112 protein-coding genes, 2 riboswitches and 1 other annotated feature (2 of these 115 only partly in view) are annotated in these 113,793 nt (G+C 51.6%); of the genes, 80 read left to right on the top strand and 32 right to left on the bottom strand.

The genetic code is table 11. The features are described 5' to 3' along the window. Both PJDR2_RS27310 and PJDR2_RS27305 read left to right on the top strand, forming a co-directional pair. Positions 1–1,391, top strand: partial view of a sensor histidine kinase gene (locus PJDR2_RS27310; protein ID WP_015846986.1) — the 3' portion only. 511 nt of this gene lie to the left of the window's left edge; 1,391 of the gene's 1,902 nt are visible here — the last part of the coding sequence; the start codon falls outside the window, past its left edge; the stop codon is at positions 1,389–1,391. Then, on the top strand, positions 1,384–2,946 hold the full coding sequence (locus PJDR2_RS27305; protein ID WP_015846985.1) for a response regulator: 1,563 nt from the start codon (positions 1,384–1,386) through the stop codon (positions 2,944–2,946). The genes PJDR2_RS27310 and PJDR2_RS27305 overlap by 8 nt, the downstream gene beginning before the upstream one ends. 66 nt (positions 2,947–3,012) lie before the next feature. On the opposite strand, the gene PJDR2_RS27300 is transcribed toward PJDR2_RS27305, so the two are convergent. Both PJDR2_RS27300 and PJDR2_RS27295 read right to left on the bottom strand, forming a co-directional pair. Further along, entirely contained in the window at positions 3,013–3,852 is an 840-nt protein-coding gene (locus PJDR2_RS27300) for an alpha/beta fold hydrolase (RefSeq protein WP_015846984.1), read from the bottom strand. 82 nt (positions 3,853–3,934) lie between these two features. Further along, positions 3,935–4,573, bottom strand: coding sequence for a hydrolase (locus PJDR2_RS27295; RefSeq protein WP_015846983.1), 639 nt, complete (start codon positions 4,571–4,573; stop codon positions 3,935–3,937). Positions 4,574–4,854: 281 nt separating this feature from the next. Between PJDR2_RS27295 and PJDR2_RS27290 the strand changes: the two genes are divergently transcribed. Together PJDR2_RS27290 and PJDR2_RS27285 are read left to right on the top strand one after the other, a co-directional pair. Continuing rightward, positions 4,855–5,040: a XapX domain-containing protein gene (locus tag PJDR2_RS27290; protein ID WP_015846982.1), complete on the top strand. Its 186-nt coding sequence runs from the start codon at positions 4,855–4,857 to the stop codon at positions 5,038–5,040. A 25-nt stretch (positions 5,041–5,065) separates the two neighbouring features. Then, the gene (locus tag PJDR2_RS27285; RefSeq protein WP_015846981.1) at positions 5,066–6,895 is read left to right on the top strand and encodes an amidohydrolase; all 1,830 of its coding nucleotides are present in this window, start codon (positions 5,066–5,068) and stop codon (positions 6,893–6,895) included. Between the two features lie 122 nt (positions 6,896–7,017). On the opposite strand, the gene PJDR2_RS27280 is transcribed toward PJDR2_RS27285, so the two are convergent. Both PJDR2_RS27280 and PJDR2_RS27275 read right to left on the bottom strand, forming a co-directional pair. Then, a complete protein-coding gene (locus tag PJDR2_RS27280; protein WP_015846980.1) occupies positions 7,018–8,253 on the bottom strand; it encodes an MFS transporter in 1,236 nt (411 codons plus the stop codon). Beyond that, positions 8,250–8,642: a cbb3-type cytochrome c oxidase subunit I gene (locus PJDR2_RS27275; RefSeq protein WP_015846979.1), complete on the bottom strand. Its 393-nt coding sequence runs from the start codon at positions 8,640–8,642 to the stop codon at positions 8,250–8,252. Before PJDR2_RS27275 ends, PJDR2_RS27280 begins: the two co-directional genes overlap by 4 nt. 183 nt (positions 8,643–8,825) lie before the next feature. Between PJDR2_RS27275 and PJDR2_RS27270 the strand changes: the two genes are divergently transcribed. From PJDR2_RS27270 to PJDR2_RS27260, 3 genes are all read left to right on the top strand, one after another. Further along, positions 8,826–9,263 carry a Dps family protein gene (locus tag PJDR2_RS27270; RefSeq protein ID WP_015846978.1) on the top strand — a complete coding sequence of 146 codons (438 nt, stop codon included), beginning with the start codon at positions 8,826–8,828 and terminating at the stop codon, positions 9,261–9,263. Between the two features lie 156 nt (positions 9,264–9,419). Beyond that, positions 9,420–10,370 carry a ring-cleaving dioxygenase gene (locus PJDR2_RS27265; protein WP_041614710.1) on the top strand — a complete coding sequence of 317 codons (951 nt, stop codon included), beginning with the start codon at positions 9,420–9,422 and terminating at the stop codon, positions 10,368–10,370. Between the two features lie 33 nt (positions 10,371–10,403). Further along, positions 10,404–11,402 carry a type I glyceraldehyde-3-phosphate dehydrogenase gene (locus PJDR2_RS27260; protein WP_015846976.1) on the top strand — a complete coding sequence of 333 codons (999 nt, stop codon included), beginning with the start codon at positions 10,404–10,406 and terminating at the stop codon, positions 11,400–11,402. A 93-nt stretch (positions 11,403–11,495) separates the two neighbouring features. Here the strand turns inward: PJDR2_RS27260 and katA are convergent, their stop codons facing one another. Beyond that, the gene (gene katA / locus PJDR2_RS27255; protein ID WP_015846975.1) at positions 11,496–12,953 is read right to left on the bottom strand and encodes a catalase KatA; all 1,458 of its coding nucleotides are present in this window, start codon (positions 12,951–12,953) and stop codon (positions 11,496–11,498) included. A gap of 215 nt (positions 12,954–13,168) precedes the next feature. Here katA and PJDR2_RS27250 point away from each other — a divergent pair, with 215 nt between their 5' ends. From PJDR2_RS27250 to PJDR2_RS27235, 4 genes are all read left to right on the top strand, one after another. Continuing rightward, positions 13,169–14,650: a serine hydrolase domain-containing protein gene (locus tag PJDR2_RS27250; RefSeq protein ID WP_015846974.1), complete on the top strand. Its 1,482-nt coding sequence runs from the start codon at positions 13,169–13,171 to the stop codon at positions 14,648–14,650. Between the two features lie 101 nt (positions 14,651–14,751). Further along, on the top strand, positions 14,752–16,632 hold the full coding sequence (gene htpG, locus PJDR2_RS27245; RefSeq protein WP_015846973.1) for a molecular chaperone HtpG: 1,881 nt from the start codon (positions 14,752–14,754) through the stop codon (positions 16,630–16,632). Between the two features lie 187 nt (positions 16,633–16,819). Further along, a complete protein-coding gene (adh, locus tag PJDR2_RS27240; protein WP_015846972.1) occupies positions 16,820–18,340 on the top strand; it encodes an aldehyde dehydrogenase in 1,521 nt (506 codons plus the stop codon). A 1-nt stretch (position 18,341) separates the two neighbouring features. Continuing rightward, positions 18,342–18,713 carry a DUF779 domain-containing protein gene (locus PJDR2_RS27235; protein ID WP_015846971.1) on the top strand — a complete coding sequence of 124 codons (372 nt, stop codon included), beginning with the start codon at positions 18,342–18,344 and terminating at the stop codon, positions 18,711–18,713. 72 nt (positions 18,714–18,785) lie between these two features. Here the strand turns inward: PJDR2_RS27235 and PJDR2_RS27230 are convergent, their stop codons facing one another. Beyond that, positions 18,786–18,998 carry a hypothetical protein gene (locus PJDR2_RS27230; protein WP_015846970.1) on the bottom strand — a complete coding sequence of 71 codons (213 nt, stop codon included), beginning with the start codon at positions 18,996–18,998 and terminating at the stop codon, positions 18,786–18,788. A 156-nt stretch (positions 18,999–19,154) separates the two neighbouring features. Here PJDR2_RS27230 and speD point away from each other — a divergent pair, with 156 nt between their 5' ends. From speD to PJDR2_RS27210, 4 genes are all read left to right on the top strand, one after another. Continuing rightward, entirely contained in the window at positions 19,155–19,964 is an 810-nt protein-coding gene (gene speD, locus PJDR2_RS27225; protein ID WP_015846969.1) for an adenosylmethionine decarboxylase, read from the top strand. A 147-nt stretch (positions 19,965–20,111) separates the two neighbouring features. Beyond that, on the top strand, positions 20,112–20,600 hold the full coding sequence (locus tag PJDR2_RS27220) for a CYTH domain-containing protein (protein ID WP_015846968.1): 489 nt from the start codon (positions 20,112–20,114) through the stop codon (positions 20,598–20,600). 12 nt (positions 20,601–20,612) lie between these two features. Next, on the top strand, positions 20,613–21,206 hold the full coding sequence (locus PJDR2_RS27215) for an AAA family ATPase (RefSeq protein WP_015846967.1): 594 nt from the start codon (positions 20,613–20,615) through the stop codon (positions 21,204–21,206). Then, positions 21,190–21,735: a hypothetical protein gene (locus tag PJDR2_RS27210; protein ID WP_015846966.1), complete on the top strand. Its 546-nt coding sequence runs from the start codon at positions 21,190–21,192 to the stop codon at positions 21,733–21,735. Before PJDR2_RS27215 ends, PJDR2_RS27210 begins: the two co-directional genes overlap by 17 nt. 96 nt (positions 21,736–21,831) lie before the next feature. Here PJDR2_RS27210 and PJDR2_RS27205 read toward each other — a convergent pair whose 3' ends face one another. Continuing rightward, complete coding sequence (locus PJDR2_RS27205) at positions 21,832–22,857, bottom strand: LacI family DNA-binding transcriptional regulator (RefSeq protein WP_015846965.1); 1,026 nt, start codon at positions 22,855–22,857, stop codon at positions 21,832–21,834. 361 nt (positions 22,858–23,218) lie between these two features. Between PJDR2_RS27205 and PJDR2_RS27200 the strand changes: the two genes are divergently transcribed. The 5 genes from PJDR2_RS27200 (at position 23,219) to PJDR2_RS27180 (ending at position 28,374) form a co-directional block, all read left to right on the top strand. After that, positions 23,219–24,553 (top strand): ABC transporter substrate-binding protein, encoded by a 1,335-nt coding sequence (locus PJDR2_RS27200; protein ID WP_015846964.1) that lies wholly within the window; start codon positions 23,219–23,221, stop codon positions 24,551–24,553. 15 nt (positions 24,554–24,568) lie between these two features. Beyond that, positions 24,569–25,444 carry a carbohydrate ABC transporter permease gene (locus PJDR2_RS27195; RefSeq protein WP_015846963.1) on the top strand — a complete coding sequence of 292 codons (876 nt, stop codon included), beginning with the start codon at positions 24,569–24,571 and terminating at the stop codon, positions 25,442–25,444. Continuing rightward, positions 25,431–26,270: a carbohydrate ABC transporter permease gene (locus PJDR2_RS27190; protein ID WP_015846962.1), complete on the top strand. Its 840-nt coding sequence runs from the start codon at positions 25,431–25,433 to the stop codon at positions 26,268–26,270. Before PJDR2_RS27195 ends, PJDR2_RS27190 begins: the two co-directional genes overlap by 14 nt. Before the next feature lie 24 nt (positions 26,271–26,294). Further along, positions 26,295–27,242: an MTP-1 family protein gene (locus PJDR2_RS27185; protein WP_015846961.1), complete on the top strand. Its 948-nt coding sequence runs from the start codon at positions 26,295–26,297 to the stop codon at positions 27,240–27,242. Positions 27,243–27,312: 70 nt separating this feature from the next. Further along, positions 27,313–28,374, top strand: a complete 1,062-nt coding sequence (locus tag PJDR2_RS27180) for a glycoside hydrolase family 130 protein (protein WP_015846960.1) — start codon at positions 27,313–27,315, stop codon at positions 28,372–28,374. A 664-nt stretch (positions 28,375–29,038) separates the two neighbouring features. On the opposite strand, the gene PJDR2_RS27175 is transcribed toward PJDR2_RS27180, so the two are convergent. After that, positions 29,039–29,851, bottom strand: a complete 813-nt coding sequence (locus PJDR2_RS27175) for an ABC transporter permease subunit (protein WP_015846959.1) — start codon at positions 29,849–29,851, stop codon at positions 29,039–29,041. Then, entirely contained in the window at positions 29,848–30,750 is a 903-nt protein-coding gene (locus tag PJDR2_RS27170; protein ID WP_015846958.1) for an ABC transporter ATP-binding protein, read from the bottom strand. Before PJDR2_RS27170 ends, PJDR2_RS27175 begins: the two co-directional genes overlap by 4 nt. 156 nt (positions 30,751–30,906) lie before the next feature. On the opposite strand from PJDR2_RS27170, the gene PJDR2_RS27165 reads away from it, so the two are divergent. From PJDR2_RS27165 to PJDR2_RS32170, 16 genes are all read left to right on the top strand, one after another. Next, complete coding sequence (locus PJDR2_RS27165; RefSeq protein WP_015846957.1) at positions 30,907–31,509, top strand: TetR/AcrR family transcriptional regulator; 603 nt, start codon at positions 30,907–30,909, stop codon at positions 31,507–31,509. Between the two features lie 72 nt (positions 31,510–31,581). Continuing rightward, positions 31,582–31,752, top strand: a complete 171-nt coding sequence (locus PJDR2_RS32610) for a DUF3934 domain-containing protein (protein ID WP_015846956.1) — start codon at positions 31,582–31,584, stop codon at positions 31,750–31,752. 47 nt (positions 31,753–31,799) lie between these two features. Further along, positions 31,800–31,909, top strand: a riboswitch (TPP riboswitch). Between the two features lie 92 nt (positions 31,910–32,001). Next, positions 32,002–32,694 (top strand): thiaminase II, encoded by a 693-nt coding sequence (gene tenA, locus PJDR2_RS27160; RefSeq protein ID WP_015846955.1) that lies wholly within the window; start codon positions 32,002–32,004, stop codon positions 32,692–32,694. Then, positions 32,691–33,515, top strand: a complete 825-nt coding sequence (locus tag PJDR2_RS27155) for an ABC transporter ATP-binding protein (RefSeq protein WP_015846954.1) — start codon at positions 32,691–32,693, stop codon at positions 33,513–33,515. The genes tenA and PJDR2_RS27155 overlap by 4 nt, the downstream gene beginning before the upstream one ends. Beyond that, positions 33,515–34,264, top strand: a complete 750-nt coding sequence (locus PJDR2_RS27150) for an ABC transporter permease (RefSeq protein ID WP_015846953.1) — start codon at positions 33,515–33,517, stop codon at positions 34,262–34,264. The genes PJDR2_RS27155 and PJDR2_RS27150 overlap by 1 nt, the downstream gene beginning before the upstream one ends. An 83-nt stretch (positions 34,265–34,347) precedes the next feature. After that, the gene (locus tag PJDR2_RS27145; RefSeq protein ID WP_265525084.1) at positions 34,348–35,370 is read left to right on the top strand and encodes an ABC transporter substrate-binding protein; all 1,023 of its coding nucleotides are present in this window, start codon (positions 34,348–34,350) and stop codon (positions 35,368–35,370) included. Between the two features lie 295 nt (positions 35,371–35,665). Next, positions 35,666–36,688: a thiazole biosynthesis adenylyltransferase ThiF gene (locus PJDR2_RS27140; RefSeq protein WP_015846951.1), complete on the top strand. Its 1,023-nt coding sequence runs from the start codon at positions 35,666–35,668 to the stop codon at positions 36,686–36,688. A gap of 22 nt (positions 36,689–36,710) precedes the next feature. Next, the gene (gene thiE / locus PJDR2_RS27135) at positions 36,711–37,355 is read left to right on the top strand and encodes a thiamine phosphate synthase (RefSeq protein ID WP_015846950.1); all 645 of its coding nucleotides are present in this window, start codon (positions 36,711–36,713) and stop codon (positions 37,353–37,355) included. After that, complete coding sequence (gene thiS / locus PJDR2_RS27130; protein WP_015846949.1) at positions 37,339–37,536, top strand: sulfur carrier protein ThiS; 198 nt, start codon at positions 37,339–37,341, stop codon at positions 37,534–37,536. Before thiE ends, thiS begins: the two co-directional genes overlap by 17 nt. 7 nt (positions 37,537–37,543) lie before the next feature. Beyond that, positions 37,544–38,323 (top strand): thiazole synthase, encoded by a 780-nt coding sequence (locus PJDR2_RS27125; protein ID WP_015846948.1) that lies wholly within the window; start codon positions 37,544–37,546, stop codon positions 38,321–38,323. 34 nt (positions 38,324–38,357) lie between these two features. Beyond that, positions 38,358–39,464 carry a glycine oxidase ThiO gene (thiO, locus tag PJDR2_RS27120; protein WP_015846947.1) on the top strand — a complete coding sequence of 369 codons (1,107 nt, stop codon included), beginning with the start codon at positions 38,358–38,360 and terminating at the stop codon, positions 39,462–39,464. A gap of 23 nt (positions 39,465–39,487) precedes the next feature. Then, positions 39,488–40,315, top strand: coding sequence for a bifunctional hydroxymethylpyrimidine kinase/phosphomethylpyrimidine kinase (gene thiD, locus PJDR2_RS27115; protein WP_015846946.1), 828 nt, complete (start codon positions 39,488–39,490; stop codon positions 40,313–40,315). A gap of 67 nt (positions 40,316–40,382) precedes the next feature. Beyond that, entirely contained in the window at positions 40,383–40,733 is a 351-nt protein-coding gene (locus PJDR2_RS27110) for a hypothetical protein (protein ID WP_015846945.1), read from the top strand. Between the two features lie 96 nt (positions 40,734–40,829). Next, positions 40,830–40,968: riboswitch (cyclic di-AMP (ydaO/yuaA leader) on the top strand. Between the two features lie 183 nt (positions 40,969–41,151). Next, positions 41,152–42,162, top strand: a complete 1,011-nt coding sequence (locus PJDR2_RS27105) for a hypothetical protein (protein ID WP_015846944.1) — start codon at positions 41,152–41,154, stop codon at positions 42,160–42,162. Positions 42,163–42,229: 67 nt separating this feature from the next. Beyond that, positions 42,230–43,336 carry an alpha/beta hydrolase gene (locus PJDR2_RS27100; protein ID WP_015846943.1) on the top strand — a complete coding sequence of 369 codons (1,107 nt, stop codon included), beginning with the start codon at positions 42,230–42,232 and terminating at the stop codon, positions 43,334–43,336. A gap of 299 nt (positions 43,337–43,635) precedes the next feature. Further along, positions 43,636–44,145, top strand: a complete 510-nt coding sequence (locus PJDR2_RS32170) for a C40 family peptidase (RefSeq protein ID WP_049790085.1) — start codon at positions 43,636–43,638, stop codon at positions 44,143–44,145. 291 nt (positions 44,146–44,436) lie between these two features. On the opposite strand, the gene PJDR2_RS27090 is transcribed toward PJDR2_RS32170, so the two are convergent. Together PJDR2_RS27090 and PJDR2_RS27085 are read right to left on the bottom strand one after the other, a co-directional pair. Then, a complete protein-coding gene (locus PJDR2_RS27090) occupies positions 44,437–45,504 on the bottom strand; it encodes a CapA family protein (RefSeq protein ID WP_015846941.1) in 1,068 nt (355 codons plus the stop codon). A 16-nt stretch (positions 45,505–45,520) separates the two neighbouring features. After that, positions 45,521–46,564 carry a YheC/YheD family protein gene (locus PJDR2_RS27085; RefSeq protein WP_015846940.1) on the bottom strand — a complete coding sequence of 348 codons (1,044 nt, stop codon included), beginning with the start codon at positions 46,562–46,564 and terminating at the stop codon, positions 45,521–45,523. Between the two features lie 218 nt (positions 46,565–46,782). On the opposite strand from PJDR2_RS27085, the gene PJDR2_RS27080 reads away from it, so the two are divergent. The 3 genes from PJDR2_RS27080 to PJDR2_RS27070 all read left to right on the top strand — a co-directional run bounded on the left by PJDR2_RS27080 (position 46,783) and on the right by PJDR2_RS27070 (position 49,093). Beyond that, positions 46,783–47,532, top strand: coding sequence for a YheC/YheD family protein (locus PJDR2_RS27080; protein WP_015846939.1), 750 nt, complete (start codon positions 46,783–46,785; stop codon positions 47,530–47,532). A gap of 152 nt (positions 47,533–47,684) precedes the next feature. Then, entirely contained in the window at positions 47,685–47,939 is a 255-nt protein-coding gene (locus PJDR2_RS27075) for a hypothetical protein (RefSeq protein WP_015846938.1), read from the top strand. Positions 47,940–48,271: 332 nt separating this feature from the next. Continuing rightward, positions 48,272–49,093: a squalene/phytoene synthase family protein gene (locus tag PJDR2_RS27070; RefSeq protein ID WP_015846937.1), complete on the top strand. Its 822-nt coding sequence runs from the start codon at positions 48,272–48,274 to the stop codon at positions 49,091–49,093. A 159-nt stretch (positions 49,094–49,252) separates the two neighbouring features. Here PJDR2_RS27070 and PJDR2_RS27065 read toward each other — a convergent pair whose 3' ends face one another. Then, positions 49,253–49,966: an SDR family oxidoreductase gene (locus PJDR2_RS27065; RefSeq protein ID WP_015846936.1), complete on the bottom strand. Its 714-nt coding sequence runs from the start codon at positions 49,964–49,966 to the stop codon at positions 49,253–49,255. 150 nt (positions 49,967–50,116) lie between these two features. Next, entirely contained in the window at positions 50,117–50,458 is a 342-nt protein-coding gene (locus PJDR2_RS27060; protein ID WP_015846935.1) for a winged helix-turn-helix transcriptional regulator, read from the bottom strand. A 149-nt stretch (positions 50,459–50,607) separates the two neighbouring features. Here PJDR2_RS27060 and PJDR2_RS27055 point away from each other — a divergent pair, with 149 nt between their 5' ends. The 5 genes from PJDR2_RS27055 (at position 50,608) to PJDR2_RS27035 (ending at position 53,464) form a co-directional block, all read left to right on the top strand. Continuing rightward, positions 50,608–50,871 (top strand): hypothetical protein, encoded by a 264-nt coding sequence (locus tag PJDR2_RS27055; protein WP_015846934.1) that lies wholly within the window; start codon positions 50,608–50,610, stop codon positions 50,869–50,871. Between the two features lie 99 nt (positions 50,872–50,970). Next, positions 50,971–51,435, top strand: a complete 465-nt coding sequence (locus PJDR2_RS27050) for a heme-degrading domain-containing protein (RefSeq protein ID WP_015846933.1) — start codon at positions 50,971–50,973, stop codon at positions 51,433–51,435. Positions 51,436–51,532: 97 nt separating this feature from the next. Continuing rightward, complete coding sequence (locus PJDR2_RS27045; protein ID WP_015846932.1) at positions 51,533–52,234, top strand: HAD family hydrolase; 702 nt, start codon at positions 51,533–51,535, stop codon at positions 52,232–52,234. A 27-nt stretch (positions 52,235–52,261) separates the two neighbouring features. Then, positions 52,262–52,732 carry an MEKHLA domain-containing protein gene (locus tag PJDR2_RS27040; RefSeq protein ID WP_015846931.1) on the top strand — a complete coding sequence of 157 codons (471 nt, stop codon included), beginning with the start codon at positions 52,262–52,264 and terminating at the stop codon, positions 52,730–52,732. Positions 52,733–52,855: 123 nt separating this feature from the next. Next, a complete protein-coding gene (locus PJDR2_RS27035; protein ID WP_015846930.1) occupies positions 52,856–53,464 on the top strand; it encodes a polysaccharide deacetylase family protein in 609 nt (202 codons plus the stop codon). Positions 53,465–53,604: 140 nt separating this feature from the next. On the opposite strand, the gene PJDR2_RS27030 is transcribed toward PJDR2_RS27035, so the two are convergent. Then, positions 53,605–54,243 (bottom strand): M15 family metallopeptidase, encoded by a 639-nt coding sequence (locus PJDR2_RS27030; protein WP_015846929.1) that lies wholly within the window; start codon positions 54,241–54,243, stop codon positions 53,605–53,607. Between the two features lie 742 nt (positions 54,244–54,985). Between PJDR2_RS27030 and PJDR2_RS27020 the strand changes: the two genes are divergently transcribed. Further along, complete coding sequence (locus PJDR2_RS27020; protein ID WP_015846927.1) at positions 54,986–56,602, top strand: S-layer homology domain-containing protein; 1,617 nt, start codon at positions 54,986–54,988, stop codon at positions 56,600–56,602. 99 nt (positions 56,603–56,701) lie between these two features. On the opposite strand, the gene PJDR2_RS27015 is transcribed toward PJDR2_RS27020, so the two are convergent. Further along, positions 56,702–57,346, bottom strand: a complete 645-nt coding sequence (locus tag PJDR2_RS27015; protein WP_015846926.1) for a TetR/AcrR family transcriptional regulator — start codon at positions 57,344–57,346, stop codon at positions 56,702–56,704. A 163-nt stretch (positions 57,347–57,509) separates the two neighbouring features. Between PJDR2_RS27015 and PJDR2_RS27010 the strand changes: the two genes are divergently transcribed. The 13 genes from PJDR2_RS27010 (at position 57,510) to thrC (ending at position 71,107) form a co-directional block, all read left to right on the top strand. Continuing rightward, on the top strand, positions 57,510–58,262 hold the full coding sequence (locus tag PJDR2_RS27010; RefSeq protein WP_015846925.1) for an SDR family NAD(P)-dependent oxidoreductase: 753 nt from the start codon (positions 57,510–57,512) through the stop codon (positions 58,260–58,262). A gap of 135 nt (positions 58,263–58,397) precedes the next feature. Then, entirely contained in the window at positions 58,398–59,861 is a 1,464-nt protein-coding gene (locus tag PJDR2_RS27005; protein ID WP_015846924.1) for a PLP-dependent aminotransferase family protein, read from the top strand. A gap of 101 nt (positions 59,862–59,962) precedes the next feature. Beyond that, positions 59,963–60,871 carry a D-alanine--D-alanine ligase gene (locus PJDR2_RS27000; RefSeq protein WP_041614702.1) on the top strand — a complete coding sequence of 303 codons (909 nt, stop codon included), beginning with the start codon at positions 59,963–59,965 and terminating at the stop codon, positions 60,869–60,871. 22 nt (positions 60,872–60,893) lie between these two features. Next, entirely contained in the window at positions 60,894–62,063 is a 1,170-nt protein-coding gene (locus PJDR2_RS26995) for an aminotransferase class I/II-fold pyridoxal phosphate-dependent enzyme (protein WP_015846922.1), read from the top strand. Positions 62,064–62,773: 710 nt separating this feature from the next. After that, a complete protein-coding gene (locus tag PJDR2_RS26985) occupies positions 62,774–63,664 on the top strand; it encodes a DUF72 domain-containing protein (RefSeq protein WP_015846921.1) in 891 nt (296 codons plus the stop codon). A 41-nt stretch (positions 63,665–63,705) separates the two neighbouring features. After that, positions 63,706–64,335, top strand: coding sequence for a DUF2306 domain-containing protein (locus tag PJDR2_RS26980; protein ID WP_015846920.1), 630 nt, complete (start codon positions 63,706–63,708; stop codon positions 64,333–64,335). 79 nt (positions 64,336–64,414) lie between these two features. Continuing rightward, a complete protein-coding gene (locus PJDR2_RS26975) occupies positions 64,415–64,966 on the top strand; it encodes an RNA polymerase sigma factor (protein WP_416202250.1) in 552 nt (183 codons plus the stop codon). After that, the gene (locus PJDR2_RS26970) at positions 64,959–66,077 is read left to right on the top strand and encodes a hypothetical protein (protein ID WP_015846918.1); all 1,119 of its coding nucleotides are present in this window, start codon (positions 64,959–64,961) and stop codon (positions 66,075–66,077) included. Before PJDR2_RS26975 ends, PJDR2_RS26970 begins: the two co-directional genes overlap by 8 nt. Before the next feature lie 24 nt (positions 66,078–66,101). After that, entirely contained in the window at positions 66,102–67,184 is a 1,083-nt protein-coding gene (locus tag PJDR2_RS26965) for a PQQ-dependent sugar dehydrogenase (RefSeq protein WP_015846917.1), read from the top strand. Between the two features lie 105 nt (positions 67,185–67,289). Then, positions 67,290–67,724, top strand: a complete 435-nt coding sequence (locus tag PJDR2_RS26960; protein ID WP_015846916.1) for an SRPBCC family protein — start codon at positions 67,290–67,292, stop codon at positions 67,722–67,724. Next, complete coding sequence (locus PJDR2_RS26955) at positions 67,708–68,100, top strand: ArsR/SmtB family transcription factor (RefSeq protein ID WP_015846915.1); 393 nt, start codon at positions 67,708–67,710, stop codon at positions 68,098–68,100. The genes PJDR2_RS26960 and PJDR2_RS26955 overlap by 17 nt, the downstream gene beginning before the upstream one ends. A 442-nt stretch (positions 68,101–68,542) precedes the next feature. Further along, entirely contained in the window at positions 68,543–69,595 is a 1,053-nt protein-coding gene (locus tag PJDR2_RS26950) for an undecaprenyldiphospho-muramoylpentapeptide beta-N-acetylglucosaminyltransferase (protein WP_041614701.1), read from the top strand. Positions 69,596–69,706: 111 nt separating this feature from the next. Further along, positions 69,707–71,107, top strand: a complete 1,401-nt coding sequence (thrC, locus tag PJDR2_RS26945; RefSeq protein WP_015846913.1) for a threonine synthase — start codon at positions 69,707–69,709, stop codon at positions 71,105–71,107. Positions 71,108–71,206: 99 nt separating this feature from the next. Here the strand turns inward: thrC and PJDR2_RS26940 are convergent, their stop codons facing one another. Continuing rightward, complete coding sequence (locus tag PJDR2_RS26940; RefSeq protein WP_015846912.1) at positions 71,207–71,716, bottom strand: methylated-DNA--[protein]-cysteine S-methyltransferase; 510 nt, start codon at positions 71,714–71,716, stop codon at positions 71,207–71,209. Then, the gene (locus PJDR2_RS26935) at positions 71,713–72,282 is read right to left on the bottom strand and encodes a bifunctional transcriptional activator/DNA repair enzyme AdaA (RefSeq protein ID WP_015846911.1); all 570 of its coding nucleotides are present in this window, start codon (positions 72,280–72,282) and stop codon (positions 71,713–71,715) included. Before PJDR2_RS26935 ends, PJDR2_RS26940 begins: the two co-directional genes overlap by 4 nt. Before the next feature lie 157 nt (positions 72,283–72,439). On the opposite strand from PJDR2_RS26935, the gene PJDR2_RS26930 reads away from it, so the two are divergent. Together PJDR2_RS26930 and PJDR2_RS26925 are read left to right on the top strand one after the other, a co-directional pair. Further along, positions 72,440–73,348, top strand: a complete 909-nt coding sequence (locus tag PJDR2_RS26930; RefSeq protein ID WP_085982425.1) for a DNA-3-methyladenine glycosylase family protein — start codon at positions 72,440–72,442, stop codon at positions 73,346–73,348. Positions 73,349–73,366: 18 nt separating this feature from the next. After that, a complete protein-coding gene (locus PJDR2_RS26925; protein ID WP_015846909.1) occupies positions 73,367–74,113 on the top strand; it encodes an SDR family NAD(P)-dependent oxidoreductase in 747 nt (248 codons plus the stop codon). Between the two features lie 282 nt (positions 74,114–74,395). Here the strand turns inward: PJDR2_RS26925 and PJDR2_RS26920 are convergent, their stop codons facing one another. Further along, complete coding sequence (locus PJDR2_RS26920) at positions 74,396–75,403, bottom strand: LLM class flavin-dependent oxidoreductase (protein ID WP_015846908.1); 1,008 nt, start codon at positions 75,401–75,403, stop codon at positions 74,396–74,398. Between the two features lie 183 nt (positions 75,404–75,586). Here PJDR2_RS26920 and PJDR2_RS26915 point away from each other — a divergent pair, with 183 nt between their 5' ends. Then, positions 75,587–75,865: a hypothetical protein gene (locus tag PJDR2_RS26915; RefSeq protein WP_041613660.1), complete on the top strand. Its 279-nt coding sequence runs from the start codon at positions 75,587–75,589 to the stop codon at positions 75,863–75,865. Positions 75,866–75,975: 110 nt separating this feature from the next. Here PJDR2_RS26915 and PJDR2_RS26910 read toward each other — a convergent pair whose 3' ends face one another. Next, entirely contained in the window at positions 75,976–77,445 is a 1,470-nt protein-coding gene (locus PJDR2_RS26910) for a hypothetical protein (protein WP_015846906.1), read from the bottom strand. Positions 77,446–77,620: 175 nt separating this feature from the next. Between PJDR2_RS26910 and PJDR2_RS26905 the strand changes: the two genes are divergently transcribed. Then, positions 77,621–77,944: a hypothetical protein gene (locus tag PJDR2_RS26905; RefSeq protein WP_015846905.1), complete on the top strand. Its 324-nt coding sequence runs from the start codon at positions 77,621–77,623 to the stop codon at positions 77,942–77,944. Between the two features lie 18 nt (positions 77,945–77,962). Then, positions 77,963–78,442: an NUDIX domain-containing protein gene (locus tag PJDR2_RS26900; RefSeq protein ID WP_015846904.1), complete on the top strand. Its 480-nt coding sequence runs from the start codon at positions 77,963–77,965 to the stop codon at positions 78,440–78,442. A gap of 52 nt (positions 78,443–78,494) precedes the next feature. On the opposite strand, the gene argS is transcribed toward PJDR2_RS26900, so the two are convergent. From argS to PJDR2_RS26885, 3 genes are all read right to left on the bottom strand, one after another. After that, entirely contained in the window at positions 78,495–80,189 is a 1,695-nt protein-coding gene (argS, locus tag PJDR2_RS26895; RefSeq protein ID WP_015846903.1) for an arginine--tRNA ligase, read from the bottom strand. A 57-nt stretch (positions 80,190–80,246) separates the two neighbouring features. After that, positions 80,247–80,499, bottom strand: a binding site (T-box leader). 39 nt (positions 80,500–80,538) lie between these two features. Further along, the gene (locus PJDR2_RS26890; RefSeq protein WP_041613658.1) at positions 80,539–80,862 is read right to left on the bottom strand and encodes a thioredoxin family protein; all 324 of its coding nucleotides are present in this window, start codon (positions 80,860–80,862) and stop codon (positions 80,539–80,541) included. A gap of 52 nt (positions 80,863–80,914) precedes the next feature. After that, complete coding sequence (locus PJDR2_RS26885) at positions 80,915–81,868, bottom strand: L-lactate dehydrogenase (protein WP_015846901.1); 954 nt, start codon at positions 81,866–81,868, stop codon at positions 80,915–80,917. 556 nt (positions 81,869–82,424) lie between these two features. Between PJDR2_RS26885 and PJDR2_RS26880 the strand changes: the two genes are divergently transcribed. The 3 genes from PJDR2_RS26880 (at position 82,425) to PJDR2_RS26870 (ending at position 86,220) form a co-directional block, all read left to right on the top strand. Beyond that, the gene (locus PJDR2_RS26880; protein ID WP_015846900.1) at positions 82,425–83,378 is read left to right on the top strand and encodes an ABC transporter permease; all 954 of its coding nucleotides are present in this window, start codon (positions 82,425–82,427) and stop codon (positions 83,376–83,378) included. Positions 83,379–83,524: 146 nt separating this feature from the next. Next, complete coding sequence (locus PJDR2_RS26875; RefSeq protein WP_015846899.1) at positions 83,525–84,442, top strand: carbohydrate ABC transporter permease; 918 nt, start codon at positions 83,525–83,527, stop codon at positions 84,440–84,442. 71 nt (positions 84,443–84,513) lie between these two features. Beyond that, positions 84,514–86,220 (top strand): extracellular solute-binding protein, encoded by a 1,707-nt coding sequence (locus tag PJDR2_RS26870; RefSeq protein WP_015846898.1) that lies wholly within the window; start codon positions 84,514–84,516, stop codon positions 86,218–86,220. 90 nt (positions 86,221–86,310) lie between these two features. On the opposite strand, the gene PJDR2_RS26865 is transcribed toward PJDR2_RS26870, so the two are convergent. From PJDR2_RS26865 to PJDR2_RS26850, 4 genes are all read right to left on the bottom strand, one after another. After that, positions 86,311–87,048, bottom strand: a complete 738-nt coding sequence (locus tag PJDR2_RS26865; RefSeq protein ID WP_015846897.1) for a DUF4247 domain-containing protein — start codon at positions 87,046–87,048, stop codon at positions 86,311–86,313. A 112-nt stretch (positions 87,049–87,160) separates the two neighbouring features. After that, positions 87,161–87,667 carry a DUF4178 domain-containing protein gene (locus tag PJDR2_RS26860; protein WP_015846896.1) on the bottom strand — a complete coding sequence of 169 codons (507 nt, stop codon included), beginning with the start codon at positions 87,665–87,667 and terminating at the stop codon, positions 87,161–87,163. A gap of 30 nt (positions 87,668–87,697) precedes the next feature. Beyond that, a complete protein-coding gene (locus PJDR2_RS26855) occupies positions 87,698–88,099 on the bottom strand; it encodes a DUF350 domain-containing protein (RefSeq protein ID WP_015846895.1) in 402 nt (133 codons plus the stop codon). Between the two features lie 115 nt (positions 88,100–88,214). Next, a complete protein-coding gene (locus tag PJDR2_RS26850) occupies positions 88,215–88,889 on the bottom strand; it encodes a PspA/IM30 family protein (protein ID WP_015846894.1) in 675 nt (224 codons plus the stop codon). A gap of 192 nt (positions 88,890–89,081) precedes the next feature. On the opposite strand from PJDR2_RS26850, the gene PJDR2_RS26845 reads away from it, so the two are divergent. Next, positions 89,082–89,588, top strand: a complete 507-nt coding sequence (locus PJDR2_RS26845) for a DinB family protein (RefSeq protein WP_015846893.1) — start codon at positions 89,082–89,084, stop codon at positions 89,586–89,588. A 161-nt stretch (positions 89,589–89,749) separates the two neighbouring features. Then, positions 89,750–91,174, top strand: a complete 1,425-nt coding sequence (locus PJDR2_RS26840; protein WP_015846892.1) for a hypothetical protein — start codon at positions 89,750–89,752, stop codon at positions 91,172–91,174. 40 nt (positions 91,175–91,214) lie between these two features. Here the strand turns inward: PJDR2_RS26840 and PJDR2_RS33320 are convergent, their stop codons facing one another. The 3 genes from PJDR2_RS33320 to PJDR2_RS26835 form a co-directional block, all read right to left on the bottom strand. Beyond that, entirely contained in the window at positions 91,215–91,391 is a 177-nt protein-coding gene (locus tag PJDR2_RS33320) for a hypothetical protein (RefSeq protein WP_015846891.1), read from the bottom strand. Positions 91,392–91,435: 44 nt separating this feature from the next. Then, the gene (locus tag PJDR2_RS33315; protein ID WP_015846890.1) at positions 91,436–91,612 is read right to left on the bottom strand and encodes a hypothetical protein; all 177 of its coding nucleotides are present in this window, start codon (positions 91,610–91,612) and stop codon (positions 91,436–91,438) included. Between the two features lie 486 nt (positions 91,613–92,098). Further along, entirely contained in the window at positions 92,099–93,331 is a 1,233-nt protein-coding gene (locus PJDR2_RS26835) for an aminopeptidase (RefSeq protein ID WP_015846889.1), read from the bottom strand. A 180-nt stretch (positions 93,332–93,511) separates the two neighbouring features. Here PJDR2_RS26835 and PJDR2_RS26830 point away from each other — a divergent pair, with 180 nt between their 5' ends. Continuing rightward, positions 93,512–94,621: a M24 family metallopeptidase gene (locus PJDR2_RS26830; protein WP_041614697.1), complete on the top strand. Its 1,110-nt coding sequence runs from the start codon at positions 93,512–93,514 to the stop codon at positions 94,619–94,621. An 849-nt stretch (positions 94,622–95,470) separates the two neighbouring features. On the opposite strand, the gene PJDR2_RS26825 is transcribed toward PJDR2_RS26830, so the two are convergent. Then, positions 95,471–96,388 carry a proline dehydrogenase family protein gene (locus tag PJDR2_RS26825; protein ID WP_015846887.1) on the bottom strand — a complete coding sequence of 306 codons (918 nt, stop codon included), beginning with the start codon at positions 96,386–96,388 and terminating at the stop codon, positions 95,471–95,473. Between the two features lie 137 nt (positions 96,389–96,525). Between PJDR2_RS26825 and pruA the strand changes: the two genes are divergently transcribed. The 3 genes from pruA to PJDR2_RS26810 all read left to right on the top strand — a co-directional run bounded on the left by pruA (position 96,526) and on the right by PJDR2_RS26810 (position 101,531). After that, complete coding sequence (gene pruA, locus PJDR2_RS26820; protein WP_015846886.1) at positions 96,526–98,073, top strand: L-glutamate gamma-semialdehyde dehydrogenase; 1,548 nt, start codon at positions 96,526–96,528, stop codon at positions 98,071–98,073. A gap of 112 nt (positions 98,074–98,185) precedes the next feature. Then, a complete protein-coding gene (gene glpK, locus PJDR2_RS26815; protein ID WP_015846885.1) occupies positions 98,186–99,682 on the top strand; it encodes a glycerol kinase GlpK in 1,497 nt (498 codons plus the stop codon). Between the two features lie 160 nt (positions 99,683–99,842). Next, complete coding sequence (locus PJDR2_RS26810) at positions 99,843–101,531, top strand: glycerol-3-phosphate dehydrogenase/oxidase (RefSeq protein ID WP_015846884.1); 1,689 nt, start codon at positions 99,843–99,845, stop codon at positions 101,529–101,531. A gap of 11 nt (positions 101,532–101,542) precedes the next feature. Here the strand turns inward: PJDR2_RS26810 and PJDR2_RS26805 are convergent, their stop codons facing one another. Beyond that, the gene (locus tag PJDR2_RS26805) at positions 101,543–102,472 is read right to left on the bottom strand and encodes an AEC family transporter (RefSeq protein ID WP_015846883.1); all 930 of its coding nucleotides are present in this window, start codon (positions 102,470–102,472) and stop codon (positions 101,543–101,545) included. 440 nt (positions 102,473–102,912) lie between these two features. Between PJDR2_RS26805 and PJDR2_RS26800 the strand changes: the two genes are divergently transcribed. The 8 genes from PJDR2_RS26800 to PJDR2_RS26765 all read left to right on the top strand — a co-directional run bounded on the left by PJDR2_RS26800 (position 102,913) and on the right by PJDR2_RS26765 (position 113,169). Next, the gene (locus tag PJDR2_RS26800; protein ID WP_041614696.1) at positions 102,913–103,734 is read left to right on the top strand and encodes a PaaX family transcriptional regulator C-terminal domain-containing protein; all 822 of its coding nucleotides are present in this window, start codon (positions 102,913–102,915) and stop codon (positions 103,732–103,734) included. Between the two features lie 147 nt (positions 103,735–103,881). Further along, positions 103,882–105,498 carry a response regulator transcription factor gene (locus tag PJDR2_RS26795; RefSeq protein WP_015846881.1) on the top strand — a complete coding sequence of 539 codons (1,617 nt, stop codon included), beginning with the start codon at positions 103,882–103,884 and terminating at the stop codon, positions 105,496–105,498. A 9-nt stretch (positions 105,499–105,507) separates the two neighbouring features. Then, the gene (locus tag PJDR2_RS26790; protein ID WP_015846880.1) at positions 105,508–107,298 is read left to right on the top strand and encodes a cache domain-containing sensor histidine kinase; all 1,791 of its coding nucleotides are present in this window, start codon (positions 105,508–105,510) and stop codon (positions 107,296–107,298) included. Next, complete coding sequence (locus PJDR2_RS26785) at positions 107,295–108,293, top strand: substrate-binding domain-containing protein (RefSeq protein ID WP_015846879.1); 999 nt, start codon at positions 107,295–107,297, stop codon at positions 108,291–108,293. Before PJDR2_RS26790 ends, PJDR2_RS26785 begins: the two co-directional genes overlap by 4 nt. Before the next feature lie 118 nt (positions 108,294–108,411). Next, entirely contained in the window at positions 108,412–109,911 is a 1,500-nt protein-coding gene (locus tag PJDR2_RS26780; protein WP_015846878.1) for a sugar ABC transporter ATP-binding protein, read from the top strand. 142 nt (positions 109,912–110,053) lie between these two features. Beyond that, the gene (locus PJDR2_RS26775) at positions 110,054–111,046 is read left to right on the top strand and encodes an ABC transporter permease (protein WP_041614695.1); all 993 of its coding nucleotides are present in this window, start codon (positions 110,054–110,056) and stop codon (positions 111,044–111,046) included. Between the two features lie 159 nt (positions 111,047–111,205). Further along, the gene (locus tag PJDR2_RS26770; protein WP_085982424.1) at positions 111,206–112,171 is read left to right on the top strand and encodes an ABC transporter substrate-binding protein; all 966 of its coding nucleotides are present in this window, start codon (positions 111,206–111,208) and stop codon (positions 112,169–112,171) included. 131 nt (positions 112,172–112,302) lie between these two features. Then, a complete protein-coding gene (locus PJDR2_RS26765; protein WP_015846875.1) occupies positions 112,303–113,169 on the top strand; it encodes a YitT family protein in 867 nt (288 codons plus the stop codon). 5 nt (positions 113,170–113,174) lie between these two features. Here the strand turns inward: PJDR2_RS26765 and PJDR2_RS26760 are convergent, their stop codons facing one another. Then, positions 113,175–113,793: the 3' portion of a glycerophosphodiester phosphodiesterase gene (locus PJDR2_RS26760; RefSeq protein ID WP_015846874.1), read on the bottom strand. It continues 113 nt past the right edge of the window; 619 of the gene's 732 nt are visible here — the last part of the coding sequence; its start codon lies beyond the right edge, outside the window; the stop codon is at positions 113,175–113,177.

Raw genomic sequence — 113,793 nt, 5'->3', positions numbered from 1 at the left:
AGATACAGGAGGACGTCGTCCTCACCGGCGTGCCTTCCGAACCACAGCCCAATGAGCCCTTTATGACGTATTTGCAGGAATTCAAATATGCGGACAACAGAGCGCATAACGGGATTCTAGAAATATCCATGCAGCTATCAGATTTCTTTTCTCAAACATTCAGCAGCGTGCAGGACAATAACTCCCAACTGATCGTAATAGCAAGGAACGGACAGGTATACAGCTTGGAGGCTTCACCTGTGTTCGCGCAGCATAGCGCGGAGCAATTAATGAACAGGGTAAAGCTGACGAGTAATACAGATTACGAGACGGTTAAATTCAAGGTAAGCGGGCAGTCCTACTTGGCCTTTCAGACCTATATTCCGTCAATCGACTTGCACTTGGTCAATATGGTTAGTCTCGCGGACACGATGGAGGGCATTAATCATTCGAGAGTTCGTTATCTTGTGCTCATTTCGTTACTGGTGGCATTTCTCGTTGTGCTGTCTTACTCCATGCAAGCGTTTATTTTGCGCAGGCTTAAGGTGTTAAGAGAATCGATGCAACAGGTAAGAAGCGGTAACTTCAACGTCGAGCTGCCGCCAATTACCGGCAGCGATGAGGTGGGGGAGCTTGGCTTTCATTACCGCGAGCTTATTCTGAAGATTAACGAGCTCATCCAAGAGCAGGCAGCTAGGCATGCGGCGGGTAAAGAAGCTGAGCTTAAGGCGCTGAAAAATCAGATAGATTCCCACTTCCTTTACAATACGCTGGAAAATGTCAAGATGCTGGCGGAGATTGAAGGGCAGTACCTTATATCGGACATCATGACATCGCTAGGCGGAATGATGAGGTATTCCATGGAATGGAAACAGGATCATGTCATGCTCAGTGACGAGATTAAGCAGGTTCAGCATTATATATCCGTCATGAATATCCGTTATGATGGACGACTTGATCTCCGGTTGTCGATTGCACAGGAATGCCTTAAGCAGGAAACGCTCAAAATGTCACTCCAGCCCGTAGTCGAGAATGCAATCAAGCATGGGATGAGCCGCATGCATTCCAGCGACGGAAATCTTGTCGTTGCAATCTCTGCCGACAGGCGTGGCCACGCTTGTGTCATAGAGATCACGGACAGCGGTTGCGGCATACCGGAAGGGATGCTGAATTTATTGAATCAAATGCTGCGAATGGAAGAGTCCGCTTACCAGGATGTCCGGCAATTGGTTGTTCGGAAGGATAACCAGGACAGCAACGGAATCGGTCTGCGTAATGTAGACCAGCGCTTGGTGATGAGTTACGGGCCGGAATACGGGATTCGGATCGAAAGTCAGGAAGGAAGCTATACACGCATAATCATGACGTTGCCGTATAGACTCACGGGAGGAGGAGTGGACATCGATGATTAGGTTGCTGATCGTCGACGACGAGAAAATCATCCGGAGGGGCCTGCAATCGGTAATTGAGAGGCAGTTTCCTGATCGGTTCAACTACCGATTTGCCGAGAATGGACAAGAGGCGCTGGAGCTTCTTGGCCAGGAGCCTGCTGATATTTTGATAACCGATATTCGAATGCCCATTATGGATGGGATCGAACTGCTAGAGCAGCTGCAGGATCACCAGGTCAAACCCGAGGTTGTATTGCTGTCGGGCTATAATGACTTCGCATACGCGCAGAAAGGGATCCGCTATGCTGTGAAGGATTATCTCGTAAAGCCGGTCGTTCGGGAAGAGTTGTTTGCCGTCATGGAGCGGTTGATTCTGGATATAAGGGTAAGAGAAGAGCAAGCAGACAAGGCGGGCGAAAATGTCAGCCTTTTTGCTGCCGAGCTGGTTACCCTGCATTTGACCCAGATGGATGCAGGCGATGCGTTGACACCAAACAAGCTTAAGCAGGCTGGCTTAAAGTGGCTGGATGCAGGATATGCGTTGGGCTTGATTATGCGGCGCGATGGAGGATCACAGGCTGGCAGTACGGATGTTGCTACTTTCAGGAATCAAATTGCGGAGCTGTTACAAGGTCAGACGGAGTGGCTGCTCACGCGTGATGGAAAAGGCGGGACGATTATGCTCGCGCGCGATTCTGTACTGTTCTGCCGGTTGGCGGAACAATGGAGGCTGCATGTATATGGGTCGCAGCTGAGAATTGCAACGAGCGATTCCGTTCAAGGGATCGAGCAGATAAGGTGGGCATACAGCCAAGCGAAGCAAACCTTGAAGTACGGTATTCTGCTTTCGGAACGCGATGTGCTGGACAATACCATTTTAAGTGAACGCAATGAGAAGCATGCCGTACCTGTTGAGTTGATTCAGCGAATATTGAATCTCCTTGGGATGGGTAGAGGCGATGAGATCAAACAGCTTCTTAATCAAATCCTCGATGTCCGCATTATTAGCAGCTGTGAGATTGGGTATCTGGAGCGGATTAGCCAGCTGTTCAACGAAGAGCTGTTTGATAAGCTGTTCAGCATCTACGGATATAAGGTGCTCGATCAATTAAGGACGTATGCCCAAGTTGGTCACATCGGGAACTTCGATCATTTCGGAGATTATTATACAGCCGTCGAGCAGCTTATCGATAGTCTTGATCGGTTCATCCAAAATCGGAGAGTACAAGCGCCAACGGAACAAAATACGATGCAAAAGGTTCTTAATTACTTGCAGACGCATTATGCCGACGATTTGAACATGGCAGTCGTGTCCAACCATTTCTCGCTCAATTACTCGTATTTCAGCTATGCCTTCCAGGAATATAGCGGCGAGAGTTTCTCGAACTATGTTCGCCGGTTAAGGCTGGACAAGGCAAAGGAACTTCTGGTGCATTCCGATTTGAAGGTATACGAAATCAGCGATCAGGTTGGCTTCGAGAATGTGAAGCATTTTACGAGAATATTTAAAGATACCGAAGGCATCACGGCGCTGGAATTCCGAAGTCAGCGAAGACTGTTTGGAAGCCAAGCATAACTATACGAATGACCCACAAGAGGGTATTGTTCTCAAAAACATCCTTCTTATGGGTCATCTTTTTATTTATTTGGTATTAAGGAAGTGAATCAAAGCGGTATTGAATTCTTCGGAATGGGTCGCGTTCAAACCATGCGGTCCGCCTTCAATTACGACGAGTTGACTGCCCGCAACCGCTTCGTGCGAAAGCTGACCGCTTACCTCAAGCGGCACGATCGCATCGGAATCGCCATGGATAACGAGCAATGGGATATCAAATTTAGCCAAATCGCCGCGGAAATCCGTCCGGCCGAAGGCATCCGTGCAATCCAGCGTCCCCTTTGGCGAAGCAAACGAAGCAATATCAACGTTGTAAGCACGGAAAGACTCGCTCACGAGATCGGTTCTATCCCCAGCTTTAAAGAAATTATGAGTGAAGCCGTCAAGGAAGGCGACTCGGTCTTTCTTCAAACCGTCATGGAAGCTCTGAATGGTGGCTTCATCCAGACCGCCTTCCGGATGCTCGTCAGATTTATAAAAGAACGGCGGAACCGCTGCGGCGAGCACGGCTCTTTTGACACGGCTTGTTCCGTAAGCGCCAACATAACGGGCAACCTCTCCGCCGCCCATCGAAAACCCGACCAGCGTTACATCCTTAAGGTCCAGATGCTCAATTAATTTATGGAGATCGGCTGCAAACGTATCATAATCGTAGCCGTTCCAAGGTTGGGAAGATTGTCCGAATCCGCGGCGATCATAGGTAATCACGCGGTAACCCGCTTCGATAAGCGCCGGAACTTGATTTTCCCACGAGCGTCCGCTCAGTGGCCAGCCATGGATTAAAATCACAGGTTTTCCTGCGCCAAGATCTTCAAAATACAATTCAATGGGTTGTCCGTTTTCTGTTCCGACTGTTAATTTAGCCATGCTTCAACCTTCACTCCTCTGATATTCGTTTCTCTATCTTCCACTCGCATTAAGCCCGTTCCATTTGGAAATGGAAATTAATCTATCCCCCGTGGCCGCCAAACATCGCTTGGGCATAAACAAGCCCCGCGCCGTAAGCCCCGCTGTGTTCCTTAGCGACCGACAGAACGGCGTCATAGGTTTCTTGGCGCGCCCAATCGCGTTGGTATTCAAGCAGAACAGACAGCCAGGTTACCGGAATTGCTCCTGCTTGTATCATGCGTTGAATGGACATATCGTGCGCTTCCGTCGTTGTCCCGCCGGAAGCATCCGTTACAATGTATACTTCATATCCGTCTTTGATTGCTGCAATTGTAGGGAAAGCCAGACAAACCTCCGTCCAAAGCGCTGCGATAATCAGCTTTTTACGGCCGGTTTTCTTCACCGCTGCCAAGAAGTTTTCGTCTTCCCAGGAGTTCATGGTTGTTCGGTCAATCGGCTTATGATCCGGGAATACCTCTTGAATTTGCGGATGAAGCGGGCCTGAAAATGATTCCGCTGCTACAGTCGTAAGAATGACAGGTGCGTTAAAAACTTTGGCTGTCTTGGCCAATCCAACCGTATTGTTAATGATGGTCTGGCGGTCGGCGCTTTGAACGCCAAAGAGCATTTGAGGCTGGTGGTCTACAAGAATGATTGCAGAATTATCAGCCGTAAGTAAATCCGTCTTCCCGTTAAACATACCAAGATCCCTACCTTTTCCGAATATAATTACAACAGTCCCAATAAATTGGAAATCGCGCTGCATGTACTCAGTCTATTGAAATGCAACTACGCAAACAATCTTCAGTTTTCTATATATTTCATAGATAAAAACTATATATATCAATAGTTCTATAAAGTATTTGCATAAATAATTCCTATGGTTGTTATAGAGAAAGCCTTATTGCTAGTAAAAATGTTGACTTTTAGACTTATGAATAGAACGCATCTAGCAAGAAGCTGAAAAAGGAGGGAATAAATATGGGAGAAATGAGTATGGGGTCTATGGTACTGGCTCTAGCTGCAGGTATCGTAATTGGCATTGTTTTTCAATCGCTTAAGATCCCTTCGCCGGCACCGCCTTTTTTAGGGCTGCTTGGTCTCGCCGGTATGTTTTTGGGCCAGCGGTTGATACCTTGGATCCAACATTTGTTACACAGCAAATAAAATAATGGAGAGGGAGAACGGAATCATGTCTAAGAAAACGATAGATTGTGAAGCCAGTTTGGTCATTCATAATGCCAATATTGTAACGATGGACGATTCAAATCCTACGGCAACGGCAGTTGCAGTGAAGGACGGCCAATTCCTGGCTGTAGGGGATGATGCCGAAATCATGAAATATGCCGGATCATCCACGAAGGTTGTTAACGCCAACAAACGTATGTTAATACCGGGCTTAAACGACTCCCATATTCATCTCATTCGCGGCGGTCTCAACTATAACCTTGAACTTCGTTGGGATGGGGTGCCATCCGTAGCGGATGCATTGCGCATGTTGAAGAAGCAGGTTGACCGTACGCCGGCTCCTCATTGGGTCCGTGTTGTTGGCGGCTGGACGGAGTTTCAATTTATTGAACGCCGGATGCCGACTCTGGATGAAATCAATCGAATTGCCCCGGACACCCCCGTGTTTATTCTCAATCTTTACCGTCAAGCTTTTCTGAATAAAGCCGCCTTGCGAGTAATCGGATATACAAAGGATACGCCAAATCCACCGGGCGGAGAAATCCAAAGGGATAGCAAGGGCAATCCTACGGGAATGCTCATCGCCAGGCCGAATGCCACTATTTTGTATGCGACGTTAGCTAAAGGGCCCAAGCTTTCCTATGAGGACCAATTGAATTCAACCCGACTCTTCATGAGGGAACTGAATCGATTCGGAGTGACGAGCGTGATTGACGCCGGCGGCGGTTTTCAGAACTATCCCGATGACTATCAGGTATTCGATGAGCTTGATAAACGCGAAGAGATTACGGTTCGCACGGCGTATAATTTATTCACGCAGAATCCCAAGAATGAATTGAGTGATTTCAAAGCATGGACCGCTTCTTCGCAGCCGTACACGGGCAGCTCCTACTATCGCCATAACGGTGCGGGTGAAATGCTGGTTTACAGCGCGGCAGACTTTGAAGATTTCGTAGAACCTCGTCCGGAGCTGCCTGCCGTACTTGAAGATGAACTATTCGATGTCTCCCGGCATCTCGTGGAACAACGATGGCCGTTTCGTCTTCATGCAACGTACGGAGAGTCTATCTCCCGTTTTCTTGATGTATTCGAGCGCGTGAATAAAGAGGTGCCGTTCAAAGACCTACGCTGGATTCTCGATCATGCCGAAACCATCAAAGAGAAGGATTTGGAGCGGGTAGTGGAATTAGGCGGTTCGATCGCCGTTCAAAGCCGAATGGCTTTTCAAGGCGAGTATTTCGTCGAAAGATACGGGGCCGAAGCGGCGGAAAATGCTCCTCCGATCACCAAGATGCTTAAGCACGGATTGCGTGTTGGCGTAGGGACGGATGCGACCAGGGTGGCAAGTTATAATCCGTGGGTTGCCCTGTACTGGCTGGTAACGGGCAAGACTTTGGGCGGGCTAAGCCTTTACCCTGAATCCAACCGCGTAGAAAGGCATGAAGCGCTCCGCATGTATACGTCGGGGAATGCATGGTTCTCCAAAGAGGAGGACGTAAAAGGACAAATCAAAGAGGGTCATTATGCTGATTTTTCGCTTCTTTCCGATAATTTCTTGCTTGTCTCCGAAGAAGCCATTAAAAAAATAGAATCGGTCTTCACGGTTGTAGGAGGCAAAATTGTCTACGGCACGAAGGAGTTTGAGTCTTTGTCGCCTCCGGCTCCAAAAGCTAGTCCGGACTGGTCTCCGCATAATGTATTTGGCGGTTATTACAAGGAACCGGAATATGGAGGCGGATCGGGCATTCATGCCCCTAAACAGGTCCATCTTCATCATAAATGCAACCATCATCACGGCAGCGGCTTCTGCGACCTCGATTGCTTTGTATTCTAACCTTTCTGCGATTTGACTCGCAAAGGTCAATTTGAAAGCGCTCCGCGTGCTTAATTGAAAGCAAATGCTCCCCATACAGTGGACACTGTATGGGGAGCATTTTTGTTGGTTCATTAAATCTCTCAATGATACTTAACGTTAGTTTGGTTATGCGGATTGGTCTGGGAGTTAATTTCCTTTTTCTCTAAGCGAATAAAGAGCGGGACAACCGTACTGATCAGAAGCAATCCGGCTAACACCTCGAAAGTAGACCTATGACCTTGGGTATCGATTAAATAAATGGAGATGATAGGGCCAAGCGAGGCGCCGATGAAAAGCATAAACATATGAAAGGACAGAGCGCTGGCTCTTAGCTCTCCGGCTAAAGTGCCTATTAAGGATATTAGGGCGGGAAGGGCCATCGCAATGCCGGCAGTAAATATAATACTCGTCGGGATTAATAATGCGAGGTTCTCCGAGACGCCAACCAAACCTAGACCAATACCGGCCATAATTAAACCGCACCATAGAACATTTTTAACGCCAAACCTAGTAACAAGCTTTCCGTCAAACGGAGATATGAACATACCGATGATACCGGCAGCGCGAACCCATAGGATTTCCTGGTGGCTCAGACCGAAGTGAGAGCTGCTTAGATAACTTCCAAGCGTAGAGAAAAAACCGACGAGCGAAATAAAGAGAGTCGAGGAAACGATGTAACAGAAGGGCAGGTTTTTTTTCTTGAAGATACCGCCAATGCGCTTTAAAGGAGAGAAAAAATTGCCTTCCGGCTTCTGCGTTATATCTTTCGGTATACCTAATGCAATTAAAAACAACGAAACGAAATACACGATGCCGAGGATATAAAATACATTTTCCCAGCCTATTGCCATCTCGACGGTGCTGCTATAGATCTGTCCAACGATACTGGCCATTAAAAAGGCGGTGCTAATAAACCCGAGGATCGTTACCTTTTTGTTAGCCGGGAACATCTCCATAGCGTAGGCTAACACGGCAGGCGGAAACATGGATGCTGCCAATCCTTGTATAACCCTTAAAACAATAAGCCAATGAAACTCGTGAACGGTTCCTATAAAAGGGGTTGATGCCATGAGCAGGCATAACCCGGCAATCATCATTTTTTTTCGTCCGTAACGATCGGAAAGCCCCCCAAACAGGAGTCCTCCGCCCGCAAAAGCAAAAGAAAAGGCGCTTCCCGCCCAAGCCGCACCGGAAGATGACACCTGGAATACATCTTCGAATACGGAGAGCAGAGGTATCGTTAAATATAAAGCGGAGACGACAATCAATGAGCACCAGAATAAAATTAGAGTCGTTAAATGATAATGCGGTTTAATAGGCTTTACGCTGTTAATCAAATGTGTTCCTCCCTCTCGGTTTCCTTAACATGCATAAATACGTTGACGGCAAAAACAAGAATTCCGACTCCGGCAACGGATTCGCCTATACGCTTTATAGTCGATAGCCACTCTTGATCATAACCGTTTGCCATAAAGGATAGGGAAATCAACATGATTGGCAAGCCTGTACCCTGCAGCCAGAAGTGCCATTTAGCCAGCGGGGACTCTGCGGCCTTGGGAAAACGCAGATAGGTAAATCCGCAAAGGGCCAAGGTTGCCCATCCGAAAAGATTGGCATGGGCGTGAACGCTAGTTAACGCAAAGTTTAAAGTTGTACCCATGTAAATTCCAATGCCAATACCGAGAACAATGTAGATAACAGCCATTTTTAAAAAACGTACTCCCATTCGAATTCTCCTTTATATTTTATGTAACATAATCGTATAAACAGAGGTTCACCCAATCAATATCGATCTATCTATGTCTCGTATAGCATTTTCTTATAATAAGAAATCTGCATATACATAAAGTTTATGCCTGTGTTATATTGGCTTCTGGAATTTAATGCTAAATTGTAAAGGAGTTTTATGATGTCTAAAAAACTTATGGCCGCGTTAAACACTCAGATAGCGAACTGGAGTCTTCTGTTTACCAAACTCCATAACTATCATTGGTATGTTAAAGGTCCGCAGTTCTTCACTTTGCATCTAAAGTTTGAAGAACTATACACGGAAGCCGCGCTGCATGTGGACAATCTTGCCGAGCGGCTGCTGGCATTGGGCGGCAGCCCCGTAGCGACTTTGCATGGAGTTCTCGAAATCGCAACGGTTAAGGATGCAGCGGGTAATGAGAGCGCCGTGGAGATGGTTCGTACGATTACGGCTGATTTTGAAACGATTGTTAATGAGCTTAAAGAAGGTATGAGTCTCGCTAATCATGAGGACGATGAGACGACCGGAGATATGCTTCTAGCCATTCATTACTCGCTCGAGAAGCACGTATGGATGTTGAAATCATTTTTAGGCTAGGTTATTGGGGCCGAAGATATAGTAAATTCGCTATGCCGATATAGAGAAAACGGAATGGTTTGCGGGAACTCTTTTCTCTATGATTTATTGATAGTATGTTCTGTTACTAGCATGATCGATAAACCTAACAGAAGGAGTTTGGGAGAAATGGGGAATATCACAATGAAAACGGCAGGCATCCATCACATCACTTGTTTCGTGAAGGATGCGCAGAGAAACGTAGATTTTTATGCTGGGGTCCTAGGGCTTCGTCTTGTGAAAAAAACGATTAACTTTGACGCGCCCGAAGTTTACCATTTGTACTTCGGCAATGAAAAAGGCAGCCCCGGAACCATTATCACGTTCTTCCCGTACGAATTTTCTCATAAGGGCAGAATTGGCGGAGGACAAGTAGGTACAACAACATACGTAGTACCGCTAGGCGCACTTGAATTTTGGAGAGCGCGTCTCGCAGCGTTTGATATTTCCTTCAAGGAAAGCACCCGCTTTTCCGAAAACTATATCGAATTTTCAGATCTCGACGGTCTGCGGTTAGAGATTGTTGAAAGAGAAGACGGAGCTCTCAATACTTGGTCATTCGGAGGTATTCCTACGGATAAGGCTATTAAAGGATTCGGGGGGGCGGTGCTATACAGCACGGCATCCATAGACACGATGAAGGTTCTTGAGGACGTTTTAGGTCTTGAAAAGGTAGGACTAGAGGGCGGCTTTATTCGCTATAAGGCAGAGGGGGAGCTAGGCAATCTTATCGACGTGAATGCGGAGCCGATGGAAGCCGGAATCCCCGGTGCAGGCATGGTTCACCATATCGCTTGGAGAGCCAAGAATTTCGAAGAGCATGATGCTTGGAGAAGCCATGTGGAAAGCAGCGGATTCCATCCTACACCGGTTATTGACCGACAGTATTTTCATGCTATCTATTTTCGCGAACATGGCGGCATTTTATTTGAAATCGCGACAGATCCTCCAGGTTTCGCGAATGATGAGCATGAGGATCATCTTGGAGAGGCATTAATGCTGCCATTGTGGTTTGAAAACAGCCGTGCGGAAATTGAAAAGAACCTGCCCCCTATTCAAGTGCAGGAGCTCGAATCAATTAAAGAATGAACCTATTTTTCTTCATGATAAGGGGAGGATACCATGAGTAAGATCGCAATTTTCGGATTCGGACGCATCGGTCGGCAATTACTTAGAGTAGCGCTTCAGGAGAAGCTTTTTGTACCGTATTCGATCTCTGATATAAAAGAAGAGTCCGTGCTTGCGGCGCTTTTTGAGGTGGATACGAATTATAAACGTTGGCATGAAGAGGTTCTCGGCCGCGAAGGAGCGATCATCATAGGCGGACGTGAAATCCGCTATATGAATTCGTCCAGCGAAGTGCCTAATTGGGGAGAACTAGGCGTTGAGCTGGTCATTGACTGCACGGGACGCGCCGTGACCAGACCCGTTGCGCAAATGCACCTCGATCGCGGCGCCAAGCGAGTGCTTGTCAGCGGGCCAAGCAAAAGTCTCGAAGACTGCGACGCTGTTCTGCTTAAAGGAATTAATCTCGACAGCTTTGATCCGGATAAGCATAAAATTATTAGCATGGCCAGCTGTACAACCAATGCGCTGGCACCCGTAGTGAAATTGGTTAAAGAAAATTACGGCATTAAATACGGCTTATTCTCCACGGTTCATTCTTATACCAATACGCAATCCTTAACGGATCAGCCTATGAAGGACCGCCGGGACTCCTGGGCGGCAGCGGAAAATATCATTCCTTCATCCTCGGGAGCGGCTAAAGCACTCAAGTTTATTTGGAACGATCTCCAAATTACGGGCAAGGCCTACCGAATCCCAACTCGCACCGGCAGCATTGCGGAGCTTAATTTGATAACCGAGAAAGCATGCTCCGCTCAAGAGATTAATGACATGTTCCGTCTGGCCGCTAGTGAAGGGGAACTTAAGGGAGTTTTAGACGTATTGGAAGGCGAATGGGCTTCTTCCCGTATCGTAGGGGATTCTCATTCCTCTATTATCGATCTGCCATTGACGCAAGTGCAGGGCGGGCTATTATCCATAGCTGCTTGGTACGATAACGAGTGGGGTTATGCTTCCCGGCTAGCCGAGGTTGCTGCTTTTCTTGTTGCTGAATAATTTAATCTGAGCATTTTATAACGCAAAAAAGAGCAGTTACTCGGGCTATTACTAGCTTTCGAGTAACTGCTCTTTGTTTAATGAGGTAATGGATTAAGCCGGCTCCGCAATTTTTAAACCTAGCCCCTCGGCAACCGCATTTCCCCATTCGGGATCGGCTTTATAAAAATGGGCGATTTGACGTTGTTTGATTTCATCCTTCTCAACCGGTTTCATTGCGTTAACAATGTTATTTATCAAGCGCCTGCGCTCTTCCGTACTAAGCAACCGGTACAGGTCGCCAGGCTGCGTGTAATGGTCATTATTGTCATGAGGGGCACTGCCCGCTGAACCGGATACTTCAAACGAGGTTGTTCTGGAAATTGCGGATTCGGTCGCTCCTCCGCAGCTGTTCGGTTCATAATAAACGGAATTCCCTCCATTGCGATCATAACGCATCTGACCGTCGCGCTGGTTATTATTCACTTCAACAACAGGCTTATTAATAGGAAGCGTGTTATGATTTGTGCCAACCCGATAGCGATGCGCATCGGCATAGGCGAACAAACGTCCTTGAAGCATTTTATCCGGAGAAGCTTCAATACCCGGTACGAATGCTCCGGGAGAAAAAGCCGCTTGTTCCACCTCGGCAAAATAATTGTCCGGATTACGATCAAGCACCATGCGTCCAACCTCGATAAGAGGGTAGTCTTTTTGCGACCAGACTTTTGTTACGTCAAACGGGTCGAAACGATAGGTATTCGCATCCTCGAGCGGCATCATTTGAACATACAGCTTCCAGGATGGGAAGTTTGCTTGATCTATGGCATTATACAGATCCTCAGTATGATAATCGGGGTTATCGCCGGCCAGCTTGGCAGCTAGCTCAACATCCAGGTTTTTGACACCTTGTTCCGTTCTGAAATGATATTTCACCCAAACCCCTCGTCCATCCGCATTAACCCATTTGAACGTGTGGCTGCCGTAGCCATGCATATGACGGAGCGTAGCGGGGATCCCGCGGTCTGACATCAAGATGGATACTTGGTGCAAGGACTCCGGAGACAAAGACCAGAAATCCCATACGGCGTTTGGATTCTTCAGATGAGTTTGAGGATGTCTTTTCTGAGTATGGATGAAATCGGGAAATTTAATGGCGTCCCGAATGAAGAAGACAGGGGTGTTGTTTCCTACCAAATCATAGTTCCCTTCTTCGGTGTAAAATTTGACGGCAAAGCCGCGAGGGTCGCGGACGGTATCCGCGGAGCCGAGTTCGCCTGCAACCGTGGAGAAGCGTACAAACACGGGCGTACGTTTGCCAACCTTGGACAAAAAACCGGCTTTTGTATAGGAAGTTACGTCATGGGTGACTTCGAAATACCCGTGCGCGCCGGCGCCTTTCGCATGCACGACGCGTTCAGGAACTCGTTCGCGATTGAAGTGGGCAAGCTTCTCGAGAAGATGAACGTCTTGAATAAGCGTTGGACCCCGGGAGCCGGCAGTCATCGAATTCTGGTTATCTCCCACAGGAGCTCCCCAGCTTGTCGTTAATTGGCCTTTTTTGAATTCCACTTGAATGCCTCCAATATGTTAACTTAGCACAACCTAATAATGGCGTGGTGTTAGAAACATCTTATTATCCATTTTGCGCTTCCATCAATATGGGTCTATCTATACTTGATATAGCTATCGTTTATATCTATATAATGGGGTTAGCGGATTTCAATAAGTCTACTTCTTACATTACTGTCAGCTAGAAAAAGGAGAAGGAATAGGGAGGCAATAATTTGTCTTTGTTCTATGATTTCCCGGAAAATCACGGCTTGTCTACGCAGGCGTTGATTGAGCTGTTTGCTCAAATCGAGCAGCGAGATATGCAGGTCAACAGCTTCCTGCTTCTGCAGGACGGAAAAATAACGGCAGAGTATTGGCGGGAGCCTTACCGGAAGGATACGCCTCAGCTGCTGTATTCCTTAAGCAAAAGCTTCACGTCGATTGCCGTAGGCATCGCCTGGGATCAAGGTCTGCTTGATCTCAATGATTCCGTCATCTCGTTTTTCCCGGACAAGCTGCCGGGCATCGTATCGCCTAATCTGGCCCGAATGACCATTCGCCATCTGCTCTCCATGACCGCGGGCCATGACTACAATATATACTCCGCCGTTGCCGCGGAGCAGGATTGGGCAGCAGCGTTCCTCGCGCAGGAAGCAGCGCTGGAGCCGGGAACTTATTATTTGTACAGCACGCATTCCGCTTATATGTTGTCGGCCATAATAGAACGGGTGACGGGGCAGTCGCTTGTCGATTTCCTGATGCCAACCTTATTCGAGCCTCTCGGTATACCAAATCCGGTCTGGGAGACTTGCCCTCTTGGCATTACGGCGGGAGGAATGGGGCTAAGCCTGACGACGGAGAGTGTTGCGAAGTTTGGCCTAATGCTCTTGAATAGAGGAGTTTACGAGGGTAATAGAATCGTCTCGGAGCGATATTTGGAGCTTGCGACCACCGAGCAAAGCGATAACCGCATAGCCAATGCGGGGAAAATCGACTCCATGCAAGGCTACGGCTATCAGTTCCATTTGTGCCGCCGCGGCTGTTACCGGGGAGACGGGTCTTTTGGCCAAATGTGCTTGGCGGCTCCGGAGGAGAAGCTGGTCATTGCGATGACGGCAAGCTTCGGCAGCATGCGCGAGCTGCAAGTTACGCTGGACCTTATTTACGAGTTTATCTTTGACCGTTTGGAAAACAAGAAGCTGCCGTTGTCAGCATCCGCATCAAACCTGCTCCAGCAGCGGCTTTACAGCCTGTCCCGGCTTCACATTCCGGCCTCAATGCCGATTCCGGGCGACGTCATCCCTCTGGCAAACCGGAGATATAGCTTGTCGGATAACCCTCATGGGCTTCAGGAGCTCGTTTTCGGCGAGGGAAGCAACGGGCAGCCGATGGAGCTTCAGCTGATCTACAAAGACAACAAGCGGAATACGCGGCTGCCGTATTCTTTTGTCGAACCGGTCTATTCGAAGTCCGTCTTTACGAAAGACCTCGCCGGCCATGAGCAGACGGTTGTCGCTTATTCCGCATGGGAAACTAACCGCCGATTAAAGCTCACGCTCTACTATATCGAAACGCCGTATATCGTCACGTACACGCTGGACTTCCAAGGCGACAGCTCAATAGAGCTGCAGTTCCGCATCAATGTCTCGTTAACGATCCCTGAATTCAACGCCAAAGGCATACGAAATACGCATTCAATTCCCATATCCGGTTGACACCCAAAATCTCCATATTATATAGTAAAGGCAAGGTTTAGCACTCCAACACGGAGAGTGCTAACGTAAACTCACGATATTGGAAGGAGAACATCACACGAATGGAAAAGCAACAGTTCAAAGCGGAATCGAAACGGCTGCTGGAGATGATGATCAACTCCATTTACACGCAGCGCGAAATTTTCTTGAGAGAGCTTATCTCGAATGCCAGCGATGCGATTGATAAAATCTACTACAAAGCACTGACGGACGACCAGCTGGTATTCGACAAAGAGAGCTATTACATAAAGGTAACGGTGGATAAGGATAACCGTAAGCTGATCCTTTCGGATACGGGTATCGGCATGACGCAAGAGGAGCTCGAAAACAATCTTGGCGTTATTGCGAAGAGCGGCTCGCTTGCGTTCAAGAAAGAGAACGAAGCGAAGGACGGCCACAACATTATCGGCCAATTCGGCGTGGGCTTCTATTCCGCGTTTATGGTGGCGGACAAGGTTGAGGTAATCAGCCGCGCGCTGGGCTCGGACGAAGCGTTCAAGTGGGAGTCGGAAGGCGCTGACGGCTACTCGATTACGACTGCGGACAAAGCGGGCATAGGCACGGATATCATCATGACGATCAAGCCTAACACCGAGGACGACAATTACGACGAGTTCCTCGAAGAGTACCGCCTGAGATCGATCATTAAGAAGTACTCGGATTTTATCCGTTACCCGATCAAGATGGATGTGAAGGGCCAGCGTCCAAAAGAAGGCAGCGAAGGCGAGTTCGAGGAATACGAAGAGGAACAAACGATCAACAGCATGGTTCCGATCTGGCGCAAAAACAAAAACGAGCTGACGCAGGAAGACTACGACAACTTCTACTTCGAGAAGCGTTACGGCTTCGATAAGCCGCTGAAGCATCTTCATATCAGCGCTGACGGTGCCGTTGTCTACAACGCGATCCTCTTTATCCCGGAAAATACGCCTTTTGACTATTACACGAAAGAATTCGAAAAAGGCCTGGAGCTTTACTCGAACGGCGTCCTCATTATGGACAAATGCGCGGATCTTCTCCCGGACTATTTCAGCTTCGTGAAAGGGATGGTCGATTCCGAGGATCTGTCGCTGAACATTTCCCGGGAGCTGCTGCAGCATGACCGTCAATTGCAGCTGATCGCGAAGAACATCAAGAACAAAATTAAAAGCACGCTGCAAAGCCTGCTTAAAGAAGAACGCGAGAAGTACGAAGGCTTCTACAAGGCGTTTGGCCGTCAGCTGAAGTTTGGCGTGTACAACGACTATGGCGCGAACAAGGATACCTTGCAGGATCTGCTTTTGTTCTACTCCTCGAAGGAGAAGAAGCAAGTTACGCTTGAGGAATACGTATCCCGCATGCCGGAAGACCAGAAGTTCATCTACTACGCGTCAGGCGAGTCGATTGAACGTCTGGAGAAGCTGCCTCAAGCCGAGATCGTAACGGACAAAGGCTATGAGCTGCTCTACTTCACCGACGATATCGACGAGTTCGCGATCAAGATGATTGGCACGTACAAAGACAAGTCGTTCAAAAACGTGTCCAGCGGCGATCTTGGGATCGAAGCGGACGAGGCGGAAAAAGAAACCGAAGAAGAAGCTAACGACAACAAGGATCTGTTCGCGGCGATGCAAGAGGTTCTTGGCGACAGCGTAACGGGCGTAAAAGCTTCGAAGCGTCTTAAATCCCATCCGGTCTGCCTGTCTTCCGAAGGCGAAGTAACGATTGAGATGGAGAAGGTCCTTAAGGCGATGCCTAACGGCCAGGACGTGAAAGCCAGCAAGGTGCTGGAAATCAACGTGAACCATGACGTGTTCAAGGCGCTGAAGGATGCTTACGCAACCGATAAAACAAAGCTGAGCCTCTATACCAGCCTGCTGTTCAACCAAGCTCTTCTGATCGAAGGCTTGACGGTGCAGGATCCGGTTCAGTTTACGAACGATATTTGCAAAATCATGCTGTAATCGTCTCGTCCAGTAAACAACAGAGTAAGCCGGCCCCGCAAGGGGACCGGCTTTTTTGAGCTTCCGTTCTACCATCAACCTGTCATGCATAAGCTTGTATCACTATGGTAGCGTTTTCGTGAAACTGCGCGTCGGAATCTATCAATAACGCTAGCAAGCTACTTTTCGAAAAGGAGATGGTTAGCCCATGATTTACGCTGAGCCGGGTAAGCAGGATTCGAAGATTACGTTTAAGAAACGGTACGAGAACTACATAGGGGGCCGCTGGACGCCGCCAACGCAAGGCCAATATTTCGAAAATGTTTCTCCCGTGAACAACGCGGCCTTCTGCGAAGTAGCCCGTTCCACATCGGAGGATATCGAGCTTGCGCTGGACGCGGCGCATGCGGCAAAGGCCGCCTGGGGACGGACCTCCGCGACGGAGCGCGCGAACATTCTGAACCGGATTGCCGACCGGATCGAGAGCAATCTGGAGACGCTCGCCGTTGCCGAGACCTGGGATAACGGCAAGCCGATCCGCGAATGTCTGGCAGCCGATCTGCCGCTGGCGATCGATCACTTCCGGTATTTCGCCGGCTGCATCCGCGCGCAGGAGGGCTCGCTCAGCCAGCTCGACAACGACACGGTCGCTTACCATTATCATGAGCCGCTTGGCGTCGTTGGCCAGATCATCCCTTGGAACTTCCCTTTGCTGATGGCGACGTGGAAGCTCACTCCGGCACTGGCGGCAGGCAACTGCGTAGTGTTGAAGCCAGCGGAGCAGACGCCGGCTTCAATCTGCGTGTTGATGGAGTTGATCGAGGATTTGCTGCCTGCCGGCGTTGTTAACATCGTTAACGGCTTTGGGCTGGAAGCGGGCAAGCCGCTTGCATCAAGCAACCGGATCGCGAAGATTGCCTTCACTGGCGAGACCACAACCGGGCGCCTCATCATGCAGTACGCCTCGCAAAATCTCATTCCGGTAACGCTTGAGCTTGGCGGCAAATCGCCAAACATCTTCTTCGAGGATATTATGGCGAAGGATGATGCCTTTTTCGACAAGGCGCTGGAGGGCTTTACGCTGTTTGCGCTGAATCAGGGTGAAGTGTGTACTTGCCCGTCCCGCGCGCTGATTCAGGAGTCGATCTACGACAGCTTTATGGAGAAGGCGCTGCGGCGTGTCGCATCCATCAAGCAGGGTAATCCGCTCGACACGGATACGATGATCGGGGCGCAGGTATCCACCGAGCAAATGGAGAAAATCTTGAGCTATATCGACATCGGCCGCCAGGAAGGCGCCGAATGCCTGATTGGCGGAGGCCGCGCGGCTATCCAAGGCGATATTTCGCAGGGCTACTATATTCAGCCGACCGTGCTTCGCGGCAATAACGGCATGCGGATTTTCCAAGAGGAGATCTTTGGGCCGGTTGTTGCCGTTACCACCTTCAGCACGCCGGAGGAAGCGCTGGCGATTGCCAATGATACGTTGTACGGGCTTGGAGCCGGCGTATGGACGCGGGATATCAACGCGGCGTTCCGGATGGGCCGTCAGATCGAGGCGGGCCGCGTCTGGACCAACTGCTACCATGCTTACCCGGCGCATGCGGCGTTTGGCGGCTACAAAATGTCCGGCGTTGGCCGCGAGAACCACAAGATGATGCTGTCTCATTACCAGCAGACGAAGAACCTGCTCGTCAGCTACAGCCCCGATGCGTTAGGCTTCTTCTGATATGGCCGCGGAATCCGTGCTTAAGGTGCTTGCTACAGGCAGCGCGCTTGAGCTGATCGGACGGCTTCGGGCTAAGCATGGCGACGTTATGTTCCATCAATCCGGCGGATGCTGCGACGGCAGCTCGCCGATGTGCTTTCCGCTGGGCGAATTCCTGATCGGCGATCAGGATGTGCGGCTTGGCGAGATTGGCGGCGCGCCGTTTTATATGACCAAGGCGCAATACGACTATTGGAAAAACACGCAGCTGATCATCGACGTTGTTCCCGGGCGTGGCGGGATGTTCTCGCTGGAAGGACCGGAGGGACTGCGATTTCTAACGAGATCCCGCGTCTTTACCGCCGAGGAGCTGCGAAGCTTAGGTTTGCTGTAAAATAAAAAACTAAAAACGGTCACCGCTTTGCCTTGCATCAGGCATCGCGGAGACCGTTTTTTTTGTGAACGATTAGTTCTCGAGTTCCTCGTCTTCTTCGTCTTCTTCGTACGAGCCAACGCGGTATTCGTCGGTCTTCTCGCCGTCTTCCCAAATCTCGACGAACAGCGCATCGCTATGCTCGAAGTCCTCCGGGTTCAGCGACTGTACCTTTTCCTGGTCATCGCCGACGTATACATTTTCCATTCCGTCTTCCGTGAACGAGACAACGACGTAAATTTTCATGATTGCTGGGCCTCCAATGCAATTCTTTATTGAAGCAGTATACCATAAAAGGCTTATCCCGCACCTGCCCTCCTCATGAGATTATTGCCATAATTTGAATCAGCCCCGGAAAAATGGGTAATAGTAGTGGAAGAGTTAGGAACGGGGGGATTGAAGGTGAAGTTTACGCCCGAGCAGCGGATTACGCTGCATGGTTTTAACAATTTGACGAAGTCGCTCAGCTTCAATATGTACGATATCTGTTATACGAAGACGAAGGAAGAACGCGAAGCTTACATCGAATACATCGACGAGCAGTACAATTCCGACCGGCTGACGAAAATATTGAAGCAGGTTGCCGACATTATCGGCGCGCATGTCCTGAACATTGCCAAGCAGGATTACGTCCCGCAAGGCGCCAGCGTTACGATTCTGGTCTCGGAAGGGCCAATCGTGGAGGTGCCGACCGAATCGACGTTTGACGAGTCGCCGGGTCCGCTCCCGGACAATGTGGTACTGCAGCTGGACAAGAGCCATATTACCGTTCATACGTATCCCGAGTATCATCCGAGCGAAGGGATCAGCACGTTCCGCGCCGATATCGACGTGGCAACCTGCGGGGAGATTTCGCCGCTTAAGGCGTTAAATTATTTGATTCATTCCTTTGATACGGACATTATGACGATCGATTACCGGGTTCGGGGTTTTACGAGGGATATTAACGGCAACAAGCTGTTTATCGACCACGATATCAATTCGATCCAGAATTACATCCCGGACGAGGTTATCGACCAATACGACATGATTGACGTCAACGTCTATCAGGAAAATATTTTTCACACTAAATGCAAGCTGCGGGAATTCGATCTCAATAACTATCTGTTCGGCTACACGAAGGATAAGCTGAGCATGGACGAGCAGAAGGAAATTACCGAGCGTCTGACAGACGAGATGTACGAGATCTTTTACGGGAAAAATATTAAATGAAGTTAGGGACCGGGGGATGAGGCATCTCCCGGTTTTTTGGCGCGTCCAAGCGGCGGATTAAATTCTAAGGATTTATATAGATGGAGAAGACTGTTTCACCTTGTGATATGATTAAGCAAATTCATTGTTTATGGGGGAGAACCGTTTATGGCATTAGAGATCGAACGCAAATTTTTGCTGGCCGTACCTTACGAGCAGTTAGGCGACCGAATTCAGGTACGCTCGGAGCAGCGGATCGAGCAGACTTATCTGGCGCTGGAGGCCGATCAGGAGCTGCGCGTCCGCCGGATTACGGATGTGGATAACGGAGAGGTTGCATACACGCATACGTTCAAGAAGGGATTTGGCATTAAGCGCGAGGAAGTAGAGTATGAGATCAACGAAGGGCTGTACGAGCAGGTCGTAAAGGCGTTTGGCGCCGTTGCCCTGACGAAAAACCGGATTACGGCGGAATGGAAAGGCGTTCAGATCGAGATCGATATTTACGACCAGATTCAGCTGACCGTCCTTGAGGTGGAGTTCGATTCCGAGGAAGCCGCTCATTCGTTCGAGGCGCCGGAATGGTTCGGCCAAGACATCAGCAGCTCGAAGGAATACAGCAACAAGACCGTCTGGAAGCAGCTGCAGCGGAAGTAGGGGGCGGAAGTCATGCGAAAGCTTGTATTTTTCGTCGGCGGCGCGGGAGCGGGGAAAACAACTTTGGCCAAGGCGCTGGCCAAAAGGCGCGGCGCGGCGGTATTCGATATGGATACGATGCTGCGGCCAGCAGCCGTACAGATTATGACGGTAGCCGGGCTGGACCCGAATGACCGCGATTCGGAAGCGTATAAGAAGCTATGCCGCGATCTCGGCTACCGGATTACGATGGATGCCGCGCTCGAAAATGTCGGCGTTGGCACGAATGCTTTCGTCATCGGGCCGTTTACGAAGGAGATCAGCGACCCGTCCTGGATTGTTAAGGAGCTGGCTTCGGCCGGCGCTTCCCTGGACGATGTTGATGTGAAGGCGGTTGTGGTCTACTTGCAGGATGAAGATATGCATTACAGCCGGATCGAGGATCGGGGGCTAGCGACGGATCAATATAAGCTGGTGCATTGGGATTCCTTCGCCCGTTCGCTTGGGCGCAGAACGCTTGCGTGGGAGCTGCCGGAATCGTCGGTTCTGTATTACGACAATTCGCGTCCTTTTGACGAAGCGGCTTTGGAACGGTTGGAGGGGTTCGTGTATGGCGATGTTATTTGACCCGACAATCTTTGATAATTTGAAGGTCGCCTTGGAAAATCAGCTGTATGATCTGGACAACCTGGACGAACGGATCCGGGTCGTAAACCGCGTGGACCGTCTGGATATGGCGGTGATGGGGCGCGAGTTCGCCCTGCAATTCGTATTAGCCGGCAGCGATCGGCAGAAGCGAATCATCGGCGAAATCCGGCTGGATACCTCGCTCCGCGACCTGGCGACGGAGCTGCTGGAGCTGCAGGAAGGCGATCCGCCGGGCTGCAGCCTCCGTTTGCTGTTCCATCTGGTTGTTCTGGATGCGGAAACGCATTGCCTGCGCATCCAAACGGCCATACGGGAGCAATGGGGGGCGGAGGTCTCGCTCACCCAGACGCTTAGCTTCGTATACGGAAGCGATAGCGGGGGCGGCACCGTGTATAAGAACGCGGTGGAGCTGCGTTTCAACCGCCGCATTGACGAGGAGCAAATGAATGATTTGCCCGAGCTGATCGAGCATATGCTGCTTACGCTTGAGGCGCTGGAACAGCTCTAGAACATGCAAGTGAGTACATAAGCATTTTGGATGACAGAGTGGCCGAGCATGAGACATGCTGGCCGCTTTTTTTTGTGCCTATTGCTAGCGTGGAGCTTAATCCCGTTGCAAAGCCGGACCGGTAGAACCTCTTACGAGCAGCTTGGTGGACAACAGGATCTCCGTCTTAGGCTGCTCGGAATCGTTAAGCCGGCTGATCAATTTCTCGACGGCGCAGCGCGCGTACAGATGAAGATCAACATCTACGGTTGTGATTGGCGGCGTAGCTAATCTGGACAAGTAACCGTTGTCAAAGCTAACGACCGAGACATCCTCCGGGACGCGCAGCCCCATCTGCTGCAAAGCCGAATTCACCATAAAGCCAAATCCGTCGTTGACGCAGAACCAGGCGGTCGGAAGTTCGGTTATTCCCTCCAGGAGCTTTCGGATTTCGCCGCTTTCCTCCTTCGCCGTCGTTACAAGCCACTCTTCCTTAAGCTCGATTCCAAGCTCGAAAGCAGCCAGCCGCATTCCCTCGAGCCTTTCGTAATAGCTTGGCGAGAAGCGGATATTCCCCATGTAACCAATTTTCTTGTGCCCTAAATTAGCCAAATGACGGATGGCCTCGTACGCGCTGAACCGGTTGTTAGTAAGGATGGAGTCGGCAGCGAGGTCCGGATGGTGATGGTCAATCAACACGGAAGGAATTCCGGTGTCGAGAACCGCTTGGATATAAGGCGTCGTTATATGAGACAAAATAAGGATGCCGTCAACCGCGCGTTGTTGAATAAAAGGCGGCAGCGTAAGGGAAGCGGCATCTTCCGGGCTGATGGATTGGATAATGAGCTCGATGCCTCTTTGTTTCAATTCTTTGTCGACGCTCAGATAAATATCGCCAAAGAAGCTTTTCATGGAGAATGCGTAATTCGAAGCGATCAAGGCGATCGTACGCGGAGCCGAATGCAGCAATGCCGGCTGGTCGACCCGCTTGCTGTATACATAACCCATGTCGTCAGCCGTCTGCATAATCAAGCGGCGCGTCTCATCGCTTACGCCCGGTTTGCCAGTGAGCGCTTGAGATATGGAATTCTTGGACAAGCTTAGCTTGTCTGCAATATCCTGCATCGTAACTTTTCTGTTCACGAGGTTAACCTCCGTCGGGACTTTGATTTCGGCGCTGCGCTTATGCGCGGAACGCTAAAATAAGGCTCGTTTTCTTTAATTGTTCCCGTTCCTCGAAAGTGTGTCAAGCCACACTTCCGGTATTGGAAAAAGGAAGGAGGAACGGTTAGTTCACCATCTATTGTAACGTTACAAAACTAATTAGTAAAGTGTATAGTAATGTTATTATGAAGATGATTATTGCGATAATCACTTGACAAGACAATAATGACAGCGCATAATAAGGGTCGTAAACGCTTCCAGTCACTTTATGTCATGCGATACAACATGACGGAATTAATTTTGTCATTATAAAATCATGTTTTTGGGAGGTCATTGTTCCATGAAGAAAAAAGCACCGGTTCTGCTTACCACTATTGTGGCGCTTGGAATGCTGAGTGCCTGCTCGACAGGCCAAGGCGGCCAGAATCAGACGGGAAACAGCTCGTCGGGCGCGGGCAAGGTTACGACTATCGAGTTTTGGGCGGCTCCTAACCCGACCCAGCAGGCTTATTGGCAGGAGCTCGCCAAGGCTTACGAAGCAACGAACGACAAGGTGAAGATCAACGTCAGCGCCATCAAGGAATCGCCGACGTCCGAGGCCAGCATTCAATCGGCCATCGCGGCGAAAAGCGCGCCAACGATCTCCGAAAACATTAACCGCGGCTTCGCTGCTCAGCTGTCCAACAGTAAGGCGCTGGTACCGCTCGATACGCTGGAAGGCTACAACGATATTATTCAAGGACGCAATATGAGCAAAACGATCGAGCCATGGAAGTTCGCCGACGGCCATCAGTACGTGCTGCCGATCTACTCCAACCCGATGCTGTTCGGCTGGCGCCTGGATGTTCTGAAGGAGCTTGGCTATAACGAGCCGCCTAAGACTTACAGCGAAGTTCTTGAAGTGACGAAGAAGCTGAAGGCGAAATACGGAGACAAGAAGTTCCTATGGGCAAAACCGGATCTCGCGGATCCTACGGCCTGGAAGCGCTGGTTCGACTTCTACATGCTGTATGACGCGGCTTCGAACGGCAACAAGTTCATTGAAGGCGATCAATTCACCGGAGACGAGAAAGCCGGAACCGAAGTGCTTACCTTTGTTGACAACCTGCGCAAGGAAAACGGTCTTCTTTCCCGTCAGGTGACGGATCCGTTCGAGAACGGAACGGGTATCTTTACCGACGTTGGACCATGGACATTTACGACCTGGGCAGAAAAATATCCGGAGCTGAAGTTTAACGAAACGTACGCGCTCAGCATGCCGCCGGTACCGGACGACGTTGATCCGGCGCAAAGCAAAACGTTTGCCGATACGAAGGGACTCGTCATCTACGCTTCCGCAACGAAAGAACAGCAGCAGGCAGCCCTTGATTTCATCAAATGGGTGTACAGCGACGCGAAGAACGACGCCAAGTGGTTCGAGCAGACAAATCTGCCGCCGGCGCGCGACGACCTGTCTACGAACGAATCGTTTAAGGCGATTCTGGACGCGAAACCACAGCTGAAGCCATACGCGGATAACGTGCCAAATGCCGTACCGCCGATGGACAACGCCAAATACAACGACCTGCAGACGATTATCGGCGAGCAGGCATTCAATAAAGTCGTCAAAGGCGAAATCGCTCCGACGGAGGGCTGGGCGGCGATGAAGTCCGCTTTGGAAAAAGCCCTGAAGTAAGGGAGGCTCCTATTCATGGACCAACGCAATAACAAGTTGGGCTGGTTATTTACCAGCCCTTATCTCATCTATTCCTTAATCTTCTTTTTCGGACCGCTGATCTGGTCGTTTTTCCTGTCCATCACGGACTGGGACTTGATCGCCCCGACGTTTAATTTCGTTGGCTTCGCCAACTTTATGGACGCTTTGCAGGATTCAAGCGTGCATGCGGCTTTTTGGAATACGTATAAGTTCATGATGATTTTTGTTCCGCTCGTTACCGTATTGGCGGTGGCAGTGGCAGTGCTTGTACACGGACTGAACCGGTTCAAAAGTCTGTTCCTGATCGGCTTCTTCCTGCCTTACCTGAGTTCCGGCGTCGTTAGCGCTCTGATCGTAAAAGGCTTGCTTTCCTATACGAGCCCCGTAAACGTCTCTTTGCGCGGCATCGGGCTGGATATCAACTGGCTTGGTTCACCGTTCTCGGCGCTTTGCGTGGTAGGCGCGATTCTTGCATGGAAATTTACGGGCTATTACGCGCTTATTATTACTTCAGGCCTTGAAAGCATAGATAAGGAAGTGTATGAGGCAGCTGCGATTGACGGCGTGAAGGACAGCCAGCGTTTCTGGCGCATTACGCTTCCGCTGCTCTATCCTTCGCTGTATACGACGCTTATTCTGGCGTTTGGCGTTACCTTTGGCATTTTCACGGAGGTGTATCAGCTGACTGGCGGCGGACCGGGACATGCGACGAACACCTGGCAGATGGAAATTTTCAAGCAGGCGTTCCAGAACATGCAGGTTGGTTACGCATCCGCGGTAGCGCTGCTGGCTTCGGTGGCGACGTTTATTTCGATCTTCGTTATCCGCAAAATTCTGGAGATGTGGGGGAAGCGCAATGGTTGGGTCTAAAAAGCACAGCGGTACGAGAAGAGCTGTTCGATACGGAATCGCGGCCGTGCTCCTGCTCATTATGGTGTATCCATACCTGTATATGGTGCTCAGCTCCTTCGCGGATTGGACGCAGATCGACAAGCAGCTCTTTCCTACCCGATTTACGACCAAGTCGTACGATTGGCTCTTCAATGGCGGCGAGACCGGTATTACACGGCCTTGGATAAACGCCTTTTTTAACAGTATCTTCGTCTCGATCGCTTCAACGGCGCTTATGATGTTCTTCGGCATCATGGTTGCTTACGCGCTGTCGAAGCTGAATTTCTTCGGCCGGAACGCGATCAATAACTTTGTTCTGTTTCATATGTTCTTCCCGGCTATCATTCTGCTCGTGCCGTCGTTTCTGATTATTCAGCGTGTGGGCTTGTACGATACGTATTTGGGGCTTATCATCCCGAAGGCCGTCAGTTTATGGGCGATTTTTATGTACACGAACTTCTTCAAGGCGGTGCCGACAGTCTTCATCGAAGCGGCCAAGCTGGACGGAGCGTCCGATCTGAAAATCATGTTCCGAATCATGCTGCCGATGTCGAAATCGATCACGACCGTCATCTTCCTGTTCCTGCTTATGGAACGGTGGACGGAGCTGCTATGGGATATGATTGCGGTCAAGAGCGACTCCATGCTGACGCTGAACGTGTTATTGTCCCAGATGTTTGGGCCGTATGGGTCTTATCCGGGTCCTCTGTACGCGGCTTCAACCATCCTGACGCTGCCGATTATCGTGATGTTCCTGATATTCAGCAAGAAGTTCCAAGAAGGCATGCAGTTCAGCCTGAAATAACATCAACATTGGGGGAAACGAACCATGACCGTTCAAGAACCAATTGCCCGCAGGCCGCTGGCCTGCACCGAGCTTCTCGAAGCCTACCGTGCCTCCGGAGCCCGGGCTGACAGCCCGTCGCGTATCGTCTTCGAAGGCGTAGGCGATAAAGACGTATACAATATCGCCGCTCCAATCCAAGATGGCGGGCTCTATATCATTCCGGGACGCGTGGAATCGAGGGACAGCGAGCATTCCGACGTCGTCTTCTTCTCCGAGCAAGGCGGCAAGTGGCTTCCCGTAGAAGACGCTCCCGTGCTGGCGCTTCAGGATCCGTTCCATTGCCGAATTGGCGGGGAACTGGTGCTTGGAGGCGTCGAGATCTATCCGCATCCGGAACGGGAGGACGCGCTTATGTGGCGTACGGTCTTTTACCGCGGCAGCGGCATTCGCGATTTGAAGCCCTTCTTCAAAGGACCTGACGGAATGAAGGATATCCGTCTTGTCGAGCTTCAAAGCGGCAGCATTGGGGTCTTCACCCGCCCGCAGGGCGAGAAGGGAGGCCGCGGCAAAATCGGTTTTGCGCGGGTTGCTTCGCTGGATGCCCTGACGACGAATGTTATCGACGACGCGCCGCTCCTTGAAGGGCAATTCGCGGAAGGCGAATGGGGCGGTGCCAATGAAGCTCATTTGCTGAACGACGGCCGAATCGGCGTGCTTGGCCATACGGCCTGCTTCGACGAAGCCGGAGACCGTCATTATTATCCGATGGCCTTCGTATTTGATCCGGGGAATGCTTCTTTTACCGATATGAAGATGATCGCCGAGCGCAACCGGTTCCTGCCTGGACCGTCCAAGCGGCCGGACCTGCAGGATGTTGTCTTTAGCGGCGGCCTGGTGAGACGGGAGGACGGCAGCGCCTTGTTGTATGCCGGTATCAGCGATGCCGATGCGCAGATGTTGACCATCAACGACCCTTTTGCCGGTTTGTAATTTCGGTTAATCATAATTACCCGGCCGAATAAGGCCGGTCAAGCAATGAACGAAAGAAAGGACTCATCTTATGAACATCTATAGATATGAACAGAATCCATTGGTTACGCCCGCGGACGTTAAACCGCACCGTCCCGATTTTGAAGTTATCGGCGCGTTTAACGCCGGAATCGCGGAATATAACGGGGAGGTTATCATGCTGCTCCGCGTTGCTGAACGGCCTATCAGCCCGGACCCGAATGTCGTGCTGGCGCCGGTCTATAACGTGGAACGGGGCGAGCTGGACTTGTTCCCGGTCCGCTTGGACGACGAGGATTACGATTTCTCCGATCCGCGCGTTATCGTACGGAAGGAGCATGCGCCGTCGTTTGAATACCTGACTTCCTTGTCTTACCTTCGTATTGCGCGAAGCAAAGACGGCCGGCATTTTACCATCAACGATAAGCCGTTTGTGTATCCGTCCCAATCGCTTGAGACGTTTGGGATCGAGGACCCCCGCATTACGCAGATCGGGGATACCTATTATATTTACTTCTCGGCGGTTTCGCCGGTTGGCATCGGTGAATCGCTTGTGTCGACGAAGGATTTCGAGAGCGTGACTCATCACGGGATGATCTTTGGTCCGGATAACAAAGACGTGCTGATCTTCCCGGAACGCGTGAACGGCAAGTATTACGCGCTGCACCGTCCAACGACAAAGAGCTGCGGACGTCCGGAGATGTGGATTGCGGAGTCCGACAACCTGCTCTACTGGGGCAATCACCGCCACTTAATCGGGCTGCGCGATGGCATGTGGGACAGCGGCCGTCTTGGCGGCGGCGCTGTGCCGATCAAGACGGACAAAGGCTGGCTTGAGCTGTACCATGGCGCGACCAAAGATAACCGCTATTGCATGGGCGCGGTGCTGCTGGACCTGAACGACCCGTCCAAGGTTATTGCCCGTTCCGGCAAGCCGGTTATGGAGCCGGAGGCCGACTATGAGCAGAATGGCTTCTTCGGCGGAGTAGTGTTCTCTTGCGGCGCGCTGGTAGACGGCGATCGTATCCGTATGTATTACGGAGCTGCCGATACGTCCATGGCTTGCGCCGAGCTTAGCCTAAGCGAGATTCTGGATAGTCTGGAAGCTGTATAAACCTAATGAAAAAGCCGTCCCTTCTGTGCCTTTGGGCAGCAGGGACGGCTTTTTTTGTACGGCGTTGGGATAAGACCCTGGCAGGGTCTTATCGGGCGAAATCCGAGTAATATTGGTGATCGTAAGACCCTGGCAGGGTCTTATTTGCATAGGTAAGTCGGGGATGTGCATGTTGCTGGCGTGCGGCGTTGGGATAAGACCCTGGCAGGGTCTTAACGTGCGAAGTCCGAGTAATATTGGTGATCATAAGACCCCGCGAGGGTCTTATTTGCTTAGGTTTAGTGGGATACCGACGGTGTTAAGGGTGAGGTGGCTTAAGGTGTGTTAGAGAGCTAACCAGATAAGATCCCTAAGGGGCCTTAAGCGGCTCCGTAAGGTGAAAATTGAAGTCCTTAAGGTCCCTTAGTGACCTTAAGGATTAACGTTATGCTTGAAATGGCAAATAAAACGCCAATGTTTGTACACTTAAGATCCCTCAGGGACCTTAAGCTGACTTGCAATGACAAAAAGAAAGCCGTTAAGGTCCTTTAGGGACCTTAACGGCGCAATTGACGGAAGGCACGTGAGTACCCGACGGGGTTGAGTGCCGCAGGCGAGGTGGCCGGATGCGTCCCCGCTGACTAGCTCCGCATCTTGCCACGCCGCCGCGGGCCACCGGTTCCCGTCATAGCGGAAGATCCCTCTTACTGAAGGAGATAATACCAGCAGCGAAGCAGGCAAGGCCAATCGCCAGCAGCATCAGCGAGGAGAGCAGCGGATCGCCGCTGCCGGCGGCTATATCGCTTGGCCGGTACAGCGCGAAGATCGAGATGTACCGGAGCCATTCCACGCTGTCGCTGATTTTGCCAAGCATATCGAGCGCGAACATGCCGATAACGATAAATCCGGAGGTGCCAAGCGCCTTTTTCTCATCGTTCATTATGGAAGAGATCAGGAAGCTAATGCCGCTGGCCGCGATAAACAGCATCCAAGCAACAGCGTTCATCTCCAAGTAACGGGCTCCGTTGAATTCGAACTTATTTCCGATTAACCATACGTAGCCGAGGAGTCCGGCACCTGTTGTGACAAGCATAATAATCAGAAGCCCCGTGGACAGCACGCCTGCCTGGGTTAAGGCAACCTGCCGGCGGGTCGTTGGCGTAGACAACAGATAAGACATCGATCCCTGATCCACCATGCGGGCCATAAGACCGGTCGACAGCATGATGCTGAAGATCGAGAGCAGAAGCGGGAGGATAAGTCCGTAATATTCGCCGGAAATAAAAGCCTCCATGCTGCCAAAGCCGCCTTGGATATTAAAGGCGCTAACAACCCCTTCCGGCATCGATTTAATCAATTCATTTAAAGCCCCCGTATTGTCGGCAATGCCGGGATACAGCCAGAACATAAGCAAAATGTAGAAGGCTGAGCCAAACGCATAATTGCTCATGCCTTTCAGGTGTATCTTCATCATTTGCTTGAAAAGCGGGAAGTTCATAACGCCGCCGCCCCCTTGTCCATGTTCCGGTCGTAGTACTGCATAAAGACGTCCTCGAGATTTTGCGCCGTAATATCCAGGCTGCGCACCTTATATTTCGCGGCTTCATGAATCAGCTCGTTATAATTCCCCTGCACGGCAACGGTAACCCGTCTTCCGTCACGGGATTCCACCGGCACGCGGCCGCTCTGCGCGAAAGCCTCGGCATCCTCCGGATGCTCGAACACGATCGCAACCAGCTTCCGCTGCATCGACTGCAGCTCGTGAATATTGTTGGTGGCGACGATAACGCCGTCCTTTATAATCGCGGCGCGGTCGCAGGTCCGCTCAATTTCCGGAAAGCTGTGGGAGGACATGAGGAAGGTGGTGCCGCGGGCTTTCTCCTCAAGCACAAGCTCGATGAACAACTGCTGCATTAGCGGATCCAAGCCGGAAGTCGGCTCATCCAGAATGATCAGCTCCGGTCTATGCATAAAAGCCGCAACGATGCCGACCTTTTGCTTCATCCCTTTGGACATTTTGCGGATCGGGGTGGAGACGTCGAACTGAAGCCGTTCGATCAGCTCCTTGCGCCGCGCCGCGCTGTCCACCCGTTGCATGCGGGCCAGAAACGCTAGAAACTCCTTGCCCGTCATTCCTTCGATAAAAGCGATCTCCCCCGGCAAATAGCCGACCAGCCTCTGTACGGTCCCTTGCTGCTTCCATGTATCCAGTCCTTTAATCGACGCGCTACCGCGGTCGGGCTTCATGAAGCCCATAATATGGCGGATCGTTGTGGATTTCCCGGCGCCGTTAGGACCAAGAAAGCCAAATACCTCTCCTTGCTTCACGGTAAAGGACACATCGGTAATCCCTTTGCCGCCCGGAAAAAGCTTCGTTAAACCGTCTACGACCAGCATGCTGACCGCACCTTCTTTCGAAAAGTTATGAAATATTAATATCTCTATATTTCATCATTATGATAGGCTCGGCTAAAAGAGAAGTCAATGGGGTTATGAAATATTTATGTGCTATAATTTCATTAGTTCATACTTATTGGAGAGCCGGAGGGTAACATGAACGGATTTGAAAAAAGAGCCGAGCAGCTTAAAGCAAAGATCAGGGACGCGGTCCTCGCGATGCTTCAGGGCTGTGAGCCTAAATATATCCGCATTGCCGACATCGCTGCCGAAGCAGGGGTGTCGCAGGTGACGATCTATAACTATTTTGGCAGCAAAGAGATTCTCATTCGGGAAGCCTTCAAGCATTACGTTACGGAGCATGTTGACGATTTCGAAATGTTCATGAGCCGCGGTCCAACGTTTCAGCAGTTCGTGGAATACGTGGTTAAGGCCGATACAGAAGCATTCCGCCGCTTCACTCCGGAATTCATTCAGCAGATGATGAGCGGCGATCCGGCGTTTGCGGATTATATCGACGAGGTGACGCAGCGGAGAGCTATGCCGCTTATGCATGCTTTTATCGAGGAGTGCAAGCAGCGGGGGCAAATCTCGGACAAGGTATCGACGCAGATGATCCTGACTTACGTGAACATGTTTGTCGCGCAATCCCAAAAGCTGCTGGAAGAGGCGCAGCAAAGCGGGAAAGGCGAGCAATTCTTCGAGGAATTTCTCCACTTGTTCTTTTACGGCGTTTGCGGGATTGAGCCGGAGGCTTAAGCTTAAACATTGCTATTACCGCCCTGCTATTGGTACAATACACCGTATTAGAGGACAAGGGAGCTGTACAGATTGGTTAAAGCAAAAAAGAGCGGCATCGGACAAGGAACCGGCAAGAAGGGCTGGAGCCGTTGGGATAAGGCCGAAAAGAAGAAGAGCGCGAAGCGTGTATTCAGCAAAGGGCCTAAGGCTGGCGCGGAGAAGAAGGAAACGGCTGAAGGCAAGGGCGGAGCCGGCGAATAATAGGTTATTGCCTAATATTCACAGATCCGTTATAGTGAGTGTAATTGCATAATGCGTGCGGGTGCTGGATAAAGTCCGGCTGAGATAGGCAACTTGTTTGCCTGACCGTTAATCTGAACCAGGTAATGCTGGCGTAGAGAACCGATCGAATTACAGCCATTCGTATATTCGCGGATGGTTTTTTCTGTTGTTCTAGCGCCCCCTCGTTAGTTACCTATGGTTACTAAAGCAAAGGAGTGGCAGAAAGCAATGCAAACGAAAACGATAAAAACCGGGGAATTCACCGGGAGATTGTACGAGAGCTCGAAGGGGATCTGGGAACAGAGTCACCGTCATCCTTTTCTCGAGGAGCTGAAGGCAGGGACACTGGATCCCGCGAAGTTTATCTTTTACCTCAAGCAAGACTACGTCTACTTAATCGATTATGCCAAAATGTTCGCTTACGGCAGCATTAAGGCTAACGACCTCCATACGATGGGGAAATTCTCCGAGCTATGCCATTCCGTTCTGAACGTGGAAATGGGACTGCACCGGCAATACGCCGAGCGATTCGGCGTGACAACGGAAGAGCTGGAGAGAACGGAACCATCACCTACCACAATCGCTTATACCAAATATCTGCTTGACGTTGCCGCGCATGGCTCAATCGCCGAGGTTGCGGCGGCTGTACTTCCTTGCATGTGGAGCTACCGGGAGATTGGCGTCCTGTTCGCTGAAGCGCCCGGCGCGCTTGATCATCCTCTCTACCGGGACTGGATTTTGATGTACAGCTCCGAGGAGTTTGGCGAGCTGACCAACTGGTGCATCGGCATCATGGATGAACTGGCGGAAGCTTTGCCGGAGCCGGAGCTGGCGAAGCTCGAGCAGCATTTCATCATGGCTTCCAAGCTTGAATATATGTTCTGGGATATGGCCTACCGAGAGGAAGAGTGGCCGGTGTGAACAAGCAGCAGATTACCGTAAAGAGGGCTCGGGAAGAGGGCTTAACGGTTTCGGCGGGCTTGACTGTTAAAGGGCTGACATACCGGTTTGAAGGCGAGGAGCCGCTCTTCGACGGACTTGATCTGGAAGTGCCCAAGGGGCAATTCGTCAGTATCGTAGCTGCAAGCGGCATGGGCAAAACAACCCTGTTCCGTCTGCTCGCCGGTCTTCTCCAGCCCGAATCCGGAACGATTGCGGCAGCGGGTGCCGTTCCCGGTCAGCGAAGCACCATCGGCTATATGCCGCAGCGAGACTGCCTGATGCCTTGGCGCACGGTGCAGGATAACGCAGCTGTCGGCCTCGAGCTTGCCGGCATGCCTAAGCGCGAAGCAAGGCGTAGGGTGCTCGAGATGCTGCCTGAGCTTGGGCTGGCGGGTACGGAATCGAAATATCCGCATGAGCTGTCGGGCGGTATGCGTCAGCGGGTGTCGTTCCTCCGCTCCTTGCTTGCCGGCGGAGAGCTGATGCTCCTTGATGAACCGTTCAGCGCACTGGATGCGATGACGCGGATCAGCATGCAGCAATGGCTGCTGCAGGTGTGGGAGAAGCATCGGAAGACGATCCTGTTCATCACGCATGATATCGACGAGGCTTTGTTGCTCTCGGATCAGGTGCTTGTTGCGGCGTCGAGACCAATTACGCAACTTGAGCCGCTTGCGGTTGACTTGCCGCGTCCGCGAACCTATGAGACAACGCTTGATGAACGTTTTGCCAATTTGAAGCGCCTGCTACTCCGGCAGCTTGGCCGGATCACTTCCAATCAGGAAGGAGGCGCGGGCTGATGAAGCTGTTTAAGGATAAGCTTCCAATCCTTCTGTTTATCCTGCTGCTGGCCGGATGCTGGGAGCTTGGGACTCGCGTATTTGATGTTCCGGCTTATATCATTCCTCGGCTGTCGGATGTTTTTGCCGCGCTTCTAAATCACGCAGCGCTGCTGGGCAAGCATTTTGCCCTGACGCTATGGGAGGCTCTGCTTGGTCTGGCTTTCTCGGTCGTGTTTGGCGTGTTGTCCGCCATTTGGATTGACAGCTCCAGCCTTGCGCGCAAGACGATTTATCCGTTGATCGTAGCTTCGCAGACGATTCCGATTATCGCGTTGTCGCCCATTATGGTCATGTGGTTTGGCTATGAGATCGGAAGCAAAATCTCGGTTGTTATTCTGTTCACCTTCTTCCCGGTTGCGGTCAATACGGCGGACGGATTCCGCGTGGCGGACCGCGAGATCGGGGAGCTGCTCCGTTCAATGGGAGCGGGCAAAGCGCAGCTGTTTCTGAAATGGAAGATTCCTTCCGCGCTGCCATCCTTCTTCACCGGACTAAAAATGGCTGCCGCCATCAGTGTCGGCGGGGCCACGCTTGGCGAATGGCTGGGCGGAGAGTCCGGGCTTGGCGTCTATACGAAACGGGCAGCGAATATGCTGCGCGGCGATGATGTGTTCGCCGGCGTGCTCCTCTTGTCGCTGATGGGAATTGCATTGTTTATTGCCGCGCAAATCATAGAGAGACTGGTGCTTGGGCACAGGCGTGTTTAGAACATGCTTGAGTAGCGAGAATCGCCAGTATGGCTGGAGTCAGATCTATTAAAGGTAATTCTTTTTAGGGAGAGATCATTCTTATGTTCAGGACTAATAATCGATTCATGAAATCAGGTTTAGCTTTAGGATTGGTATTTGCTTTATTGCTGACGGCGTGCTCTTCTAAGAAGGACGACAGCAAAGAGGCCGGCTCAGCTGCACGGCAAACAGAGGAGTTAACGGTGCTGCTGGACTGGTATCCGAATGCGGTGCATACGTTTTTGTACGCGGCGGAGGAACAAGGGTATTTTGAAGAAGAAGGGCTTAAGGTCAAGCTCCAGACGCCTGCCGATACGAACGACGCGCTGAAGCTGGTCGCTACGGGCAAAGCCGATCTGGCGCTTAGCTACCAGACTCAGATAGCCGTTGCCCGCTCGGAGGATATTCCGGTCGTATCGGTTGGTGCGATTGTCCGCCATCCGCTTAATCAGCTTTTTGTATCGGAAGGGGCGGGGATTAAAACCCCGAAGGACCTGGAAGGCAAAAAAATCGGCTATCCTTCCTTACCGCTGGATGAAGCTATGGTTAATACGATGGTGAAGGCGGATGGGGGCGATCCGTCGAAATTAAATTATGTCGATATCGGCTGGGATCTGATTCCGGCGATGACAACAAACCGCGTCGATGGCATTATCGGCGGCTATATCAATCACGAGAAGCTGCTGCTCGAGAAGGAAGGCGAGAAGCTGATTTCGTTTAACCCGGCGGATTACGGCGTTCCGGATTATTACGAGCTGGTGCTTACGGCAAGCGAGAAAGAGCTCGGCAGCAAAGGCGGTGCCATTAAACGGTTCCTCGCCGCTGCAGCGAAAGGCCAGGAATATACCGCAAGCCATCCGGATGAAGCGCTGAAGCTGCTGCTGGATAAGCAAAGCACCGACTTCCCGCTGGATGCGGATATCGAGAAGCAAAGCTTAAGCATATTGCTGCCGCTGATGGATGCGGGCGAAGAGCCTTTTGCCAGCCAATCCGAGGAGTCCTGGAATAACATTATTAATTGGCTGACGGAGCATGGTCAGATCAAGAAGCCGGTGAAGGCGGCGGATGCTTTCCGCAACTTGTAGGCAATATTGGTTGATGCTTTCGAAGCAAGAATCGCCACAACGGCCTTAAAGAGCCCGTTTGTGTGACAATTCTTTAAGCGAATGCTTTCGAAGCAAGAATCGCCACAACGGCCTTAAAAAGCCCGTTTGTGTGACAATTCTTTAAGCGAATGCTTTCGAAGCAAGAATCGCCACAACGGCCTTAAAGAGCCCGTTTGTGTGACAATTCTTTAAGCGAATGCTTTCGAAGCAAGAATCGCCACAACGGCCATAAAGAGCCCGTTTGTGTGACAATTCTTTTTAGGAGGTTTGGCAGATGGATGAGAGACTGGAGAGATATTCAAGGCAAATGCTGTTTGCGCCAATCGGCGAGCAAGGTCAGCAGAAGCTGAGCGAAAGCTCGGTATGCGTGATCGGAATGGGAGCGCTTGGCACCGTGCTGGCGAATCATATGGTTCGCGCCGGTGTCGGACGGGTCCGCATTGTGGACCGGGACTATGTGGAGAAAAGCAATCTGCAGCGCCAGATGCTGTATGACGAGGATGATGTGCGCGAGGGCTACCCGAAGGCGATTGCCGCGGAACGCAAGCTCCGCCGGATCAATTCGGATGTGCGGATCGAGGCGGTTGTGGCGGATGTGACCGTCCATAACATTGATGAGCTGCTGGACGGCATGGATTTGGTGCTGGACGGAACGGATAACTTCCAGACCCGGTTTTTGCTCAATGACGCGTGCTTCAGCAAGGGCATTCCGTTTACCTACGGCGGTGCGGTCAGTTCTCGAGGCATGAGCGCGATTCTGGTTCCGGGCAGGACGCCTTGCCTGCGCTGCTTCCTCCCTTCGGCGGACAGCGGCGGCCAAACCTGCGATACGATTGGCGTTATCGCGCCCGTTGTTGATATTGTCGCTTCCTATCAGGCGGTAGAAGCGCTTAAATATTTGGTTGAAGCGGATCAGGCCAGGCGGAATAGCCTGGTTACCTTCGATTTGTGGAGCAACTATTACTACGAAATGAAGCTCGGAGAGGCGAAGACAGACTGCCCTTGCTGCCAGTTGAAGGAATATCCGGCACTTCAGGTGACGGAAAAGGATTCAACGGTGTCCTTATGCGGCCGAAGCACGGTTCAGATCAGCGGACATGGACCTCTGGATCTGGAGCAATGGCGCAAACGGCTGGAGCCGGCTGCGGTGAAGGTAGAGCTTAACGCTTACCTGCTTAAAGCCGAGCTGCCGGAAGGAGAGCGGCTGGTGCTGTTCCCTGACGGCAGGGTGCTTGTGCAGGGGACGGAGGACCTTGTCCGCGCTAAGACGCTGTACGCGAGATATATCGGATATTGATCATAGAGGAGATGAGAGCTGGATGAAGGATTTTCGTCTGTATGCGATCACGGGAGAGCAATTCCATCCCGGCCGCGACATGCTGGAAGTGATGGAGGAAGCAATCAAAGGCGGCGTGGATATTATTCAGCTGCGGGATAAGGACGGCAGCCCGGAAGAAGTGCTGCGCAAGGCGAAAGCGCTGCGGGAACTTACGCGTAAATACGGCGTTACGTTTATCGTCAACGATTATATCGATATCGCGCTGGAAGTAGACGCCGACGGCGTCCATCTCGGGCAAAACGACGTTTCGCTCACGGAAGCAAGACAACGCGTCGGAGATAAAATCATCGGCATTTCCACGCATGCGATTGAAGAAGCATTGCTTGCCGAAGAGCAAGGCGCCGACTATATCGGCGTTGGGCCGGTATTCCCGACGAAGACGAAGGTGGATGTCGTTGATCCGGTAACGGTGGCATACGTCCGGCAGGTAGCGGAAAAGGTTAATATTCCTTTTGTCGCGATTGGCGGAATTAAGCTGGGCAACGTGGATGAAGTACTTGCGGCGGGAGCAACAAGAATTTGCGCGGTGAGCGAGATTGTCGGAAGCTCCGATGTCGCGGGCACCTGCCAGGCGTTCCTCCGCAAGCTGGAAGGAGCGGGAGAGTCGCATGCTGCTGATCGTTAATGGCGAGTCCCAAGAGCTGGATGCCCGCACGATCGGGGATGTCATTCTTCATTTTGGGCTGGAAGGGCGTCCGGTGGTCGTTGAAGCGGATGGCGAGATTATTGCGAAGGAACAGTGGCCGGAGACGGAAGTAAGGCCGCAGATGAAAATAGAGCTGGTTCATTTTGTAGGGGGAGGCTGAGCGTAGGATGAAAAAGGATGTATGGCATATCGGGGGACATGAGCTCACCTCGCGGTTTTTTATCGGGACGGGATTATTCCCGAGCCCTTACGTGCAGAAGGAAGCGATCCGGGAATCGGGAGCGGAGGTGCTGACCTTTGCCATTCGCCGGATTAACCTCGCTTCAACCGAGGATGACTCGATTCTGCAGCATGTGGAAGGGGAAGGATTCCGATTCCTGCCGAATACGTCCGGCGCAAGCACGGCCGAAGAAGCCGTACGCATTGCCCGGTTGGCAAAGGCATCGGGACTCAGCGATTGGATTAAGGTCGAGATCAGCGCCAATGAGCGTACGCTGCTGCCCGATCCGCTGGAGACGCTGAAGGCAACGGAAATTCTCGTAAAGGAAGGCTTTACGGTCCTTCCTTACACTTCCGATGATCCGATCCTGTGCAAAAGGCTGGAGGAAGCGGGGGCGGCTGCCGTTATGCCGGGAGCGGCGCCTATCGGTACGGGGCTTGGTATTTTGAATCCGTATAATATCGGCCTGATCGCGGAGGAAGCGAAGGTGCCGATTATCGTGGACGCGGGCCTAGGCTCGGTCAGCGACGTGGCGCAGGCGATGGAGCTTGGCGTGTCGGGCGTTTTGATGAATACGCCGGTCGCCAAAGCGAAGGATCCGGTTGGCATGGCGCGGGCGATGAGGCTCGCGATTGAAGCGGGCCGTCTGTCGTATTTGTCCGGTCGGATCTCGAAGAAGCGTTACGCATCGGCAAGCAGCGGTCATGAGCAGTTTATTGTGAAATAACTGGCCGATTATTTAATAGAAAGCTGGTCTAACCATGGGAGAAACGATTGTCATTATGGGCGGAGGCGTAGTTGGGCTTTCCTGCGCTTTCGAGCTGCAGAAGCGCGGGCATCAGGTTATTGTCCTGGAGATTGGCCGCTGCGGCGGGCAGGCTTCCGGCGCTGCGGCCGGGATGCTCGCACCCTACTCGGAAAATGTAGAAGGGCCGGATGATTTCTTCCGTTTGTGCCGGGAAAGCCTGCGGCTGTATCCGTCCTGGCGCGACGAGGTCCGGCAGATATCCGGCCGTACGTTCGAATATACCGATTCGGGCAGCCTCTATATTGCCTATCACGAGGCGGACCGTCTGGCGCTGGAGGGGCGTCGCCTCTGGCAGAACGAGCACGGATCAAGCGGCATTGTGCTGGAAGGGGAAGAACTGTTCCGCCAAGAGCCGATGTTGTCCCACGAGGTGAAGGCCGCTCTCTACACGCCGGAGGAAAGCCATGTCTATGCGCCGGATTACGTGTTGGCGCTTGAGCAGGCATGCCGCCTGACCGGTGTTCGAATCTTCGAGCAGTTAGGTTCGGTAACCGTTGATAAGTGGCGCGAGGATGTCGTTGTTACCGCCCAGACGGGGTGGAGCTTTACCGGCGACCGGCTGGTCGTCTGCTCCGGCGCCTGGGCACGGGAGCTTGAGGATGTATTCGGCATCCGTATTCCGGTGTACCCGATCCGCGGTCAGATTTGCGCTTATGAAGCGGAAGTAAAGCCGGTGCAGCATATGGTGTTCTGCAATCAGGGTTATTTGGTTGCAAAAGAAAACGGCACGCTTGTATGCGGGGCTTCCGAGGATGTGGCGGGCTTTGACACAACCGTTACGGAGCGGGGAATCGAGCGGCTGCGCAAGTGGAACAAGCAGGCGTTCCCGTTTCTCGCCGGGCAGGAGCCGTTTCACCGCTGGGCAGGCCTGAGGCCTTCCACGCAGGATGGATTCCCATTGCTTGGACCGGTTCAGGAATCGGGCGGCCGCGTCATTATGGCGGCGGGCCATTACCGCAACGGTATTCTTCTCAGCCCGGTTACGGCACAGGTTGTGGCCGATTATATCGATAACGGCAGCAGGCTGCAGGCGTTTGCGCCGGAACGGTTTTCCTACTAAACGATAAACGGGGTGAAATAAAAATGGACGAATACATAAACGGCAATGTAGCCCGGGCTTTGACGATTGCCGGCTCGGACAGCGGCGGCGGAGCAGGCATTCAGGCGGATTTGAAAACGTTCCAGGAGCTTGGTGCCTACGGGATGTCCGCTCTGACGGCGATTACCGCGCAAAATACGCTTGGCGTGCAAGGCGTATTCCCGCTCGCCAAGGAAGCGGTAAAGGCGCAGATTCACTCCGTCGGCAGCGATATCGGCGTTGACGCTTTAAAGACCGGCATGCTGTTTAGTGCCGAGATTATCGAGGAAGTAGCCGAGGCGATTGCTTTCTTTGGCTGGAAGAAGGTTGTGGTAGACCCGGTTATGATCGCAAAAGGCGGCGCATCGCTCCTGCAGGTAGAGGCCGTCCGGGCTTTAAGCCGCAAGCTGCTGCCGCTCACGATGATTATTACGCCAAACATTCCGGAGGCCGAACACCTGACCGGGATGGCCATCCGCAACAAGAACGACAAGCTTGAGGCGGCGAAAAAGCTGTCCAGCCTCGGCGCCCGTTATGTCCTCATTAAAGGCGGGCATGAAGCAGGAGCTGATGCGGTGGATCTGTTATACGACGGCAGCGGCTATAGCGAGCTCTCCGGGAAACGAATCGTTACCGAGCGTACGCATGGCACCGGCTGCACCTATTCGGCTGCGCTCACCGCGGGTCTCGCTCAAGGGCTTGATATCGAAGAAGCCGTTCGCCAGGCAAAAGCCTATATTCAAGCCGCCATTGAAGACGGCATTATCGTCGGCAGCGGACATGGCCCAACGAATCATTGGGCATATCGCAAGAGAGGACTAGTCACTAAATAGTGGGACAAGATCCAGTCCTAATTCCGCGCTCCCCATCATACATATGATTAAGAGGAGCGTGAGTAAGGTGGAGGATAACAAAGTCAAGCGTTATTATCAGCTTAAGCAAAAGCAGAAGGAAATCGAGCAGGAATTATCCGAGCTGCGCGGTGAAATCGTGCAGCATTGCGCCGAGCTGGAGCTCTCCGAACTGGAGGTAGGCAGCTACAAGTTGAAGATTGTTTCCCAAGAGCGCAAGGAATTTGATGAGAGCAAGCTGTTTGCCGCTCTTCCCGATCCTGATGTATGGCGGCTGCTCTCGAAGCCCGATACCTCCAAAATCGCCGGTCTCATCAAGCTGAACGTTATTTCGGAAGAAACCATTAAGGATACGTTTTCGGTTAAGCACTTATTTCTTCTTCAAGTGGATAAGAAGTGACCGCAGAGATATAACATAACCCCGTCCAACCTTCCTTCGGAAATTGGGCGGGGATTTTTATTGATTAATTGTTGACAATATTAAGAATTGTGAGATAATTACAATAAGCTTAGTTCTCGGCGTTGCCGAGAAGCGGGGAAACCAATCTTTTGGGGCGAATCAGCCGGTTATCGGCTGTAGGGAACCATCTATCCCGAGTCCGTCAGCTAACCTCGTCAGCTTTGAGATGGGTCTTTTGCGAATAACATTGCAAACGATAGACCCTTGAAGGGTCTTTTTCTGTTTTAAAGGCCCAAAATGCACACAGACCATGATCATGCTCTGTGTTGCTGGGGTCTTTTTTTTTCATTTTTCGTGGAGGTGGGATGGACTTCCCGGCATAGGTGATGCTTTTAATAACCTTTTGGAGGGATGCGAGATGGTACAACCAATGGCCGATAACGGTAGATCGGCAGGTCTGTCGGAGGCGGAAAGAGAACGGCTTAAGAAGCATTTTCGCGTCAATGATTATTACTTAAACCTGATTGACTGGGATGATCCGAAGGATCCGATCCGCAAGCATCTGATTGCGGCCGCGGGGGAAGCGCCTCACGGGATCCAGGAGTTCACTTGGGAAGCTGCCGGCTGCAAGCATATTTATCAATCGATGGTTCTTCTCCCCGTGTCCCAGGCAGCGGAAGGAATTGCCTACATTGCCGAACATAATGAGATTCATAAGGTTGTGCTGACGGGAGATAGTCTGATGTTAGGTATTGCCAAGCTGACTAGTATTATCGAGCAGCTGCGGGATATCGAGCATATCGGCACGATTAGATTGGATTCCAGAATGCCCGTTCATAATCCAATGCGAATTTATGAGGACCATGCATTATTAAAGATGTTAAGTCAGTTCTCGAGTCCGGAGAAGCGGATCTATTTGATGACTACGATTAACCATCCGAGAGAATTAACGGCCGAAGCGAAGAAAGCCTTTAATGCCCTTCACCAGGCGGGAGTTGTCGTTCTTAATCAAACCCCTATTGTCAAGGGCGTTAATAATGATCCTCTTCTGTTAGGCAAGCTGATTGATCAGCTGTCCCAGGCTGGGGTTTCACCATATTCCTTTATCATTAACCGTCCTAATTCTTCTTATCCTGAGTCTAGCCTGTCTCTGCAAACGCAGTTCTCTATCGTTCAGCAAGCAAAAGAACTAACCGCGGAGCTAGGGAAGCGGATCAGGCTTTTGATGGCTCATGATTATGGCAAGGTTGAATTGTTGGATATAGAAGGCGGCAAAGCCTACGTGAAATATCATCACTATCAAGAAGAAGGAAAAGGCCGTTTTATCATGCTGGACTGTCCTCCTGAAGCATCGTGGCTGGAGGATCTGTCGGAGCATGATGATCATATGGTCTATCTGCCGTCCGGTCAGCCTGCAAAGAATAAATAAAGGATGTTCATAAGCCAAAGGAGAAGTAAGAAGGGATCGCATTTCACATCCCGGGAGGCTTCTGTTAATGAGAGTATACAGCCAGGAAATTGTGAACGCTCTGCAGGCTCAGCAGGAAGAAGCAAACTTGAACGGCACGCAGGTTATTGTAAAGGTTAATCCGGAAGAGACAAGGGCCGGTTATCTGGATCCCTACGAGCTTCAGCTTATTAGGAAATGGGCCGGGGAACAAAAGGTTGCCCCAGCCCAGCCTCCGTCGCCGGAGGAGCAGCTTCAGCTTATTCGAGATTCCATGGGATTTCCGAACCGTAATTTGAATACGGTGGAGATTTACACCGGTTATGAACGCGTAAAGCTTGGCGACAATGAGGTTGGCCTATGGCGGTATTACCCGCGCAAATCGATGCGGAAGCCTAACAAACCTTGTCTCATCTATATTCACGGCGGCGGCTGGATCGGCGGTACCGTGTTTGCGGTGGAGAACCCTTGCCGGCTGATCGCCGAGCTGGCCGATGCCGTTGTCTTTAATATTGACTATTCATTGGCTCCGGAGCATAAGTTCCCTAACGGGTTTAACGACTGCTTTAATGCCGTTCAATATATTTATGAGCATGCCGAGGACTACGGCATCGACCGGAACCGGATTGCCGTAGGCGGCGACAGTGCCGGCGGCAACCTGTCGGCTGCCGTAGCAGCCAAGGACCGGGATTTAGGTACGCGTATGGTAGCCCAGCAGGTGCTGATTTATCCGTGCGTTACCTTCCTTAACGGGGTGAACGGTTATCAGTGGGAGCTGTCCCAGTTCGAGATGGCGGATGAACAAAGAGCTATGATTGATCCCATGCTGGGGATTGGACGGCCTACCGAGGCTGATCCGGAAGTCAGAAAAGCATGGGAGCTTTATCTGCCTCGCGAAGAGGACGTACGTAATCCTTATGTCAGTCCGCTTCTGGCTGACAGCAAAGATCTGCCGCGCACGTTGTGCGTTGGTGCGGAATTTGACGGGCTGCGCATTCAGTCGGAAGTATACAGCAGGCAGCTTGCGGCCGCCGGCGTTCCGGTGAAGACAATCCGGTACAAGGGATGTACGCATGCTTTTATCGACCGTCTGGGCTTTGTGCCGCAGGCAGAGGATTTATGTATTGAAATTGCAAATGCTTTGAAAGCACTATAATAGAAGAGATAGTTTTTCCAAGCCCGTTCTTCCTTGATGGAAGAACGGGCTTTTATCGTTAATCCTATGTGAAAAATGAAAAATCAGGATTATAGCATAGTTGATAGCACGCAACAAGTAAGAAAATACTCATCATAGACTCATAGGATTCTCAGAAAGTGGTTAAGACCCAAGAAACGCCTAGATTACAGCATTCTTAACGCTTTCATTTACCGCTCGTTGCCAATTTTTGCGGGTGTTCTTGGGGTTCTGAGCCAATTTATAATAGCCCTATCACGATGATAGGGAGTGAAGAACAAATGAAATTCATGACAAAAATCGCGATGCTATTGGTGGCTATCGCATTACCGGTAACAGCGCTTCTTCATACGACAGCGGATGCAGCGATGTCTTCGGACGCGAAAAGAGCGAAGGTTGTTCAAACTGCATTAAACTTAAAAGGTAAAGTCAATTACGTGCATTGGCAAGACCGTCAAGAGAAAAAAGCCCCTTACGCAACAGACTGCTCCGGTTTCACGGCGCTTGTATATAAACTTGCTAATGTTGGCGTTACTCTCGTTAGCCGCGACGACGACGCGCAAGCTAAAGTAGGAACTAAAGTAGGCTACGGCAACTTCAAAAAAGGCGATCTTCTGTTCTTCTGGAACAGCGGTTCGAAAAACCATAAAGACGTAGGCCACGTCGGCATCTACATCGGCAACGGCAAAATGATTCACAACGCAAGCCCTTCGGCAGACGTTATTATTTCGGATGTTAACTCGAGCTATTACAAGCAGCGTTTCATCGTGGGGAGACGCGTAATTAACTAGATTGGCTGATTAGGTGAGTTAACACTTACACTGCGCATTCAAATATTCCTTTCAACCGCTGTTGTTCGGGGGATTTTTTCAATAAGTTTGTAGAGGAGAAATCCCCCGAACAAAGGCGGGCTAAAAGCTTTCTGAAAGAAAGCTACATCGGAAGCATAATCTACGCTTTTCAAGAAACATTCGAATTCTCCGTTTAACGTCAAACCTCAGCTAAATGTCAAAATCTTATTTAATTGCTTAAAGGAACAAGGAAAAGCCGTACGGAATGATCCGTACGGCATTTTTTTGTGGTTAAATGATTTCCGCGTTGACGGAGTCAGAGTCCTTTACGATATGCTGACGGACATGGTGGATCATTTTTTTCATGCGGACGGCTTCGGCACTGGACGGATCGAGCTTTTTTAAATGGGCGCTAAGGGGGAAAACCTTAAATGCGCTTCGGCCTCCCGTTTTGCTAATCCGCGTCCAGGTTGGAATAAAGTCGACCTTCTTGATTCGAATGGTGCCGTCATCAAGCTTGCGCACTTGGAGCTGAGTGATAAGGCCGGTTAAGGTATGATCGTTGTAATAAAGGCGGGTCGAAATAATATTGCCGAGGGAATAGATGGCGAATCTGCGGATACCCGATCCGCTTTTATAGAAAACGGCTGGTTGAATGGTATGCGAGTGGGCACCGAGTATAATGTCAGCGCCATTTTTGAATAATAATTGCACCATATCCTTTTGCTTCTGTACCGGATAATTCGAGTATTCTCTGCCCATATGCAGGCATACGATAGTCAGATCGACGTTTTTGGCTTTTAGCCGTTTCAGGTCGGAGACCATTTTGGCCGGATTGATCAGGTCAACCGCCCATTTATGGTCCGAAGGAACCGGGATTTTATTTGTGGTTTTCGTATAAGCAAGGAAGCCGATCTTGATGCCTTTGACTTCTTTGACGACCAGATGCTGCGCTTCATTCTGCGTCCGGTAAGTACCGGTATGGGCAATCCCTTTGGCATCCAAAATTCTGAGCGTACGCTTCAGACCGTTAATGCCGTTGTCCATGCAATGATTATTGGCTGTCGAGACAAAGTCGAAGCCAAGATTTTTCAAGGTATCGGCGAAAGCGTCCGGGCAGTTGAACATAGGCCAGTTCGTACGAGGATGCCGTTTCACAACACTGTAAGCGTCCTCGGAGGTTTTACCCGCAAATACGGTTTCCAGGTTGCCAATCGTCAGATCGGCATTACGCAGATAAGGGGCGATCGGTTCGAACAGATGGTCGAAGGAATAGCCTTTTTCCCCTTTGCAGGAGTTGATAATACGCGTCTTCATCAGGAAATCCCCGACTGCGGCTATCGTTATTTCCGTACTCATGATTCATCTCCGTTTATTAGGTTTTTGACAGCAGGCTGCGGGCATATTGAAAATGCGTATGCAGGCTTTGCTCCCAAGCTTTGAGTCCATATAGCTGCCGCATAATTTTTTTCCCGGGCTTGATGTTGATCTCAAGCAGCCACAGCTTGCCGTGGACATCTACCGCGAGGTCAATGCCAAGCTCGCAAAGGCGGGCGCCATAGGATTTTTCCGTAAACGCCGGAATATATTCCGCGAGTTCGCGAACGGATTTGGCGAGCGCTTCGCCTTTCTCGTCGCCAAACTCTTTTTTTAGATAGGAGCTTGCTTCAAAGGCATGGCCGCCGCTCTTCAGGTTGGACGTAATCCGGCCGCGCTGTGCCTCGCGCACGGCAATCCCCGTTGTCTGCCAGTTCCCTTCGCTTTGCTTCAGCATCAACGCGCGAATGTCGTAAATAATTCCTTGCTTGTTCCGGATATCAATCCACTGCTGCATGATTTGACGTTCCTTGCTCAGTGCGCGCCTAATTAACGAACGGATGCCAAGAGCGCTCATTAATCGCGTTTGCTCGCCGTTTTTCTGCACCTTGTACTGTCCTTGCTCGAGCGTGACGCGTACGATATCTCTGCCGCCCCAGCCGTTAATCGGCTTTAGCATGACGCTATTATGTTTTTTCACAAAGGCTAGAAAGCTGCTTGGATCCTTCACCGGTTCAGTAGGCAGAAGATACGGCTTCAGAACGGGGGAAGTAAGCAGATGCTTCTGGATCCGGATTTTGTTACCGATGCCGTAGCCGGTAAACGGGAAAGAGGGTGCCTTTTTGACCAGAGTGGCTCTGGCGACTTGCGATCCTTTGTAAAATCCGATATCCATGTTCATCCGGGGAAGAGGCATTGTCTGCCTGCTCCATGTTCCGCCTTTATATACATAGCCTGTTATCCTTCGGGTTGTCAGGTTCACATCTTTAGGGGTGTAAACGAGAATGCCGCTGAATTTCTCGGCGAGGGCTGATTTGGCATGTCTAGCAAAGCTTCCCGCATGGCCGATCCGATGGTTCATGATTCCTAAGATGTCGCTCATCTTTGTTTCTCCTGTCCTGTGGCCTTAAGCTGTAGTCGGAACTGTGTATTATCATATGAAGCATGATATTTGTCCGGCATGGGATAAACGCCTATTCCTCAAGGGGTAGACGTCCGTTGAAGGTACTTTTTGAGGCTTGAAGGAATAGTATGGAGCAAGCGATTAGCCTCATATAGAAGGACATGTAACTGCTGTACATCAATGGAGGAGATTCCACCATGAAAGGCTATATGATTAAATATCCGGGGCGAAAATGGTTAAAGCATGTAGCACTGTCGGGTGAAGAAGAGCTCCGTGATTACTTGCCGGATACGGAGCAATTTACACCAAAGGGTTTTATCAGCATGATTGACCGTTACCCCGTCCTGTTCGTGAAGCCGGATCTTGGCATGAAGGGACAGGGTGTCATGAAGGTTTATTATAAGGATGGCCGAATCGTCATTCGGACGGAGGACAGCCGCTATTCGTTCCAATCCGCTAAATTCGCGGCCATCAAGCTGAAGCAGTTGATCGGAACGAAGCGGTATCTTATGCAGCAGGGAATCGATCTGATTCAGATTGACGGGAACCCCATAGATTTTCGTATCCTTCTGCATTTGCGGCGGGACGAAACCTGGAAGTTCTTTGGCGTTATGGGCAAGGTGGCGGCGCCTAACCGGTTCGTGACGAACCATAGCAGCGGGGGGAAAGCGATCCGGCTGCATCAGGCGCTTGGCCTTACGAGGCAGGAATGCGAGCCATGGGAGAAGAAGCTTCGGGAGATGGCGTTTAAGGTTGCGAGCGGGATGAAAAAGCATTTTCCGCTCATTACCGAGCTTGGCCTGGATATCGCGATCGATACCGAGCACCGCGTCTGGCTGCTCGAGGCCAACACGAAGCCTCAGTTCCAGCTGTTCCGCTATCATTCCAATCCTAAGCTGTACGCCCAGATCGCCTCTTCGGTGAAGAATATTAGAGGAGATGTGTAGGGGGAGTACCGCTTAATCCGGTTCTAATTAAAGTGTCTATTATAAATACAAAATTTGGTATGTAATTAAATGAAACTAGCGTGTGAAGCACACCGCTCTTTTCCGTTTTTGACGGAAGGGGGCGGTTGTTTTATTTTCAGGGGAGGATTTGCATGTTCGATCAGCTGTTAGGGAAGTTGTACAGTCAAGGAGCAGGCCAGGAGATTACGCTGCATCAAAGGGAGATTATTCGGATTGTATCGTATCGACTAGATCCCGTATCGCCGGTGGAGGTTAGCAAGGCATTGGGGATTAGCACGCAGTTTGCACGGAAGCTGATGCTGGATCTGGTAGATAAGCAGTATCTGATGTCGGCTTCCCAAGGCGAACGCGTTCGTTACTATCGCCTTGGGAAGCGTAAGGCATGAACGCTAGAGCGAGTTGCAGGCTTAACGCTGTGCGACATCGTTAAGGCGGTCGAGAAAGCCGGAAGCGAGGAGCTTAACGATACGGCAGATCGTTAAGCCACTCTAAATTAACCATTTTACCCGTAAACGAGGTGGAATCGGCTTCTTAACGATGCCGCGCATCGTTAAGACTCCTTGGGAAGAAACTTGGCGTCTGCGAAAGTACCCTGACAGGCGATGATCAGCCCGTTTTAACCCTCATATCGGTCGAATTGGGTCGAAAATTTTACTTTTGGGGAAGCGTTAAAGTATGATGGATACATAAGAAAGTTTTCGTGAGATTTTACCGTGGTATGGAGGGAATTCCCATTACGAACATGATGTTGAACGACGCAATGACGATGCTGAAGCTGACAAGCCGGACCTTTTATATTCCCATCAGCAAGCTGATACCAGAGTTAAAAGAGGCCGTATCGTCCGCCTACCTGTGCATGAGAGCAATTGACGAGGTAGAAGACGATGAGAAGCTGCCGGCTCCGATCAAAAAAGAACTGCTGCTTGGGGCAGCGCAAGCGATGAAATCGCAAAATATCGAGGAATCGCTTCATCAAGTGTGGCAGCCTCACAGGGATAGGCTCCCGGAAGTTACGTTGCGGATGTCCGAATGGGCGCAGCTGTGCCCGGCTGGCCTTGCCCCTACCGTATACAACTACATTACGATGATGGCTGAACAGATGGCGGATTGGGTTGGAACCTCGTGGAATATCCGGACGGAAGAGGATCTGGATAAGTACACCTACAGCGTTGCCGGCATGGTAGGCGAAATGCTGTCCGATATCTGGCGCTGGTATGACGGAACGGAGACCGACCGTGAAAAGGCGATTGCATTTGGCCGCGGCTTGCAAGCGGTTAATATTATGCGAAACCGGGCGGAGGACATGGAGCGTGGCGTTGATTTCTTCCCGGATGGCTGGGATCTTAAGGACATGCTGCGCTACACCCGGCGCAACCTGAAGCAGGCGGATGAGTATCTCGCGGAATTGAAAAAAGGTCCTGCGCGCAGCTTCTGCCAAATCCCTTTGTCGCTTGCCCATGCAACCGTTAACCTGATTGCCGTCGGCGGCAATAAGCTGACGCGGGACGCCGTGCTGAAGATCGTCAGCAAGATCAAGTAACTCCATACAAAGAAAGTGCCCCACAGCACCGTGCTGTGGGGCTAAGTATTTATATTATTAAAAGGGGGGTTGAGTCCTATTATAGGCAATGTTCATTAAAGAAAGATGAACATTACATTTCGAGTATGTTACAAATATTAACCAAATGATTCCAATCGCTTAGATGAGCCTATGCCCGCCGTCCACATGCTGGACGGTACCGGTAACAAACGAGTTTTGGATCAGATAAAGCACGCATTGAGCAACATCCGAAGCAGAGCCGACCCGCTTAGCCGGGAGCTTTCCGGCCACCGTATGATACAGCTGATTCCGCGCTTCCTCCGGCATTTTGCTTCGAGAAGGAGTATCGATAATTCCTGGAGAGACCACGTTGACCCTGATCGGGGCCAGCTCAAGCGCAAGCGTCTGACCCAGGTTCGAGACGGCTGCGTTAACCGCCCCTAAAGCGGCTGATCCGGCCATCGCTTTATAGGCTGCAACTCCTGAAAATAAGGTAATGGATCCTCCATCGGCAAGCTTAGGCGCGCCATATCTGGCTGCATAGTATTGTCCCCAGAATTTATTCTCGAACAGCTCGCGGGAACGAGCCGACTCGGTCTGAAGAAAAGCACCGCCCGAGGTTTCGGCCGCGCTGACTACGAGATGATCCAGATTCCCAATCCTCTCGAAAAAGAGCTTCACCTGCTCCTCTACTGTTGTATCCAGCACATATGCGGATGCGGCAGGACCCAATTGATCGACAGCTGCCTGCAGCTTAGCCTCCGAACGGCTTGCAATAATGACTTCCGCCCCTTGCTCTATAGCCTGCCGCGCCGTCTCCAATCCAATTCCCGAGCTTCCTCCGATAATGGCAATTCTTTGATTCAGCAGCATATTTGATTCCTCCCGATTTGAAGATAAGAGCGCTTTGCTCTTGCAATGAGCACAGCATAACGCCAATAATTCCGTTTGGGAAGTAGTGTTATTTTATTCATATAGTTACCGAAAAGTAAGAATTGTGCCAGGACGAGGACTGCGGATTATTTATTTTTCAGCTAGTGTAAGGCCAAACCGTTTCAATTCGATAAAAATCCCCTCTAGCTGCCTGCCCCTCTCCGTTAATGTGTACTCCACTCTTGGCGGCACCTCCGGATATACCTTACGCCCGATAATCCCTTTTGCTTCGAGCTCTTTCAGCCTGAGCGACAGCGTCTTGGGGCTGATGCCTTCCATTCCTTTCAGCAAATCGCTGAAGCGTAATGTCCCTTCGATCAGCAGATCGCGGATAATAAGGAAGGTCCATTTAGTTCCTATGACATCCAGCGCAGCTTCAATCGGACAAGGCTCGCCTGGCGTTCCTTTATTTAATGCAACAGGTTCAATCACGCTGTCTACATCCTTCCCTTGGCGGTCTCTATTTGTTTGCTCTCATAGTAGCATAATCGATAGCTCCGTAGGAGTAGATGTCCAAGCCGAATCGTGGGACGTGCATACGATAAAAGGCAGGTATTCTAGCAGCGAAAGGAGAGAGGTAGATGGCAGCAAAGGGGAAAGGCATCCGGGAAAACCAGGTGTATTCGAACCGGGTCGTACGTTCGGAATTTGATAAGAACTGGAGGAGTGTGATTACGGGAAGCGGGTACTTCGTCTATATTGCGAAGAGAAACAATGCCCAAGTCACGGTTCTGCTTTCAACAGGAGCGGAAAAACTCATTACCTTCAATAAAGGCGGCAAGGTTTTTGTAGGTTCAGGCGGCGTCAGTCATTACACGAAGCCGCATTGGGTGAAAAATCTATAACGGACTAACCTCTTGGAGCCTAGGCGTTGCGGTTTCCAAGGGGTTATTTTTATAGTAAGATGGGTTTGTTAGGATTCGGATGCAGGGAGAGATAGAGCCATGAACGATTTGATGAAGACATTGCTTGCACAGGAAGAGGAGCTTCAGTTCGATTCTTTCACCAATGAGGACGCGCTGCAATTAGGCAATATCGTGGTACAGCATGCGAAGGATGCAATCGGCAAAGGGATTGCCGTACATATCGAGAACGATGAGCATCCGCTTTTTACCCACTACATGGCGGGTACTTCGAAGGACAATATTTATTGGGTGAATACGAAGAAAAATGTTGTGAACCATTTTGGCCACAGCTCTTTATATGTTGGCGAGATGTTCCGTGACCAGGGGACAACGTTCCCGGAAAGCTCGGGCTTGCCGCTGTCCGACTATCAAGGCGAAGGCGGATCGTTCCCGATTATCGTCCTCGGCCAAGGCAAAGTCGGCACGATTACCGTATCCGGTCTGACCGGCGAAGAAGACCATCAAGCGGCGGTGGACGGCATCCGCAAATTTTTGAAGAAGTAGCAGGGCGTTGCAATGAATAGACACCTCCGTTTTAATCGTTCCGATTAGGTATGGAGGTGTTTTTATGTTTGCCTGCGGTTGAAAGGAGATAGTCTGGATGAGGGAAAAAGCTATTTTTCTTGATTTTTACGGGACGCTGGTGCATGAAGACGACGATATTTTACCGCTGATTTACGATCAGATCCTAGCAAGCATGGAGACCTCGTGCGAGCCGGGCGAGATCGGTCAATATTGGTGGAAAACGCTGTCCGGCTTGTTTGATGCCAGCTTCGGAGAACGGTTTAAGCCGCAGCGGGAGCTGGGGCTTCTGTCTCTTGCCGAGACGCTAACGCATTTCCGGTCGGACTGTTCGGCGGAACAGCTTATCCGCAGGCAGTTCGAGCATTGGATGAAGCCGGAATTGTATGAGGACACGCTGCCTTTTCTATCGACTTTCAGTCATCTTCCGATTTATATTATATCCAATATCGATACGGCGGATATTGCGGCAGCGGCTATGTTTCACGGGATAAAGGTAACGGACATCATAACTAGCGAGGATGTCCGGGCCTATAAGCCGCGTCCGGAATTGTTCCTTGAGGGCATAAAGCGCTGCGGCCTCAAACCATCGGAGATTGTGCATATCGGTGACTCTTATAGCAGTGATGTTATCGGAGCAGGCAGGCTCGGGATTCAGACGATCTGGCTTAACCGCCTGAATAAACGGCAGCCGCAAGGGATCGAGCCGGATTATACATGCCATGATTTAAAAGCGGCTGAACAGTGGCTGTTGCAGAGTAAGGAAAACGTAGTGGGATAATAAGCAGATGCTTCTAGGAGGATCAAGATGGACAAGCCGCTGACAGGCGTGGGTGCAACTTACGAGCATGGCAAGCTGCTCGCGGACAGCTACCGGAGATGGACGGGGCAGGACTTGGCACCCGTTGAGAATAGTAGGGAGAAAGGGCTGGAGGAGCAGCTGTTTACGGCTCCGAGAGTGATTTTGTCGCATGGGACGGAAAGCGATCCGGTGCTGAATTACGGAAACCGCATGGCTTTGGGGTTATGGGAGATGACGTGGGAACAGCTTACGGGCACGCCCTCCAGACTCACGGCTGAGCCGATGGAAAGGGCGGAACGGGACCGGTTTTTTACGCAGGTTACGGCAAACGGTTACGTCGATAACTATACCGGTATCCGGATCTCCGGAACGGGACGGAGGTTTTATATCGTTAACGCTACGGTGTGGAATCTGGTGGATGAGCAGGGGATTTACAGAGGGCAGGCGGCAACCTTCCTGGATTACAAATACTTGTAGTGTGCTCTGCGCTATGAACCTTTAATTGTTTTGGCTTGTCCCGTCATTTATCTAGTTACAAGCTGATAGAGAGAGTTTTATACTATAAAGAGTTTAGCTGACAGGAGATGAGCCTAAGCCGTTATGTTAATTCAATCCGTTAATACGTCCAGCAAGGCCGTTGCTTTTACGTTTGATGATGGACCCAATCCCGTGTACACACCGGAGCTGTTGGAGATCTTCGCTGAAGCCGGGGGAAAAGCAACCTTTTATATGATCGGCGAGCAAATCGCTGCTCATCCGGAGGTAGCGAGGCTTGTCCATGAACGGGGGCATGAGATCGGCAACCATTCGTATACGCATCCCAATATGACCGAGCTGTCGGATGAGGAATTCGAAAGCGAGCTCATGCGTACAGAGGAGCTTATTAAGCAAGTAACGGGAGCGCGGGCTGCAACGATGCGTCTGCCTTATCTGGCGGGGGACGAGAGAGTGCATGCCATGCTTGAACGCGATGGATATCCGTCTATTGGAGCTTTGAACATGGACGCGAAGGATTGGGATATGCCGGGCGTTGACCATATCCTCGAAACGACGCGCAAGGAAGTGCGTAATGGCAGTATCTTGATCTTCCACGACGGATTCGGCGACCGTTCGCAGTCGGTAGAAGCGGTGCGCGTGCTGACGAAGGAGCTGACGGCAAGCGGGTACCGGCTGGTAACCGTGAACGAGCTGCTACGCTTGGCGGAGTAGGGGCCTGGGAAGCTTTACGATGCGGGACATCTTAAGGCGGTTAAAAGGGCAGTACCAGGGAGGCTTAACGATGCGGGACATCGTTAAGCACATATAAAGGAATGGCCCTGCGCTGAACAGTCAGCGCGGGGCCATTCCTTTTATTCGGTTGCAGGCGGACGTTTGCCGTTCTGCAGATCTTTTATCGAGTAGCCAAAGTCCATTTGAAGGTGGGGATAGTCCTTGAAGCTTGTCCAGTCTCCGCCCCAGGCAAAGCCAAGCTTTTTGGCTGCCGATACGACTTCCATCCAGTCGGACTTGCCGTTGCCATTGCCGTCATATTCCATATCCCAGATGACATCGCCATCCGGCTTGACCAGCGCAAAATCGACCGCAAGGCCGTAATTATGGTAAGATGCGCCGCCTTTGACATTGGTGACCACTTGCCCTGGCTCGGACCGGCCTTTCTTGTAAAGGGTGTTCTGTTCTTCGCTTGAGCGGAAATCGTCGGTAATCATAATCTTGATACCCAGCTTGCCGGTCTGGGCCACAAGCTCATCTGCCTTCTCGGCAACAATCGGGTGAAGGCCGGCTATTGCCGTGCTTTTGGCCGGTGCCTGCTCCCGGGCAGGCGCGGGATGATCCTGTACGGATTGGATCCATCTCCAGCCCATCACGATAATCGCAACCAAAACAAGCGAGGTCATAACCCGGCTTCTCTTCTGCTTTTGTTCCGGCCTGACATACGGCTGACCTATTCGGCCAACGGTTGTATCCTGCCGTGCCAAAGGTTCGGGCATTTCTTAACGTCTCCTCTCCAGCTGTCCGTTTCTCTCTCTTAATCTATGAATCTCTCTATTAGCATGCGCAATTATGTAAGCTCCTAAACACTCGGATTGTCCTATTGTAGCACAGTTCGACATTTGCTAGCCCCCGTCCGGGGTAGGGGAATACAGCCAAGGCATGTCCCGCCTAATTGGCGATGGGCTGCCGAAATCATTGGGAGCATGTACAAAAAGGACAAGCCATGATAGAGGTTCTCTCATGGGCCCGCCAATATGCGGCTTGTTCTGATCGTTAAGCCACTTCAGAGCCATATCCTCCATAAAACGCACAAAAGGCCCATCGAAATGGGCCTTTTGCTTACGGATTAAGCTTCGTACGCTGCCGGGATGATTCGTGCAGATAAGCTAGGGATTAATAAAATTTACCAAAGCCACAACCGCAAATAATGATCACCAACAGTATAAAAAGCACCAGGATGAAACCTGTAGAGTTAACACCACCAACGTAACCGGACATTCTACATGCACCTCCTTACGTCTTGAGTACTCTATAACTTATGACGGCTTTCTCCAAGGTGCTTGGGTGTTTGTTCCTGAGGCATTTGACCAATTATATATGCAGCTCTATGACGCTTGTACCGGAAGCACGGCTGCACCGGATGCCGATTGCCATTTTCTTGCCGATGAACCCACGCCGGAACTTTGTTACCATTAGAGAATCATGACCTTATCTATGAATTAATAGGGGGACATTCTCTTGTATAGTAGCAAGTTTAAGAGATGGGTCGCGGGAGCTGCAGCATTGTCCTGCCTAATGGGAATCGTTCCAACCGTTGATGCAGCCAGCGCGGACAAGTTGCCTTTTGACGATATTGCGGGCAGCTTTGCCAAGGACTCTATCATTCGCTTATACGACAAACAAATATTATCGGGTACTTCCGCTAGAACCTTTTCGCCGAAACAACCCGTTACCCGGGCGGAATTCATTACGATTCTGGACCGCGTGCTCGGGATCAAAACCGTTCACGGCGAGATCAATCCATTCAAGGATATGAAGGCAAAAGACTGGTATTACGACGCGGTTACGGCTGCCGTCCAGGTTGGCCTCGTGGATGGGACAAGCGCGCATACCTTCGAGCCGTCGAAGCCCGTAACAAGGCAGGAAGCGGCAATTATGCTTATTCGGGCATTCAAGCAATCCGGCGTATCCGGCGATACCTCATATTTTGCCGACGCTGACGAGATCGCGGATTGGGCGGATAAGGCGGTTGGCGCGGCGCTGGAGCTAAACCTTATGGCAGGAGATGCTAACGGTAATTTTAATCCCGCGGACGGGATGACCAGACAGGAAACGGCCGCCGTGATCGACCGTGCACTGCAAAATGCAAAGTGGGCTTCCGCGCTTGCGAAATCGCAGTCCGGAACCCGCATCCAGCTTGGCTGGCAATACGGCCAGACGGCGGCCCAATACGAGCAGTCGGTTCTCCAAGCAAACGTTACGAGTTTATCCCCGCGCTGGTATTTCTTCGATCCGGCTGGAGCTGTGGCAGACTATACGGATCAATCGCTCGTGAACTGGGCAAGCAAAAACAAAAGACAAATTTGGGCGATGGTCGGCAACCGCTCGAATCAGGAAGTGACGCATCAGAATTTGTCCAATGCGACGTACCGCGGTAAAGTGGTTGATCAGCTTACGGGCTATGTTCAGAAGTACGGACTGAAAGGACTGAACATTGATTTCGAAAATGTCGCTCCCGCAGACCGAGCTTATATGACCGCTTTTATTAGCGAGCTTAGCGCTAAGCTGCATAAGATTGGCGCCATGGTCTCGGTATGCGTATCGCCCGACCTTGGCAGCGACTGGACCGAAGGCTTCGATTATCAGGCGCTTGGCGCTTCGGCCGATTACATGGTGTTGATGGCTTACGACGAGCATTGGAGCACCAGTCCAATCGCAGGCTCAGTCGCTTCGCTGCCCTTTGTGGACTATGCCATCACCAAGATCCTCAAGGAAGTGCCCGCAAGCAAGGTTATTCTGGCGCTGCCTTATTACAATCAAGACTGGGTCACGGATAAGACCGGGAAGGTTACGGCAACGGAATTGACGCTTATCGAGCAAAATAGCATCGTCCGCAACCGTTCGCTGCTCCCGGCATGGGATGCAACGGTTTCGCAATATACCGCCTCGTATCAGCTTAACGGCCTTAAGCATCAGCTTTGGATCGAGGATGGACGCTCGCTTGCCGCCAAATATAAAAAGGCTATGGATTATAATCTGGCTGGCCTTGCCTATTGGTTCATGGGAGGAGCCAGCACCGATATTTACGCTAGTCTTAGCAATGCCGAAAGGTTCTATGGGTTGAATTTTAATTAGCTTATGGATTCATGCTCTTATTTATTTACTCGATTAACAATAAAAGAACGCTTCCCGTACCGTGCGGGCAAGCGTTCTTTTTGTTTTGGTACGATTGCATTACCGGTTCTTTACGTATTCCAGGAACATTCCTTTGAGGATAAGCAGCTGCGGCCTTGATTCGAGATCCGATTCGAACAGCAGGATGTTGTTTTGCAGCGACAGCTGCCGCGAAAAATGGCCAAAGGTATTCATGATCGTCGTCAATGTTTCTTTAATCTGCAGATCCGGGCGAATCGAGCGGTCCTCGACGCCGGACTGCACAATGGCCGCAAAATGCAACGAGATCCGCCGATGCAAGGCCACAAACGTTTCCATGTCCTCGACCGGCTCCTGCGAGTGGGCAGCGTAGCTGTCGAAGTCGACCATGAATTTGGCGCTGGCACGGTTATGCTCCTCGATAAGGAAGTCGAATAGTCGTTCAAGCTTGTCCAGACAAGACAGCGGCAGCGCGGCGGTCGCCATGAAGGCGTCGTGAATCGGCTGCAGCAGCTTGGTTGCGACCGCAACAATCAGCTTTTCCTTCTTCGGAAAATAACGAAACAGCGTAGCGATGCCGATATTGGCTGCGTCCGCGATATGCTGCATGGTGGTTTTTTCGATACCCCGGCTTATAAATTCGTGCTCGGCAGCATCTAGAATCGCAATCAGCCTCTGCTGTTTGCCGTCGTTTCGTTCTTTCTCGTACCGTTCTTTAGCATCCATTTGTCGTTACCTTTCATGGGCCCATCAGCCATCAATTATATGGGTATTATAACGATGCCAACTCCTTCTAGGCAAGAAGCGTTGCGCTTGCCCAAACATGGTGATATAGTTTATATCATAGTGATATACACACTATCATTTTATTTTTGGGGAGAGATGATCCATGAGTCGTCTAGCAGATAAAGTAGCTATTATTACGGGCGCGGGAAGCGGCATGGGCCGGGAGGAAGCGTTATTGTTCGCCCGCGAAGGCGCGAAGGTGGTTGCAACCGACATTAATGAGGCAGCGGTGTTGGCTGTTGTGAAGGAAATCGAGGCGGAAGGCGGCGTTGCAACGGCAATCGCCCACAATGTTGCGTCCGAGGAGCAGTGGATCAGCGTTATCGCAGCGGCGTTAGAGGCTTATGGCCGAATCGATATCCTCGTCAACAATGCGGGTATTTCATTTGCGGTCGGCATGCTTGATACCACTGTCGAGCAATGGGACAAGGTCATGAATATTAATCTTTCGAGCGTGTTTCTTGGGATGAAGCACGTTGTTCCGCATATGCAGAAAAATAACGGCGGTTCGATTGTGAACATCTCGTCGATCGCCGGCATTACCGGCAGCCAAGGCGCTGGCGCTTATACGGCATCGAAGGGTGCTGTCCGTATGCTGAGCAAAGCCGCTGCCGTTGATTACGGCAAGGACAATATCCGCGTCAATTCCGTGCATCCGGGCTTTATCGAGACGCCAATGAGCAAGGAGTTCGTGGGCAACGAGCAAATGCTCGCGTGGTTCCTGTCCCAGACCGCATTGCCGCGCGTAGGGCAAGCGGTTGAGGTTGCGAAGGCGGTCCTGTTCCTCGCGTCGGATGACGCGTCGTACCTGACTGGCATTGAGCTGCCTGTCGACGGCGGTGTGACCGCGAAGTAGAAGAGCGGAAATTATGGCGGGCTTACATTTCTCCCGCAAAACTTGTCTAAGAACCACGCTGAAGGCGAATAACGCCCGGCGTGGTTCTTTTGCTTGGAGCTTTTTTATGCCATGATAGAGCAAAGAGGTGATGAGGTGTATTCTGATATTCAATTCGTAGGCGACCGGCCGGTATCGATGCAGGTCAAGGATTATATGAAACGGCTGATGATAACGGGCGCGCTGCAGGCGAATCAGAAGCTCCCGTCCACGCGAGAGTTAAGCCTCTTAATGAATGTTGGCCGCAACACCATCGTGACCGCTTACGCGGATCTGGTGGATGAAGGATTTATATACGCCGTAAAAGGCAAAGGCAACTTCGTCGCGCAATCGGCGGGCGGCGTTGCGGCGGAGGAGGGCACCGGCAAGCGGCTTGACTGGAGCGAGCGGATTAATGATCTGGCACGCGCGGCGGAAGAGCATGATCTAATGAAGCATGGCATCCGCGCAAAGCGGGGGGCTATTTCTTTTACAAGCATTGCTCCCGACGAAAAGCTGTTTGACCTGCAAAATGTGAAGCGCGCATTCCTCGACCGGATGTCGCTGGAAGGCAACATTATTCTGAATTACGGCTATGCCAAGGGGTATAAGCCGCTGATCGAATTCCTGATGCGTTATATGGAGAACAAAGGCGTCGATCTGGGCGGCAAGGATATGCTTATTACAAACGGTTTTACGGAAGGGTTCGACCTTGTCCTGTCGGCGCTTGGGAAGAGCAACGGACACGCGTTATGCGAGAATCCGACTCATCATACCGCAATTAAAAATTTAAAGATGCACCAATTCGCCATTACGGGCGTAGATATGGAGCCTGACGGCATTAGCCTAGAACAGCTGGAAGAGAAGCTTGGCGGGCAGGGATTCGATCTCGCTTATCTTGTTCCTTCGTACCATAACCCGACGGGGATCGTGATGTCCCACGAGAAACGGGCGGAAACGGTGCGGATGCTGAACGACCGCCGGATTCCGATTATCGAGGACGGCTTTAATGAGGAGCTTCGTTATTCAGGCGCTCATGTGGCCCCTCTGCTCGCTTACGGCGGCAACCGCAATAACGGAACGATTTATTTGGGCAGCTTCTCCAAAATTCTGTTCCCCGGCCTACGCGTCGGATGGATTCTGGCGGATAAGGAGCTGATCGACTATCTGGAAAGCGTCAAACGCGCGCGTACCATTCATACATCAACTCTTGATCAATCGCTGCTCTATCAATATCTTCATAACGGCAACTTCGAGAAATATCTGAAGCGTGCGAAGGCGGAATACAAGCGCAAATACGAGCTGGCCGTGGAGTGCTGCAAGACGTATCTGCCGCTGAAAAGGCTGTCAGGCGACGGCGGGCTTCATTTGTTCGTCGAGTTCGAGGAGAACTTCTCCACTAGGGAGCTGCTGCAGGCCTGCACGGAGCAGGGCGTATTGTTTACTCCCGGCGATATTTTCTACACGGACGGCGGCGGCCGCCATACGATGCGGCTAGGCTTCTCCCGCGTCTCCGACGAGAATATCGTCAAGGGGATCCAAATGATCGGGGACGCTGCGAAAGCTATGCTCGGGAAGTAATTTGCAGGAAGCAAAGCATATGCTTTCGAAGTGATTTTGCTCGTTAAATTTTATCTGCGATTAACTCTCACAAAATTTTCAGGAGGCTTATTAACAACATGATGAAAATCGGTGTTATTATGGGCGGCATTTCGTCCGAAAGAGAAATTTCGTTATTAACGGGGCAAGAAATGATCGCGAATCTGGATCGCGGCAAATACGAAGTTGTGCCGATCGAGATTAACACGAAACGCGACTTAATCGATAAAACGGCCGGTATCGACTTTGCGCTGCTGGCTCTTCACGGCAAATACGGCGAAGACGGTACGGTACAGGGCACGTTGGAATCGCTTGGCATTCCTTATTCCGGCTGCGGCGTGTTGTCGAGCAGCGTAAGCATGGATAAAGAGCTGGCGAAAAAGCTGATCCGTTTTGACGGCATCCTTACAGCCGATTGGATTAATGTCGCCAGCATGGAGGAGCTTGCCGCGGCAAACGTGGAGCGCCTTGGCCTGCCGGTTGTCGTAAAGCCGAATTCGGGCGGCTCGAGTATTGCTACGCGTCTGGTTAAAACCCAAGACGAGGTGGCCGAAGCGGTAGCGGAAGCGTTGAAATGGGATGACTCCGTCATGATCGAGCAATTTGTTGGCGGGGAAGAAATTACATGCGCCGTGCTCAGCGGCAAGCTGCTTCCTATCGTATCGATTAAAGCCAACTCGGAGTTCTTCGATTTCGACTCCAAGTATCAGGATGGCGGAGCCACGGAAGAAGTGATCGAATTGCCGGCTGATGTGCAAGCCCGCGTAGAAGCGTCTGCGCTTGGCTGCTATAAGGCTCTGAAATGCAGCGTGTATTCGCGTATCGATATGATCATTAAAGACGGAGTTCCGTACGTTCTGGAAGCGAACACGCTGCCGGGTCTGACGAAGAACAGCTTGCTGCCAAAGGCGGCTAAAGCGGCTGGTATCAAATTCAACGAGCTGCTTGACTACATCATCGATTATTCTCTTGAGGAACGTAAAGAGAAATAATCGGCCAGGGAGAGGATTAACCATGCTGACGACGAGCACATGGGTGACGCCGCTAGTCCGCGATTTGCCGCCATCGGGCATTCGCAAATTTTTTAACGCGGCTGAGGGAAACAAGGAAATCATATCGCTAGGAGTTGGGGAACCCGACTTCGCAACGCCTAAGGCGGCCAGAGAGGCCTGTATCCGGGCGCTCGAGCGGGGCAGGACGATGTATACGCCTAACGAAGGCCTTATGGAGCTTCGGGAGGAGATTGCAGCGTACTTGGACAAAAGCTTTGGTGTCAGCTACGAACCGGCCACGGAAGTGCTGGTTACGGTAGGCGGCAGCGAAGCGATTGACCTGGCGATGCGGGCGCTTCTTGAGCCCGGCGATGAAATGATTATTCCGGTTCCCGGTTACATTGCTTACGCGCCGATTTGCAAGCTGAACGGAGGGGTGCCGGTTGAACTGGAAATGACGGCCGCCCAGTCGTTCAAGCTGACGGCAGATGCGCTGAAGCAGGCGATAACCCCCCGTTCCAAGGTGCTCTTCGTCAACTTCCCTAGCAATCCGACCGGAGCGGTTATGTCCTATGAGGACTGGCTGCCGATTACGAAGCTTGTAGAGGAGCATAACCTTATCGTATTGTCCGATGAGATCTATGCGGAGCTGACTTACGAAGGCAAGCATATCAGCTTCGCTTCCCTGCCGGGGATGAAGGATCGGACGGTAGTGATCAGCGGCTTCTCCAAAGCTTTTGCGATGACGGGAATGAGGGTTGGTTACGCATGCGGCGGTCAGGAGTTGATCGCGGCGATGACCAAGATCCATCAGTATACCGCTCTCTGCGCGCCGATTGTCGGCCAGGTTGCGGCGATCGAATGTCTGCGGAACTGCATGGAGGATAAGGACGAGATGGTAGAGGCGTTTAATCAGCGGCGGCGGATGTTCGTGAAGGGCTTAAGCGAGCTTGGTCTCGCTTGCCGGGATCCGCAAGGAGCGTTTTACGCTTTCCCTTCCATAGGTGCGACCGGGCTCAGCTCGGAGCAGTTCGCTACGCGGCTGCTGCAGGAAGCGAAGGTAGCGGCAGTGCCCGGCTCCGTATTCGGCCGGGGCGGCGAGGGCTTTATCCGCTGCTCGTATGCTTCTTCGGCTTCAAATCTGTCGGAGGCTCTCGAGCGCATCGGCCGTTGGATGCGGACAGTAATGTAAAGTGTAACCTCGGGCTGTCTCAGGCGCGGCAGGCTGGCATATGCCAGCCTGCCGCTTTGCGTATTTGCTTGGATGCATGTTGCTGTACCGGATGCAGCATATGCGCCTAAAATGGCGCTCCGGCGCACCGTATACTATACGGAGTGCAGTATATCGACCCACGGTAAGCTCTGGGCGCCATATGCCGCGCAGAATGCAGCATATGCGACAGATATGGCGTACGTAGCTCCGTTAGGGCAGGGGATGTAGCATCTTGACCATGCTGAGCTGTGAGCGCCGTATGCTGCATGGGATGCAGCATCTTGACCACCAGTTGTGCAAGCTCAGTGTGTCGTATGTTGCACAGAATGCAGCATATGAGCCCGGTATGGCGCTCCGGTGCACCGTATACTGCACGGAATGCAGTATATTCTTACTGGCTGGCTCATTTAGGCTGTTGCGAGCGGGATATCCTGCACATCGTGCAGGATATATCGGGCGGTCGGGCGAAAATGCGGCAATATACTGCAAAACGTACAATGGAGCCCTGACCGCCGACGTGCAGCCAGCATCTATGCACACTAGTAAACAGGTTATTCCGGCGAATCAGTCCTCTTGGGCTGGTTTGCAGGATAACCTGTTTTTGCATCTATAGCAGCTGTTATTTGCAGAATACGGAGCAGGTATGATAGGTTGGATAAACATAGTTTAGTTTGAGAGTTGGTGATTCTATGCCTATCCATATCGGACTTGCGGGCTGGGGAGACCAGGACGCGCTGTACGGCCCAAACGTCAAAACGAAGGACCGGCTGAAGGAATATGCGAAGCATTTCCCGCTGGTCGAGGTGGACAGCAGCTTCTACGCGATACAGCCTCCGGAGAGGTTCGCCAAGTGGACGGAGGAGACGCCGGAGTCGCTGCATTTTATCGTCAAGGCTTATCAGGGAATGACGGGACATCAGCGCGGTCCGGCGGCAGCAGCGGCGGCTAATGATCCGGACAGCACGTTTGCGTCCTTTCGCGACTCGATCATGCCGGTGATGGAAGCGGGGCGCTTGAGAGCGGCACTGTTCCAGTACCCGCCGTGGTTCGACTGTACCCGGGACAACGTGCGTATTCTGCGGGAAACGAAGCGCCGGATGGAAGGGATCCCCGTCGCGCTCGAGTTCCGCCATCAAAGCTGGTTCACCGAGGAATACCGGGAGCGTACGCTGGACTTCATGCGCCAGGAGGGCTGGATGCATAGCGTATGCGACGAACCGCAGGCGGGTCTAGGGTCGATTCCAACCGTGCTTGAAGTGACCGATGCAGCCATGACGGTTGTCCGGTTCCACGGCCGTAACGCCAGCGGCTGGAACCAGGGCGGAGCGTCGAACTGGAGGGATGTCCGGTATTTGTACCGCTACAATTCGGACGAGCTGCAGCAATGGGCGGAATACCTTCAGCAGCTGCAGCAGCAAAGCGGTCATATTTGCGTGATCTTCAACAATAACTCCGGCGGCGATGCGGCGGATAACGCGAAGCAGATGATGGCGCTGCTCGGACAATTGAGGCCGGACGGCCGGGACCCGCTGGAGCCGCGAGAGGAACCTCCGCAATATGAGCAGCTTGATCTTTTTTAACCACCTTACCCATAAAGAGAAAGCATGAAAGAGGCAGTCCCTTGAAAAAAAGAAAAACGCTGTATATCCTCACGATTGCCGTATCTATCGGTTTTATCGGATATACGACCTTTACGAACTTTATCTACGACCCTGAAGCGAGCCGCTTCCTGCGTCACAAGACCGGATTAAAGCATGTGTCGTTATGGTTAACTATTATGGATGTGCATATTGTGGCGGCCTGCGCGGCCATGATTGCCGGACTTATTAACTTCTCCAGACGGATAAGAGAGCGCAGTGCCAAGCTGCATCGAATACTCGGCTATACTTACGTGCTGGCTGTGGCAATCGTTGATCTAACCTCCGGCTATATGGCTCCGTTCTCTACGGGCGGAAGAATGAACAGCATTGCGTTTAATTTTATTAATATGATTTGGCTTGTTATCACGGTGATTGCGGTGGTGAAAATCCGAAAAGGAAAGGTCGCGGAGCACCGCAAATGGATGATTCGAAGCTATGTTTTTGTATTTACCAATTTGTTTACCCACCTGGTCACGGCAGCCCTGCACAACGGCATCGGGGTGGATTATACGCTGAGCTATACGATCGCCATTTACAGCACGATTGTGCTGCTGCTTTTGCTGGCGGAGGTTGTAATCAGAAAGATAAAAACAGACCCGGAAAGGCCATAAAGTTGGCTGAACCGGGTCTGTTTCTTTTTTTGCGGGGAATGAAACTAATCCCCTGTCTGCATTGTCTAATGTGTGAGAGGTGACAAAATTGGAAAATAACTACTGGCGTTATATAGACCGCATCGATGCCGCCGGATTAAGAGAACTGATGGATTCGTACGGCCAGGATGCATGGAATCTGGCTTATGTCATCACGCGAAGGCATGATCTAGCGGATGATGTTACGCAGGACGTGTTTCTGAAGGTATATCAGACAATCGGCTCGTTTCGCGGAGCTTCTTCGATCCGAACCTGGCTGCTCTCAATGACAAGAAATACGGCTATTAATTATAAAAGAACGGCCTTTATGCGCCGGGTGCTGCTTATCGGCAGAAGCGCTGCCCATGACGGGGAAAGTCCGTCTGCGGAGCAGGAAGCTATAAGGCTGGCGTTCACGTCCGAGCTGTGGAATGCCGTTCTGGAGCTGCCCGTTAAGCTGCGGGAGGTGCTTGTCCTCCATGCGAAATACGAGCTGACGACAAAGGAAATCGCTGACGCGCTTATGCTGCCGGAGGGGACGGTCAAAACCAGACTGTCGAGGGCGCGCAAAAGGATGAACAGCAGTTGGAAGGGGAGTGCCGCGTATGAATGAGAAGCAGCCGGAATGGTACCGTGAATTGCGGCGGGGGCCGCATGTTCAGACGACTTTTACGAGAGACAAGAAGGAAGCGATTGTGCGCCGGGCGGAGGCGCTCGACCGTGGGGAGAAGAGGAGAAGCCGCGGGATGCTTCGTTTATCGTGGGCTGCCGTGTCTTTTGTTGCTATAGCCGTGATTGTTGCCGTTGCGTTCCGGGAGGACGTTGGAGCACCTGGAGGATATTGGGGCAAAGGGCTGTCGCCAAATCCGAGTCCGACAGAGTCTCCATCGCCAGAGGCTTGGCCTAGTCCTACTCCGATAGCCAAGGGACAGTTTTTCGTTATTCCCTCTAAACAGGACGGTTATCTGAAGGATGCCTTGCCGTTCACAACGGAAGAGGTTAAGAAGATTTGGGTGAAGGAAACGCTGATACCTCAAGACCGTATGTATGTTATTCTGCAAAATCTGAACGGGCTAGAGATGACGAAAGCAGCTTCGGCTGATAAGACGTTAAGCGAGGAGAGCTTGATCCGTTTCGAAACGGCCGATTCGGTGTACAGAATCCCGTACGATGTGAACACAAACGAGTATCTTTTAGGCGGCCGCCGTTATTATGCGGACGATCAGGTGATGCTGCTGATGCATGGCATCATGGAACCGAATTCTAAGCTTGCCGAGATCGATCGGATGTTCGAGCAGTCCCGGATCGAGATGGAAACCCACGAAGGCGGGATCGACGAAAGCTTCTCTTATAAAGGGGAAAGGCTGACAGTCACCGACAACTCCTATAACGAGTGGGAGCAGTTGCTTCTGCTTAGAAGCAGCGTCCAGCCAACTCTGCTCGGACATTATTATGATGATGCCGTTCAGGCAGTAGGCAATATAACCGAATATAGCGACGGGGTTATGCAATTGAACCGGAGTATCGTGTTTATGGACAGCAATTACGCCACTCCGGACGGTCTGGCCGTCGGCATGTCGAAGGAAGAGGTTGTGCAGAAGCTTGGCAAGCCGAATTTGCAGCTGGATTCCAAGTGGAGCTACAAAATGGGCGACTATTTGAAATTCCATCTTTATTTTGACCACAATAGGATTAAGTACATCGAGCTCAGTCAGCCTCTGTAACATACGGGATGAGGAGAGATGGGGATGAGAAAAAGGATTCTAACCGCTGTTGTCATAACGGTCGGCGCGCTTTTGCTGGCCTCCTGCGAGGACAGCAAATCATCGGTCAATACAGGCGGCACGCAGGTGTCGGGGGAGCAGGCTGCCTACAAGGTTGTGGCGGAGAAGCTGCAGGCACCGTGGGTGATCGCCTTTGACGGCGATGTGATCTATATCAGCGAGAGGGATGGCAATGTCGTGCGGGTTGCCGAAGGCAAGTCGACGAGGATGCCGGTCCATTTCGATAAAAACGTGCATGCTCAAGGGGAAGGCGGTTTTCTCGGGTTTGTGCTTGCTCCGGATTTTCAGACGTCGAAGGAGGCTTTTGCCTATCACACGTATGAGGAAAACGGGAAGATCCTGAACCGTATTATTGTGCTGAAGCTGGAGAAGGATGCCTGGGTAGAATCGAGGGCGCTGCTCGAAGGGATTCCAGGTTCGTTTAATCATGACGGCGGCCGGATGGCGATTGGGCCGGACGGTTTACTGTATGTAACGACAGGAGATGCCGGGCAGGAGAAGCTGTCGCAGGATAAGAATAGTCTCGCCGGCAAAATCCTCCGGATGAAGCTGGACGGTTCGATTCCGCCGGGCAATCCATTTCCCGATTCTTATGTGTACTCTTACGGGCACCGGAACCCGCAAGGGCTTGCGTGGAGCAGCTCGGGCATGCTGTTGGTCGCGGAGCACGGCCCATCGGGCAATCCCGGCGGACATGACGAGATTAACAGTGTCGTACCAGGCGGCAATTACGGCTGGCCGGTTGTGATTGGAGGGCAGCACCGGGAAGGGATGATTGACCCGGTCTATCATACGGGCGAGGATACGATCGCTCCTTCGGGCATAGCGATGGAATCGGGCAATAATCTGCTGGTGGCCACCCTCCGGGGAGAGAAGCTTTTGAGATACAATACGCTGACGAAAAAGATGTCGGTTGTGCTTGGGAACGAGGGCAGGCTGCGGGATGTACGCGTTCATAACGGCGATATCTACGTCATAACGAATAATACGGATGGAAGAGGGACACCATCTGATAAGGATGACCGGCTGCTGCTTTTGGCGAAATAAGGTTGTTGACAGGAAACCATTTGGTTTCCTATAATAAAAAACGAAACCAAATGGTTTCCTAACTGGCGATGACGATAGGTTATTAAATAATCGGAGGTATGGATCATGAGTAACGGAGTTAATACATTGCCTGACGTACGTCAGACGGTTCAAGTGAATGCATCTATTGAAAAGGTATGGAATGCGGTATCCACTAGAGAGGGAGTCTCGGCTTGGTTTATGGCTCCAAGCGAAAGCTTTAAGCCGGAGGTAGGCTGCGAATTCCATTTGGAGACCGGCCAGTTCGGCCAGTCTCCTTGCAAAGTAACGGAGGTTGAACCTCCGAACCGTCTGACCTTCAACTGGGGAAAGGACTGGACGCTGACTTTTGAATTGAAAGAGCTGGAAGGCGGTAAAACCGAATTTACGCTGATTCACGGCGGCTGGGATGCGGATAAGGTTACCGAATTCAACCAACCGCATCCGCAAGTACGCGAGCACATGGCCGGTGGTTGGGCTGGCATCGTGAAGAAGTTTGCAAGCTATGTCGAAGGACAATAATCTCGCTTCCGAGCCCAAGCATGACGTCTTCCAAGCGATTGCCGATCCAACCCGCCGCAGCCTGCTGCAGCTGTTAGTCGATCAGGAAATGCCGGTTAACGTCATTAGCGCCCATTATTCCATGAGCCGGACCGCCGTATCGAAGCATCTGCGCGTGCTGGCGGAAGCGGGCCTCGTGAAGGAACGCAAGGTTGGACGCGAGACGCGATACCGGCTGGAGCCGGAACCGCTGCTTGAGCTGAAGCGCTGGCTCAGCTACTACGAGAGGTTCTGGGAGAACAAGCTGCAGGCGCTCAAGCGCTTTGTCGAAGAAGACATGCCGGCCGGCGAACCGTCAGGTCCGCTCAAGGTGATCGAAGGCAAACCCCAGGAATAAATGAAGCCGCGATTGGACGAGCTTGCGCGCTCGGGCCAGTCGCGGCTTTTTTGTTGTGGTTTGGTTGAGTGGTCCCGCCACTACGCTCATACGTACCCGCTTATCTCCTCATTCGAAGCTCAGGGCCGAACAGTTACTGTCGCTGTAAACTCCAAATGCGTCTAGCCGATGGGTATCGTACGAGTAGCCAAGTGTGTAAGTCTCATAGTGGCCTCGCTCCTCAAGCCTGCCGCCATGTGGAAAGTTTTCGCTGCATACTGGAAATCAACAAGCCTGCTGGCTTACAATAGACGGGATAAGTGAGCGGCATAAGGTGGTTAGGCCGGTCGGGTGATAATTCTTTTTAGGATTATGCTTTCGAAGTAAGAATCATCACGACAGGCCTTTATTAGGCCAGTCCTGGTGATAATTCTTTTTAGGAGTGAGCGTTTTGCGTAAAATCATGTTTACAGGCGGCGGATCGGCAGGGCACGTGACGGTAAACCTGGCGTTGATCCCCCATTTTATACAAGAAGGCTGGTCGGTGGACTACATAGGTTCGGAGGCTGGGATTGAGAAACAGCTCATCGAGCCTCTTCAGAACGTGCGTTATCACGGTATCGCAACGGGCAAGCTGCGCCGTTATCTGGATTGGCAGAACGTGAAGGACCCGTTCAAAGTCATCAAAGGCGCCTTTCAGGCTTACCGCATTATTAAGAAGCAAAAACCTGACGTGCTGTTTTCTAAAGGCGGTTTCGTATCCGTTCCGGTCGTGATTGGCGCGCGGCTGAACAGGGTGCCGGTGCTCATCCATGAGTCCGACTTAACCCCAGGCCTCGCGAACAAGATCTCGATTCCATTTGCGGCGGGCGTGTGCACGACCTTCCGGGAGACGCAGCAGCATCTGCCGGCAGGCAAATCGCATTACGTTGGAGCGGTTATTCGCGATCAGCTCAAAGCAGGCGATGCGGCGCGCGGCCGTAAGTTCGCGGGCTTTATTTCGAGCAAGCCGGTGCTGCTCATCATGGGCGGCAGCCTTGGCGCGCGCAAGATTAACCAGGCTGTACGCGCTTCGCTTGGCAAGCTGACGGAGAAATTCCAGATCATCCATTTGTGCGGCAAAGGCCAGGTAGAGCAATCTCTTCAGTCTCCTCAATACAAACAGTTCGAGTACGTGAATGAGGAGCTTCCTGACCTTCTAGCCATGTCGGACGTGATCATCTCGCGTGCCGGCTCGAACTCGATCTTCGAGTTCCTGTACCTGCGCAAGCCGATGCTGCTTATCCCCCTGACGAAGGAAGCGAGCCGCGGCGACCAGATCCTTAACGCCCGTTCGTTCCAATCGGCCGGCTTTTGCGATGTGCTCTATGAAGAGAACATGACGCCGGATACGCTGGTCAGCCATGTAACCGACTTGTACGCGAACCGCGATAAATACGTGGATAACATGCAGAAAAACGACCGCCAGGACGCTTTGTCTGAGCTGATCGGCCTGATCAAGAAAACGGCGAAATAATTGCCGAAAACCCTCGAATGACCGCTATTAACCAGCAAGATTGTCTTGTGGTTACGGCGGTCTTTTTCTATAATAGGGGGAAGGTTAGGCAATAGTAGGAGGGAATTACAAATGGAATATATCAGTACTCGCGGAAATGTAGGCAAAATCGGCTTTGTCGACGCTTTCCTCATGGGTCTTGCGGACGACGGCGGCCTTCTTGTGCCTTACGAAATTCCGGTTGTTTCCGCGGCTAAGCTGAAAGAATGGCAGGAGCTCAGCTATCAGGAGCTGGTGCTTGAAATTTTCTCGCTTTATACGAATGATGAAATTCCTTATGAAGATCTGAAGAAAATGGTATACGACGGCTACGCGACGTTCCGCCATCCGGAAGTTACTCCGGTTCATAAGCTGAAGGATGACCTCTATTTGCTGGAATTGTTCCATGGTCCTACTTTTGCATTCAAGGACATTGCGCTCCAGTTCATGGGCCAATTATATACGTACGTGTCCCGCAAGCAGAATAAGAAGATCCACATTCTTGGCGCTACCTCCGGCGACACAGGCGCTTCGGCGATCGAAGGCGTCAAAGGCAAAGAAGGCATCAAGATCTGCATCCTGCATCCGAACGGCAAAGTAAGCAAAGTGCAGGAGCTGCAGATGACGACGATTCTAGATGACAATGTTCTGAACCTGTCCGTGGAAGGCAACTTCGACGACTGCCAACGCATCATTAAAGACCTGTTCGCTGATCTGGAGTTCAAAGCGGCTAACCATCTGTGCGCGATTAACTCGATCAACTTCGTACGCATTATGGCGCAAACGGTCTACTACTTCTATTCGTACTTCCAAGTGGCGAAGCAGACAGGCAAGCAAGACGCAAAAGTGAACTTCAGCGTGCCGACAGGCAACTTTGGCGATATTTTTGCGGGATACCTGGCGAAGCGTATGGGGCTGCCGGTTGACAAGCTTATTCTCGCTACGAACGAAAACAACATCCTTGAGCGCTTCATCAAAGAAGGCGTGTACAAGCCGGGCGATTTCCGCACGACTTACAGCCCATCGATGGACATTCAAGTGGCAAGCAACTTCGAACGTTACCTTTACTATGTATTGGACGAAAATCCTGAGCAAATCCGTTCGATTATGGACGGCTTTAAGTCGGAAGGTCAAATCGTCGTATCCGGCGACGCGCTCCGCAAAGTACAGGAAGAGTTCGCTGCGCATGGCGTAGAAGGCCGCGAGTGTCTGGACACGATTGCAGCATACAATAAAGAAACGGGCTACCTGCTGGATCCTCACTCCGCATGCGGCGTAGCGGCATCGGACCAACAAGCGGCAGCAGGCTCGGTAACGATCTCGCTGGCAACGGCGCATCCTGCGAAGTTCAACGAAGCGATTGAGCTCATTGGCATTGAGCAAGAGTTCCCTGCGCAAATTCAGGCGCTTTTCAACAAGCCGCAGCGTCAAACGCAGGTGGACGGCACGCAAGAAGCAATCGTTCAAGAAATCGTGAAGTTCTACAACGCGTAATTGACGCGAAAAAAAGAGGCTGCTTCGAACAATCCGAATGTAACATTCGGTTTGCTCGGAGCAGCCTTTTTTTGTTGCGCCGGTATATCGATGTTTTGCTTAGCCGCGTTTTTGTTCCAATTCCAATAATGCTGTCTTCATCGGAAGGCCTCCGCGGTAGCCGGTCATGGAGCCCGTCTTGCCCACAATCCGGTGGCAGGGCAGGACGATTAGGAGAGGGTTGGCGCCTACTGCGGCACCTACGGCTCGGGCGGCCTGCGGACGTCCTATGGTCTCGGCAAGATCGGAATAAGCAGCCGTGCTGCCATACTGTACCGCGCTCATCGCCTGCCACACTCTTTGCTGGAAATCAGTGCCGACCAAATCAAGCGGCAGCGTAAAGACGTCCAGACTTCCTTGAAAATATTTCGAAAACTCATGCGTATAGCGTTCCAGCTCCGCGTCATGCCGGACCAGCTCATAGCCGGGCAGGCGCGCTTCAGCCCATTCGGCCAGCTCCTCGTAGGAAGCCCCTTGCGAGCCGACATAACATAAGCCGTTATCGGTCGCGGCCAAATGCAGGTTCCAATCGTCATGCTGAAGCAGGGTCCAATATATATTTTTGCTCATGGCTGTTGTTTCGCTCCTCGGTATTGGGTTGGGGTTAAGCCGGTAACGTTCTGAAATCTTGTCGTAAAATGGGCGGCGTTCGTATAGCCTACCTGCCCCGCAATATCGGTCACGGGGAGATGGGTTGAGGCAAGGAGCTTCATCGCTTCCCGGATACGGATTTGCTGAATATAGGCTGCGGGCGTTAAACCCGTAAGTCTTTTGAAAGTCCGCTGCAGATGATAAGGGCTTAGATGCAGCACGTCTGCGAGATGGGATAAGGTAAGCTGCTCATAGTAGTGTGCCTCGATATAAGCGCGGGCCTGTACTTCCCATTCCTCGTCAGGCAGCTGCTGCTGGACCGGCTTGCATCGCTTGCAGGGGCGGAATCGCTCGGATAAGGCATCCCTCGATGTCTGAAAAATCCGGACATGCGAACGGTTCGGAGGCTTCGATTTGCAGGACGGCCGGCAAAAGATTCCCGTCGTGGTCACTCCGTAATACCATTGCCCATCGTAAGAGCCGTCATTCGATAGAACGGCAAGCCATTTGTCCTCAGGGATGTTGGTCGTTTCCGTATTTCCCATTTTCGCTCACCTCCAGGTTTAGTATACCTTGATTAGACCTCAAACCGTAAGCGGGCACGAATGAAAGCGCAAGATTACGAAAGCGGCGGAGCGATTTGGTGTGGTTCAATGAATGGAGTAGAATGTAAGAAGAATAGAGGAAAAGGGAAGGATGTCCATGACGGAATCAGTGCTGCTGCATATCGAAACGCCGGTGCCCTTCAGCTATAAAGAGACGGTCAATTATTTGCGAAGATCGGCGAATGAGCCGCTGTATCAGGTGGAGGGGGATGCCGTTTACCGGCTTATTCCCACAGGCAGCGGGGAAGAGCCCGCGGCGGTTGTGATCCGGGAGTCCGGCCATGGCGGACTGCTTGTGAGGGTCATTGGCGAGAAGCAGGTTAGCGATGAACGGCAGCGGGAGATCGAAGCTTTTATCCGGGAGTGGTTTGATTTCGATACGGATTTGCTGCCTTTTTACGAAATGGCGGAGAAAGACCCGCTGCTGGTTCATGCGATTGGGCGTTTTCATGGCCTGCGAAGCGTCGGGATTTCGGATTTGTTCGAGGCGTTATGCTGGGGAATCATAGGACAGCAGATTAATCTAGCCTTTGCTTATACGCTCAAGCGGCGCTTCGTGGAGGCATACGGGCAAAGCGTAGAGCGGGAGGGCAGGACATTTTGGCAGTTTCCGGTTCCCGAGACCATTGCGACGTTAAAGCCGGAAGATATGGCGTCCATGCAAATGACCTCGAAAAAATCCGAGTATCTCATTGGGGTAGCCAAGCTTATGGCTGAGGGCTCTTTAGATAAGCAAAGCCTGCTTGCGCTTGGAGATTTTGCGGCAATCGAAAAACAGCTGACGGGGATTCGCGGCATTGGGCCTTGGACGGCGAATTATGTTCTTATGCGCTGCCTGCGCTTGCCGAATGCTTTTCCGATCGCGGATGTGGGTCTTCATAATTCGATTAAAGCTCTGACGGGCAGTGAGGCGAAGCCGGCCATCAGCGAGATCAGGCAAATGGCGGAAGGCTGGAAGGGCTGGGAGTCTTACGCGACATTTTATTTATGGCGGATACTGTACTAAGAAAGGAGTCGGATAAAGATGAGGTTTGAAGGGAAAGTTGCTGTAATAACGGGTGCGGGCAAAGGAATCGGCGCAGCGCTGGCCGTTGCCTACGCAGTTGAAGGGGCCCGGGTTGCGGCCGTTGACCGCGATGCCGAGCTGGTGAAGCAGACGGTGGATCGGATTGTTGAGGCAGGCGGTCATGCCATTGGATTAACGGTTGATGTAAGCCGCCCGGAGGAGATTGAAGCCGCGTTCGCAGCCATTGACGAGCAGTATGGACGAATCGACGTGTTGATCAACAATGCGGGCTTAGGGAAGTGGAAATCACCCTTTGACCTGAGCTTGGATGAGTGGGATTACGTGCTCAACACCAACCTGCGTGGAACTTTTCTCTGTGCTAAAGAAGCGGGCAAACGCATGCGAGAGAGTGGCGGAGGCTCGATTGTAAATCTGGCATCCACGAGGGCGCTGATGTCCGAGCCGAATTCCGAGGCGTACGCGGCTTCAAAAGGCGGCATCGTTGCGTTGACGCATGCGCTTGCCGTATCGCTGGGACCCGAACATGTGCGGGTCAATGCGATCAGCCCGGGCTGGATTGAGAACGGCGATTACGAGGCACTGCGCGCGGAGGATCATTCGCAGCATCCGGCAGGGCGAGTAGGCAGACCCGATGATATCGTCCGCGCTTGCTTCTATTTGACGGATCCGGAGAATGATTTCGTAACCGGCATCAATCTCGTAGTCGACGGCGGCATGACGCGGAAAATGATCTACGAGGAGTAGCGGGGAAATACCAATTCTGCTGAAATGCACATACTCAGCCTGATTGGGCTGACCAGTGCCGCTTCCAATACAGTTCAAGGTAGCCCGTATGTGCTACGTTGGATTTCGTTCATTAAAATCGGTTGTTTTTGAAGCAAAGAGGCGAATCGAGAGCATTACGCTGGACAGAATCCAACGTAGTCTCTATTCGCCTCTTTTATCTGGTTTTTTATTGGATCCATTCTAATGTACGCAGCAAAAGTGATGGGGACGCCAAGGACGCCAAGTGTCCTTCCAAAGGGCTTATCCCTCCAGCCCAAATGCCTCGGCAATCAAACGATACGACTTCACGCGAGCTTCGAAGTTATGGACCGAACTCATGACGAGCACCTCATCGGCTTGGTATTGCTCGGCCATCTTCAGGATGCCGGCTTTAACCTGTTCCGGCGTGCCGATAATGCGACGCTCGCGAGCCCGGTTAATCCGATACAGGTCGGACTCCGTATACGGATAATCGTAGGCCGTCTTTACGGAAGGGAAGCTAAGCTGGTCTATGCCATTCTCGAGCAGCAGGAAGAATAGATCCGTGCTGAGCGCAAGCTCGTTAGCCTCTTCCTCCGTATCCGCGCAAATGGCAAGAACGGCGATCATCGAATGCGGCTTGTCGTACAGTACGGACGGCTCGAAGTTTTCATGGTAATGCTTCATCGCGGTCTCGCCGCCCGGCGTACCGAAAAACTGAGCAAAAGCATAGTTCGTTCCAAGCTGTGCCGCAATCCGTGCGCTCTCATAGCTGGAGCCAAGCAGCCAGACCTCGGGAACCTGCTCGATTGAAGGAGCGGCATGTAGTCCCGCGAATGGATGGCCTTCCGGCATTTTTCCTCGAAGGTAACCGATTAAATCGATAATTTGCTGTGGATACTTGTTAATATCCACAAACTTGTGTTCCTGCAGCGCACGGGTCGCTGTTGGCATGCCGCCAGGGGCGCGGCCAAGACCAACATCGATGCGGCCAGGATGAAGAGCTTCGAGCAGCTTGAAGCTCTCGGCAACCTTGTAGGAGCTGTAATGCGGAAGCATGATGCCGCCGGAGCCTACGCGGATGCGCGAGGTTGCTGCCGCCAGATGGGCGATAAGAATCTCGGGGCTGGAGAAGGACAGCATTTTACCGGCATGATGCTCGGAGATCCAGTAACGGCCGTATCCGAGCTTTTCCGCTTCTTGTGCCAGACGGGTCGTGTCCGCCAGCGTGGAAGCTGCATTCTGTCCTTCGTTAATATGTGACTGGTCGAGAATACCCAGTTTGATCATGAGTGCGGTGCACCTCCTGTGCATGTAAGTATGTGCAACCTTGATTATACCCTAATTCGCGAACTGTTACAAAAATAAGTACAGTAGGCGCTAAAGCCGCTACCCATGCCGCAAATATTGACTTCAGGCGCTATAAAGGGTATTATTACACAAGCTTGAATACGAATAGTAAGGGTGAAGATCTTGAATTCGAAACTTCAAATTAAGAGCGTAACCTTAGCGGACAAAGACTTGAAATCCGGTTTATTCCAGTACATTATGACGCTTGCCGACGGCTCCAGAGCAAGACTTTTCTACAGCAACAAACCAGAGTGGCATCTGACAGGCGTAACGCGTCTGCTCAACGTTCCATGCCCGCTGTGCATGAAAGACTACTACTGCGGCTGCTTTGAGAAAAATGCAGAGCTGTTCGACCGTCAAGTGAATGAGCATGATTTTATTCCTGCTTCCATGAGAGCTTAAGCTTTTTAAAAATGATGAAACGGCTTCTGCCAGCGTGAACCATTGTCCGTAAGGACTGTGATTCACCCCGGCAGAAGCCGTTTGTCGTTTTGCCGGTTGCTTAACGATATTTATTCCCGCGCTCCGCCTTCCACGATGTTAAAGTAATAATTTACATCGTCCTCGCATGCGGACATATTATCTAAAGACTGCGGCGCACATACATACATGAGATGCGCGGTCACAGGAAGCTGATTATCTCCAATCGGGTAGACGCCTTTTTCATCAACTCCATAATTATTCATATCTTTCATTGCATAGTTAGCCTGCATACCACCGTTTAAAAGCTCTATTTTTATATAGTTATGGTTGGCTCCTGAAGGCTTTAGCTTCAACAATTGCAGACGATTGAACTGCTCTATGAAGTTATCTGACGACATCAGTTGGGAGTACTGCGCCCATTGTTCTGAGGTGCTGCGGCTCAGCTTAACAGACTGATCGGAAGACTGATAAACCGCCCATACATGTGTATAGAGTCCCTTTGCATCCATATCCGTTAAACGGAAGCTAAGCTCTTTGATCTCGCCGTTAGCCGAAAGCACGGCATCAAAGCTGTCTACTCTAGCCTGAATGCTTATCGCTGCACGGGCAGCAACCATCTTCCACAAGCCGTCTGCCCCAAGCTCTTTTGCCGATATATGGCGTATAGTCAAACTTTGAGGCTCTGAATCTAAATAATGAACAATAGGTGGAACAACCAACTGCAAAACATACATGAGTAAACCAAGCAGGGCAGCCTTATCCTTAACCGAGAGATTGGATCTTGGTTTTCGGAAAAATAACAGGTATACTACAAAGCCAAGCGGTAGCTTGAAATTATTAATTGCAAACGTAAATCCGCCAAGCAGCATATGGCCAAGGAGCTTCCAGCCTAATCCGTTCTCGGGATCTGTACGCTTACGGTAAAGCATGACCAGACTCCCAATGATTAGCGCGGTCACGATAATAGCTGGAAGTATCCCTTTATATGACTTGTTATATTGACGATACCCATACAAGTTAAAGCCGGAGAAGCTAACCTTAACACCCTGCGAGAACTTATCGCGATCCGTATCATTAATGCTAATAAGTGTTAGATCCGATCCTTCGGCTGTGCCATAGTTTCCTTCGAGTATGTCCTTTCCGTTAGTATCTGTTATTGTCCACTTAAGGTTTCCCAAGTTTGAAAAAGTGTCATTCGTAAGTTGAGAAAGGGAGAGGAGCTGGCCGGAACTTCTACTCGGATGAGAGACAGCTTTTATTTGAATGTAAAAATCCGTGTCGCGCTTTTCAACCTTATCTAGAATAATGTCCGAATCAAATTTCTTTGCGATCACAAGGTTAAGCTTTGTCTCTCCAACCTCCTTCGGAATCCATTCCGGCTTGAGGAAGAAGTTCACCGTTATACCTTCCTTAACTAAGGACAGGCTGTATCCGTCTTGAGTAATAATTCTTCGGTAAACCGCCTCATCACGGTTATGGTAAAGCCAATACGTCGTGCAAAGAATGCTAATCAGAAGAACAAGCACAGAGATCTGCAGAATAATCATTTTCTTATTCAAATTTTTTCTTCCCCGCCTTCAGTCCGTCCATGACCCGATGTATGAACCTATAACTATATACTTTGGAAAAACAAGGAAAGTTGCGATTGCGGAAAAGAATATGAAGCGCTGATCGATTTCCAACAGCTATAATGGTAACTGCGGCTGTTAGAAGCTTTTGAATATGGAGGGTACGATGCGCGTTATTAAATTACTGACTAATATTTTGTTTTACATCCTGTTGTTCTTTATTTATTGGATGCAAAGCTATACCTGGATTTCGATCTTTATATCCTATTTATTTCAAATCAATTTTACCTTTATTAAAGTCATGATGATTGCAGGAGCTGTAATTGCGTTGGCCTTATGCTTCCTTATTCGATTTACCCAAAAGAAATACCCCGTTGTATTTAAGCTGCTAATGCTGATTCATCTCGCTTTGCTTTTTAACATCATACATACGGTTTCCAGCTTCGATGAACCCATCAAAGTCCCGGTCAAACAGGCCGAGCAATACTAAGCGAAGGCAGGGGATACCTTGGAGAAGATTCGTCTTCGGGCATGCGCATTAATCGTGGAGAACGACGAGATTCTATTGATCGAGTTCAAGAACGATAATGACGACGGCGTGCACTATAACCTGCCGGCGGGCGGCGTTGAAGCGGGAGAAACGCTCGTGGAAGCCGCTAAACGGGAAGCTATGGAGGAAGCTTGCGTTGAGGTGGATGTAGGTCCCGTAGCGTTTGTTTATGAATATCAGCCGGCGAAAAATAACGGCATTTACGGCGATACGCATTCGGTAGGGGTTACTTTTGCATGCACGCTGAAAAAAGGTTCGTCTCCCGAATTCCCCGATATTCCTGATCCAACCCAGATCGGGGTCAAATGGATACCGATTTTGGAGCTGCCTACCATTGTGCTGTACCCGGAGATCCAGGAGGATATCATCCATTATTGCCGTGGAAAAGAATACCGCAATTATGTGGAGGAATATGACATCCAACAAAGCAAACTATAATCAAACAGAGGGGGCAGGTCCGCTATCAATAGGAGGCTGCCCCTTAGTGCTCTTACATTTCCTTCAGCGCTTTGACTCCCAGCAGCCTCAGTCCGTCTTCGAGGGTTTCGGCCGTCATGCGGACAAGCGTTAGCTTTGCTGCTTGTTCGGAAGGGTTGCCGGTAATGATCTTCTCGTGGTGATAGAACCGGTTGAACGTCTGGGCTAGCTCGATCAGATAACGGGCGGCGACGGAAGGCTCATAACGCTGCGCCGCTTGCGAGAGAGCAGCGGGATAGCGCATCAAGGTCTTCGCCAGCTGCCAGGATTGGTCGCCTTCGGCATATTGGTAATCGGCAGCATCCGCATGTTGGTCAGATTCTGCGTGACCATCGCTGCCTGCTTTGCGCAGCAGGCTTTGCGTTCTAGCGTAAGTGTACTGCACGTAAGGACCCGTCTCTCCTTCGAAGTTAACGACGTCCTCGAGGGAGAAGTTCACTTCATGAAGCCGCGAGTGGAGCAGATCGCCAAAGATAACGGCGCCAACGCCAACGGCTTCCGCAACCTCGGCTTTACCGGCGAGATTAGGGTTCTTATCCTCGATAATGCGCAGAGCATGCGCGGCCGCTTCATCCAGAACATCCTCGAGGAAGACGACCTTGCCTCTGCGGGTAGACATTTTCTGCCCGTCCATCAGCATCAGGCCAAACGGGATATGCTTGCACTCTGTCGCCCAATCAAAGCCCATCCGTCCGAGCACCAGGAAGAGCTGACGGAAATGCAGGGATTGCTCCGCGCCAACCACATACAGCAGCTCATTGCCCAGCATCTGATCATGCCGGTAGATCGCGGTGGCTAGATCACGCGTAGCGTAGATCGAGGAGCCGTCGGATTTTTTGATAATGCAAGGCGGCAGGGCTTCTTCATCCAGCCGTACCACTAACGCGCCGTCGCTCTCTTCGAGCAAGCCTTGACGGGTCAACTGCTCCACTACCGCATCCATTTTATCGTTATAGAAGCTTTCGCCAAGGTAATGGTCGAATGATACGCCAAGGCGGTCGTACAGCTTGTTGAAGGCGGCTAGACTGTCCTCGATAAACATGCGCCAGTAGCGGTTAGCTTCCGTGTCGCCGCTCTCCAGCTTAACGAACCATTCCCGTGCTTCCGTCTCGAGCTCCGGCTGGAGCACCGCTTCCTCATGGAAACGGACATAAAGCTCGAGGTAGGCTTTAATCGGATCCTCGGCTTTGCCGGCGGGGTCTCCCCATTTCAGGTAAGCCGTAATCATTTTGCCGAATTGGGTGCCCCAGTCGCCCAGATGATTAACGTTAACCGTATCGTAGCCCACCTTGCGGAGCAGGTTGTAAAGGGCGTTGCCAATCATCGTCGAGCGCAAATGCCCGATGCCAAACGGCTTGGCGATATTGGGGGAGGACATATCGATAATGACGCGTTTACCTCCGCCGATCTCCGGTGTTTGCGCTCCGCCATTCCGTACGAATTGCTCTATTACCGCGGCGCGATTGAACTTGAAGTTAAGGTAGGGACCGGCAACGGATATCGTCCACCGGCTGCTCTCCGCCAGGGATACGGCTAGTTGTCCGGCGATTTGCGCCGGGCTTTGCTTCATCAGCTTCGACAGGGCAAAGCAAGGAAAAGCGACGTCGCCAAGCTGCTCGTTAGGCGGGAACTCCAGAAGCTCCTCGATTTGCTGGCTCGATAGGGAGCAGTGCTCCGCCAGGCTGGCTGCAATCATTTCTTTTAACATAAGGGTACGCCTCCTGAGAAAATGGTAGCAAAAATAAAAACATAAAACCCCCGTCTCGTAAGAGACGGGGGTTAATCCCGCGGTGCCACTCTTGTTGCTTATTGGCAGGCGGAAGTACAAATAAACGCGCTGCTATAAGCATCTCGCCGTTGTAACGGTACTGAACCGGGCAGGCCTACTGTATAACGAAAATCGGTTCGGCAAGCCATCTCCCGGGTCCTCTTCGCAAAATGCGCCATCGCCGGCTTTCACCAACCCGGCTCGCTGCTCATGTGCATCATCCTGCTACTGTCCCGTTCCTCGATGTTATATAACGACCATCATACTTGATGTTATCTGAATAATCAATCTATTGTTTCATGCGATGGCTAAGAATCTGAATAAACGACTGGCAGGCCACGAAAGTCCGCATCACCGTAATCGGCTCGCCATCCTTATACAAGGCCATGGCAGGAACGGCGCGCAGTTCAAGCGGAGCGGCTGTCTGCGGGAACAGATCGATGTTAACGAAAGCAACGGTCATCTCGCCGCGAAGAGAAGGGATGGCGGCCTCGAGCTGTCCGGCTATCGTATGGCAAGGGGTGCAGAAGGTGCTGCGGTACAGAACAAGCACGGAGCCTCCGCTTGCGATTGCTTCCTGCAGCTGTTGATCAGTAAGCTGGTTCAAAGGCATAAGGTACGTTATCTCCCGGATAGTTAGAATAAGTAGGATGCCCTCCATTGTATCATCCCAGCTTCAACTGCTCAATTGCCCCGCGAATGATACGGCATGAAAAAGCCATCTGCCGCTCTTCCTCCGGCGTCAAATTAAGTTCAATGATTTCCTTTACGCCGCTGCGGGTAACGATGGCGGGAACGCCTGCCGCAATGCCCGTCTGGTTGTATTCCTGCTCGAGGATGGAGGAGACGGCGATGATGCGGTGTTCATCATACAGAACGGAGCGGGTGATATAGGCAAGCGCATTACCGATGCCGTAGTGGGTAGAGCCCATGCGGGTGTAAATTTCCCAGCCTGCGTTTTTGGTCTGTTCGGCAATTTCATTCAGCTTGAGATGGCCGAACCGGACCGGATGCTGGGTCAGAATATCCCGAATCGGCTTGCCTCCAATCGTCACATGCGACCAGGCCGGGAATTGGGATTCTCCGTGTTCACCCAGCACATAGCCGTGCACGCTGCGCGGATCAACGGAGAAATGCTCGCAGAGCAGCGTTTTGAGCCGGGCCGAATCAATGGATGTGCCGGATCCGATAACCTGGCCGCGGGGTAGTCCTGACAACTTCCATACGACATAAGTAACCACGTCTACCGGATTAGCCGCCGCGAGAAAAATACCGTTAAACCCGCTGTCCATAATCCGCGGAATGATATGGCCATAGATGTCGGCTACCGCGCTTAGCATGCCCATCCGGTCCTGGCCTTTTGGCGGATAACCGCCGGCGGAGAGAATAACGACGTCCATATCCGAGCAATCCTCGTACGTACCGTTATAGATCTTCGTGCGGGAATGGATAAAATCCATGCCATGCGACATGTCGAGCGCTTGCGCAACTGCGCGGTCAGGCGTCCGTCCAATAAGCATAATCTCTTCGCATATCGATTGATTGATAAGGGAGTACGCGCAGCTTGAACCCACGTTGCCAACCCCGACGATCGCTACCTTGCGCGCTTTGCTTCTCATGCCCAGCAGCCCCTTACCTCGAATGTTGTTGCTTCTAGTATATGGGCTTGCATATCAATCATGTGACGGCGAAGTTACGGTCATGTTTGTCTTTCTTACACTTCGGATAGGCGGACGAACATAGGCTGTGAGAGTGGCGCTTCCGCCAAGCGACCATGTCTAAAGTCTCGCCGCCGAAGCGAGGATTAGCGTTTATGCGACTAAAAACTCCACGATCCTACACAATGCGACAAACATATTTAATATATTATATAGATTAAAGAAAATTGAATAGGCTAGATAACAAGAGGAATACCCATAATTTGTTCGAAAACCCAGCGTTTTTGCTCAAATAACCCCTAAAATCGTTCGTAGGTAGTATTGATTCTATATATTAAATATATTATATTATAAATAAGTGTAACCGCTTTCACCTCATGGGTAAGGGGTAGCCGATTCCGCAATTGAGGTAGCAAGTTGCTTTGAAGCCTAAGCAATTGCTTACGAAGCATGAATTATACTACTGGCAAACGCCTGGCCATGGATGTGTTATTCATTTTAGGAGGTGGAAGAGACAATGATTGTGAATGAGGCAAAAGTCGAAGTTATGCCGATAACCAAAAAAAAGAACGAGGCTTGGTCAAGAGTTTGGTATTTCAGGCATGCGTACTTGTTTATGCTTCCAGCTGTTATTTGGTATTTGGTGTTCAGCTATTATCCGATGTATGGCGTTCTGATCGCATTTAAAGATTTCAAGTACAACCTCGGAATAATGGGAAGTCCATGGGAAGGACTGCGGTTTTTCAAGCAGTTCTTGAATGATTCCAACTTTTATTCAGTCCTTAAAAATACGCTGTCGATCAGCGGTCTTAAGCTGTTGTTCGGATTTCCGGCACCGCTAGTTCTCGCTTTAATGCTTAACGCCGTGATGCGCAGCAAAATAAAGCGGATCTTCCAAACGATTTCTTACCTGCCGCACTTTGTATCCTGGGTCGTTGTCGTAACGCTGATGCAAAAGATTCTTTCTCCTAACGTTGGTCTTGTGAATGATATCCGTGAAAAAATGGGACTCGATGCGATCTTCTTCATGGGCCTACCGAAATTATTCTATCCTCTCGTCATTTCCTCCGATATTTGGAAGGGCATTGGATGGGGATCGATCATTTATTTGGCCGCATTAACCAACATTGATCCGCACTTGTATGAAGCCGCGGAAATGGACGGGGCGGGACGCTGGAGCAAGCTGTTCAAAATCACGCTGCCAACCCTGGTGCCTACGATCGGCATTCTGCTCATCTTCTCCTTAAGCGGCATTCTGAATGCCGGGTTTGACCAAATATGGCTAATGCAGACGCCTGCTACATTAAGCGTCTCTGAGATATTGGACACCTACGTGCTCAAGACGGGTATCCAGCAAGGACAATTCGCGTATTCCACGGCGATCGGCTTGTTCAAATCGGCGATCTCGCTGATCCTGATCATAACGGTGAACAAGGTAGCCAAGAAGGTAAGCGACGTGTCTTTATGGTGAAGAAAGATTGCTTCACAATTCATAGGACTATGCTTTCGAAGTATGAATCATCACAATGGCCAGAACAGCCATTAGGGTGACAATTCATTTGAGCGGATGCTTACGATGTATGAATTGCTTCACAATTCATTTTAGGAGGTGCGGGAATGGGCACGAGAAGAATGTCGGCAGCCGATAAAATATATTCGACCTTGAATTATACCGTGCTGCTCCTATTTTGCCTGACGGCACTCTACCCCTTTATTTATTTTTTGGCGCTTTCGTTTAATGACGGCTATGACGCGATGAAAGGCGGCATTTACTTTTACCCTCGCGTTTTTACGCTTGAGAACTACTCCAAGGCATTTAATAATCCGCAGGTCTTAAATGCTTTTACGATTTCCGTTTCACGGACTTTTATCGTTACCCTATGTTCCGTCATGCTGACTTCTATGCTAGCTTATGGGCTCTCGCGGAAAGGTCTGCCCGGAAGAAAATACATCGTCTTTTTCTTCTTCTTTACGACCTTGTTCAGCGGCGGTTTGATTCCGACTTTCATTTTGTACCGGCAAATCCATATTATCGATACGTATTGGGTACTGGTCCTTCCCGTGCTGTACGACTTTTTTAATGCGATTGTCATGAAAACGTTTTTTGACGGGATCCCTCCAAGCTTGTCGGAGTCGGCCCGAATCGACGGCGCAAGCGAAATGCAGGTGTTTGCGCGAATCATTCTCCCGCTTTCCATGCCTGTGTTGGCTACTATAGCTTTGTTCGTAGGAGTTGGCGTATGGAACGACTGGTTTACCGGGCAGTTCTTCATCTCGAAAGAAAACCTTCAGCCTGCGGCGACGTTCCTGAACAAAATGATCAGCGAAGCGTCCTTCCAGACCATGACGGGTTCGGGGAGCAGTGGTTCGTCGATCCAAAACATGAGCCAGTCCCAAATGGAGCTGCGGGGCGTAACGCCGGAAGCGCTCCGGATGACGTTTGTCATCATCATCACCACTCCGATCCTTTGCGTGTATCCGTTCCTTCAAAGGTTCTTCGTAAAGGGTGTATTGGTAGGTTCGCTTAAAGAGTAGTCGCGAGGCGAAGGGTATAAAAGGCACTGCCTTTTATATATAAAAATTAAGAAATGAGAGGGGCTTGTCAAATGCGTAAAACCAGATTAAAAGGTTCTCTTGGCTTGGCAGCTGCGATCCCGCTGCTTGCATTGTCGATGACGGCGTGCAGCGATAACGGGGGGAACAACGAACCAGATGCGTCTGCGTCTGCAGGCAATGCAACGAATTCGGGGCAAAAAGAAGCAGATACGCCTAAGCCGGTCACGTTAACGTTCCTGAGCGCATGGAATGGCGGCGGAGCAGGTTTCCCGCAAGATCAAGAGAACAATCCGGTAGCAAAAGCGATTAGAGACAAGACTGGCGTCACGCTCAAGATGGAATCGATCACGACAAGCGAAGTCGAGAAGCTGAATACCATGTTCGCTTCCGGCACGGTTCCGGATATCGTAAACGCTCCGTACTGGTCGACAACCGGCGGTGAAGGACAAGTTATTAAAAAAGCCGCTCTGGAAGGTCAGCTTCTTGACTTAACGCCTTATCTCGATAAATACCCGAACGTTAAGAGATTGATCACGACTGGCATAGCGAAAGACTTTGCCGAGTTTGACATGAATAGCCCCGATCTGGAGGGCAAGCAATATATCATTCCGACGGAGACGCCGGACGGTTCGATCGAAAGCATTCATAACTGGAACTACGGCCTGTATGCCCGCGGCGATATCTTGAAGGCGCTGAATGTAAATGCGGCGGATATTGATACGCAGGAGAAGCTGACCGATTTGCTGGAGAAGATCAAAAACGGCAATTTCAAAGATATTAGCGGCAAGCCGGTTATCCCTGCCGGAACGCTGCACAACGGTTGGGATTCCAGCCAATTCACAAAGGGCTGGACGGGTTACAATATTTCCGACTTCCGCGAGGAAGACGGCAAGCTGACCTTCTGGGCTTTGTCCAAAGACGAAGAAGACAAAATGATGTATTTGCGCAAGTTGATCCAAGGCGGACTATTCGATCCTGAAGCCTTCAGCAACACCGACACAACGGCTATGGAGAAGCTGACCACCGGCAAGCTTGCTGTATTCGGAGCCCAGCCTATGCTTGGCGATTTGTCCAAAACGCTGTATAAGACGAATCCGGAAATGCAATACGAGCTGCTTGGTCCAATGAAGAATAAGAATGGCGAAATCGCAACGCAAGTTGAGAAGCCGGGACGTTCCGGATTCCCTGCGATCTTCTTGAGCGCGAAAATCAAAGACCCGGATGCGGCACTGCGTTACCTTGATTTCGTAAACAGCGACGAAGGCCGACTGCTTGCGTACTGGGGGATTGAAGGCAAGGATTACACGATGGTGGACGGAAGACCGCAATGGATTCCGGACGTGAAGAAGCAGTTTGACGAGAATCCTGACTTGAAGCGAGACGAAGGACTTAACTTCCTGCCGGGCAGATTCACTGGCGCATTCTCCGATACGGTGACATGGCCAAAAACGGATGATCAAAAAACGCAATGGGATAAGCTGGAGGAAAGCTTCTCCGTAAAAATGCCGATTAAAATCATCGATAAAGTAAGCGCCAGCTATCTGGAAAGAGACTGGCCGAAATATCAGCAATATCGCGACAAGGTAGGCAGCTTTGACTTTAACGCGGAATTGCAAAAAGCATACTTCGCGAAGTCGGATGATGAAGCTTTGAAAATCCTTCATAAAGCGCAAGACAAGTTCAAAGATGCCGGTGCCCTGGAAATGACAGAGTATGTGGCACAAAAAGCCGCAGAACGGAATGACATTGGTTACTAAGATAAAATAGGACTAAAACATAAAAAAACGCCCGAGCGATCGGGCGTTTTTTTATGTTTATTGCTCAATTAACATCAAACATGCGCATCGTCACCGCCGCCGCGAAACGCGGCCGGAGCCCATGCGGATCTTCGGCGCCGATTTCTTCGGCTTGGTGAAGACCGAGCTCTTCTTCGATGAGCTTGATGACGAGCCGCCGGTGACGACCTTGCCGGTCTTGCCGGTCGAACTGCTGCTGCCTGATCCAACTGCAGTGGAGTCGGCATTCTTAGAACGTTTTAAGATGGATCCGGTACGGTTCACCGTCATTGGCGGTGCTTTTTTCAGATCCTGATCGGATGGCTTGTGGTAAGTGGTCTGCGGTTTATAGACATCCTTCTGGGAGTAACCGCGGTAGTTGCCATGACCGTACTTGCCGTTATCGAACAGATTGCTCAGCACGCTGGCGAGCAGGTAACCCTCCAGGAAGCTGCTGCTGTAATTATTGCGCACGTACTCCTTGGAGTCGATTTCGATCAGGGAGTCCGACGGATCATCGGGAGCCTGCTGGATTTGGATGACCTCATCGCTGTAGACGAGGAACATCCTTTCGGTACTTTCCGCAGACTGCTGCTCAGGCTTCTTCTTATCGACGAGCTGCTTGGCGACCTCCGGAACGGTCTGGTCCGCAGCCCGGTAGACGTAAGACGTCTGGCTGCCCGAACCGTTCACCGATTCAAGCGGATACTGCTCCTTTACGGTATCGGAGATGGCGCAGGCAGCAAGCATGGGAACGATGAGGCTGAGTAATAGAATAATTTTGATGCTATGAAGCCACCACTTCTTCATCTTGCTCCTCCTAAAAAGAATTGCGAAGCAATTCTTACTTCGAAAGCATGAACTTAAAGAATTGCGAAGCAATTCTTACTTCGAAAGCTTAATCTTAAAGGATAGCTTCGCCTTATGCGCCCCGGATCACGCGGACATCCGCGGGAAGCACCGATTCGCCAACATACAGCATGAAGCGTCCGTCGAGCCATTCCACGCGGAGCAGCTTCATATCGTCGGACTGATACTGCCATACGTATTGCTCGCCGCCTTGCATAAACGGCGTTTTGCCGTTGGCGGCGATCATGCCCGAGAAGTTCTCTTCCATGTGATAAGCCCGGTCATCCAGTTCAAGGGTAGTTGGTACTTCGTCAAAGGTATCCAGTCTTCCGTCAATTTGCTCATACAGAGCGAATACTGTTCTTTCGCGTTCCTCAATCGACAGATAGCGGATGTCGCTTCCGTCCTGCAGCGTCAGCACAACCGCGTTGCGGCTGCGGTTCCGGCTGCTGCCGGTTACTTGATACGTGACCAGGGAAACTTCGCACACATCGCCGGGAGCAAGAGACAAGATGCTTTTCTCCGCTTTCACCGGCTCAGGCTTTGCCATAATTTTTTTAATTCGTTTAAAAATGCTCATCAAGGTTTACTCCTTCGTACGATCGTTCTGTTAGACCGAAGCAATAATCAGCGCACCCGCAATGTGAAGGGATCCGGCGATTAACGCGTAGCCGACCTTGCCCTCGTGAATGCCTTTGTCCAGCTGAATGCCGGCAATGGCACCAAAAACAATCCGGAAAATCGCTTCAACAATCAGCAGGGTAATAAACGATACAAGCGAGATCACAAGAGCTTCCCACATGTAAGTTGCCTGTCCGATCGACGAAGCAAGGATGTATGCCTGTGCGCCCAGCTTCATTACAAAGCGGACCGCTACAGCAATATTACCATCTTTCATTTCCTTAAAATCATGGTATTTCGTGGACAATGAGTCTAGATACATGAGGATAAAAAGCAGCAGCGCCCCAGCGCCTGTCCACACCGGAATTTGCAGCAAATCCGTCCAAGTCATGACATTCTTTCCCCCAATAAAGTAATAGAACTGCAAAATCCGCCGGCGCTGCCGTTAAGCTATGGCGCCGGCGGACATGTTTGCGTCAGTCCATTTTATTCCATGCGTGCAGATGCTATTCCTTCTTTTCGTACTGTTGCATCAGAGCGGCAAGTTCGTCTTCAACCGCTTTATCCTTGCCAAGAGCCGCAAACTCGTCGTCAAGCGATTTGCCTTTGGACTGCGCAAGTTCGTTTGATGCCTCGGCGCGTGCTTCGGCTTGAAGCATTTTCTCTTCCATGCGCTTCAGGCCTGCGGAAGCGGAATCGGAGCTGAAGCCTGCAAGCGATTTGTTGATTTGTTCTTGCGCTTTAGCCGCTTGGTAGCGGGCAACCAGCGTTTCGCGCTTGTTTTTCATCTCGGTCAATGCTTTACGCATTTCGTCGAGCTTCGCGCGAAGGTTATCTGCCATAGCTTTGTTATTGTCAAAGCTTGTTTTGTACTCGGCCGCTTTCGCTTCGGCCGCTTTTTTCTCTTCCAGTGCACGGCGGGCAAGGTCGATGTTCTGAGCCTGAGCCGCGATATGCGCTTGCTCACCGCGTTTTTCTACCAGCTGAGCTTGCTCTTCATATAGCTGCTTGAATTTTTTCTCGATGGCGATTTGGGCAGCTACGGCTTTCTCGGCATCCTCAAGATCTTCTTGCATGTCACGGATATATTGGTCAGTCAGCTTGATTGGATCTTCCGCTTTCTCAATCAGAGCGTATACATTCGATAAGGTAAGGTCACGAAGTCGTTTGAAAATAGACATTTTAAACATCCTCCCGGGATTTTCGATTTTCAATATTGGAGCTTATAACACCTACATACGATTATACGCTCGATTAGGTTTCATTTCGATAGTTCGGGAAAAAGTGGTGCCCCGGTTTCATTGTTAAAAATTAGAAAACTTTGGTAAAATAAACGAGGAATCAATTCATTTTACTCTGGGAGATGAGCAGGAATGAGTCATGAAATCATGCGCCAATTCGAATATCATGTATGGGCTAACAATCGGTTGTTCGAGCATTTGAAGCAGCTTCCCGAAGAAGCGTATGCGGCTGAAGTCCAAAGCGTGTTCCCGTCCGTAGCCGCGGTGCTGGAGCATCTGTATGTCCGCGATGAGCTGTGGCTTGCCGTCCTGCAGGGGGAAGAGGCGGATCTGATTGGTTTGGTTAACCGCAAGGCGGAGGAAGTAAAGGGGATGACGGCTGCATCGCTGGAGGAACGTTGCAATGTGATTGCAGACCGGTTCCGTACTTATATGGCCGGAGTGGAAGATCTGGACAAGCTGACGACGATTACGCATCCGAGATTCGGGTCCATGACGGCACCTTTATCCGGCATTATTCAGCATGTTGTTAACCACGGAACGTATCACCGGGGGAACGTGGCGGCTATACTAAGACAACAGGGGCATCCGGGCGTTGCAACGGATTATATAATTTTCCTGTACGGCCAATTTAATTAATCCACAGGCTTATTCACATTATCAACATGAGTAATCCCCAATTATAGTGAGACTTTACATAAAGTTAATAACATATCCACAACAGAGGCTGTCCACATAAAGTCCTAGTCCGGAAGTCAGGTCATACATGCAAAATTGTAGAGATTTGTCGGAGGTTCTATGTGAAAATACGGATTCGTTTGGAGTGGCTGGCCGTTATCGTTGCAGCCGCTGTATTATTGCCGCTATTATTCTTCAGTCCTGTCGGAGTAGCGAATAATGGCGACTTTTACCGGATGATGCTGGCAGGCGGCATCGATTTCGCCGATCCCGGCGAATCGTACCGGGACAAGTATTTCGGATATTTTCATGCGTTGTATCATTACGGGCCATTCTCGGCAGGAAGTTATATCTCTTCCCAGATTATCCTTGTCTTTATTGCTGGGATGATCGGCCGGGCATTGAACTCGCATGCGTTTGACATACGTATTTTATCGCTGCTGTATTCCGTCTTATACGTGACGGCTTTGTATGTCATCGTTAAATTCAATAAGCAGCGTTCGGTTATCTTTAATACCGTGCTTACCGCAAGCTTGGCGCTTGTATTTCTGGATATCGGGTACGTCGCTTATTTCAACTCGTTTTTCGGCGAAGCGGTCACCGTCATTTTTATGCTGCTTACGTTTGGACTAGCGCTTGCCCTGCCTCGTTCGGACAAGCCTTCGGCCTGGCTTCTGACGGCATTTTATTTGTCGGCAGTTTGTCTTGTCGGCACCAAGCTGCAAAACGCCCCGATCGGGCTTCTGCTCTTGCTGCTGGGCTTGCGTTACTGGAAGCTGCGTGCGGACCGGGCATGGAGATGGACAGTCGGGATCTGGTCGGCCGTTCTGCTGCTTGCTACCGTCACGATGTATGCCGCGGCGCCAAGCGAGCTGAAGCATATTAACCTGTATCAAACGGTGTTCTTCGGGGTGCTGAAGGATTCGCCGGACCCGGCAGCGGATCTCAGGGAGCTTGGTTTGCCGGAGGAATTTAAGGTGAATGCCGGAACGAATTTTTTTGAGAAGGATACGGTGATCAAGCAGGACGACCCCCGCATTCTTGAGGCGCTGGAGGGGATCAGCCATAAGGATGTGCTGCTCTACTATGCGAAACATCCGGATAGATTCCTGCAGAAGCTGGAACGCGCCGCAAAGAACGGAATGAGTATCCGGCCTTTGTATCTGGGCAGCTATGAGAAGGAGGCGGGCAAGCCTTACGGGGCAGTTAGTTACGCCTATAGCGCTTGGAGTACGTTTAAGCTGAAGGTTATGCCAAACAACTTTGGTTTTGTTGCGGCGTTTGCGGCAGCGTATCTCGTTACTCTTGCCTTGGAGTATAGGAGGCGACGTCGATCGGTGCAGCAGCGGCTGTATATGGAGGTTTTGTTTGTTCTTGCGCTTGCCGGGATGGTTGGGTTTACGGTACCCCTTGTCGGCGACGGGGAGGCGGATCTCGGCAAGCATTTATTCCTGTTTAATGTCTGCTTCGATATGATGACGGTAGTCAGCGTGCTGCATGTCGTACGGATGATCGTAAAAAAAGCAGGGCTGCCGCGCGGAGCTTGACCTCCGCGCGAAACAGCCCTGCTTTTCTTTTCGGCTTTGCTTAGCCCTGTGCGCCAGGACGGATGCGGACGACGCCAATCTCCGTCGCATTGATGGCAAACGCGTTGCCGCCTTGGTTAATCGTTGCATTCGACGATTGGCCGACGCGGACGTTTGTTGTACCCTTACTCCATTTGACAATGTTCTTGTCAGCGGATTTTGTTCCTTTACGACCCATTTGAATCACCTCCTCGCCTTTGTTTGGACGAATATAGAGGTGTATTAACGTTTGCGCTTCTTTTGCTTCGCAAGGCGCTTCATAATTTGCACGTTAACGGCGTTGCTGGCGAGCACATTCCCGGCTTCGGCCGATGCCTTGGCGGTCTGATAAATATTAATAACGATGTAGCGGTTGCGGCCGACGCGGTACCGATAGGACTTCACGTTTTGATGAATCAAGGGGAGCCTCCTCCTGATAGATGAATCTTGTATAGTCTATGTTTGCGATAGTAGAGTCGGTCGCGGCGCATGCTAGAGATGAAGGGATTATTAGGTTGATGATGTTACGCAGGAAAGTATCTCCTTCCGGTTGCTGTTGTTATCTTGATATTCTGATCGGATTTTTAACGGTTATATCAAGATAACAAAGGCAAGCGCTAACGCTCCTCCACGAGATACTATTCCTTCTCCACCTATCAATCGGTGTGTGGGGACAAAAAAAGAGTGGAACCGGCTTAAAGCCTAGTTCCACTCTTTGTGTCTCAAAAAATAATCGATAGGATCCGAAGAGAAAACATCTCCTGGAAGAGTGTAACGCTTGCCTTTGAAATCGTGATAAAACCTTAGACAATTTATTCGAATATCACGATTTCAACAGCAACTGGAGGGAGATGTTTTTTCGGCAGGATCATGATCGATCATAAAGCTCTGTAGAATAACTGTCGATTAGAACGCCCAGTTGCCGTTAACCAGGATGGGCTCGCGGGTGCCGTCTTCGGTAATGCCGTAGAGGTTTAGCTCGGCGGAGCCTACCATGAAGTCGGTATGCGCCATGCTTTGGTTCAGCCCTCTTTCGAGCAGCTCCTCGCGCGACAGGCCGGCGCCGCCTTTAATACAGGACGAATACGCGCTGCCCAGTGCCAGATGGCAGGAAGCATTTTCGTCGAAGATCGTTTTGTAGAACAAAATGTTCGAATCAGAAATTGGTGATTTATGCGGTACTAGAGCAACTTCACCGAGGAATTTTGCTGCATCATCGGTATCGAGCAGGCCTTTAATGGCTTCTTCGCCTTGCTCCGCCTTGAAATCGACCACGCGGCCGTTCTCGAAAGTGAAGGAGAAGTTGTCGACGATATTGCCGTTATAGCTAAGCGGCTTTGTGCTGGAGATTGTACCGTTTACGCCGGTACGAAGCGGCGCCGAATAGACTTCTTCGGTCGGCAGGTTTGGAACAAACCAGGTGCCTTGTTCATTTTGCTTGCTGCCGCCAAGCCAAATTTGATCCTTCGGCATTTCGAGTGTCAGATCGGTGCCGGGGGCAACATAATGTAAATATTTATAGGCTTTATCGTTCAAATATTTCGCTTTGGATTTCAGCTGTTTAATATGCGCTTCCCAAGCGGCGATTGGATCCGGCTGGTCGGCACGTACCATTTGGAAGATGGTATCCCACAGCTTTGCGACCTGTTCTTCCTGCGGAAGATCCGGGAAGACCTTGGCTGCCCATGCAGCGGAAGGGGCTGTTGCCAGCGACCAGGTAAATTTGAAAGCCTGGGACATTTGACGGTATTTCTCGTTAGCTTTGCGCGCCGTACGGTCCGCGTTGCGGATTTTTTCCTGCGGCACGCCGCTAAGCAGATCGGGATCGGCGGATCCGATCGTAATGGAGGCAGCGCCTTTTTCCGCCATCTCAAGCTTTTCGCCGGCGGACCATTTTGGCTCCTCCAAGAAGGATTCAAGCGAAGCAAGATCATAATGAATGCGGGATACGGCGTCGTCATGCCAGAATACCTTCACTTGGTAGGCACCGGCTTCATACGCTTTTTTCACGACGAGTCGAACGAGCTCTGGCGCGTCAATTGTCGCATTAACCATAACCGATTGCCCATGTTGTATGTTCGCTCCGATTTTCACGATGATGTCCGCATAGTTGTTTAATTTTTGCTCAAAAGTCAGCACGGGGCTTCATTCCTCTCTCGTTAACGATATGTATAGTTTCCTGTGGACCCTATAGCTATAGTATGAACTTATTTTCGAGGAATTTCAAAATGGTAGAGGAGAGGCTGGATGGTTTTGTTACAGCGCGTGACGGCGTTATAATAGCAGGGTAGGTTTTTAATGAGAAACGGAGTGAAAAGCATGGAATCCATTTGGCAACAGAGAAAAGGGCAGCTGGCTGCCTATTTGCAAGAGAACGGCATTGATATCGCCTTTATTACGTCTCCGACGAATGTATATTATTTTACGGGCTTTTCCTGCAATCCGCATGAGCGGTTCCTGGCGTTAGCGCTGGATGCGCGGACGGGGGAGGAGACGCTGTATATGCCGCTTCTCGACCTGTCGGCGGCGGAGCCTTTTGGCGGGAACGGCAAGCTTGTGCCTATCTCGGATACCCAGGATGCTTACGAAGTGCTGAAGCAGCATACGGCATCGGGTGTCGCGGCGGCGGGAATTGAGAAGGAAGCGGTGTCGATCGCCAAGGCTGAGCGGATTCAGGATGCTTTGGGCGGCGCGCGATTTGTTGACCTCGAGGGCTTTATTCTGTCCCTGCGCACGAAAAAAAGCGAAGAAGAAATCATCAAGGTGCAGAATGCCGTCCTTATGGTGGAAAAGGTTGTTGCGCACGCCGCTTCCCACGTCAAAATCGGCATGACGGAGCTTGAGCTGACGGCGGAAATTGAGTATCAGATGCGCAAGCTTGGCGCAGACCGCCCGGCGTTTGAGTCGATCGTGCTGACCGGCGCACGTTCCGCGCTGCCGCATGGCACGCCGGGTTACGACACCATCAAGCATGGCGACTTTGTGTTGATTGATATCGGCGTACAGGCTGGCGGCTACTGCTCCGACATCACGAGAACCTTTGTAATGGGCGAGGCATCGAAAGAGCAACGCGCCATCTACGATACGGTGCTTGCCGCTAACGTGGCGGGAATCGCGGCGGCAAAAGCCGGCGTAACGCTGGCTTCCGTGGATAAAGCAGCCCGCGACGTAATTGAGCAGAAGGGCTTTGGCCCGCTGTTCACGCATCGTCTCGGCCATGGCTTTGGCATGGATGTGCATGAGCAGCCTTCCGTTTCGGGGCAGAATCAATCGGTGATCGAACCGGGCCTGCTGTTTACGATTGAACCGGGCATTTATGATTCGGTGGTCGGCGGCGTCCGGATTGAGGACGACGTGTACATTCAAGCGGACGGTTCCGTCCGGGTATTAACCAGCTATCCGAAAGAGCTGATTTTGCTGGGTAACTAGTAGAGCGGTTTGGCGAGGAATGACCTCTCACGGCGCTAACGAAACTACAACACCTTATTTGCCGTATTTGGGGCCGCTGTGTTTTCTAACGAAAATCAGAATCGTTATTTGGGCTGATTGAGTCGTATTTGGCTAAAAAAGGACCTAATAGCGATACCAGGTTTCGTTAGATTTAGAAAACGACCGTTTTTTCGAAAATAACGATACTACGTTTCGTTAGCCGTGGTGGGTGGGCGTTGGCTTTGGGCCTGCCTGTAACCCACTGAGTCTTTCGGGGCTCGGCCCCTGAAGCCCGACAAAAGAAATCCCCCGCGTAACCGTGGGGGGATTTCTTTTGTCTGCGATTGAAGGCCGCCCATGGCGCTAAAGAAACTACAACACCTTATTTGGCGGTTTTGGGCCGCTGTGATTTCTAACGAAACTCTGTAACATTATTTGGACCGAATGAGCTACATTTGGCGTGAAAACGACCTAATAGCGATACCAGGTTTCGTTAGATTCTGAAAACGGGTGTTTATTCGGAAATAACGATACTACGTTTCGTTAGCGTGGTGGGAGAGGGGGTGCGGCTTCATTGCTGTAGTGGCAGGCATCTGAAATGGCTGACTTCACGTTAGCTGTAAATTATACTGGACACGGAGTTGCATCCCGTCGAGATCGTTAATAAACACGCAGTTGCCGGTAAACGTGATGCAAGACAAACGCGATGCCGATAAAGTCAAAAAGTCCCCATGATATGATGGGGACTTTTTGACTTTGCGGTTACCCGACAAAGCGTAACAGATAAACACTGTTACACTTTGCGGTTCCCCGACAAATTTCAACTAAAGACATCGTTGAAATTTGCGGTTACTTAAACATATTCCTCAACACTAAAGCCAAATTCGCCGGCTTTTCGGCCAAACGGCGGGTGTAGTACGGATACCACATCGTGCCGTAAGGCACGTAGCAGCGGACGCGGTAGCCTTCCCCGGCAAGCTCGGCTTGTTTGCCCATGCGAAGGCCGTAGAGCATCTGGAACTCGAAGGCATCCTTCGAAATATTATTTGCCGCGGCGAAAGCCTTGGTGAAATTGATGACCTTATCGTCATGCGAGGCAACAGCCGTATAAACTCCGTTCGTCAGCCGGTGCTCAATGAGCTTTTTGAAGTTCTCGAGCACTTGCCCCGTATTCTGATACGCCACCTCAGGGGGCTCTTTGTAAGCACCCTTCACCAGCCGCAGATTAACCTTTTCCTTGCTCAGCGCTTTCACATCATCTTCGGACCGGTGTAGATACGCTTGAATGACGGTGCCGACATTGGTCATCCAGCCGGCATGCAGCTTCCGCACCAGATCGATGGTGGCTTGCGTATAAGGCGTATCCTCCATGTCGAGCCGGACAAAAATCCGGCTGTACTTCGCCTCCGACACAACCGCCCGGACATTGGAGTGGCATTGTTCCTTATCCAGCGCAAGGCCGAACTGGGTCGGCTTGAGCGAGACGTTGGCGTTCACTTTGCGCCTCGCGATCTCACGGACGATTTTCAAATACTCATCCCTGTAGCCCTCGGCCTCCTTCAAGTCCTTGATCCCTTCTCCAAGATGGTCCAGCGTCACCATAATGCCCTGATTGTTGAGCTCCTCCGTTCGATCCATCGCTTCTTCCAGATTGTCGCCGGCGATGAATTTGGAAGCGAGCTTGCGGCCGTAGCGGATGGATAGATGCTCCACAAGCTTGTTGCCGGTGATGCCCAGCAGTGTTCGGCGGTAAAGGCCTGCACCCATTGTCTATCGCTCCTCTCTCGATTACCGAGAAGTCCGGCATAGATTCTTACTTGCCAGACTTCCAGTTAAAACACATAACGTCCTGCCGGATGAACTATAAATGGAATAGTGAGCATGTATCGAAGGGGGATGCGGGTATGAGGGCAACGTTTAAGAATGAGCCTTTTACGAACTTTCAGTCGGAAGCAAATAACAAGGCGTACGATGCGGCGCTTGAAACGGTGAGATCCAAGCTGGGCAGGGAGTATCCGCTTGTGATCGGAGGCCGCCGGATTACGACAACGCGGACATTGCCGTCCACGAATCCAGCCTCCAAAAATCAGGTGATCGGCGTGGTCTCCCAAGCGGATGCCAGTCTTGCGGAAGAGGCCATTCAGACAGCGGCTCGCACCTTCGACAGCTGGAAGTATACCGAGCCAAGCGAGCGGGCCAGGTATTTATATAAAGCAGCGGCGCTGCTGCGGCGGCGCAAGCATGAGTTCTCCGCATGGATGACGGTTGAAGCGGGCAAAACGCGCGCCGAGGCCGATGCGGATACGGCGGAAGCGATTGATTTTATGGAATTCTACGCGCGTGAGCTGCAGCGTATAAGCAAGCCGCAGCCTCTAACTCCTCTTGACGATGAGGAGAATCAACTTTATTATATTCCGCTTGGCGTCGGTATTGTCATTCCGCCCTGGAATTTCCCTCTCGCGATTATGGCGGGCATGACTACAGCCGCTCTCGTATGCGGCAATACGGTTGTCTTGAAGCCGGCCAGCCCAACGTCGGTTATTGCGGCGCAGTTTTTCGAGCTGCTTGAAGAAGCCGGCGTCCCTGCCGGCGTCGTTAATTATTTGCCGGGACCCGGCAGCGAGGTTGGCGATTATTTGGTAGATCATCCGCTGACGCGGTTCGTCAGCTTTACCGGTTCCCGCGAGGTTGGGCTAAGGATCAACGAACGGGCGGCAAAGACGCAGCCGGGGCAAAAATGGATCAAGCGCGTGATTGCCGAAATGGGCGGAAAAGACGCGATTATCGTGGATGCGGAAGCGGATCTTGACCTGGCCGCGGATTCGATTGTGGCTGCGGCCTTTGGCTTTTCCGGGCAAAAATGCTCCGCCTGCTCCAGAGCGATCGTCCACGAAGCGGTGTACGACGAGGTGCTTGCGAAGGTTCTGGACCGGACCAACCGGCTTACGGTAGGCGATCCTGCGGACGCCACTACGAATGTAGGGGCCGTTATCGATGACAAGGCCTTCCGCAAAATCCAGGAGTATATCGAGATCGGCAAGGGAGAAGGTAGGCTGGTTGCCGGGGGAGCGTCCGATGATTCGGTTGGTTATTTTATCGAGCCTACGATATTTGCCGATGTAGACGCCAATGCCCGCATCTCGCTGGAGGAGATTTTTGGTCCGGTGCTTGCTTTTACGAGGGCAAAATCATTCGAGAACGCTCTTGAGATCGCGAACAATACGGAGTTCGGCTTGACGGGAGCCGTGATTTCGAGAAACCGGGCGCATTTGGAGCAAGCCCGGCGCGAATTTATGGCAGGCAATTTGTATTTAAACCGCAAATGCACGGGTGCGCTTGTTGGCGCCCATCCGTTTGGCGGGTTCAATATGTCGGGTACGGATTCGAAGGCAGGCGGCCGCGATTACCTGCTTCTGTTCACGCAGGCGAAGATCGTATCGGAGAGGTATTAAAGGAATGTAAGCGTCCAGCAAAGGGAGTTTGGCTCAGCGCCCCGAATAGAATACAATAGTGGAAGCGGGTACTTGGGAATGCAGGATTCATGGAAAAAGGGGATCGATCATTATGACGCAGCAGGAAACCTATATCATCGCGCTGGACCAAGGAACAACGAGCACACGTGCGATTTTATTCGATAAAGCGGGGAACCCGCGCGCGGTTGCCCAGACGGCGGTGGACTGCACGTTCCCGCATCCGGGCTGGGTAGAGCAGGACGCCGAGCAGCTGTGGGAAACCTCGCTGAAGGTAATTCGCGAGCTGCTTGCGAAGGAAGGCTTGGAGGCGGATCGCATCGCCGCGATCGGTATCTCCAATCAGCGGGAGACGACGATAATCTGGGACAAAATGACGGGGAAGCCCGTCTATAACGCCGTCGTCTGGCAATCGCGCCAGACTTCGGGCATTTGCGAAGCCTTGAAGGAAGCAGGACATGAGATGCCGATCCGGGAGAAAACAGGGCTCCTGATCGACCCCTATTTCTCCGGAACAAAGGCGAAATGGGTGCTTAACGAGGTAACGGGAGCGCGTGAAAAAGCCGCGGCCGGCGAGTTGTTATTCGGCACCGTGGACAGCTGGCTGATCTGGAAGCTGACCGGCGGAGCGGTTCACGTGACGGACTATTCGAATGCGTCGCGGACGCTGCTGTACAACATCCATGAGCTGAAGTGGGATGCCGACCTGCTCGAATGGCTGGACATTCCGGCTTCCATGCTGCCGGAGGTGCGCTCTTCTTCCGAGGTGTACGGCGAAACGGAAGCGGCGCTGTTTGGCGGGCCTATTGCTATCGCGGGCGCGGCGGGCGACCAGCAGGCCGCTTTGTTTGGGCATGGATGCTTTGAAAAGGGCGAAGCGAAAAACACGTACGGCACCGGCTGTTTTATGCTGATGAACACCGGCACGGAGCCGATCCGTTCGGAGCATGGCCTGCTTACGACCATTGCCTGGGGCTTAGACGGACAGGTGGAATACGCGCTTGAAGGCAGCGTCTTTGTAGCCGGTTCGGCGGTACAGTGGCTTCGCGACGGCATGGAATTAATCGAGTCCTCGGAGGAGAGCGAAAAGCTGGCTTCTGCCGTGGATTCGACGGAAGGCGTTTACGTTGTTCCGGCCTTTGTCGGACTAGGGACGCCTTATTGGGACAGCGAGGTCCGCGGCGCGGTATTCGGCATGACGCGCGGGACGCGGCGCGAGCATTTTGTCCGGGCAACGCTTGAGTCGATTGCGTATCAGACGAAGGATGTGCTGGACGCGATGGAGCAGTCGGCGGGCATTCCGCTGCAAACGCTATGCGTGGACGGCGGCGCGATCCGCAACAATTTGCTCATGCAGTTCCAGAGCGATCTGCTTGGCGTGCCGGTCGAACGGCCGGTCATCAGTGAGACAACAGCGCTTGGCGCCGCTTATTTGGCGGGGCTTGCGGTTGGCTATTGGCAGGGCCGCGGGGAGATTCTGGAGCAGCGGCGGCTGGACCTTGTTTTTGAGCCGGCGATGGCACAGGAACGGGTGGATCAGCTGTATGCCGGTTGGCAAAAGGCGGTAAAGGCGGCAATGGCTTTTCGATAAGGAAATAGACCGTGGCAGTTCTTCATTATGCGTAATAGCATAATGGAGAAATGTTCGCGGTTTTCTTTTTAGATTCGGATTGAAACGCACTTCGCCAAGGAGGCGTTAGCCGTTTCACCTTGGAACAAAGATAAAGAATTTGCGATAGGAGCTGTTCGTAATGGCAAGCGGGAACGGGCATGGGGGAGGACCAGCTTTATTTAACGCTCTAAAGAGAGAGGAGCAGTTCGGGCGGCTGCAGGCGGAGGAATACGATCTGCTTATTATCGGCGGAGGCATTACCGGGGCGGGGATCGCGCTTGACGCGGTTACGCGGGGATTAAAGACGGCGCTGGTGGAGATGCAGGATTTTGCCGCGGGTACGTCAAGCCGTTCGACCAAGCTGGTGCATGGCGGTCTGCGTTACTTGAAGCAGCTCGAGATCGGAGTTGTAGCCGAGGTCGGCAAGGAACGCGCCATTGTGTACGAGAACGGGCCGCATGTGACAACGCCGGAATGGATGCTGCTCCCGATCTATAAAGGCGGCAGCTTCGGGAAGTTTAGTACTTCGCTTGGGCTTCGTTTGTATGATTTTCTGGCTGGAGTCAAACGCGCCGAGCGGCGAAAAATGCTTGGAACGGACGAGACGGTCACGCGCGAGCCGCTTCTGAAGCGGAAAGGCCTGAAGGGCGGCGGCTATTATGTCGAATATCGTACCGATGATGCCAGATTAACGATTGAAGTGATGAAAAAAGCCTTCGATCTGGGAGCATGCGCGCTCTCTTACGTGAAGGCCGAATCGCTGTTGTACGAGAACGGGCGGATCGCCGGTGCGGAGCTGAGGGATCAACTGACGGGCAACATGGGACAAGTGAAGGCGAAGGTTACTATTAATGCTGCCGGTCCTTGGGTAGATACGATACGGGAGAAGGACGGATCCAAGAAAGGGAAGACGCTCCATCATACGAAAGGCGTCCATCTCGTATTCGACCAGAAAAGGTTCCCGCTTGGTCAGGCGATCTACTTCGACTCGGCGGACGGCCGGATGCTGTTTGCGATTCCCCGCGACGGAAAGACGTATATCGGCACAACCGATACCGATTACAAGGAGGACCTTGTCCATCCTCGGATGACGGCTGCAGACCGCCAGTATATTTTGAAAGCGGCTAACGGTATGTTCCCTACGCTTGGGCTGAAAGCCGAGGATGTGGAGTCCAGCTGGGCAGGCGTACGGCCGCTTATTCACCAGGAAGGGAAAGACCCTTCCGAGATTTCGCGGCGCGACGAGGTACTGGTATCGCCTTCGGGCCTTCTCTCCATGGCAGGCGGCAAGCTGACCGGCTACCGGAAAATGGCCGAGACCGTTATGGATCAGGCGGCAGAGCAGCTCGCCAAAGCCGGGCGCGTCAATATTGGCTCAAGCCAAACGAAGACGCTTCCGATCTCGGGAGGCGACGTTGGCGGCGCGGGAGGGTATGAGCGATTTATCGCGGATAAAGCGGCGGCTGCCGTCACGGCGGGGCTCGCCGGCTCCGATGCGGAACGGCTTGTCCGACGGTTCGGTTCCAACATCGATACCGTGATCAGCCTTATGTCCGAAGCGCAGGAAGAAGCGATCCGCCGAAAGCTTCCGGTTACGCTTCTGCTGGAGCTGTTGTATGCGATCCGCCACGAGATGGCCTGCAAGCCGGTCGACTTCTGGATCCGCCGGAGCGGCAGCCTCCTGTTCGACCGCAGCCGTGTCATCCGCTGGAAGGACGGCGTGCACCGTTATATGGCGGAGCTATTCGGCTGGTCCGCCGGCATAAGCGCTGCTTATGCCGGGGAGCTGGAGCGCGAGCTCCAGCTGGCGGTGGCACCGACGGAGTAGGAACAGCATGGTTATGCCGGGAAGAGCGTACCCGACAGCTGGATGATGATCGTTAGCGTAACGCTGCTGAGCAAGGTGGAGAACAACACGGCCTGGGCGGCAAAGCCAGGCTCATTGTTGTACTCAAGGGCAAGCGCGGCACTGTTGCGGCTAGTCGGAATCGCGCTTGCGATAAAGAGTGCCTGCGCCGTAACGCCTTGTACATGCATGAGCTCAAGAAGCAGCCAGGCTATAACGGGAGCTGCCGCTAGCCGGATGAGACTGCTCCATAAGACGGTAATCGTATGGAGTGACAGCATCGTGGAAGCCATCTGTGCGCCAATCGTGAGTAATGCGAAGCTGAGCATCCCGTCGGCAATGGTCGATAAAGGCGTCAGAAGAGGCTCCGGCATAGGAATGTGGGCGATCCGCAGAAGAGTACCTGCAATAATGGCATATAATACAGGCGTTTTGGCAAATTGCAGCAATGAGTTCTTAAGGCCGCTTGCCGCTCTGCTGGCATTAAGCAGACCAAAGGTAAAGGTGGCGAACAGCTCAAAGGTCACGACCATCATCTGTATCGACATCGCAAACGGATCATGTTTGAACGCCATGGCATTAACGGGGATACCGACATTGCCATTATTCGTTAAAGCGATACTGTTGGAGAAGCTCGCGGCAAGCGGCTTGGGATGGCGAAGCATCCGGCTTACGCCATGACCGAGCAGGACGATTAGGATGAACTGCGCGGCGAGGAACAGGAAAATGGTACCCACCAAGGAAGCGGTCAGCTCGGCTTCGTATACTTTTACGAAGGCAAGCGCGGGAATGTAGTAATACATGAGCATCTTGGAGAAGCCGCCAAGCTCGAACTTGAATTTGCGGTGAAGCCATGCGCCGATGGCCAGCGGAATAAGAATCGGAACGATAATGTAGAGGAATGTATGCCATATATTATTCAATGAGAGCATCTCCTTTGATTAGCTTTTGATTAGCTATTGATTAGCTTGAGTGAATGACAACCTGCTCCCCGGGTGCAAGTACTTGGCCGGCAAGCCCTTGCTGCAGAAGCATTTGAACGAAATGAGAGGCATCCTGCTTAATGATGGGTCAGTCGCATATCGCCGAACAATCCCGTATCTCCCGCATGATAGAGGGTAATTCCGTCTATCTGGAGAATAATTCCGACCGGTGATCCGGTATAGACGATCCGGCCATCCTCGGATAGGGCGGATGAAGTATGAAGGGCTGGCGTCAGATGGACGCGCCAAAGTGGGGCCTCGCTTTCAAAACGAATTTTATAATCAATTTATATACGAACGTTTATATTTATGTTATATTATTGACAGTGAATAAATGTCAATCTTTTTTGTTTATTTTTGTCAAAGGAGCCGTGGGGCCTTTGTTATCGATAGAGAAACAGTTGCTGTATCTCCTGACCAGCGGGGATGGAGCCGGATCGGGCGCAGCCGTCAGCAGGCTTATCGAGGTGTATGAAGCGCGGGGCATCTCCCATCAGATTGTGCGCAACGCTCTTTCCAGGCTGAAGAAGGAAGGCTATGCCGAATCGGCGGAACGTTCCCGATACAAGGCAACGCCTCTTGGCGAGAAATTCATCCGGATCATTAACGCTAAGCCCGGTTTATACGAAAAGGAGTGGGACGGGCAATGGTGCATGGTTATGTTCGAGATTCCGGAATCGGAGCGCCGCAGAAGGGATAGCTTCCGATCGGAGCTGTTGCAGCTGGGATTTGGCTCGCTTTATAAAAGCGTCTATGTCTCGCCATGGGATTACCGGGACGAGGTCATCCGGCTCGGCCGGCAATGCGAAGTTGCCGGATATATAACGGTTGCGAGTACAAGGATTGTACATAACGGCATTACGCAGGAGCACTGCTTCCGTCTATGGCCGCTTAAGGAGCTGCAGGCGTTGTACCGGGACAAAGACCGGTGGTTGCAGGAGCACCTGGTACCTGTTCTCAAGGGGCTTGAACATACGGGAGATGAGGACGGACTGCAATTATTTGTCCTTTTTCTCGAATTGGGCGAGATCATTGCGGAGCTTGGTTTGCGCGATCCCATGCTCCCGGATCCGCTGCTTCCGGACGATTGGACAGGAAAGCGGCAAATGAAGCAGTTTCAGGGGAGCCTGCGCCAAATCGCGCAAGCGATACCCGAGCAATCGCCTTACCGCGCCTTTGTGGAGCATTTCCTCGGGCGCTAGCGGAGATGCCGAATGAGCAATGAGGAACCTCACTGACAGTGAGGTTTTTTTGCGCTGTTCTTTTTCCTCATTGCCGGAATTCTATTTCGCTGACTATAATAAAAGCGCATACAATTCCAATCCTGATAGGCAATAGGGGGAACGACCTTGTATACGATATTGCTGGTGGATGATGAAGCGGTCGTAAGGGAAGGCATCAGGGAGCGCATACCATGGGAGGAGCTTGGCTTTCGGTGCGTGGCGGATTGCGAGAATGGCGTGCAGGCGCTGGAGGAGATCGAACGGCTGCGGCCGCATATCGTGCTGACGGATATTAACATGCCGTTTATGGACGGGCTGGCCTTGTCCCGCGAAGTTATGGAACGGTATCCGGAGACAAAGGTCGTGATCCTTACCGGATACGATGATTTCGAATACGCGCAGCAGGCGCTGAAGCTGAAGGTAAAGGATTTTATCTTGAAGCCGGTAACGGCAGCAGAGTTCTCGGCGATGCTGCATAAGCTTCGGCTGGAACTGGACGAGGAGAAAAGAGAGCGGGAGGATCTGGCCCGGCTGCAAAGCCAGCTGCATGAGAGCATGCCGCTCCTCAAGGAACGCTTCCTCGAGCGGATGTCGACGATGGCCTTAACCGAGAAGGAAATTGCGTCGCGTCTGCATTATTTTCAGATTCAACTGAAGGGGCCCTGCTATCTGGGGTTGGCGATCGACACGGACCGCTTGGAAGAGCAGGGCGGGGCGGATACGGACCGGGAGCTGCTTAGGTTTGCCGTGTACAATATCGCGCAGGAGATCATTAGCGGGGAGCCCGGAGCCGTTGTTTTCCGCAGCAGAGAGGAACGGGTGATGGCCGTCCTCGGCGGTGAGCGAGAGGAGCTGCTGCAAGAAAAGGCGCAGGAGCTGGCTGAGCGTATCCGGCAATCGGCGGTTCAATTCCTGAAGCTGACAGTTTCGGTCGGAATCGGCATGACCGTCCATAGTTACACGGGAATCAGAGAGACCTGCAAGGCTGCGGCGGCAGCGTTGGACTATCGGCTTGTGCTTGGCGACAACAGCGTCATCAGCATTCTGGATATGGAGAAGCGCCGAAGCTCGCCGGCCGGGCATCCGGCCCAGTTCGACCGTGAATTAATAGCGGGAATCAAGACGGGCACGGCGGATGAAGTAGAGCGTGCGATCGAAGCGCTGATCCGGTACAACAAAGCGGAACTGACCAGCATCGATCACTGCTATTTGCGTATTCAAAGAACCATTCTTGCCGTCATGCAGGCGCTTGGCGATATTGGCTGCAAGGAGTCCGAGGTGTTCGGAGAAGGCGTTAACCCGATGACCGAAATCTACCGGTTCAGGACGATGGAAGAGATCGGGGAATGGCTGAAGACGGCCTGCCGGCAAGCCGTTCATAGCGTAACGGCAACTCGCCACGACCAGTGCCGGTCACAGATTGAAGAAGCGATTGCCTATCTGGAATCCCATTACGAGGACGAGAATCTATCGGTGAAAGCCGTCTGCAAGCAGGTTCACATGAGCGTCAGCTATTTCAGCGCGGCCTTTAAATCCCACACCGGCAGAACCTTTATCGAGTACGCGACTGCCGTACGGATGGACAAAGCGAAGGAACTGCTGAAATTTACCGGCCTTCGAACCTACGAGATTGCCGCCAGAACTGGCTATAGCGATGCGCAGTATTTCAGCGTTCTGTTCAAAAAGCATACGGGGGAATCTCCAACGGATTACCGTCATCGGACGGCGGCGGAACAGGCATGAGGCGCGTATATGGAATTATTTAAATTCAAAAGCATTCAGACGAATATCGCCGCTGCCTCTGCCTGTCTTATTCTGCTTACGGCCATCCTGCTTGGGGTCATCTCTTACCAGTTGTCGGCCTCGTCCGTACGCGAGACGGCCCAGGACTATACGGCGGAGCTGATCCGCCAGGTGAATGCCAACATCCAGACTTACATTACCAGCATGGAAAATATATCGATGCTCGCGCTCAGCAACGAGGATGTCCGCGAGCTTGTAAGCGAAGAGGGGAATAACGCGACAAATTCGGAGGAGCTGGCGCGCGAGCAGCGAATCTCGGCGTATTTTCACTCTATTATCGCTTCGCGCAAAGATATTGCATCGATTAACGTGATTGGCTATAACGGCCTCTTTGTCTCGGACCGCGAGCATGTCGAGCTGAATCCAAGCGTCAGGCTGGCGGAACAGCCCTGGTACACCAGCGCGCAGGAAGCATCGGGCCGGATCGTCGTTTCCTCCTCCCATGTCCAGCATATGTTCAAGGATGAATACGACTGGGTCGTATCGCTCAGCCGGGAGCTGTGGAGCAAGGATCAGACGGAGCCGCGCGGCGTACTGCTTGTCGACCTGAACTTCAGCGTTATCAACGATACTTTGAACAATATCGACTTAAGCAAGCGGGGTTACATTTTTATCGTGGATGAGGACGGCAATATCGTATACCATCCGCAGCAGCAGCTGATCTACAGCAACTTGAAGTCGGAGAAAATCGACGAGGTGCTCGCAAAAGGCAGCGGCAGCTTTATGACCGACGAAGGGAAAACAAGCCGTATCTATACGATTCAGGATACCGGCTTCGGCTGGAAAATCGTTGGCGTGTCCTACGTCAACGAATTGATCGGCAACAAGCGCGAAATGCAGCTGTCGATGGTGGCGGCGGGGATCTTTTGCCTGATTGTAGGCCTGCTGCTTGCCGTCTTTATCTCGCGTAATCTGTCCCGTCCGATCAAGCAGCTGCAGGAGCATATGAAGAAGGTGGAGAAGGGGATTTTCAACATCCGGGTGCCTATCGGCAATCCGCGGGAAATTGCCTCTCTTGCCCGTACGTTTAACCTGATGGTCGTTAAGATCGAGGAGCTGATGAGTCAGGTCGTCCGGGAGCAGGAGATTAAGCGGAAGAGCGAGCTGACTGCGCTGCAGGCGCAGATTAATCCGCATTTTTTGTACAATACGCTGGATTCGATCATCTGGATGGCTGAGGGGAAAAAGACCGACGAGGTCGTTCTGATGACCTCCGCGCTGGCGCGGCTGTTCCGTTCCTCCATCAGCAGGGGACAGGAGCTGGTCTCGATTCGGACGGAGATCGAGCATGTCGCCAACTACCTGACGATTCAGAAAATCCGTTATAAGGACAAGCTGGATTTCCACATCGATGTGGATCCGGATATTTACGCGTACCGGACGCTGAAGGTGCTGCTCCAGCCGCTGCTCGAGAATGCGATCTACCACGGCATCAAGAACAGAATCGGGACGGGAACGATTCAGGTTACCGGCGGCAAGCGGGACGGCTATATTTGGCTGGAAGTGAGCGATAACGGCGTTGGGATGGAGGCGGAGGCGCTCCGAACCATCCTGGAGCCAAGGAGAAGCGACCGGGAAAGCAAAGGCGTTGGCGTGGTGAATGTCCACGAGCGGATCCAGCTTTATTTTGGCAAGGATTACGGCCTGACGTACAAAAGCGTACAGGATGAGGGCACAACCGTAACGGTACGGATAGCCGCCATTGAAGGCGATGAATTGGCCGGGGGTGTTGGCGCATGAGCGAGTATAGACGCAGATCGGCCTCTGTCGCCATTGCCGCGATTCTTATCGTGGTTGCTGTCGTTGGCATCTATAAATGGGCGGCAAGCCAGCGAACGGAGAAGACTGTCGATATCATTGTTACGGTAAAAGCAAAAAGCTCGGCGATTGATTTCTGGAAGGTGCTGATCACCGGAGTTGAGGATGCAGCCAATGAATTTGGCGCCAATGTGACGGTTATTGGACCTCCGTCCGAGACGGAGATTGACACTCAGACGGAACAGCTGAAGCAGGCAATCCGGCAGAAGCCGGATGCGATCGTGATGGCCGCTACCGATTATAACCGGCTGGTTCCTGTCGCCCAGCAGATCGTTAAGGCGGGCATCAAGCTTATTACGGTAGATTCCCGCATTAACAGCGATGATGCGCTCAGCTTTATCGCAACGGATAATATTGCAGCCGGAGAGAAGGCCGGAGAAGAGATGGCCAAGCTGCTGCCGGAGTCCTCTTCCTCGAAAGTCGCCATTATGAGTTATGTTTACGGAACCTCGTCACAGCTTGAACGGGAAAAGGGTGTGCGGCAGTGGCTGGAAGGACATTCACATATTGAGGTAGCAAGTACGCTCTATAGCGAAGGCCGGCTCGAGAAGGCTTATGAGCTGACCAAGGAGCTGCTCTCCGAGGATCCTGGCATTAAAGGGATTGTTGGGTTAAATGAGCCTTCCACCGTGGGTGCCGGCCGAGCGATCCGGGATCTTGGGCTTAGCGGCAAAGTAAAGCTTGTTGGCTTCGACAGCTCGGTGGATGAAGTGAAGCTGATTGAAGGCGGCGTGCTGCAGGCAACCATTGTCCAGAAGCCTTACAATATGGGCTACCTCAGCGTAAAGACGGCTATTGAAGCGGTGCGGGGCAAGAAGGTGCCGAAGCTGATCGATACGGAATCGGTCATTATCAACAAAGACAATATGTACACGGAACAAAATCAGAAGCTGCTCTTCCCCTTTGTGGGAGAGTAGCTTTTTTCTTTTCATTAGGAACAGATTTTTTTCAACTATTCAAATACATTATTCCATTCTGGCAAAAGCGAAAGCGCTTTAGAATGAGCTTAGTTACAGCGGGATGGAGTGATTGGGCATGAAGGACATACTCGTTCGCATGGAAGGGATCAACAAATATTTTCCGGGCGTTCAAGCCTTGCAGGACTGCCGCTTCGAATTAAGGCGGGGCGAGGTGCACGCGCTGGTCGGAGAGAACGGGGCGGGCAAGTCTACCATGATGAAGGTGCTGACCGGCGTGTATCAGAAGGATGGGGGAAACATCGTATACGACGGAACGGAAGTCGAGATTCCCAATTCAAAAATCGCTCAGAACTTGGGGATATCGATCATCCACCAGGAGCTCAACCTGGCCCCTGATCTGACGGTGGCGCAGAACATCTATATCGGACGAGAGCCGCGGCGGGTACTTCGACTGTTTCTGAACGAGCGGGAGCTGAAGCGGAAGGTGGAGCGGTTGTTCGAGCGGCTGAACATGGATCTGGATCCGGATGAACCGGTCGCCAATCTTACGGTAGCGAAGCAGCAGATGGTGGAGATCGCCAAAGCGTTGTCTTACGACGCCAAGGTGCTCATCATGGACGAACCAACCGCGGCGCTGAGCGATACGGAGATCGATGATCTGTTCGTTATTATAAACCAGCTTAGAGCAAACGGAGTTGGCATCGTTTATATATCGCACCGGATGGATGAGCTGAAGCGGATTACCGACCGGATTACCGTCATGCGGGACGGACGATATATCGATACCGTGCCGACGGCTTCCGTTACGAACGAGCAGATCATTGCGATGATGGTTGGCCGCGAGATCTATGACAGCACGAAGCAGAATCGGATAGCGGAGAACAGCGAGACGGTTCTTGAGGTGAAGGGGTTAAGCCGCAAGGGAGCGCTGGACAATATCAGCTTCAAGCTCCGAAAAGGAGAAATCATCGGCTTCGCGGGGCTGATTGGAGCGGGACGGACAGAGGTGGCGAGAGCGATTTTTGGCGCCGATCCGATCGATGCGGGCGAGATAACCGTGCATGGACGCAAGGTCGTAATGAAGCAGCCTTATGACGCGGTACAGGCGGGAATCGGATACTTGTCCGAGGACCGCAAGCGGTACGGCTGCATTGTGGAGATGGATGTGAAGACAAACGTGGCTGTCGCCTCGCTTCGGCAATATGCGAATGGGGTAGGCTGGGTGAACCGGAGCAAGATTGCGAAGGCGGCCGATCAGATTGTCGAGATGCTGAAGGTGAAGACGCCTCATATCGATCAGGATGTCAAATTCCTCTCGGGAGGCAATCAGCAGAAGGTTGTTATCGGCAAATGGCTGACCCGAGACTGCGACATTTTGATCTTTGATGAACCTACCCGCGGGATCGATGTTGGAGCAAAAGGCGAAATTTACAAGCTGCTGAACGATCTCGCCGCCAAGGGCAAATCGATTATTATGATCTCCTCGGAGCTTCCCGAGATTTTGCGGATGAGCCATCGCATTATCGTTATGTGCGAAGGGCGCATCACGGGCGAACTGGGCCGCGAGGAAGCCACGCAGGAGCAGATTATGCGATATGCGACATTAAGAGCTTGAATGGCAGCAGGTTTAAGAGCTCAAACTCCCGCGAGCATAGTTCAATAGCAGGAAAAAACCGAGTTACAGAGGCGACTGACCCGTGGGTCGAACTAGTCTCAATATAGGAGGTACGTCTATGAAAATGCAGCCAAAAGCCGAAATGGCGCAGCTTGGCGGCAAGCAGAACGCGATTATTCTGAAGCCGGGCGTTCTGCAGCAGGTGCTTGCTTTTGCCAGTCTGATCGTCCTTATTCTCGTATTCACCTTTTCGTCCAGCAACTTTTTTCAATTCTCCAATATCGTGGGGATTCTACTCTCGACCGCTGTGACCGGCGTCCTGGCGCTGGGCTCTACGTTTGTCATTATTACGGGCGGCATAGATTTGTCGGTCGGAACGGTGATGACCTTAAGCGCGGTAATGACCGGGGTGTTTATTACGTACTGGGGGCTGCCGGTTCCGATCGGCATTGTCGGGGGCATTCTGACGGGCGCCGTTTGCGGGCTGCTGTCCGGCGTGATGGTCGCCAGGCTGAAGATCCCGCCGTTTATCGCCACCCTTGCCATGATGATGATCGCCAAGGGCCTAGCCCTTGTCATCTCCGGCACGAAGCCGATCTACTTCAACGATCATCCGGTGTTCAGCGAGGTGTCGCAGGGCTCGTTCTTCGACAAGCTTATCCCGGGCTTTGCCATCCCGAATGCGGTTGTGATCTTCTTTATCGCCGCGATTATCGGAAGCATTCTGTTGTCGAAAACGATTGTCGGCCGTTATAACTTTGCCCTCGGCAGCAATGAGGAAGCAACGAGACTGTCCGGCGTTAACGTGAACTATTGGAAAATCGTGATCTACACGCTTACCGGTATCTTCACCGGCCTGGCGGGCATTCTGATTGCTTCCCGGCTCAACTCCGCCCAGCCTGCGCTTGGCTCCGGTTACGAGCTTGAGGCTATTGCGGCGGTTGTAATCGGCGGCACCTCGCTTAGCGGGGGGAAGGGGACGATCGTAGGTACGGTTATCGGCGCTTTGATTATGAGCGTGCTGACGAACGGCCTTCGCATTTTGTCCGTTCCGCAGGAATGGCAGACCGTGGTGGTCGGCATCGTCATCCTGCTTGCGGTTTACGCGGACATTCTGCGCCGCCGCAAAGCGTAATTCTAGTTCACGCTAGAAACTTTGGCGCCTTTGCAAGTCTCGCAAGCCGGAGGCTCAGAGATTCTATATAGAATGGTTTAATCCAAAAATCTGATTGAATCCAAAATCAAAGGGGAGATTTCGGTGAAAAAGTTTACGGCATTGCTGGTAGTAGCGTTAATGACGGTTGTTATGCTAAGCGCCTGCGGTTCGAATAACTCGGACGGCTCAAGCAAATCCGGCACGGACAACGGCGGGACCAAGGCGAGCGGAGACAAGATTTATATTCCGATTATTTCGAAGGGCTTCCAGCATCAATTCTGGCAGGCGGTTAAAGCCGGGGCAGAGAAAGCCGCAACGGAGTTCAACGTGGAGATTACCTTCGAAGGACCGGAGACCGAAGCCCAGGTCGACAAACAGATCGAAATGCTGCAGGCTGCTCTGGATAAGAAGCCTAGCGCGATTGGTTTTGCCGCTCTCGACAGCCAGGCTTCCGTTCCGCTCCTGCAAAAAGCGAAAGCCGCCGGGATTCCGGTTATTGCCTTCGACTCCGGCGTAGACAGCGATATTCCGATCACAACCGCTTCAACCAATAACGTAGCCGCCGCTGCTCTTGCCGCTGACAAAATGGCGGAGTTAATCGGCGGAGAAGGCGAGATTGGCGTCATTGTGCATGACCAGACCTCCGTTACCGGCGTTGACCGCCGCGACGGCTTCGTGAACCGGATCAAAGAAAAATATCCGAATATTAAGATTGTCGACATTCAATACGGCGGCGGCGACCATCTGAAATCGACGGACCTGGCGAAAGCGATGATTCAGGCTCATCCGAATATTAAAGGCTTCTTCGGCTCGAACGAAGGCTCTGCGGTTGGCGTTATCAACGCCGTAACCGAGCTCAAGAAGGAAGGCCAAATTACCGTAATCGGCTTCGACTCGGGCAAAGCGCAAATCGACGCGATCAAGAGCGGCGTTATGGCCGGAGCCATTACGCAGAACCCGGTTGGCATTGGTTACGAGACGGTAAAGGCAGCCGTTGAAGCGATTCGCGGCGAGAAAGTAGAGTCTACCATTGATACGGGCTTCTATTACTACGACAAGTCCAATATCGACAGCGACGAAATCAAAGCGGTACTATATGAATAATCAGTAAAATAGTGGAACAAAATAGCAGTCGGGTGTCATATAAGATGACGCCGGCTGCTATTTTTTTTGCCTCAGTTTTTGAAAAGACCTGAGGATTGTGTTACGCTAAAAAGAAAAGGCTGGAGGTCACGATGGCAAAAGAGCACAAAAAAATATCCGCATTAGAGATTTTTAAAAGGGTCATTTTTATCACGATAGGTTCCGTATTAATGGGTGTATCACTGGAATTATTCCTCGTACCGAACGATGTAATCGACGGTGGCATCACCGGTATCTCCATTATGGTATCCGAATTAACCCACTTGCCCCTTGGTCTATTCATATTCGTCCTGAACATTCCGTTCCTTTTCATCGGCTTTAAGCAGATCGGCAAAACGTTTGCCATATCCACTCTCTACGGTATCGCCGTTATGTCGATTACCACGCAGCTGCTTCACCACGTACACGCTTTTACCGAAGAAAAACTGCTGGCCGTCCTGTTCGGCGGGATCATTCTCGGCGCCGGCGTTGGTCTTGTTATCCGGTTTGGCGGTTCCCTCGACGGCACGGAGATTCTTGCGATTCTGGCATCGAAAAAATTCGGCATGCCGGTCGGACAGATCATCATGATCGTCAACGTCTTTATTTTCGTCCTCGCTGGATTCGTGTTTGAATGGAACTCCGCGATGTATTCGATGGTCACTTATTACCTCGCAACCAAAGTCATGGACATTGTTGTTGAAGGTATTGAGGAATCCAAATCCGTCACTATTATTTCCAGCGCGTACGAAGAAATCGCCGAAACGATTATGACCCGCCTGGGACGCAGCACGACTTACATTCAGGCACGCGGCGGTTACTCCAGAGAAGAGACGCAAATGGTTTATTGCGTAGTCAGCCGTCTGGAAGTGGCGAAGCTGAAAGCGATTGTGCATGACATTGATACAAGAGCGTTTATCGCTATTGAAAATGTTGCCGACGTACAAGGCGGCGGCTTTACGAAGAAAAGCATCCACTAATCGGATTAAAGCTTGTTTAGCAGAGCAGTGAGCCGTTCCGGGTAATCGGTAATGAGACCTGCGACTCCCGACTGAATCAGACGTTGCATCTCGGCCGGTTCATTGACTGTAAACACGTTATAGATAACGCCATGCTGGGCGGCCTCCGCAACCCAGTCCGGCAGCACGGCAAAATGCGAGGCATGCAGGGCGGAAGCTCCAATCGACAAGGCGTATTTCCACGGACGGTATAAGCCTTCCATGTACAAGATGCCAGTCCGGATTTCCGGAGCCAGCCGTTTGCATTCGATAAGCGAATAATGATTAAAGCTGGAGAGAATCACCTGATCCTCCATGCCGTAAGCACGAACGGTTTCGATTACCTTTTGCTCCAATCCGGGGTAAGGTACGATGCCGTTTTTTAGTTCGATGTTGATGATCGTCCCGGTCTGCTTAGCGAGGTCCAGCAGTTGTTCCAATGCCGGAATCCTTGCATCCTTAAAGTTCGGAGAGAACCAGCTGCCGGCATCCAGCTGCAGCAGATCATCGGAATGTATATCGGCAACAAGGCTGTTCATGCCGGTTGTCCGTCTTAGCATTTCATCATGGATGAGCACCAGCTTGCCGTCCTTGGTCATCTGCACA

This window comes from Paenibacillus sp. JDR-2, from assembly GCF_000023585.1.
Lineage (GTDB): Bacteria > Bacillota > Bacilli > Paenibacillales > Paenibacillaceae > Pristimantibacillus.
Note: the sequence above shows the minus strand (reverse complement) of the source record. Positions and strands in the feature narration are given on the sequence as shown.

Excerpts from the sequence above, each read along its gene's own strand:
- PJDR2_RS27175 (WP_015846959.1), bottom strand. The coding sequence starts at position 29,851 with ATGAACTTCCCGCTTTTCAAGCAAATGATGAAGATACACCTGAAAGGC.
- PJDR2_RS27230 (WP_015846970.1), bottom strand. The coding sequence starts at position 18,998 with ATGAAAATTTACGTCGTTGTCTCGTTCACGGAAGACGGAATGGAAAAT.
- glpK (WP_015846885.1), top strand. The coding sequence starts at position 98,186 with ATGACGCAGCAGGAAACCTATATCATCGCGCTGGACCAAGGAACAACG.
- PJDR2_RS26865 (WP_015846897.1), bottom strand. The coding sequence starts at position 87,048 with ATGAAGAAGTGGTGGCTTCATAGCATCAAAATTATTCTATTACTCAGC.
- thiS (WP_015846949.1), top strand. The coding sequence starts at position 37,339 with ATGCTGCTGATCGTTAATGGCGAGTCCCAAGAGCTGGATGCCCGCACG.
- PJDR2_RS27050 (WP_015846933.1), top strand. The coding sequence starts at position 50,971 with ATGAACGATTTGATGAAGACATTGCTTGCACAGGAAGAGGAGCTTCAG.
- PJDR2_RS27295 (WP_015846983.1), bottom strand. The coding sequence starts at position 4,573 with ATGTTTAACGGGAAGACGGATTTACTTACGGCTGATAATTCTGCAATC.
- PJDR2_RS27305 (WP_015846985.1), top strand. The coding sequence starts at position 1,384 with ATGATTAGGTTGCTGATCGTCGACGACGAGAAAATCATCCGGAGGGGC.
- PJDR2_RS27210 (WP_015846966.1), top strand. The coding sequence starts at position 21,190 with ATGGCGATGTTATTTGACCCGACAATCTTTGATAATTTGAAGGTCGCC.
- PJDR2_RS27100 (WP_015846943.1), top strand. The coding sequence starts at position 42,230 with ATGAGAGTATACAGCCAGGAAATTGTGAACGCTCTGCAGGCTCAGCAG.
- PJDR2_RS27185 (WP_015846961.1), top strand. The coding sequence starts at position 26,295 with ATGACCGTTCAAGAACCAATTGCCCGCAGGCCGCTGGCCTGCACCGAG.
- PJDR2_RS27300 (WP_015846984.1), bottom strand. The coding sequence starts at position 3,852 with ATGGCTAAATTAACAGTCGGAACAGAAAACGGACAACCCATTGAATTG.
- PJDR2_RS26930 (WP_085982425.1), top strand. The coding sequence starts at position 72,440 with ATGACGGAATCAGTGCTGCTGCATATCGAAACGCCGGTGCCCTTCAGC.
- PJDR2_RS26765 (WP_015846875.1), top strand. The coding sequence starts at position 112,303 with ATGGCAAAAGAGCACAAAAAAATATCCGCATTAGAGATTTTTAAAAGG.
- argS (WP_015846903.1), bottom strand. The coding sequence starts at position 80,189 with ATGTTAAAAGAAATGATTGCAGCCAGCCTGGCGGAGCACTGCTCCCTA.
- PJDR2_RS27140 (WP_015846951.1), top strand. The coding sequence starts at position 35,666 with ATGGATGAGAGACTGGAGAGATATTCAAGGCAAATGCTGTTTGCGCCA.
- PJDR2_RS26855 (WP_015846895.1), bottom strand. The coding sequence starts at position 88,099 with ATGACTTGGACGGATTTGCTGCAAATTCCGGTGTGGACAGGCGCTGGG.
- thiO (WP_015846947.1), top strand. The coding sequence starts at position 38,358 with ATGGGAGAAACGATTGTCATTATGGGCGGAGGCGTAGTTGGGCTTTCC.
- tenA (WP_015846955.1), top strand. The coding sequence starts at position 32,002 with ATGCAAACGAAAACGATAAAAACCGGGGAATTCACCGGGAGATTGTAC.
- PJDR2_RS33320 (WP_015846891.1), bottom strand. The coding sequence starts at position 91,391 with ATGGGTCGTAAAGGAACAAAATCCGCTGACAAGAACATTGTCAAATGG.
- PJDR2_RS26935 (WP_015846911.1), bottom strand. The coding sequence starts at position 72,282 with ATGGGAAATACGGAAACGACCAACATCCCTGAGGACAAATGGCTTGCC.
- PJDR2_RS26940 (WP_015846912.1), bottom strand. The coding sequence starts at position 71,716 with ATGAGCAAAAATATATATTGGACCCTGCTTCAGCATGACGATTGGAAC.
- PJDR2_RS26850 (WP_015846894.1), bottom strand. The coding sequence starts at position 88,889 with ATGTCTATTTTCAAACGACTTCGTGACCTTACCTTATCGAATGTATAC.
- PJDR2_RS27170 (WP_015846958.1), bottom strand. The coding sequence starts at position 30,750 with ATGCTGGTCGTAGACGGTTTAACGAAGCTTTTTCCGGGCGGCAAAGGG.
- PJDR2_RS27180 (WP_015846960.1), top strand. The coding sequence starts at position 27,313 with ATGAACATCTATAGATATGAACAGAATCCATTGGTTACGCCCGCGGAC.
- PJDR2_RS27070 (WP_015846937.1), top strand. The coding sequence starts at position 48,272 with ATGGAGGGAATTCCCATTACGAACATGATGTTGAACGACGCAATGACG.
- PJDR2_RS26870 (WP_015846898.1), top strand. The coding sequence starts at position 84,514 with ATGCGTAAAACCAGATTAAAAGGTTCTCTTGGCTTGGCAGCTGCGATC.
- PJDR2_RS26960 (WP_015846916.1), top strand. The coding sequence starts at position 67,290 with ATGAGTAACGGAGTTAATACATTGCCTGACGTACGTCAGACGGTTCAA.
- PJDR2_RS27055 (WP_015846934.1), top strand. The coding sequence starts at position 50,608 with ATGGCAGCAAAGGGGAAAGGCATCCGGGAAAACCAGGTGTATTCGAAC.
- PJDR2_RS26785 (WP_015846879.1), top strand. The coding sequence starts at position 107,295 with ATGAGCGAGTATAGACGCAGATCGGCCTCTGTCGCCATTGCCGCGATT.
- PJDR2_RS27260 (WP_015846976.1), top strand. The coding sequence starts at position 10,404 with ATGAGTAAGATCGCAATTTTCGGATTCGGACGCATCGGTCGGCAATTA.
- PJDR2_RS27275 (WP_015846979.1), bottom strand. The coding sequence starts at position 8,642 with ATGGGAGTACGTTTTTTAAAAATGGCTGTTATCTACATTGTTCTCGGT.
- PJDR2_RS27215 (WP_015846967.1), top strand. The coding sequence starts at position 20,613 with ATGCGAAAGCTTGTATTTTTCGTCGGCGGCGCGGGAGCGGGGAAAACA.
- PJDR2_RS26875 (WP_015846899.1), top strand. The coding sequence starts at position 83,525 with ATGGGCACGAGAAGAATGTCGGCAGCCGATAAAATATATTCGACCTTG.
- PJDR2_RS26950 (WP_041614701.1), top strand. The coding sequence starts at position 68,543 with ATGTTTACAGGCGGCGGATCGGCAGGGCACGTGACGGTAAACCTGGCG.
- PJDR2_RS26985 (WP_015846921.1), top strand. The coding sequence starts at position 62,774 with ATGCCTATCCATATCGGACTTGCGGGCTGGGGAGACCAGGACGCGCTG.
- PJDR2_RS27085 (WP_015846940.1), bottom strand. The coding sequence starts at position 46,564 with ATGAGCGACATCTTAGGAATCATGAACCATCGGATCGGCCATGCGGGA.
- PJDR2_RS27010 (WP_015846925.1), top strand. The coding sequence starts at position 57,510 with ATGAGTCGTCTAGCAGATAAAGTAGCTATTATTACGGGCGCGGGAAGC.
- PJDR2_RS26920 (WP_015846908.1), bottom strand. The coding sequence starts at position 75,403 with ATGATCAAACTGGGTATTCTCGACCAGTCACATATTAACGAAGGACAG.
- PJDR2_RS27075 (WP_015846938.1), top strand. The coding sequence starts at position 47,685 with ATGTTCGATCAGCTGTTAGGGAAGTTGTACAGTCAAGGAGCAGGCCAG.
- PJDR2_RS26790 (WP_015846880.1), top strand. The coding sequence starts at position 105,508 with ATGGAATTATTTAAATTCAAAAGCATTCAGACGAATATCGCCGCTGCC.
- PJDR2_RS32170 (WP_049790085.1), top strand. The coding sequence starts at position 43,636 with ATGAAATTCATGACAAAAATCGCGATGCTATTGGTGGCTATCGCATTA.
- PJDR2_RS26970 (WP_015846918.1), top strand. The coding sequence starts at position 64,959 with ATGAATGAGAAGCAGCCGGAATGGTACCGTGAATTGCGGCGGGGGCCG.
- adh (WP_015846972.1), top strand. The coding sequence starts at position 16,820 with ATGATTTACGCTGAGCCGGGTAAGCAGGATTCGAAGATTACGTTTAAG.
- PJDR2_RS27220 (WP_015846968.1), top strand. The coding sequence starts at position 20,112 with ATGGCATTAGAGATCGAACGCAAATTTTTGCTGGCCGTACCTTACGAG.
- PJDR2_RS26830 (WP_041614697.1), top strand. The coding sequence starts at position 93,512 with ATGGAATCCATTTGGCAACAGAGAAAAGGGCAGCTGGCTGCCTATTTG.
- PJDR2_RS26775 (WP_041614695.1), top strand. The coding sequence starts at position 110,054 with ATGGCGCAGCTTGGCGGCAAGCAGAACGCGATTATTCTGAAGCCGGGC.
- PJDR2_RS27190 (WP_015846962.1), top strand. The coding sequence starts at position 25,431 with ATGGTTGGGTCTAAAAAGCACAGCGGTACGAGAAGAGCTGTTCGATAC.
- htpG (WP_015846973.1), top strand. The coding sequence starts at position 14,752 with ATGGAAAAGCAACAGTTCAAAGCGGAATCGAAACGGCTGCTGGAGATG.
- PJDR2_RS26880 (WP_015846900.1), top strand. The coding sequence starts at position 82,425 with ATGATTGTGAATGAGGCAAAAGTCGAAGTTATGCCGATAACCAAAAAA.
- PJDR2_RS26825 (WP_015846887.1), bottom strand. The coding sequence starts at position 96,388 with ATGGGTGCAGGCCTTTACCGCCGAACACTGCTGGGCATCACCGGCAAC.
- PJDR2_RS27045 (WP_015846932.1), top strand. The coding sequence starts at position 51,533 with ATGAGGGAAAAAGCTATTTTTCTTGATTTTTACGGGACGCTGGTGCAT.
- PJDR2_RS27090 (WP_015846941.1), bottom strand. The coding sequence starts at position 45,504 with ATGAGTACGGAAATAACGATAGCCGCAGTCGGGGATTTCCTGATGAAG.
- PJDR2_RS27040 (WP_015846931.1), top strand. The coding sequence starts at position 52,262 with ATGGACAAGCCGCTGACAGGCGTGGGTGCAACTTACGAGCATGGCAAG.
- PJDR2_RS26860 (WP_015846896.1), bottom strand. The coding sequence starts at position 87,667 with ATGAGCATTTTTAAACGAATTAAAAAAATTATGGCAAAGCCTGAGCCG.
- thrC (WP_015846913.1), top strand. The coding sequence starts at position 69,707 with ATGGAATATATCAGTACTCGCGGAAATGTAGGCAAAATCGGCTTTGTC.
- PJDR2_RS27035 (WP_015846930.1), top strand. The coding sequence starts at position 52,856 with ATGTTAATTCAATCCGTTAATACGTCCAGCAAGGCCGTTGCTTTTACG.
- PJDR2_RS27235 (WP_015846971.1), top strand. The coding sequence starts at position 18,342 with ATGGCCGCGGAATCCGTGCTTAAGGTGCTTGCTACAGGCAGCGCGCTT.
- PJDR2_RS26770 (WP_085982424.1), top strand. The coding sequence starts at position 111,206 with ATGACGGTTGTTATGCTAAGCGCCTGCGGTTCGAATAACTCGGACGGC.
- thiD (WP_015846946.1), top strand. The coding sequence starts at position 39,488 with ATGGACGAATACATAAACGGCAATGTAGCCCGGGCTTTGACGATTGCC.
- PJDR2_RS27015 (WP_015846926.1), bottom strand. The coding sequence starts at position 57,346 with ATGGATGCTAAAGAACGGTACGAGAAAGAACGAAACGACGGCAAACAG.
- PJDR2_RS27270 (WP_015846978.1), top strand. The coding sequence starts at position 8,826 with ATGTCTAAAAAACTTATGGCCGCGTTAAACACTCAGATAGCGAACTGG.
- PJDR2_RS27080 (WP_015846939.1), top strand. The coding sequence starts at position 46,783 with ATGAAAGGCTATATGATTAAATATCCGGGGCGAAAATGGTTAAAGCAT.
- PJDR2_RS27165 (WP_015846957.1), top strand. The coding sequence starts at position 30,907 with ATGAACGGATTTGAAAAAAGAGCCGAGCAGCTTAAAGCAAAGATCAGG.
- PJDR2_RS27290 (WP_015846982.1), top strand. The coding sequence starts at position 4,855 with ATGGGAGAAATGAGTATGGGGTCTATGGTACTGGCTCTAGCTGCAGGT.
- pruA (WP_015846886.1), top strand. The coding sequence starts at position 96,526 with ATGAGGGCAACGTTTAAGAATGAGCCTTTTACGAACTTTCAGTCGGAA.
- PJDR2_RS27285 (WP_015846981.1), top strand. The coding sequence starts at position 5,066 with ATGTCTAAGAAAACGATAGATTGTGAAGCCAGTTTGGTCATTCATAAT.
- PJDR2_RS26955 (WP_015846915.1), top strand. The coding sequence starts at position 67,708 with ATGTCGAAGGACAATAATCTCGCTTCCGAGCCCAAGCATGACGTCTTC.
- PJDR2_RS26810 (WP_015846884.1), top strand. The coding sequence starts at position 99,843 with ATGGCAAGCGGGAACGGGCATGGGGGAGGACCAGCTTTATTTAACGCT.
- PJDR2_RS26965 (WP_015846917.1), top strand. The coding sequence starts at position 66,102 with ATGAGAAAAAGGATTCTAACCGCTGTTGTCATAACGGTCGGCGCGCTT.
- PJDR2_RS27105 (WP_015846944.1), top strand. The coding sequence starts at position 41,152 with ATGGTACAACCAATGGCCGATAACGGTAGATCGGCAGGTCTGTCGGAG.
- PJDR2_RS27200 (WP_015846964.1), top strand. The coding sequence starts at position 23,219 with ATGAAGAAAAAAGCACCGGTTCTGCTTACCACTATTGTGGCGCTTGGA.
- PJDR2_RS26890 (WP_041613658.1), bottom strand. The coding sequence starts at position 80,862 with ATGCCTTTGAACCAGCTTACTGATCAACAGCTGCAGGAAGCAATCGCA.
- PJDR2_RS26885 (WP_015846901.1), bottom strand. The coding sequence starts at position 81,868 with ATGAGAAGCAAAGCGCGCAAGGTAGCGATCGTCGGGGTTGGCAACGTG.
- PJDR2_RS26905 (WP_015846905.1), top strand. The coding sequence starts at position 77,621 with ATGCGCGTTATTAAATTACTGACTAATATTTTGTTTTACATCCTGTTG.
- PJDR2_RS27030 (WP_015846929.1), bottom strand. The coding sequence starts at position 54,243 with ATGCCCGAACCTTTGGCACGGCAGGATACAACCGTTGGCCGAATAGGT.
- thiE (WP_015846950.1), top strand. The coding sequence starts at position 36,711 with ATGAAGGATTTTCGTCTGTATGCGATCACGGGAGAGCAATTCCATCCC.
- PJDR2_RS27000 (WP_041614702.1), top strand. The coding sequence starts at position 59,963 with ATGAAAATCGGTGTTATTATGGGCGGCATTTCGTCCGAAAGAGAAATT.
- PJDR2_RS27125 (WP_015846948.1), top strand. The coding sequence starts at position 37,544 with ATGAAAAAGGATGTATGGCATATCGGGGGACATGAGCTCACCTCGCGG.
- PJDR2_RS27145 (WP_265525084.1), top strand. The coding sequence starts at position 34,348 with ATGTTCAGGACTAATAATCGATTCATGAAATCAGGTTTAGCTTTAGGA.
- PJDR2_RS27195 (WP_015846963.1), top strand. The coding sequence starts at position 24,569 with ATGGACCAACGCAATAACAAGTTGGGCTGGTTATTTACCAGCCCTTAT.
- PJDR2_RS27065 (WP_015846936.1), bottom strand. The coding sequence starts at position 49,966 with ATGCTGCTGAATCAAAGAATTGCCATTATCGGAGGAAGCTCGGGAATT.
- PJDR2_RS26845 (WP_015846893.1), top strand. The coding sequence starts at position 89,082 with ATGAGTCATGAAATCATGCGCCAATTCGAATATCATGTATGGGCTAAC.
- PJDR2_RS26925 (WP_015846909.1), top strand. The coding sequence starts at position 73,367 with ATGAGGTTTGAAGGGAAAGTTGCTGTAATAACGGGTGCGGGCAAAGGA.
- PJDR2_RS26995 (WP_015846922.1), top strand. The coding sequence starts at position 60,894 with ATGCTGACGACGAGCACATGGGTGACGCCGCTAGTCCGCGATTTGCCG.
- PJDR2_RS26780 (WP_015846878.1), top strand. The coding sequence starts at position 108,412 with ATGAAGGACATACTCGTTCGCATGGAAGGGATCAACAAATATTTTCCG.
- PJDR2_RS27150 (WP_015846953.1), top strand. The coding sequence starts at position 33,515 with ATGAAGCTGTTTAAGGATAAGCTTCCAATCCTTCTGTTTATCCTGCTG.